The sequence below is a fragment of the Pseudoxanthomonas suwonensis J47 genome (assembly GCF_000513955.1).
GTDB lineage: Bacteria > Pseudomonadota > Gammaproteobacteria > Xanthomonadales > Xanthomonadaceae > Pseudoxanthomonas > Pseudoxanthomonas suwonensis_C.
This window is the reverse complement of sequence record NZ_KI911328.1, coordinates 168552-283894: the sequence shown is the minus strand read 5'-3', so window position 1 is coordinate 283894 and position 115343 is coordinate 168552. Positions and strand designations below refer to the sequence as shown.

General features: G+C 70.5%; 96 protein-coding genes and 2 tRNA genes (1 of these 98 only partly in view). 59 read left to right on the top strand and 39 right to left on the bottom strand.

Translation table 11 applies throughout. The annotated features are described in order from the left end of the window. Window positions 1–164 carry the final stretch of a PhnD/SsuA/transferrin family substrate-binding protein gene (locus M503_RS0112635; RefSeq protein WP_024869157.1) on the top strand. 763 nt of this gene lie to the left of the window's left edge, so only the last 164 of its 927 coding nucleotides appear in the window; the start codon falls outside the window, past its left edge; the stop codon is at window positions 162–164. Then, complete coding sequence (locus M503_RS0112630; RefSeq protein ID WP_028918646.1) at window positions 161–2290, top strand: putative bifunctional diguanylate cyclase/phosphodiesterase; 2130 nt, start codon at window positions 161–163, stop codon at window positions 2288–2290. The genes M503_RS0112635 and M503_RS0112630 overlap by 4 nt, the downstream gene beginning before the upstream one ends. A 22-nt stretch (window positions 2291–2312) precedes the next feature. On the opposite strand, the gene M503_RS0112625 is transcribed toward M503_RS0112630, so the two are convergent. Both M503_RS0112625 and M503_RS0112620 read right to left on the bottom strand, forming a co-directional pair. Next, window positions 2313–2957 carry an exopolysaccharide biosynthesis protein gene (locus tag M503_RS0112625; protein WP_028918647.1) on the bottom strand — a complete coding sequence of 215 codons (645 nt, stop codon included), beginning with the start codon at window positions 2955–2957 and terminating at the stop codon, window positions 2313–2315. Then, window positions 2941–4257, bottom strand: coding sequence for a hemolysin family protein (locus M503_RS0112620; RefSeq protein WP_028918648.1), 1317 nt, complete (start codon window positions 4255–4257; stop codon window positions 2941–2943). The genes M503_RS0112625 and M503_RS0112620 overlap by 17 nt, the downstream gene beginning before the upstream one ends. Window positions 4258–4508: 251 nt before the next feature. Here M503_RS0112620 and M503_RS0112615 point away from each other — a divergent pair, with 251 nt between their 5' ends. After that, entirely contained in the window at window positions 4509–5135 is a 627-nt protein-coding gene (locus tag M503_RS0112615; RefSeq protein ID WP_028916055.1) for a DUF47 domain-containing protein, read from the top strand. Between the two features lie 61 nt (window positions 5136–5196). Further along, window positions 5197–6318: an inorganic phosphate transporter gene (locus M503_RS0112610; RefSeq protein WP_028918649.1), complete on the top strand. Its 1122-nt coding sequence runs from the start codon at window positions 5197–5199 to the stop codon at window positions 6316–6318. A 159-nt stretch (window positions 6319–6477) separates the two neighbouring features. Here M503_RS0112610 and M503_RS0112605 read toward each other — a convergent pair whose 3' ends face one another. After that, window positions 6478–6888 carry a hypothetical protein gene (locus tag M503_RS0112605; RefSeq protein ID WP_024869151.1) on the bottom strand — a complete coding sequence of 137 codons (411 nt, stop codon included), beginning with the start codon at window positions 6886–6888 and terminating at the stop codon, window positions 6478–6480. A 39-nt stretch (window positions 6889–6927) separates the two neighbouring features. Here M503_RS0112605 and M503_RS0112600 point away from each other — a divergent pair, with 39 nt between their 5' ends. Both M503_RS0112600 and M503_RS0112595 read left to right on the top strand, forming a co-directional pair. Then, the gene (locus tag M503_RS0112600) at window positions 6928–7305 is read left to right on the top strand and encodes an MGMT family protein (protein WP_051414587.1); all 378 of its coding nucleotides are present in this window, start codon (window positions 6928–6930) and stop codon (window positions 7303–7305) included. A 128-nt stretch (window positions 7306–7433) separates the two neighbouring features. After that, entirely contained in the window at window positions 7434–8102 is a 669-nt protein-coding gene (locus M503_RS0112595; protein ID WP_024869149.1) for a rhomboid family intramembrane serine protease, read from the top strand. A 63-nt stretch (window positions 8103–8165) separates the two neighbouring features. Here the strand turns inward: M503_RS0112595 and M503_RS0112590 are convergent, their stop codons facing one another. Further along, a complete protein-coding gene (locus M503_RS0112590) occupies window positions 8166–10166 on the bottom strand; it encodes a M13-type metalloendopeptidase (protein WP_028918651.1) in 2001 nt (666 codons plus the stop codon). A 139-nt stretch (window positions 10167–10305) separates the two neighbouring features. Continuing rightward, the gene (locus M503_RS0112585) at window positions 10306–12372 is read right to left on the bottom strand and encodes a M13 family metallopeptidase (RefSeq protein ID WP_028918652.1); all 2067 of its coding nucleotides are present in this window, start codon (window positions 12370–12372) and stop codon (window positions 10306–10308) included. 229 nt (window positions 12373–12601) lie between these two features. Between M503_RS0112585 and M503_RS16470 the strand changes: the two genes are divergently transcribed. Beyond that, entirely contained in the window at window positions 12602–13975 is a 1374-nt protein-coding gene (locus tag M503_RS16470; RefSeq protein WP_037061363.1) for an MBL fold metallo-hydrolase RNA specificity domain-containing protein, read from the top strand. 4 nt (window positions 13976–13979) lie between these two features. Here M503_RS16470 and M503_RS0112575 read toward each other — a convergent pair whose 3' ends face one another. Next, window positions 13980–15374 carry a CHASE2 domain-containing protein gene (locus M503_RS0112575; protein WP_197017228.1) on the bottom strand — a complete coding sequence of 465 codons (1395 nt, stop codon included), beginning with the start codon at window positions 15372–15374 and terminating at the stop codon, window positions 13980–13982. Between the two features lie 209 nt (window positions 15375–15583). On the opposite strand from M503_RS0112575, the gene M503_RS0112570 reads away from it, so the two are divergent. Further along, window positions 15584–17185: a phytoene desaturase family protein gene (locus tag M503_RS0112570; protein WP_028928285.1), complete on the top strand. Its 1602-nt coding sequence runs from the start codon at window positions 15584–15586 to the stop codon at window positions 17183–17185. Between the two features lie 86 nt (window positions 17186–17271). Here M503_RS0112570 and M503_RS0112565 read toward each other — a convergent pair whose 3' ends face one another. From M503_RS0112565 to M503_RS0112540, 6 genes are all read right to left on the bottom strand, one after another. Next, entirely contained in the window at window positions 17272–20880 is a 3609-nt protein-coding gene (locus M503_RS0112565; protein ID WP_028928284.1) for an ABC transporter permease/M1 family aminopeptidase, read from the bottom strand. Between the two features lie 3 nt (window positions 20881–20883). Continuing rightward, a complete protein-coding gene (locus tag M503_RS0112560) occupies window positions 20884–21780 on the bottom strand; it encodes an ABC transporter ATP-binding protein (protein ID WP_028928283.1) in 897 nt (298 codons plus the stop codon). Window positions 21781–21886: 106 nt separating this feature from the next. Beyond that, window positions 21887–22918, bottom strand: a complete 1032-nt coding sequence (locus M503_RS0112555; RefSeq protein WP_081721041.1) for a serine hydrolase domain-containing protein — start codon at window positions 22916–22918, stop codon at window positions 21887–21889. Window positions 22919–22998: 80 nt separating this feature from the next. Next, window positions 22999–24837: a DUF885 domain-containing protein gene (locus tag M503_RS0112550; protein ID WP_028928281.1), complete on the bottom strand. Its 1839-nt coding sequence runs from the start codon at window positions 24835–24837 to the stop codon at window positions 22999–23001. Between the two features lie 81 nt (window positions 24838–24918). Next, on the bottom strand, window positions 24919–25698 hold the full coding sequence (locus tag M503_RS0112545; protein WP_028918660.1) for a queuosine precursor transporter: 780 nt from the start codon (window positions 25696–25698) through the stop codon (window positions 24919–24921). Then, window positions 25695–26372 carry a DUF502 domain-containing protein gene (locus M503_RS0112540; protein ID WP_028918661.1) on the bottom strand — a complete coding sequence of 226 codons (678 nt, stop codon included), beginning with the start codon at window positions 26370–26372 and terminating at the stop codon, window positions 25695–25697. Before M503_RS0112540 ends, M503_RS0112545 begins: the two co-directional genes overlap by 4 nt. Before the next feature lie 66 nt (window positions 26373–26438). Here M503_RS0112540 and M503_RS0112535 point away from each other — a divergent pair, with 66 nt between their 5' ends. After that, window positions 26439–27809 (top strand): hypothetical protein, encoded by a 1371-nt coding sequence (locus M503_RS0112535; protein WP_028918662.1) that lies wholly within the window; start codon window positions 26439–26441, stop codon window positions 27807–27809. On the opposite strand, the gene M503_RS0112530 is transcribed toward M503_RS0112535, so the two are convergent. Further along, complete coding sequence (locus M503_RS0112530) at window positions 27785–28264, bottom strand: DUF4442 domain-containing protein (protein ID WP_028918663.1); 480 nt, start codon at window positions 28262–28264, stop codon at window positions 27785–27787. The genes M503_RS0112535 and M503_RS0112530 overlap by 25 nt on opposite strands. Window positions 28265–28415: 151 nt before the next feature. Between M503_RS0112530 and accD the strand changes: the two genes are divergently transcribed. The 28 genes from accD (at window position 28416) to pnp (ending at window position 58106) form a co-directional block, all read left to right on the top strand. Next, window positions 28416–29309: an acetyl-CoA carboxylase, carboxyltransferase subunit beta gene (gene accD / locus M503_RS0112525; protein WP_028918664.1), complete on the top strand. Its 894-nt coding sequence runs from the start codon at window positions 28416–28418 to the stop codon at window positions 29307–29309. Beyond that, complete coding sequence (glmM, locus tag M503_RS0112520) at window positions 29306–30661, top strand: phosphoglucosamine mutase (protein WP_028928280.1); 1356 nt, start codon at window positions 29306–29308, stop codon at window positions 30659–30661. Before accD ends, glmM begins: the two co-directional genes overlap by 4 nt. 86 nt (window positions 30662–30747) lie before the next feature. Continuing rightward, window positions 30748–31686, top strand: a complete 939-nt coding sequence (locus tag M503_RS0112515) for an isopenicillin N synthase family dioxygenase (protein WP_028918666.1) — start codon at window positions 30748–30750, stop codon at window positions 31684–31686. A gap of 114 nt (window positions 31687–31800) precedes the next feature. Further along, window positions 31801–32565, top strand: a complete 765-nt coding sequence (gene tpiA, locus M503_RS0112510) for a triose-phosphate isomerase (RefSeq protein ID WP_024869132.1) — start codon at window positions 31801–31803, stop codon at window positions 32563–32565. 21 nt (window positions 32566–32586) lie between these two features. Next, a complete protein-coding gene (gene secG / locus M503_RS0112505) occupies window positions 32587–33024 on the top strand; it encodes a preprotein translocase subunit SecG (protein WP_028928279.1) in 438 nt (145 codons plus the stop codon). 43 nt (window positions 33025–33067) lie between these two features. Then, window positions 33068–33152 (top strand) — tRNA-Leu (locus tag M503_RS0112500). 323 nt (window positions 33153–33475) lie between these two features. Further along, window positions 33476–33832: an NADH-quinone oxidoreductase subunit A gene (locus M503_RS0112495; protein WP_028918668.1), complete on the top strand. Its 357-nt coding sequence runs from the start codon at window positions 33476–33478 to the stop codon at window positions 33830–33832. Continuing rightward, window positions 33823–34395: a NuoB/complex I 20 kDa subunit family protein gene (locus M503_RS0112490; RefSeq protein WP_028918669.1), complete on the top strand. Its 573-nt coding sequence runs from the start codon at window positions 33823–33825 to the stop codon at window positions 34393–34395. The genes M503_RS0112495 and M503_RS0112490 overlap by 10 nt, the downstream gene beginning before the upstream one ends. Window positions 34396–34426: 31 nt before the next feature. Then, a complete protein-coding gene (locus tag M503_RS0112485; RefSeq protein WP_028916031.1) occupies window positions 34427–35179 on the top strand; it encodes an NADH-quinone oxidoreductase subunit C in 753 nt (250 codons plus the stop codon). Window positions 35180–35187: 8 nt separating this feature from the next. After that, the gene (locus M503_RS0112480) at window positions 35188–36492 is read left to right on the top strand and encodes an NADH-quinone oxidoreductase subunit D (RefSeq protein ID WP_024869127.1); all 1305 of its coding nucleotides are present in this window, start codon (window positions 35188–35190) and stop codon (window positions 36490–36492) included. Beyond that, window positions 36489–37016, top strand: coding sequence for an NADH-quinone oxidoreductase subunit NuoE (gene nuoE, locus M503_RS0112475; protein WP_028918672.1), 528 nt, complete (start codon window positions 36489–36491; stop codon window positions 37014–37016). Before M503_RS0112480 ends, nuoE begins: the two co-directional genes overlap by 4 nt. A gap of 11 nt (window positions 37017–37027) precedes the next feature. Continuing rightward, window positions 37028–38398, top strand: coding sequence for an NADH-quinone oxidoreductase subunit NuoF (nuoF, locus tag M503_RS0112470; RefSeq protein WP_028928278.1), 1371 nt, complete (start codon window positions 37028–37030; stop codon window positions 38396–38398). Beyond that, on the top strand, window positions 38395–40638 hold the full coding sequence (gene nuoG, locus M503_RS0112465; protein ID WP_028928277.1) for an NADH-quinone oxidoreductase subunit NuoG: 2244 nt from the start codon (window positions 38395–38397) through the stop codon (window positions 40636–40638). The genes nuoF and nuoG overlap by 4 nt, the downstream gene beginning before the upstream one ends. Next, window positions 40635–41726 carry an NADH-quinone oxidoreductase subunit NuoH gene (nuoH, locus tag M503_RS0112460; protein ID WP_024869123.1) on the top strand — a complete coding sequence of 364 codons (1092 nt, stop codon included), beginning with the start codon at window positions 40635–40637 and terminating at the stop codon, window positions 41724–41726. The genes nuoG and nuoH overlap by 4 nt, the downstream gene beginning before the upstream one ends. 4 nt (window positions 41727–41730) lie before the next feature. Further along, a complete protein-coding gene (gene nuoI / locus M503_RS0112455; RefSeq protein ID WP_024869122.1) occupies window positions 41731–42219 on the top strand; it encodes an NADH-quinone oxidoreductase subunit NuoI in 489 nt (162 codons plus the stop codon). 7 nt (window positions 42220–42226) lie between these two features. Beyond that, entirely contained in the window at window positions 42227–42868 is a 642-nt protein-coding gene (locus M503_RS0112450) for an NADH-quinone oxidoreductase subunit J (protein ID WP_024869121.1), read from the top strand. Beyond that, window positions 42865–43170: an NADH-quinone oxidoreductase subunit NuoK gene (gene nuoK, locus M503_RS0112445; protein WP_024869120.1), complete on the top strand. Its 306-nt coding sequence runs from the start codon at window positions 42865–42867 to the stop codon at window positions 43168–43170. Before M503_RS0112450 ends, nuoK begins: the two co-directional genes overlap by 4 nt. Window positions 43171–43402: 232 nt before the next feature. Continuing rightward, the gene (gene nuoL, locus M503_RS0112440; protein WP_028918677.1) at window positions 43403–45505 is read left to right on the top strand and encodes an NADH-quinone oxidoreductase subunit L; all 2103 of its coding nucleotides are present in this window, start codon (window positions 43403–43405) and stop codon (window positions 45503–45505) included. A 19-nt stretch (window positions 45506–45524) separates the two neighbouring features. Further along, complete coding sequence (locus tag M503_RS0112435) at window positions 45525–47036, top strand: NADH-quinone oxidoreductase subunit M (RefSeq protein WP_028918678.1); 1512 nt, start codon at window positions 45525–45527, stop codon at window positions 47034–47036. A 13-nt stretch (window positions 47037–47049) separates the two neighbouring features. Next, the gene (nuoN, locus tag M503_RS0112430; RefSeq protein WP_028928276.1) at window positions 47050–48498 is read left to right on the top strand and encodes an NADH-quinone oxidoreductase subunit NuoN; all 1449 of its coding nucleotides are present in this window, start codon (window positions 47050–47052) and stop codon (window positions 48496–48498) included. A 234-nt stretch (window positions 48499–48732) separates the two neighbouring features. Beyond that, window positions 48733–48809, top strand: a tRNA-Met gene (locus M503_RS0112425). A 220-nt stretch (window positions 48810–49029) separates the two neighbouring features. Further along, a complete protein-coding gene (rimP, locus tag M503_RS0112420; protein WP_028918680.1) occupies window positions 49030–49629 on the top strand; it encodes a ribosome maturation factor RimP in 600 nt (199 codons plus the stop codon). Window positions 49630–49636: 7 nt separating this feature from the next. Next, window positions 49637–51148 carry a transcription termination factor NusA gene (nusA, locus tag M503_RS0112415; protein WP_028928275.1) on the top strand — a complete coding sequence of 504 codons (1512 nt, stop codon included), beginning with the start codon at window positions 49637–49639 and terminating at the stop codon, window positions 51146–51148. A 95-nt stretch (window positions 51149–51243) separates the two neighbouring features. Then, complete coding sequence (gene infB / locus M503_RS0112410; protein WP_028918682.1) at window positions 51244–53871, top strand: translation initiation factor IF-2; 2628 nt, start codon at window positions 51244–51246, stop codon at window positions 53869–53871. Between the two features lie 155 nt (window positions 53872–54026). Further along, window positions 54027–54398: a 30S ribosome-binding factor RbfA gene (rbfA, locus tag M503_RS0112405; RefSeq protein ID WP_028918683.1), complete on the top strand. Its 372-nt coding sequence runs from the start codon at window positions 54027–54029 to the stop codon at window positions 54396–54398. 37 nt (window positions 54399–54435) lie between these two features. After that, on the top strand, window positions 54436–55356 hold the full coding sequence (truB, locus tag M503_RS0112400) for a tRNA pseudouridine(55) synthase TruB (RefSeq protein WP_028928274.1): 921 nt from the start codon (window positions 54436–54438) through the stop codon (window positions 55354–55356). A 201-nt stretch (window positions 55357–55557) separates the two neighbouring features. Further along, complete coding sequence (rpsO, locus tag M503_RS0112395) at window positions 55558–55818, top strand: 30S ribosomal protein S15 (protein ID WP_024869111.1); 261 nt, start codon at window positions 55558–55560, stop codon at window positions 55816–55818. A gap of 182 nt (window positions 55819–56000) precedes the next feature. Continuing rightward, window positions 56001–58106 (top strand): polyribonucleotide nucleotidyltransferase, encoded by a 2106-nt coding sequence (gene pnp / locus M503_RS0112390; protein WP_028928273.1) that lies wholly within the window; start codon window positions 56001–56003, stop codon window positions 58104–58106. Between the two features lie 1099 nt (window positions 58107–59205). On the opposite strand, the gene M503_RS0112385 is transcribed toward pnp, so the two are convergent. Then, on the bottom strand, window positions 59206–59949 hold the full coding sequence (locus M503_RS0112385) for a Crp/Fnr family transcriptional regulator (RefSeq protein ID WP_024869109.1): 744 nt from the start codon (window positions 59947–59949) through the stop codon (window positions 59206–59208). Window positions 59950–60056: 107 nt separating this feature from the next. Between M503_RS0112385 and hisS the strand changes: the two genes are divergently transcribed. Together hisS and M503_RS0112375 are read left to right on the top strand one after the other, a co-directional pair. Then, a complete protein-coding gene (gene hisS / locus M503_RS0112380; protein WP_028918936.1) occupies window positions 60057–61469 on the top strand; it encodes a histidine--tRNA ligase in 1413 nt (470 codons plus the stop codon). Window positions 61470–61500: 31 nt separating this feature from the next. Then, a complete protein-coding gene (locus tag M503_RS0112375; protein ID WP_028928272.1) occupies window positions 61501–63393 on the top strand; it encodes an HAL/PAL/TAL family ammonia-lyase in 1893 nt (630 codons plus the stop codon). On the opposite strand, the gene M503_RS0112370 is transcribed toward M503_RS0112375, so the two are convergent. Further along, complete coding sequence (locus M503_RS0112370) at window positions 63390–65216, bottom strand: sensor domain-containing diguanylate cyclase (RefSeq protein WP_028918934.1); 1827 nt, start codon at window positions 65214–65216, stop codon at window positions 63390–63392. The two genes, M503_RS0112375 and M503_RS0112370, sit on opposite strands and share 4 nt — an antisense overlap. Window positions 65217–65826: 610 nt before the next feature. Between M503_RS0112370 and M503_RS0112365 the strand changes: the two genes are divergently transcribed. From M503_RS0112365 to M503_RS0112320, 10 genes are all read left to right on the top strand, one after another. Continuing rightward, the gene (locus M503_RS0112365) at window positions 65827–66156 is read left to right on the top strand and encodes a YerC/YecD family TrpR-related protein (RefSeq protein ID WP_028918933.1); all 330 of its coding nucleotides are present in this window, start codon (window positions 65827–65829) and stop codon (window positions 66154–66156) included. Continuing rightward, entirely contained in the window at window positions 66153–67064 is a 912-nt protein-coding gene (hisG, locus tag M503_RS0112360; RefSeq protein WP_028918932.1) for an ATP phosphoribosyltransferase, read from the top strand. Before M503_RS0112365 ends, hisG begins: the two co-directional genes overlap by 4 nt. Further along, the gene (gene hisD, locus M503_RS0112355) at window positions 67061–68395 is read left to right on the top strand and encodes a histidinol dehydrogenase (protein WP_037061360.1); all 1335 of its coding nucleotides are present in this window, start codon (window positions 67061–67063) and stop codon (window positions 68393–68395) included. The genes hisG and hisD overlap by 4 nt, the downstream gene beginning before the upstream one ends. After that, window positions 68392–69498 carry a histidinol-phosphate transaminase gene (gene hisC / locus M503_RS0112350; RefSeq protein WP_028918930.1) on the top strand — a complete coding sequence of 369 codons (1107 nt, stop codon included), beginning with the start codon at window positions 68392–68394 and terminating at the stop codon, window positions 69496–69498. Before hisD ends, hisC begins: the two co-directional genes overlap by 4 nt. Continuing rightward, entirely contained in the window at window positions 69495–70568 is a 1074-nt protein-coding gene (hisB, locus tag M503_RS0112345) for a bifunctional histidinol-phosphatase/imidazoleglycerol-phosphate dehydratase HisB (RefSeq protein ID WP_028918929.1), read from the top strand. Before hisC ends, hisB begins: the two co-directional genes overlap by 4 nt. Continuing rightward, window positions 70565–71164 (top strand): imidazole glycerol phosphate synthase subunit HisH, encoded by a 600-nt coding sequence (gene hisH, locus M503_RS0112340; protein ID WP_028918928.1) that lies wholly within the window; start codon window positions 70565–70567, stop codon window positions 71162–71164. Before hisB ends, hisH begins: the two co-directional genes overlap by 4 nt. After that, on the top strand, window positions 71164–71913 hold the full coding sequence (hisA, locus tag M503_RS0112335) for a 1-(5-phosphoribosyl)-5-[(5-phosphoribosylamino)methylideneamino]imidazole-4-carboxamide isomerase (RefSeq protein WP_028918927.1): 750 nt from the start codon (window positions 71164–71166) through the stop codon (window positions 71911–71913). The genes hisH and hisA overlap by 1 nt, the downstream gene beginning before the upstream one ends. Further along, entirely contained in the window at window positions 71907–72680 is a 774-nt protein-coding gene (gene hisF, locus M503_RS0112330) for an imidazole glycerol phosphate synthase subunit HisF (protein WP_028918926.1), read from the top strand. Before hisA ends, hisF begins: the two co-directional genes overlap by 7 nt. Then, window positions 72673–73344 (top strand): bifunctional phosphoribosyl-AMP cyclohydrolase/phosphoribosyl-ATP diphosphatase HisIE, encoded by a 672-nt coding sequence (hisIE, locus tag M503_RS0112325; RefSeq protein WP_051414586.1) that lies wholly within the window; start codon window positions 72673–72675, stop codon window positions 73342–73344. Before hisF ends, hisIE begins: the two co-directional genes overlap by 8 nt. Before the next feature lie 64 nt (window positions 73345–73408). After that, window positions 73409–74980, top strand: coding sequence for a calcineurin-like phosphoesterase C-terminal domain-containing protein (locus M503_RS0112320; protein ID WP_028918924.1), 1572 nt, complete (start codon window positions 73409–73411; stop codon window positions 74978–74980). 167 nt (window positions 74981–75147) lie between these two features. Here the strand turns inward: M503_RS0112320 and mtnC are convergent, their stop codons facing one another. The 5 genes from mtnC to M503_RS0112295 form a co-directional block, all read right to left on the bottom strand. Further along, window positions 75148–75846 carry an acireductone synthase gene (gene mtnC, locus M503_RS0112315; RefSeq protein WP_028918923.1) on the bottom strand — a complete coding sequence of 233 codons (699 nt, stop codon included), beginning with the start codon at window positions 75844–75846 and terminating at the stop codon, window positions 75148–75150. Window positions 75847–75907: 61 nt separating this feature from the next. Continuing rightward, window positions 75908–76462, bottom strand: coding sequence for a 1,2-dihydroxy-3-keto-5-methylthiopentene dioxygenase (locus M503_RS0112310; protein WP_028918922.1), 555 nt, complete (start codon window positions 76460–76462; stop codon window positions 75908–75910). Between the two features lie 117 nt (window positions 76463–76579). Continuing rightward, window positions 76580–77224, bottom strand: coding sequence for a methylthioribulose 1-phosphate dehydratase (locus M503_RS0112305; protein ID WP_028918921.1), 645 nt, complete (start codon window positions 77222–77224; stop codon window positions 76580–76582). A 10-nt stretch (window positions 77225–77234) separates the two neighbouring features. After that, entirely contained in the window at window positions 77235–78545 is a 1311-nt protein-coding gene (locus tag M503_RS16465; protein ID WP_051414585.1) for an amino acid permease, read from the bottom strand. Window positions 78546–78611: 66 nt separating this feature from the next. Next, window positions 78612–80102 (bottom strand): amino acid permease, encoded by a 1491-nt coding sequence (locus tag M503_RS0112295; protein ID WP_037061353.1) that lies wholly within the window; start codon window positions 80100–80102, stop codon window positions 78612–78614. Between the two features lie 185 nt (window positions 80103–80287). Between M503_RS0112295 and M503_RS0112290 the strand changes: the two genes are divergently transcribed. Then, a complete protein-coding gene (locus M503_RS0112290) occupies window positions 80288–80842 on the top strand; it encodes an NUDIX hydrolase (RefSeq protein ID WP_028918919.1) in 555 nt (184 codons plus the stop codon). Between the two features lie 7 nt (window positions 80843–80849). Here the strand turns inward: M503_RS0112290 and serA are convergent, their stop codons facing one another. Next, window positions 80850–82091, bottom strand: a complete 1242-nt coding sequence (gene serA / locus M503_RS0112285) for a phosphoglycerate dehydrogenase (protein WP_028918918.1) — start codon at window positions 82089–82091, stop codon at window positions 80850–80852. 258 nt (window positions 82092–82349) lie between these two features. On the opposite strand from serA, the gene M503_RS0112280 reads away from it, so the two are divergent. The 3 genes from M503_RS0112280 (at window position 82350) to M503_RS16460 (ending at window position 85955) form a co-directional block, all read left to right on the top strand. Continuing rightward, the gene (locus tag M503_RS0112280; RefSeq protein WP_028918917.1) at window positions 82350–83735 is read left to right on the top strand and encodes an FAD-binding oxidoreductase; all 1386 of its coding nucleotides are present in this window, start codon (window positions 82350–82352) and stop codon (window positions 83733–83735) included. 76 nt (window positions 83736–83811) lie between these two features. Next, window positions 83812–84123: a DUF2388 domain-containing protein gene (locus M503_RS0112275; RefSeq protein ID WP_028918916.1), complete on the top strand. Its 312-nt coding sequence runs from the start codon at window positions 83812–83814 to the stop codon at window positions 84121–84123. A gap of 11 nt (window positions 84124–84134) precedes the next feature. Next, window positions 84135–85955, top strand: a complete 1821-nt coding sequence (locus tag M503_RS16460; RefSeq protein WP_037061350.1) for a DUF4105 domain-containing protein — start codon at window positions 84135–84137, stop codon at window positions 85953–85955. Between the two features lie 183 nt (window positions 85956–86138). Here M503_RS16460 and yeiP read toward each other — a convergent pair whose 3' ends face one another. From yeiP to M503_RS0112240, 6 genes are all read right to left on the bottom strand, one after another. After that, window positions 86139–86705 carry an elongation factor P-like protein YeiP gene (gene yeiP, locus M503_RS0112265; RefSeq protein ID WP_028918915.1) on the bottom strand — a complete coding sequence of 189 codons (567 nt, stop codon included), beginning with the start codon at window positions 86703–86705 and terminating at the stop codon, window positions 86139–86141. Window positions 86706–86842: 137 nt separating this feature from the next. Next, a complete protein-coding gene (locus tag M503_RS0112260; protein ID WP_028918914.1) occupies window positions 86843–87613 on the bottom strand; it encodes an SDR family NAD(P)-dependent oxidoreductase in 771 nt (256 codons plus the stop codon). A gap of 183 nt (window positions 87614–87796) precedes the next feature. Then, window positions 87797–88696: an NAD-dependent epimerase/dehydratase family protein gene (locus M503_RS16455; protein WP_037061348.1), complete on the bottom strand. Its 900-nt coding sequence runs from the start codon at window positions 88694–88696 to the stop codon at window positions 87797–87799. 54 nt (window positions 88697–88750) lie between these two features. Further along, complete coding sequence (metH, locus tag M503_RS0112250; RefSeq protein WP_028918913.1) at window positions 88751–91435, bottom strand: methionine synthase; 2685 nt, start codon at window positions 91433–91435, stop codon at window positions 88751–88753. Continuing rightward, the gene (locus M503_RS0112245) at window positions 91432–92529 is read right to left on the bottom strand and encodes a homocysteine S-methyltransferase family protein (protein ID WP_028918912.1); all 1098 of its coding nucleotides are present in this window, start codon (window positions 92527–92529) and stop codon (window positions 91432–91434) included. The genes metH and M503_RS0112245 overlap by 4 nt, the downstream gene beginning before the upstream one ends. A gap of 9 nt (window positions 92530–92538) precedes the next feature. Continuing rightward, window positions 92539–93468: an ArsR/SmtB family transcription factor gene (locus M503_RS0112240; RefSeq protein ID WP_028918911.1), complete on the bottom strand. Its 930-nt coding sequence runs from the start codon at window positions 93466–93468 to the stop codon at window positions 92539–92541. A 76-nt stretch (window positions 93469–93544) separates the two neighbouring features. On the opposite strand from M503_RS0112240, the gene M503_RS0112235 reads away from it, so the two are divergent. The 3 genes from M503_RS0112235 (at window position 93545) to M503_RS0112225 (ending at window position 98438) form a co-directional block, all read left to right on the top strand. Then, window positions 93545–94747 carry an acyl-CoA dehydrogenase family protein gene (locus M503_RS0112235; RefSeq protein ID WP_428992208.1) on the top strand — a complete coding sequence of 401 codons (1203 nt, stop codon included), beginning with the start codon at window positions 93545–93547 and terminating at the stop codon, window positions 94745–94747. Window positions 94748–94907: 160 nt separating this feature from the next. Continuing rightward, a complete protein-coding gene (pbpC, locus tag M503_RS0112230; RefSeq protein WP_028918909.1) occupies window positions 94908–97343 on the top strand; it encodes a penicillin-binding protein 1C in 2436 nt (811 codons plus the stop codon). A gap of 66 nt (window positions 97344–97409) precedes the next feature. After that, window positions 97410–98438 (top strand): cysteine synthase A, encoded by a 1029-nt coding sequence (locus M503_RS0112225; RefSeq protein ID WP_028918908.1) that lies wholly within the window; start codon window positions 97410–97412, stop codon window positions 98436–98438. 6 nt (window positions 98439–98444) lie between these two features. Here the strand turns inward: M503_RS0112225 and M503_RS0112220 are convergent, their stop codons facing one another. Continuing rightward, window positions 98445–98924 (bottom strand): peroxiredoxin, encoded by a 480-nt coding sequence (locus tag M503_RS0112220; protein ID WP_028918907.1) that lies wholly within the window; start codon window positions 98922–98924, stop codon window positions 98445–98447. Window positions 98925–99098: 174 nt separating this feature from the next. Here M503_RS0112220 and M503_RS0112215 point away from each other — a divergent pair, with 174 nt between their 5' ends. Then, a complete protein-coding gene (locus M503_RS0112215; RefSeq protein WP_024869075.1) occupies window positions 99099–99539 on the top strand; it encodes an Hsp20/alpha crystallin family protein in 441 nt (146 codons plus the stop codon). A 166-nt stretch (window positions 99540–99705) separates the two neighbouring features. Then, entirely contained in the window at window positions 99706–100566 is an 861-nt protein-coding gene (locus tag M503_RS0112210) for a DnaJ C-terminal domain-containing protein (protein ID WP_028918906.1), read from the top strand. Window positions 100567–100573: 7 nt separating this feature from the next. On the opposite strand, the gene pilH is transcribed toward M503_RS0112210, so the two are convergent. Next, window positions 100574–100969: a twitching motility response regulator PilH gene (gene pilH / locus M503_RS0112205; RefSeq protein WP_024869073.1), complete on the bottom strand. Its 396-nt coding sequence runs from the start codon at window positions 100967–100969 to the stop codon at window positions 100574–100576. Between the two features lie 219 nt (window positions 100970–101188). Beyond that, entirely contained in the window at window positions 101189–102187 is a 999-nt protein-coding gene (locus M503_RS0112200; protein WP_028918905.1) for a YhdH/YhfP family quinone oxidoreductase, read from the bottom strand. A gap of 108 nt (window positions 102188–102295) precedes the next feature. Here M503_RS0112200 and M503_RS16450 point away from each other — a divergent pair, with 108 nt between their 5' ends. After that, a complete protein-coding gene (locus tag M503_RS16450) occupies window positions 102296–103702 on the top strand; it encodes a GGDEF domain-containing protein (protein WP_037061345.1) in 1407 nt (468 codons plus the stop codon). 196 nt (window positions 103703–103898) lie between these two features. Here the strand turns inward: M503_RS16450 and M503_RS0112190 are convergent, their stop codons facing one another. The 9 genes from M503_RS0112190 to purB all read right to left on the bottom strand — a co-directional run bounded on the left by M503_RS0112190 (window position 103899) and on the right by purB (window position 114778). After that, on the bottom strand, window positions 103899–104492 hold the full coding sequence (locus M503_RS0112190; RefSeq protein ID WP_028918904.1) for a TIGR00730 family Rossman fold protein: 594 nt from the start codon (window positions 104490–104492) through the stop codon (window positions 103899–103901). 45 nt (window positions 104493–104537) lie between these two features. Further along, a complete protein-coding gene (locus M503_RS0112185) occupies window positions 104538–104711 on the bottom strand; it encodes a hypothetical protein (protein WP_028918903.1) in 174 nt (57 codons plus the stop codon). 69 nt (window positions 104712–104780) lie between these two features. After that, window positions 104781–106217 carry a dihydrolipoyl dehydrogenase gene (lpdA, locus tag M503_RS0112180; RefSeq protein WP_028918902.1) on the bottom strand — a complete coding sequence of 479 codons (1437 nt, stop codon included), beginning with the start codon at window positions 106215–106217 and terminating at the stop codon, window positions 104781–104783. Window positions 106218–106351: 134 nt separating this feature from the next. After that, a complete protein-coding gene (gene sucB / locus M503_RS0112175) occupies window positions 106352–107515 on the bottom strand; it encodes a dihydrolipoyllysine-residue succinyltransferase (RefSeq protein ID WP_028918901.1) in 1164 nt (387 codons plus the stop codon). Between the two features lie 48 nt (window positions 107516–107563). After that, window positions 107564–110395, bottom strand: a complete 2832-nt coding sequence (locus tag M503_RS0112170) for a 2-oxoglutarate dehydrogenase E1 component (RefSeq protein WP_028918900.1) — start codon at window positions 110393–110395, stop codon at window positions 107564–107566. 218 nt (window positions 110396–110613) lie between these two features. Next, entirely contained in the window at window positions 110614–111516 is a 903-nt protein-coding gene (locus tag M503_RS0112165; protein WP_028918899.1) for a GNAT family N-acetyltransferase, read from the bottom strand. Then, complete coding sequence (locus tag M503_RS0112160) at window positions 111513–112799, bottom strand: cupin domain-containing protein (RefSeq protein ID WP_081721038.1); 1287 nt, start codon at window positions 112797–112799, stop codon at window positions 111513–111515. Before M503_RS0112160 ends, M503_RS0112165 begins: the two co-directional genes overlap by 4 nt. Further along, window positions 112796–113194, bottom strand: coding sequence for a VOC family protein (locus M503_RS0112155; RefSeq protein WP_028918897.1), 399 nt, complete (start codon window positions 113192–113194; stop codon window positions 112796–112798). The genes M503_RS0112160 and M503_RS0112155 overlap by 4 nt, the downstream gene beginning before the upstream one ends. A gap of 216 nt (window positions 113195–113410) precedes the next feature. Continuing rightward, window positions 113411–114778: an adenylosuccinate lyase gene (gene purB, locus M503_RS0112145; protein ID WP_028918896.1), complete on the bottom strand. Its 1368-nt coding sequence runs from the start codon at window positions 114776–114778 to the stop codon at window positions 113411–113413. Window positions 114779–115343 lie beyond the last annotated feature (565 nt).

Genomic DNA, 115343 nt, shown 5'->3' with positions numbered 1-115343 from the left:
GGCTGCGCGAGGTCCTGCTGCAGGCCGCCGACGACCCGGAGGCGCGCCAGGCGATGCGCCTGTTCTTCAATACCTCGCGCTTCCTGCCGCTGGACCCGGCATCCGAGCGCACGCTGGACGTGCTGCGCGCCGGCGTGCAGCGCGTCCGCTCGGAGGTCGAATGAGACTGCGTTTCGGGCTCCAGGCCCGCTCGCTGGCGGCGATGGCGATGATGCTCGGCGTCGTGCTGCTGGTGCTGGTGGTGCTGATGGGGCGCCAGCAGCAGATGCGCGACGAGACCGAGACGATCGGCCGCGAGGGCGTCCGCAGCCTGATCGACACCTACCTGCGCGACCACGCCCGTTCGCTGGTCGTGCAGCTGGCCGAGAACCTGGCCAACCCGATGTACTACCGCGACCTGGACGCGATCGGCACGGTGCTGCGCGACAACTCGCGCGACGACCTGGTCAAGTGGATCCGCGTCTACGACCTGGAGGGGCGGCTGGTCCACGACGGTTCGGTGGAAATCGCCGGCTTCGGCCAGCCGATGACCGATCCGCTGGCGGCCGAGGCGGTCGCCAGCCAGGGCGTGAGCGTGCAGACCGCGCCGGGGCTGCTGACCGGCACGGCGCCGGTCATGGTCGGCAGCGAGCGGGTAGGCGGGGTGCGCGTGGCCCTGGACCTGGATTTCGCCGACAGCTACGCGCAGCGCAACTTCGCCGAACTGCGCGAGCGGATGGACGCGTTGAGTGGCCGCCACCTGCGCTGGCTGGCGCTGCCGATGGCGCTGCTGGGCCTGGTGTGCTTCCTTGTCGCCTGGTACGTGCAGCGCACGCTGGTGAAACCGATCCGCAGCCTCGCCGAGGCGGCGCGGCGGATCGAAGCCGGCGACTACAGCGTCGAGCGCGTGGACAGCAAGCGCACCGACGAGGTCGGCGACCTGATCCGCGCCTTCGGCCGGATGAGCGAGAGCGTGGCCCGCCACGACCGCGAGGTGCGGCGCATGGCCTACACCGACGCGCTCACCGGCCTGACCAACCGCCTGGCGTTCCGCGAGAGCCTGGACCACCGGCTGATGCTGCTGCGCGGTTCCGGCCGCCAGCTGGCCCTGCTGTTCGCCGACATCGACGACTTCAAGCGGGTCAACGACACCCTCGGCCACGAGGCCGGCGACGAGGCGCTGCTGCAGTTCGCCAACCGCATCCGCGAGGCGGTGGACAGGTACGGCGGCGACGACGCGCTGCTGGCCCGCTTCGGCGGCGACGAGTTCGTGATCCTGATCCAGGAAGGCGACGTGCGCGCCGCCGCCACGCGCCTGGCCGAGGTGCTGGTGGCCGAGCTGCGCCGGCCGCTGGACATCCAGGACCGCCAGGTGTTCCTGGGTACCTCGATCGGCATCACCCTGTTCCCCGAGGACGCCTCCAGCGCCAGCGCGCTGATGAAGAACGGCGACATCGCCATGTACCAGGCCAAGGTCGCGGGCAAGAACGGCTTCCGCTTCTACAGCCGGGCGATGGACCACGCGGTCGAGCGCCGCGTGCACATGGAGCAGGAGCTGCGCGGCGCATGGGAGCGCGGCGAGCTGAGCGTGGTCTACCAGCCGGTGTGCCGGACCAGCGACGGCCGCGTGGTCGGCGCCGAGGCGCTGCTGCGCTGGCAGCACCCGATGCTGGGCATGATCGCGCCGTCGGTGTTCATCGACGTGGCCGAGCAGAGCGGCCTGATCGAGGGCATCGGCCCGCGCGTGCTGCGCGCGGCCTGCACCGAGGCGATGCGCTGGACCCACATGGGCGAGGGCAACGAGCGCCTGTTCGTGTCGGTGAACGTGTCGCCACGCCAGCTGCGCAAGGGCGACCTGCCGGACATCGTCGCCGAGTGCCTGCGCGAGACCGGCCTGCCGGCCTCGTGCCTGCACCTGGAGCTGACCGAGACGGCGGTGATCAGCGACGAGCTGCAGGCCGCGGCGATGCTGGCGCGCCTGCACAGCACCGGGGTGAAGGTATGGCTGGACGATTTCGGCACCGGCTTCTCCGGCCTCAGCCACCTGCGCCGCGTGCCGGTGGACGGGGTCAAGATCGACCGCAGCTTCGTCGCCGACCTGCAGCGCGATCCGGACGACCTGGCCCTCACCACCGCGATCATCGCCATGGCCCATTCGCTCGGCATCACCGTCGTGGCCGAGGGCGTGGAGAAGGAAGCGCAGTACAACCTCCTCGCCGAGCGCGGCTGCGACCTGGTCCAGGGCTACTGGCTCAGCCACCCGGTCAGCGCCACCGAGTTCGCCCACCTGCTGGCGCGGCGCGGCCGCTGAGCGCGGTCCGCCGCGGCGCGGCTCAGTCCCGCGTCAGCCAGCCATGGACGAGGGTGGCCAGTTCCTCCGAAAGCAGGCCGGTCGCCACCAGGCCGGCGCCGGCTACCAGCCACAGCGCCAGCAGCAGGGCGCCATCGCGCTCCAGCAGCGCCAGCGCGAACAGCAGCAGGGTGCCGGCGAAGACGTAGTTGGTCATCGGCAGCGGCAGCGCCAGCAGCACGCCCAGCCCGATCAGCAGCAGGCCGGTGAACGCATTGGCCAGGCGGCTCCCGGCCAGCACCTGCAGGCGCGGCCGCACCAGGTGTTCGAGCCGCGCCATCCATGGCGAGATCCGGTTGCAGAAGCGGACCATGGTGCTGCGTTTCGGTCCACGCCGGCCGATGAAACCCGGCAGCCACGGTTCGCGCAGCCCGACCAGCAGCTGCAGGCCGATCAGCACCACCAGCGGGCCGCTGATCACGCCGGCGAAGCCCGGGATGGGGATGAAGCCGGGCAGGATCGAGACGAACAGGAACATGCCGAAGGCCGAACGGCCCAGGCCCTGCAGCAGGCCGTGCAGGTCCAGCACCTGGTCGGGGTCGCCCCCGGAAAAGGACTGCAGCAGGCGGGCGATGCCGCTGCCGGCCGCCGCTTCGGGATCGTCGCGCCGGTCAGTCGGCCGGCGCATCGTCACCGTCCTGCGGCAGGCGGCGCAGCAGCAGCTTGTCGACGCGCGCGCCGTCCAGGTCGACCACCTCGATTCGCCAGCCGGCCCAGTCGAAATGCTCGCCGACGTTCGGGATCCGGCCGAAGTGCGCGATGCACATGCCGGCCAGGGTGTGGTAGTCGCCTTCGTCGGCGTCGGGCAGGGCCGCGCCGTCCATGAGCTCGCGCAGGTCCTCGGTCGGCAGGGTGCCGTCGACCAGCAGGGAACCGTCCTCGCGATGGACCACCAGCGCGTCCTCGTCGTTGTTCTCCACCGACTGCAGGCGGCCGACGATGGCGCCCATCAGGTCGGAGACGGTGACCAGGCCCTGGATCTCGCCGTACTCGTCCACCACCAGCGCCATCGACTGCTGTTCCTCGCGGAAGATCTCCAGCAGCTTCATCGCGTGGGTGGACTCGGACACGAACAACGCCGGGCGCAGGTCGTGGTACAGGCGTTCGGCCAGGTCGCCGCCGATGGTGTGGATCAGCGACTTGACCTCGAGGATGCCGGCCACGTCCTGGTCGCTGCCGCGGTAGACCGGGTAGCGGGAGAACTGCTGCTCGCGCATCACCTCCAGGCTCTCCTCGACCGGGGCGCTGGCGTCGAGCCAGGCGATGCGGTTGCGCGGGGTCATCAGGCTGTCGGCAGTGCGGTCGCCGAGGCGGATCACCCGGTTGACCATGTCGCGCTCGTGGACGTCGATCACGCCCTGCTCGTGGCTCTCGGCCACCAGCATGCGGATCTCCTCCTCGCTGATCGCGCTGGCCTGGTCCTTGCCCAGGCCGAGCATGCGCAGGACCAGGCGGGTGCTCTGCGACAGCAGCCAGACGAAGGGGAAGGCGATGGTGGCCAGCCAGCCCATCGGCACGGCGACGATGCCGGCGATCTTCTCCGGCGCGGTGATCGCCAGGCGCTTGGGGACCAGTTCGCCGAAGATCAGCGTCAGGTAGGTGATCAGGCCCACCGCCAGGAACTTGCCGAGCGTCCCGGCGGCGTCTCCCAGCGAGGGGAACACGCGGGACAGCCAGCCGCCGATGGCCAGGCCGATGGCCTCGCCGCCGAACAGGCCGGTGAGGATGCCGATCAGGGTGATCCCGATCTGCACGGTGGACAGGAAGTTCTCCGGCCGCTCGGCCAGCGCCAGGGCCCGGGCGGCGCGCCTGCTCGCCTGGGCCAGCTGCTTGAGCCGGCTCTTGCGCGAGGTCATCACCGACATCTCCGACATCGCGAAGAAGCCGTTGAGCAGGATCAGGGCAAGGACGATCAGCAGCTCAGCCATGGGGCGCGGCCCCGCAGGCTGGCGACAGGATCAGGAGGCCGGGGCGGCGCTGGGCGCGGGCGCGGCAGGGCGGGGAATGTGGGTCTTCGTCCATAGGTCGTGCCGGCGGCACGGGCGCATCTTAGCAAAGCCGCCCCGTGCAGGCCGCGTCACGGGCGGTCCGGCGGCGGGGCAGGGTTACGGGGCCATGTGCGGCCTGTCATAATTCCGCCCGCATTTGCCGCCCCTCCCGAGGCGGCGGAACCCCGCCCATGTTTTCCCTGCAGACCATTTTCGGCTCCGGCAAGCAGTTCTTCGTCCTGCTCGACGAGGCCGCCGAGGCCGCGCACGACAGCGCCAAGGCCCTCTACCAGATGATGAAGGCCTCCGACCGCCAGCCGGCGCTGGACGCCTTCAAGCTGGCCCGCCAGCGCGAGCGCACCGCCTCGGAGAAGATCAGCAAGGAACTGGTCGAGAGCTTCATGACCCCGCTGGAGCGCGAGGACATCGAGGCCCTGGGCTCGGCCCTGTACAAGATCCCCAAGCAGATCGAGAAGTTCGCCGACCGCTACTCGCTGGCGACCCAGCACCTGGCCCACATCGACTTCGCGCCGCGCGCGGCGATGCTGGAGCAGGCCGCCGGCGTGGTGGTGGAGATGGTGCGCGAGCTGCGCAGCATGAACCTGGACCGGATGACCGCGCTCAACGAGAAGCTGCGCGCGATCGAGAACGAGGCCGACCGGCTGATGCTGGAGCTGTACCGCGACATCTACTCCGGCCGCCTCGACCACCTGCAGATGTTCCTGCTCAAGGAGTTCTTCGAGATCCTGGAGAAGGCCATCGACCGCTGCCGCGAGGCTGGCGTGGTCGCCTACCAGATCGTGCTGAAGAACTCGTGATGTCCGCTGCGCATCTGTGCGCCGGCCCGCTGCGGCCGGCCGGCCCGAAGGGAGGGGCACCATGCTGACCCTGGTGCTGGTGGTGATCCTCGCCGCCCTGGTCTTCGAGTTCATCAACGGTTTCCATGACACCGCCAACTCGATCGCCACCGTGGTGGCGACCAAGGTGCTCGCGCCGGGCCAGGCCGTAGCCCTCGCGGCGATCATGAACCTGATCGGCGCCCTGACCGGTACCGCGGTGGCGGCGACCATCGCCACGGGCATCGTCAACACCGAGGTGGTCGAGGCGTCCTCGCAGGTGATCCTGTGCGCGCTGCTGGGCGGCATCGGCTGGAACCTGATCACCTGGTGGTTCGGCCTGCCGTCCTCGTCCTCGCATGCGCTGATCGGCGGCCTGTGCGGCGCGGCGCTGGCCGCCTCGCACAACAACTGGGACGCGCTGGTCTGGTCCGAGAGCGTCGGCAACTGGGCCAAGAACAAGGGCCTGCTGTGGAAGGTGTTCCTGCCCATGGTGACATCGCCCCTGGCCGGTTTCCTGCTGGGCGTGCTGGTGATGGTGGGCCTGTGGGGGCTCATCGCCGCCATGGCCCGGGCTGGCGGCATCCTGCGCCGGCTGGCGCGGCCGCGCTGGGTCAACGCCTTCTTCGGCAAGGCGCAGATCCTGTCGGCGGCGTACATGGGCTACGCCCACGGCCACAACGACGCGCAGAAGACCATGGGCATCATCGCCCTGACCCTGTTCGGCGCCGAGGCCGCCGGCACCCTGGACGAGCTGCCGGGCTGGCTGGCCTTCCTGCACCCGGGCGAGGGCGACGGCACCCAGATCGCGATGTGGATCGTGCTGACCTGCGCCATCGTGATGGCGCTGGGCACCGCCTCCGGAGGCTGGCGCATCATCAAGACCCTCGGCCACAAGATGGTCAAGCTGCACCCGATCCACGGCTTCGCCGCCGAGACCAGCTCGGCCACGGTGCTGACCCTGGCCGCGCACTTCGGCATGCCGGTGTCGACCACCCACAGCATCTCCACCGCGATCATGGGCGTGGGCTTCGCCAAGAACCCGCGCGCGCTGAAGCTCGGTGTGATCGAGCGCATCGTCTGGGCGTGGATCCTGACCATCCCGGCCGCGGCCGGCGTGGCCTGGCTGATCTTCAAGGGCCTGGCCTCGCTGGGCTGGGCCTGATCCGCGGCCGCTCCTGGTCCCCGACGGTCCCGTAGAGCGGGGCTTGCCCCGCTGCTTTGGCGCGATGGTCGCGTTGTCAGGGGGTGGAGCGGGGGAACCCGCTCTACGGGGCGGGACGACCGACGTCGGCAGCGGATCGGGCGCAGCGGCGGGAACGCTTCAGAGCAGGTCGCCCTCGGCCGAGAGGGCGCGCTCCATGCTGTCGCCCAGGCCGCCGATTTCCAGCACCAGGCGTTCGACCTCGGCGGGAGTGAGGCCGTCGTAGGGACGGTTCTCGCACAGCTGCAGGTAGGGCACGCCGTCCAGCTCGCCGATCGCCAGGTAGCCGACGCTGCTCTGCCAGTTGAACACCAGCGCGCGGCGCGCATCGATCCCGGTGGTGGGGGCGATCACCGTGCTGACCCGCAGCAGCGGGCGGCCGTCGTCGCCGTCCAGTTCGGAGAGGAAGATCGACTGGTGGCGGCTGCCGCCTTCCAGCGACAGTTCGACGCAGGCCACGTAGGGTTCCTGCATGGTCAGGCGGAAACCGGCGCTGAGCAGGTGGCTGCGGATCTGTTCGAAATTGCGCATGGCACTCCCTCGCGATCCCCCGGGGTATGCTAGCCGCTGATGGCCGCCGCGTCTCGCAACCCGAAGGACGATCCCGCCGCGCGCATCCTCGCCGCGGTGCGCGCGATCCCGCCGGGGCAGGTGGCCGGCTACGGCGAAGTGGCCCGCCGCGCGGGCCTGCCCGGGCGCGCGCGCCTGGCCGCACGCGTGCTGTCCGGCAATACCGATCCGCAGCTTCCCTGGCACCGCGTGCTGCGCGCGGATGGACGCATCGCCTTTCCCGAGGGATCGAGCGGCTGGCGCGAGCAGTGCCAGCGCCTGCGCGCCGAAGGCGTGCGCGTGGAGGGCGGCCGGGTCAGGCGCACCGGCGAAGCCGCGGACATCGACGCGGCGCTGTGGGCGCCGCCGCCTTCGCCGCGTCGCACGCGCAGCCGCTGAAGGGCGCGTGCGCCAGGGCGGCCAGCGCAAGCTGCCGACAGGCATCCGCCAGCCGGCGGGCGCGAATGCAGGCGGCTACGGCGCGGGCCGTTATCATGCCCGCCTGTCCCGATCCGGAACCGCGACGCATGTTCTCGCGCCTGCCCCCCGTTACCCAGGCCCTGCTCATCGCCAACTGCGCGGTGTTCCTGCTGCAGTGGCTGCTCGGCACCGGCACCTTCGAAGCCTTCATGCTCTGGCCGCCGGCCGGGTTCGACCCGTTCTCGCCCGGCCAGAACTTCCAGCCCTGGCAGCTGCTGACCTACGGTTTCCTGCATGGGAACCTGAGCCACCTGCTGTTCAACATGCTCGCGGTGTTCATGTTCGGCGCGCCGCTGGAACTGACCTGGGGCCCGCGCCGGTTCCTGGCCTACTTCCTGATCTGCGTCGCCGGCGCCGGCCTGTGCCAGCTGGCGGTGGGCTGGTGGTCGGTGAGCAGCGGCGGCCCGGCCTATCCCACGGTCGGCGCTTCCGGTGGGGTGTTCGGCCTGCTGCTGGCCTACGGCATGCTGTTCCCGAACCAGCGGCTGATGCTGCTGTTCCCGCCGATCCCGATGCGCGCGCGCACTTTCGTGATCCTCTACGGCGTGGCCGAGCTGGTGCTGGGCTTCACCGGCTGGCAGCCGGGCGTGGCCCACTTCGCGCACCTGGGCGGCATGCTGTTCGGCTGGCTGGTGATCCGCTACTGGCGCGGGCAGCCGCCGTTCGGCGGCCGGCGCCCGCCGCGCGGGCCTTCGCACCTGCGCCGGGTGAAATAGCACAGGCAAGGAAAAAGGCGCGGGAATCCGCGCCTTTTTAGTGGTGTTCCGGAACGCGCAGGATCAGCGCCAGATCCGCACCTGTTCCGCGTCGGCGCGCTGCATCGGCTGGCCGGCCTTGCAGCCGAAGGCCGCGCCGAACGCCGCCAGGTTGGACAGCGGCACATCGCTGCGCAGCGGGCCCGGCGCGTGGATGTCGCTGGCCATGCGCTCGGTGGCGACGTTCTCCGCGACCTGCTGTGCCCACAGCCCCGACCAGGCGCCGAAGAAGGCCTGGCGGTCGGCTTCGCTGGCCGCCGGCTGGGCCTTGGCGTAGGCCTCCCAGGCCAGTTCGATGCCGGCCTGGTCGGCCAGCGCCACGTCGCGCACCAGCGCTCCGTTGACCCGGCCGTTCTTCACGCCCGGATAGGCCTGCGCCGCGTACTGCGCGGCGACGCGGTCGCCCAGCGCGGTCCAGGCGTTGGTGTCGGCCGGGGTCCACCAGTTGCCCAGTTCGCCCGCAGCGTTGACCTGCGCCCCCCTGGCGTCGATCGCGCGGTTGACCTGGGTGCCGACCAGGGCGCCGTAGGCACCGTAGGTGGCGGCCGGGCGGTCGACGTCGAACACCGGCGGCTGCAGCACCGCGGCGGTGACGATCAGGCGGTTCTGGGCGATGTCGTAGGCCAGTGCCGGCTGCTGCGGCAGCACGTCCCAGCGGCGGTCGGCATTGCCCTTGCCGATCCGCTTCATTTCCTCGCGGTGGCGCCAGGTCGAGGCGATCAGCATGTTGCCGCCGAAGCTGCCGCGGCCCATCGGCTGCACCGTGTAGTCGAGGTTTCGGCGCGGGGTGCCGACCTCGATGTTGATCGCCTTGAGCTTCTTCGCCGCCTCGGCCTTGGCCGCGTCGCTGAGCCAGCTGTTGCGCTCGACCGCGACCAGCAGGGCATCGCGGACCTCGTCGGCGATAACGCCGGCGCGGCGGCGCTCCTCGGAGGTGAGGTAGCGGTTGGCGTACTCGTGGCCAAGCATCGGGCCGGCGGCGGTATTGATCGCGTCCAGCACCTGGCGCCAGCGCGGCGCCTGCGCCGCCTGGCCGGACAGCACCTGGCCGCGGAAGGCGAAGCTGGCGTCGCGGAAGCTGCGCGACAGGTACGGCGCCATCGCGTCGCCCACGCGCCAGCGCAGGTAGGCGCGCCACTGCTCGGGCTTGATCCGGTTGACCATCGCATCGAGTTCGGCGAACAGGGCCGGGTCGGACAGCGAGACCAGGTCGTCCTTCACGCCCTGCGCCTCGAGGAACTTGCCCAGCTGCAGGTTCGGATAACGCTTGTTCACGTCCGCCACCGCCACGGGGGCGTAGTTGCGGAACGGGTTGTTGAGGTCGACCAGCGACTGCGCCTTGCGCGCGATCGCCGTCTCCACCGCGATCACCGCGTCGGCCTCGGCGTCGAGGCGCTCCTTCGGGGTGCCGGTGAGCGAAAGGATCTGGCGGACGTAGTCGCGATAGCGCTGCATCACCGCCTGGGTGTCGGCGTCGGTGCGGGTGTAGAAGGCCGGGTCGGGCAGGCCCATGCCGCCCTGCATGAAGTAGCCGATGTGGCGGTCCAGCGCCTTCAGGTCCACGTCCGGGGCGAAGTTGAACGCCACCGGGATGCCGACCTGGTGCAGCGCCGCGAACGCCGCCGGCACGTCCTTGGCCTTTTTTATCGCGTTGATGCGGGTCAGCAGCGGCGCGATCGGCTTAGAGCCGTCGGCCTCGACCGCGGCCTCGTCCAGGCCGCTGGCCCAGAAGTCGCCGAGGCGGGACTGGACTTCGTTCTGCGGCGAGCGCATCGCCGCGTCGAGCAGCTCGCGCTGCTGCTGCAGCGCCAGCTCGGACAGCTGGGCGAGGGCGCTGGTCGCGCCGGCGTCGCCCGGCAGCGGGTTGGCGGCCAGCCAGGCGGCATTGGCCTGCGGGTAGAACGCGGTGCACTGCGCGCTCACGGCCGGGGCCTTGGTCTTCTTGCGCTGGGCATCGGCGTCGGCGGCGGCCAGGGTGAGCAGGCCGAGGCCAAGGGCGAGGGCGAGCGGACGGGGGAAATGCATCATCGGGGCTGCAGCCTCGGGGTCCAGGGTGGCGGCAGTGTAGCAAGGCAAAACGCGCTGTCCGCGTAACCGATACCCCTGAAAAACAGGAGGCCCGGACGAACCGGGCCTCCTGCGTACTGCGCCTCGCTGGACCTGCTTACCAGATCACAACCTGGTCGTCGCCCTGGCGGACCATGGGCTTGCCCGGCTCGCACTTGAACGCGGCGGCGAAGGCCGGCAGGTTCGACGGCGCACCGATGGCGCGGAACTGCGCCAGCGCGTGCTCGTCGGTGGCGATGCGCTTCTTCTGCTCCTCGGGGGTGAAGTTGCGGCGCCACACGGTGGCCCAGTTGAGGAAGAAGCGCTGGTCGCGGGTCAGGCCGTCGGTCATCGGGTCCGGGGTGTCGCCGACGGCGGCCTTCATCGCGTCATAGGCCGTGGCCAGGCCGCCCAGGTCGGCGATGTTCTCGCCGAGGGTGTGGCGGCCGTTGAGCTTCTGGCCGTCGGCGGTGGTGTAGCCGTCGAACTGCGCGACCAGCTTGCCGGTGCGCGCGGAGAAGCCTTCGGCGTCGGCCGGGGTCCACCAGTTCTCGAACTTGCCGGTGGCGCCGAAGCGGCTGCCCTGGTCGTCGTAGCCGTGGGTCATCTCGTGGCCGATCACCGCGCCGATGCCGCCGTAGTTGACCTCGTCGGGGGCGGCCGGGTCGAAGAACGGCGGCTGCAGGATGGCGGCCGGGAACACGATCTCGTTCTGCAGCGGGTTGTAGTAGGCGTTGACCGTCTGCGGGCTCATGCCCCACTCGGTCTTGTCCACCGGCTTGCCGATCTTGGACAGGTTCCAGCGGTAGTTGAATTCCTGCGCGGCCAGCACGTTGCCGATGTAGCTGTCGCGGCTGGTCTGCAGGCCGTCCCACTCGCGCCACTTGTCCGGGTAGCCGATCTTGGTGGTGAACGCGGCCTGCTTGACCAGGGCCTTGGCCTTGGTCTCCTCGCTCATCCACTCCAGGTTCTCGATGCGGGCCTTCAGCGCGGTGCCGAGGTTGGCGACCAGCGCCTCCATCTTGGCCTTGGATTCGGCCGGGAAGGCGACCTGCACGTACATCTGGCCCAGCGCCTCGCCGGCCTGGCTGTTGACCGTGGCCAGCACGCGCTTCCAGCGCGGCTTCATTTCCTTCTGGCCGCTGAGGGTCTTGTTGTAGAAGTTGAAGCTCTCCTGGGCGAAGTCGTCGCTCAGGTACGGCGCGGCGCCGTCGACGGTGTGGAAGCGCAGGTACGACTTCCAGGTCGCCACGTCGGTGTCGCCCAGGGCCTTGCTCACTTCCTGGTGGAACGCCGGGATCGCCAGCGAGAACATCTCCGGCGCGGCCACGCCCTGCGACTCGAAGAACTTCGACCACGGGAAGTTCGGGGTCAGCTTGTCGGCGTCGGCCAGCGACAGCGGGTTGTAGTACAGCGACACGTCGCGCGACAGGTCCTCGCGGGACTTGGAGGCCTTGGCCAGGCGGGTCTCGAAGGCCATCACGTCGGCGGCCTGCTTCTTCGCCTCGTCGGCGGCGATGCCCGACAGCTCCAGCACCCTGGCGATGTGGGCGACATAGGCCTCGCGGATGCCGGCCTTGTCGGCGTCGGTGTAGTACTTGCTGTCCGGCAGGCCCAGGCCGCCCTGCATCGCGTAGGCGATGTTCATGTCCGGGTTCTGGAAGTCGGCTTCGGCGCCGAAGTCGAACACGAAGCCCTGGCCCTTGGCGGCGCTGGTGCGCAGGTATTCGGCCACGGCGGCGCCGTCGGCCAGCGCGTCGATCGCGGCCAGGTGGCCGGCCAGCGGCTCGATGCCCTGGGCGTTGATCTTCGCCTCGTCCATGCCGGTGGCCCACAGGTCGCCGACGATCTTCTTCACGCCGGTGGCGTTGGCATCGGCGCCGGCCTGCTCGGCCAGCTGGCGCTGCACGGCGTTGGAACGCTCGTCGAGCATCTCGAACGCGCCCCAGCTGGTGCGGTCGCCCGGGACCGGGTTGGCGGCCAGCCAGGTGCCGTTGGCGTAGGCGGCAAAGTCGGTGCAGGCGTCCTTGGTGGAGTCCAGGTCGGCCACGCTGAAGCGGTTCACGCCGGGCAGGCTGGCTTCGTCCAGGGTGTATTCCGGCGCGGCGGCGGTCTCGGCGGTGGCGGCCTCTTCCTTCTTCGAGCAGGCGGCCAGGGCCACGGCGATGGCCAGCGGCAGCAGCAGGGTCTGGGACTTGCGGATGTTCACGTTGCGGTTTCTCCGGCCCGGCGCGCGGGCATGGTGGGATAACCCCGGAGGGACGGGGCAGTGGGCCCGACTTTACGCCCGGGGACCTGAGCGGAGGACTGCCGGAGGTCATGCCGGGCCGCCATACGGCGCAAGGCCCGGAAGTCCGGTTGCAGGCGCTGGGGCGCGGTTGGCGCTAGGCTTGCCGCAAAGGCGGGAGGGCCGGATGCAGGTCGAATTCCACGGCGCGGCGGGCGAAGTCACCGGTTCCATGCACCTGGTCGAGGCGGCCGGGCGGCGGATCCTGCTGGACTGCGGGATGCTGCAGGGCCGGCGCGAGCTGGAGGCGCGGAACTTCGATCCGTTCCCGTTCGATCCGGCCGGGCTGGACGCGCTGGTCCTCAGCCACGCCCACATCGACCATATCGGCCGGGTGCCGGTGCTGGTGGCACGCGGTTTCCGCGGCCCCATCTACATGCAGCGCGCCGGAGCCGACCTGCTGCCGGTGATGCTGGCCGACGCCGCCTCGCTGGCCGAGTCCGACGCCGAACGCGCCAACCGCCACCGCGACCCGGAAGAACCGCCGCAGCCGCCGCTGTTCACCCGCGAGGACGTGGCCGATGTGCTGCCGCTGCTGCGGCCGCTGGACTACGGCGTGCGCACCACGGTGGCGCCGGGCGTCGAGATCTGCCTGCGCGACGCCGGCCACATCCTCGGCTCGAGCATCGTCGAGCTGTGGGGCGACGGCCGCAAGCTGGTGTTCTCCGGCGACCTCGGCCCGCGCGGCACGCCGATCCTGCGCGATCCCGAAGCGGTGGCCGAGGCCGATCTGGTGCTGATGGAATCGACCTACGGCGACCGCAACCACCGCGACCGCCAGGCCACCGTCGCCGAGCTGGGCGAGGTGTTCGAGCACGCCTGGCGCGAGCGCGGCAACGTGCTGATCCCGGCCTTCGCCGTCGGTCGCAGCCAGGAGCTGCTGTACTGGTTCGCGCGCCATTGGAAGGAGTGGGGCCTGGAGCGCTGGCGGATCTTCCTCGACAGCCCGATGGCCGGGAAGGTGGTGGCGATCTACGACCGCCACCACGAGCTGTTCGACGAACAGGCGCGGGAAGTGTGGGCGCGCAAGCCTTCGCCGTTCCGCCTGCCCAACCTGCACTTCACCGCCAGCACCCAGGAGTCGATGGCGATCAACCAGGTCGGCAACGGCGCGATAGTGATTGCCGGTTCGGGCATGGCCAACGGCGGCCGCATCCTGCACCACCTGCGCCACCGCCTGGGCCGGCGCGAGACCCACGTGGTCTTCGTCGGTTTCCAGGCCGAAGGCACGCTGGGCCGGCGCCTGGTCGAGCGCGCGCCGTGGGTGCGCATCCACGGCCAGGACTACCGCGTGCAGGCGCAGATCCACACCGTCGGCGGCCTGTCCGCGCACACCGACCAGCGCGGCCTGATCGAGTGGTACGGCCACTTCAACGGCCGTCCGCGGCTGGCGCTGGTCCACGGCGAGGACCGCGCCCGCGAGGCGCTGGCCGGGGAGCTCAGCGAACGCGGGGCCGAGCACGTGATCCTGGCGCGGCCGGGGATGCGCGTGACGGTGTGACCGGCTAGTGCGCCGGCTGCACCGGCTGCGCGCGCAGCGCCAGCCGCCACAGGCAGTCGCAGGCGCCGCTGCCGCAGGCGTGGACGCTGCCCAGCAGCGGTAGCGCCTGCGCGTCGGCTTCGTCGCGGAGGGTGTCGAGGATGCGTTCGGCCGCCGCCGCCGAGGTGCCCGGCAGCAGCAGCGCGAAGCGGCCGTCGCCCAGGTAGGCGGCGACGTCGCCGGGGCGCCGCGCGCGGGCGCGCAGCAGGCCGGCCAGCCGGGTCGCCAGCGCCTCGCCGTCGCCGCCGGCAGGCACCCGGGCTTCGACCAGCAGCAGGGCATGCGGCTCGCCGCCGGTCCGGCTCGCCTGCAGCGCGGCATGCAGCGACCGCCGGGTGGCCAGTCCGGGCATGCGCCGGCGGGTGATCCACTGCCGCCGCGCCTGGGCCACGGCCCAGGCCAGCAGGGCCAGGCCCAGCACGACCAGGGTGGCGCCCGGCGCGAACCAGTACTGGCGTTCGAACAGCCAGCCGCAGGCGGCCAGGCTTACCGCCATGCCCACCAGCGCCGCGGCCGGCAGGCGCCAGCCGGGTTCGCGCTTGCCGAGGCCGATGAACACCGCGCCGGCGGCCACCAGCATCGCCAGCAGCGCCTGCACCAGGGCCGGTACCTCGCGTGGCGCGGTGCCATGCAGCAGCATCGCCACCGTCCGCGCCTGGTGTTCGACCGGATACAGCGCCCCGCTTCCGTGCGGTCCCGGCACGCGCGCCTGCCTGGCCGGATCGGTCAGGCCGAGCAGGACCCACTTGCCGCGCAGGCGGTCGGCGCCGATGCGTTCCTGCAGCACGTCGACCGCGCGCCAGGTCGGCGGACCCGGGCGGGGATACGGGACCCGCCAGCGTTCGCCGGTTTCCCAGCTGCCGGCGTCGGTGCTGCTACCGGGCTGGACCAGGGCCAGCGGCAGCGAGGGCCAGCGGATGCCGTCCATGGTCAGCATGTGCGGCAGGTGCCGGCGGATGCGGCCGTCGCGGTCGCGTTGCAGTTCGAGGTGGCCCAGGCGCGTGCCGTCGGCGAACTCGACCGGAGGCAGCAGCGCCTCCGGCGGGGCCTCGCCGCGCGCGCGCAACGGCACGCCCACCACTACCCGGCTGTCGAGCAGGGCGCGGGCCAGTTGCGCATCGCCGGCGGCGTCGCCGTCGGCACCGGCCGCCAGCGGCAGGTCCACCGCGATGCCGCGGACGCCGGCCAGGCGCAGCCGTTCGATGAGGGCGGCGAGGCGGGCGTTCGACCAGGACGCCGAATCGTCGATACCCAGCACGACCACGGCAGGCGGGCGCGTCGACGGCGGGCGCAATGCCCGGTGGACGAGGTCGTCCAGCGGCGACGCCAGGCCGAGCCAGCCGAGCAGGGCGGCAGCCATGCCGGCGACCAGCGCAGGGAGGACCCGACGGACGAGGGGACCGGTGGCGGGCGGCTTCATGGCCGCCCGCCGCGCATGCAGCCGGCGGGGACGGCTGGCTGCCGGTCCCGCATGTGGGTGGAGCGGATGCACTGCGTCGCGGCCATGCGTATTCCCCGTCGCTGGCCCCCCTGCGCGGGCAGTATAGGCGCAGTGGTATACCTGTACAGATGACGAAGTCACACAAGCAGACGGACGTACTGCTGGTCGGTGGAGGCCATAACGGCCTGGTCTGCGCGGCCTACCTGGCCCGGGCCGGCCTGTCGGTGACCGTGCTCGAGCGGCGCGGCGTGGTGGGAGGAGCGGCGGTCACCGAGGAGTTCCATCCGGGTTTCCGCAATTCGGTGGCGTCCTACACGGTCTCGCTGCTGCAGCCGAAGGTGATCGAGGACCTCGACCTGCATGGCCACGGCCTGCGCGTGGTGCTGCGCAGGCACAACAACTTCCTGCCGCTGCCGGACGGCGGCTACCTGCTGACCGGCGCCGGCCGCACCGCGGAGGAGGTGGCGAAGTTCTCGCGACGCGACGCGGAGAGACTCCCGGCCTACGAGGCGCGCCTGGACGCCATCGCCGACGTGCTGCGCGCGCTGGCCCTGCAGCCGCCGCCGAACGTCACCAGTGGCGGCTGGTGGCAGGCGCTGCCGGAACTGCTGCGCACCGCGAAGCTGGGCCGCCAGCTGCATGCGCTGGACGAGACCCTGCGCCAGGAGCTGCTGGACCTGTTCTCGATCTCCGCGGCCGAGTACCTGGACCGCTGGTTCGAAAGCGGGCCGATCAAGGCGCTGTTCGGCTTCGACGGCATCGTCGGCAACTTCGCCAGCCCGTATGCACCGGGCACGGCCTACGTGCTGCTGCACCACGTGTTCGGCCAGGCCAACGGGGTGAAGGGCGCCTGGGGTCATGCGATCGGCGGCATGGGCGCGATCACCCAGGCGATGGCCAGCGCGGCCAGCGCGGCCGGGGTGGAGATCCGTACCGGCGCCGGCGTGGAGCGCATCCTGGTGGAGGGCGGGCGCGCCACCGGCGTGGTCACCACCGATGGCGAAACGCTGCACGCCCCGGCGGTGGTCGCCAACGTCAATCCGAAGCTGCTGTACCAGCGGCTGCTGCCGGCCGACGCCGTGCCGCCGGCGACCGCCGAGCGCATGCGCAACTGGCGTTGCGGCTCGGGCACCTTCCGCATGAACGTGGCGCTGTCGAAGCTGCCGGACTTCAGTGCGATGCCGGGGCCGGGCGACCACCTCACCGCCGGCATCATCCTGGCGCCGTCGCTGGACTACATGGACCGCGCCTGGCGCGATGCGCGCGAGCACGGCTGGTCGCGCGAACCGATCGTGGAGATGCTGGTGCCGTCGACGCTCGACGATTCGCTGGCGCCGCCGGGCATGCACGTGGCCAGCCTGTTCTGCCAGCACGTGGCGCCGGAACTGCCGGGCGGGCGCAGCTGGGACGACCACCGCGAGGAGGTGGCGGACCTGATGGTCGCCACGGTCGACCGCTTCGCGCCGGGCTTCGCCGCGTCGGTGCTCGGCCGGCAGGTGCTGTCGCCGCTGGATCTCGAGCGCGAGTTCGGCCTGGTCGGCGGCGACATCTTCCACGGCGCGCTGAGCCTCAACCAGCTGTTCTCGGCGCGACCGATGCTGGGCCAGGCCGGCTACCGCGGCGCGATCCCGGGGCTGTACCTGTGCGGCTCGGGCACGCACCCGGGCGGCGGCGTCACCGGCGCGCCGGGACACAACGCCGCGCAGGTGGTGATCGGCGACCTGCGCTGAGGCGGTGGTGGTGATCGCCCCTTTCTGATCACCGAAGCCCGGGCGTGGTCCCCGCGGCCCTGCCGGAGCAGGGCCGCGGACCGGCGTCACTGCAGCACCGTGACCTTCTTGCGGTTGTCCTCGGAGTCGCGGTCGATGAGCTTGTTGTACGGGTCGATGCCGGCCTCGTAGGGCAGTTCGTCGACCACCAGCTCCAGGGTGGTTTCGGCCTGGGTGATGCGGTGCTTGGCCAGGTACAGCACCTTCTCGTCCGCTTCCTTGCCGCCGGGCGGCCGCGCGAACACGCCGATGTCGACCAGCACGTCGACCGGTTCCGCGGTCTCCTTGCCCTTGCCGTCGGTGGAGACCTTCTCGGCGTGGACCTTGAGGGCCACCGCGTACTTGCCGTCGTCGCGCCTGCGCACCTCGGCCGCGGTGACGCGGTGGTTCCAGAACACGATCCGCTCGAACAGGTCGCGGATGAACGGATGGTGTCCGGCGTCGGTGCGCGCGTACAGCAGGTCGAGGAAGTCGCGGCTAGTGGGGTAGGGCGGGCCCTTGAATGCCCACTGCTGGAGGAACTCCGCCAGCACCGCGTTGAGCTTCTCCTCGCCGATGGCGTCGCGCAGGGCGTAGAACACCACCGAGCCCTTGCGGTAGTGGATGTACTGCTGGTTCTCGTTGAGCGCCAGCGGCTGCTCCTCGACCCGTTCGGTGGCGCGTGAGCCCAGGTAGTTGTCGAGCTCGTACTTGAGGAAGCGGCGCATCTGCCGCGGCCCGTACTCCTGCTCCATCACCATCAGCGCCGAGTACTGGGCCAGCGACTCGGACAGCACGGTCGCGCCCTGTACGTTGGCGCCGATCACCTGGTGCGCCCACCACTGGTGCGCGGCCTCGTGTGCGGTCACGTAGAACACGTAGTCGATGTCCTCGCGGTCGCGCAGGTCGGCGACGAAGCCGATCGCCTCCGAGTACGGGATGGTCCCGGCGAAGGCCTGGGCGAAGCTCTGGTAGCCCGGGAACTCCAGGATCCGGAACTGGCGGAACTGGTACGGCGAGAAGTTGCGGGTGTAGTAGTCCAGCGACTTCTTCGTCGAGTCGATCATCCGCGGCACGTTCCAGGCGTGCGCCGGGTGGTGGTAGACCTCGATCGCCACGTCGTTCCAGCGGTCGCGGACCACCTTCCAGTCGGCCGACAGCCAGGAGAAGAACGGCAGCACCTGCGCTTCCGATTTGTAGTGGTAGTAGCGGCGGCCGTCCTGCTCCCACTCGCGCTGCAGGTAGCCCGGCGCCAGCGCGACCTGCCCGGCGCTGGTGGAGACGGTGGTCTCGAACTCGACCCAGTCGCCGTTGGTGGTCAGGTAGTTGGAGCCCCGCGCGGCGACATCGTCGATCGGGTTCATCCGCGGCAGCTGCGGCAGCCCCTGCTTGCGCCGGTCGTTGCGGTCCTGCAGCTGGCGGCGTTCGTTGTAGCCGAACTGCGGCAGCACGGCGTAGTTGTTGAAGAACGTGCCGTTGTAGACCACCGCGGTGCTGCCGCCGCCGACCGGGAAGCCGGTCGGACGGATCGACAGCTCGTACTCGAAGTCCAGCTCCGCGCCCGGCGCAAGCGGGGTGGCCAGGCGGTAGATCGTGTAGCCGTGGACCTCGTCGGCCTTGGCCACGGTGTGCGGGCCGAACTCCAGCCGGCGCACCTCGAATTCCGGGTCCAGGCTCACGTGCAGGTCCTGGATCGGCACGCCGCTGCGGTTCTCCAGGCGGTAGCGGCCGCGGATGTCCAGGCGCCGCTCCTCCGGGAAGATGTCCACGTCCGCCCGGATCGAGGCGATGCGCGGTTGCGGCAGGTCCTTGTACTGGCGGTAGGTCTTCTCGTAGTCCGCGGCGCGTTCCTTGGCCAGGTCGCCGGGGACGTACTCGTTGAGCACGTTGGTGTTGTAGAAGATCCAGCCGCCCAGCCCGGCGAACACCAGCAGCGAGCCCACCAGCGTGGCCAGGGCCGGCCCGCGCAGCCGCGCGCGGGCCAGGCGCAGGCGGTCGCGCAGGGCCAGCGAGGTGCCGCGCGGCCAGGCCAGCAGCGCCACCACCAGCAGCGCCAGCGCGAACGCGGCCCAGTAGGCGCGCAGCAGCAGGTGCGGGCCGACGAAGTGGCCGTAGTGGTTCATGTCCGAATACGGGATCGGCGTGGCCGAGCCGTAGCGGTACAGCAGGTGGTCCAGGTCGAGCATGCCCATGGCCGCGCGCGCGACCAGGTACACGATCATCAGCAGGTAGCCGATGAACTTGTTGCCGCTGACTGCCTGCAGGAACACCGCCAGCGCCGCCATCAGCACGAACGGCACCACCACCAGGGCGATGCCCTTGAGGTAGAGCAGCGGTTCCAGCTGGGTATAGCCATGCGCCAGCTGCCAGCCGATGGTGAACACCGCGCCGGCCAGCATCATCGTCGCGACCAGTCCGGCCAGGGCGGTCATGCGCGCCGCCAGGGTGACCCAGTCCGGCAGCGGCAAGGCGTCGGTGGTCTCGGCGATGCGCTGGCTGCGTTCGCGCCAGACCAGTTCGCCGGCGTAGAAGGTGATCACGATGACCAGGAACAGGCCCATGCCGCCCTCGATCGCCCCGAGCATGCGCCGGGTCACCGGGTACAGCTCGGTGCCGTACATCGAGGCGCCGAACTTCAGGCCGGTGAAGATCATCAGCAGGCCCAGCAGCAGCATCACCAGGTAGGGTGCGCCGGCGACGGTCACGCGCAGGTCGAACGCCGCCATCTTCAAGTACTGCACCCAGCGCGCCGCGCGGTCCTGGCGCAGGGTGACGGCCGGCAGGGCGAGGCGGCCGCCGGCCAGTGCCTGGGCCGGCAGCGCGGAGGCCGGGGACGCGGCCGCGTCATCCAGCTTCTTCTTCCGGCGCAGGACGATGCCCTCGCGGTCGGCGCGGAACAGGCGGAACGCCGCCAGCAGCAGGACCACGGCCAGGCCCAGCCAGAGCGCGCGGTTGGCCAGCAGCATGCCGCTCAGCGCCGGCAGGCGGGTGTTGTACTGCTCGCTGGACCAGTAGCGGATGTGCTCGCCCACCGCGGTGGTGCCGGAGGGATCGAGCAGGGCGCCGATCCAGCGCGTGTCCAGGTCGCGGGTCAGGTAGCCGGCCACCGTCGACAGCACGAAGAAGGCGATTACGCCGATGTAGGTGTAGAGCATCGAGCGCGTCGCCGTCGCCAGCAGGAACAGCATCGCCGACAGGAACAGCAGGTTCGGGATCACCAGCACCGCGAAGGACCAGGCATAGGCCGACCAGGGCGTCGGCCCCAGCCGCGCCTGGTCCAGCCACGGCATCAGGCTGCCCAGCCACAGGCCCAGTGCCGTGGCCACCAGGATCGCCAGGCTGGCGAGGAAGCCGCCGCCGAAGCGCCCGAGCAGGTAGTCGCGCTTGCGCATCGGCGTGGCGAAGAACAGCTCGGCCGTCCGCTGCTCGAAATCGCGCAGGGCGATTCCGGCGACGAAGATCGTGGTCAGCAGCACCGCCAGGTAGCTGAAGCTGCCGAGCAGGCTGATCACCACCGCCGGGGCGTTGCGCTTGATGTTGCCGACCCCGCCGCCGAAGCTGACGTTGTCCGAGACCATGCTGCCGAAGGCCAGCAGGCCGAACACCAGCATGACGATCCAGAACACGCCGTTGCGCAGCAGCAGCCGGCGCTCGAAGGACAGGATGTGGGCCAGCATGGGTCAGGCCGCCTGCGCCGGGGCGGAAGCCAGCGCGACCTTGCGCAGCTCCCCGAAGTAGACGTCCTCCAGGTTCGCCGGCACGGCGGCGAAACCCTCGCCCGGGTCGGTTTCGGCCAGCACGTGCACCACCGGCTGCCCGGCGACCAGGCGCGCCGACAGCACCGCGTGCTGGCGGATCACCTCCTCCAGTTCGGCCTTGTCCACGCGCTTGCGCCAGATCCGCCCTTCGAGCGCGCGGATCGCCTCGCGTGGCTCGCCGGCCAGGCGCACCTGCCCGGCGGCGATGATGGCCATGCGCGGGCACAGGTCGGTGACGTCCTCGACGATGTGGGTGGACAGGATCACCACCGTGTTCTCGCCGATCTCGGCCAGCAGGTTGAGGAAGCGGTTGCGCTCCTCCGGGTCCAGGCCGGCGGTGGGTTCGTCGACGATGATCAGCGAGGGCTGGCCGATCAGCGCCTGGGCGATGCCGAAGCGCTGGCGCATGCCGCCGGAGAAGGTGCCGAGCTTGCGCTTGCGCACGTTCCACAGGTTGACCTGCTGCAGCAGCGCCTGCACCAGCTCCTTGCGCTCGCTGCGCGCGGTCACGCCCTTGAGCACCGCGAAGTGGTCGAGCATGGCCTCGGCCGAGACCTTCGGGTACACGCCGAATACCTGCGGCAGGTAGCCCAGCCGGCGCCGCGCCCCGGTCTTGTCCTTGAGCACGTCCAGCCCGTCGAGGGTGATGCTGCCGCTGTCGGCGTCCTGCAGGGTGGCGATGGTGCGCATCAGCGTCGACTTGCCGGCGCCGTTGGGGCCGAGCAGGCCGAACATGCCGCGCGGGATGTCGAGGGTGACGTCCTTCAGCGCCTGCACGCCATTGGCGTAGGTCTTGGACAGCGAGCGGATCTCGAGCATTCGGCACATCCTCCATTGACGTCGCCGGCCGATGCTGGGGCCTGGAGCGCCGTCCCGCCATCGGCCGGAGGGCGGGAACGATGTAGGAATATTCCCCGGACGCCGCTCAGGGCGTCGCGGCCGGAGCGTATATCCGGGCGATTTCCAGGGCCAGCGGATAGGGTTCCGGGCCGTTGCGGTTGCTCAGCACGACCACGGTCAGCCGCTGCCGCGGCCAGCGCACGATCACGTTGCGGAAGCCGATGCTCTCGCCGCTGTGCCAGACGCGTTCGCCCTGCAGGCGCCAGCCCAGGCCGTAATGGGCCACGTCGTCCTCGCCGGTGGGCGTGGTGGTGGCGGGCGTGAACATCAGGCGCAGCGATTCCGGGCGCAGCAGGCGGTCGTCGTAGAGGGCCGCGTCCCAGCGCGCCAGGTCGTCGATCGAGGAGTAGATGCCACCGTCGCCGAGCACGGCGCTGGTCGGGCTCTGGTCGGTGCGGACCCAGCGGCCGTCGACCAGGCTGTAGCCGTAGGCGCGGTCCGCCACCGTGTCCACGCCGTCCTGGTGGGCGACCGTGTTGACCATGCCCAGCGGCGCGAAGATGCGCTGGCGCAGGAAGCTGGCGAAGTCGCTGCCGGAGGCTTCGCCCACCACCAGCGCCAGCAGCGCGTAGCCGCTGTTGCTGTAGCGGTAGGCGCTGCCCGGCGGGAAATACGTGCGGTCCTGGCCTTCGAGGATGCGCAGCACGTCGATGTCGTGGACCTGGCCCTGCAGGCCTTCCGGCAGGTGGTCCTCGTAGTCGACCAGGCCGGAGGTGTGGCTTAGCAGGTGGCGCAGGGTCACCGCGTCCGCGGCCGGCGGCAGCGACGGCAGCCAGCGTCTGACCGGGTCGTCGAGCGTCAGCCTGCCGTCCTCGGCCAGCAGCAGGATCGAGGCGGCGGTGAACTGCTTGGTGACCGAGGCCAGGCGGAAGTTCGTCCGCGCGTCGACGGGCATGCCTTCCTCGAGGTGGGCCAGGCCGTAGCCGCGGCGCAGCACCGGCTCGCCATCGCGCAGCACCAGCACGGCGGCGCCGGGCACGTCGCCGGCGTAGTCGCGCATGAGCGCGTCGACCGCGCCCGGATCGACGGGCGTCGGCTGGACCGATGCGGCGGACATCGCCGCCAGGGCGAGCAGTGGCAACAGGCCGGTCACGCGGTTCCCCTTCGCCGGACTCCCTCCGGCGTCGCCGCCCGAGGTTAACCCGTCGGCGCCCGGCGTGTCGCGATCCAGGCGTCGATCCGCGCTTCCAGCACGTCCAGCGGCACCGAACCGTCGCGCAGCACCTCGGCGTGGAATTCGCGTACGTCGAAGCGCGGGCCGATCGCGGCTTCTGCACGGCGGCGCAGCTCCAGGATCTTCAGTTCGCCGGTCTTGGGCGCCAGGGCCTGGCCGGGCATGGCGATCACGCGGTCGGTCTCCGCCTCGGCCTCGGCGCGGCTGGCGCCGAGGTTCTCGACCAGGTAGGCGATCGCCTGCTCGCGGCTCCAGCCCCTGGCGTGGATGCCGGTATCCACCACCAGGCGCGCGGCACGCCACAGCCCGCCCTGCAGGTAGCCGAAGCGCGACCACGGATCCTGGTACAGGCCCAGGTCGCGGCCGAGCGATTCGGCGTACAGCGCCCAGCCTTCGGTGAACGCGGCCTCGCCGCCGGCGCTGCGGAAGGCCGGCAGCCCTTCGAGTTCCTGCTGCAGGGCCAGCTGGAAGTGATGGCCCGGGACGGCCTCGTGCAGGAACAGCGCTTCGGCGTTCCAGCTGCGGCGCGAAGGCAGGTCGGAAGTGTTGACGTAGAACACGCCGGGCGCGCCGGCCGCGGCGGGCCGCAGGTAGGAACCGGCGGCGGCCGAACGCGCGCGATAGGCCTCGACCGGGCGGATCTCCAGCGCGGCCTTCGGCAGCAGCGAAAACTGCTGCTGCACCTTCGCCATGACCTTCGCCTCGAGGCCGCGGTGGAAGCCAAGCAGCGCTTCCTCGTCGGCGAACTCGAAGCGGCGGTCCGTCTGCGCGTAGCGGAGGAACTTCTGCAGGTTGCCGCGGAACTTCGCCTCCTTCATCAGCTGGGGGATTTCCGCCTGCAGCCGCGCCACCTCGTCCAGCCCGGCCTGGTGCAGCTGCTCCGGCGGCAGCGTGGTGGTGGTGCTCTGCCGCGCGTTCCACGCATACCAGGCCGCACCATCGGGCAGGGCGCCGAGGCCGGCGGTGTCACGCGTGGCCGGCAGGTAGCGGGTGGCGACGAAGCCGCGCAGCATGCGGTAGGAGGGCAGCAGCTGCTGTTCGATGGTGCGCCGGTAGGCTTCGGTCAGGCGCGCGCGATCGGCCTCGCTGAAGTCGTCGGGCATGTTGCGCACCGGATTCCAGAAGATGCTTTCCTCGGCGCTGGGCCGGATCACCGCGTCCAGCTGCGGCAGCACCTTCTCCATCAGCGGCCGCGGCTGCACCACGCCGGCGGCCATGCCCTGTTCCATGTTGGCGATGGCCTGGCGGAACAGCGCGGGTACCTGGCCGGCGCGCGCGAGCCAGTTGTCGTAGTCCTGCACGGTGCGGAACGGCTGCGCGCTGGCGCCGGAGCCGAGCATCGCCACCAGCGTCGCCGGGTTGTTGAACGGGTTCAGCGGCAGCATCCAGCCGGGAAAACGCTCGCCTTCCAGCGCGTCGCGCGCGTTGCGCACGAAGATGCGGTAGCTGAGCAGGTCCTGGCCCTGCAGGCCGTCCTCGCCGACCGCTTCCACCTTCGCCAGCCAGGATTCGGTGAATTCGCGGCTGCGCTGGCGGAATTCCGGCGACAGGTAGTTGGGCAGCTGGTGGTTGCCGCGCGGATCGCCCTGGAAGGTCGCCTGCAGCGGGTTGAGCTTGAGCGATTCCTCCCAGTAGCCCTGGTACAGGCGCTGCAGCTTCGTCGCCTTGTCCTCGGCCTTCGCCGGCGCGGCCTGGGTGGCAGCCGGGCGCGACGCCTTCTTCTTCGCCGCATCGGCCTGCGCCGGGGCCAGCAGGGCCACGGCGACGGGCAGGGCGAGGCAGAAGGCGCGGGGGCGGATCATGCAGGGCTTCCGTTGGAACGCGAAGCCCGGGAGAGTGCCGCATCGCGCCGGCGCAGGCCAGCGCGCCCGCTCACCTGCGGCTCAGCTTGCGGCCTGGTGGCGCAGCTCGCGGGCCCGTCCGGCGCCCAGGTAGAGGGTGATGAGGTGGCGCATGAGGTACAGCAGCGGGATCAGCGCGATCGCCGCGAGCATCTTCCATGCGTAGTTGAGCGTGCTCACCGCCAGGAACAGCGAGGTCGGCCACTTCTGCGGGCCGAGCACGAAGGCGATCCAGATCACCACGAAACTGTCGACCAGCTGCGAGACCGCGGTCGAACCGGTCGCGCGCAGCCACACCCAGCGCTCGCCGGTGGCGCGGCGGATACGATGGAACACCGCCACGTCGATCAGTTGCCCGACCAGGAAGGCCACCATCGAGCCGGCGATCGTCCACAGGCCCTGGCCGAACACCACCGCGTAGGCGGCCTGGTAGTCCGGCACGCCCTGCGCCACCGCGGCGCCGCGCCACCAGCCGGCCGGGGCCAGCTCGATCGCAGCGAAGGCGAACAGGAAGCCGTACACGATCAGCCCCACCGCCAGCCAGGAGATGAACTTCACCCCGCGGCGGCCGAAGAACTCGTTGATGGTGTCGGTCATGATGAACACCACTGGCCACAGCAGGGTGCCGGCGGTGAAGTTCAGCGAGCCGGTCTGGCCGAACAGGTTCCATTCCAGCGGCGCGATGCCGAGGCTGTCCTCCAGCGCGAAGATCTTGACCCCGATGAACTCGGCCAGCACCGCGTTGACGCAGAAGAACGCGCCCAGCGCGATGTAGAGCCTCACCGCGCGGTCGTCGAGCAGGCGCGCGGCAGGCGTGCTCACTGGCGGTCGCCCGCGCGGGTGAAGGGCATGCTCTCCGGGGCGACGGCGCCGCCGGAAATGATGAAGCCCATGGCCTGGTCGACGGTCCAGTCGGTCGGGGTCAGCAGCTCCACGGGCACCACCTCGAGGTAGCCGGAGGTGGGGTTGGGCGTGGTCGGCACGTACACCGCCGCCAGCTCGCGACCGCTGCCTTCCTCCTTCAGCACCCGGGTGACCAGGCCGATGGACTTCATTTCCCGGTGCGGGAAGTCGATCAGGACCACGCGCTGGGTGCTGCCCGGCTTGGTCTGCAGGATGTCCAGCAGCTTGCGCGCGCTGGTGTAGATGGTATTGGCCAGCGGCACGCGGGCGATCAGGGCCTCGAACCAGCGCAGCAGGTGCTGGCCGATCACGCGCCGCGCCAGCATGCCCACGCCGAGGATGACCAGCACCGTGGCCAGCATGGCGATGGTGTTCTGCACCCACAGCGCCTTGCCCCAGTGGGCATAGGCGGGGAACGAGTCGGCGATGCGTTCGGACAGCGGCACCACCCATGGCGCGCTGATGCTCGACAGCAGCACGAACACGAACTTGATCACCACCCAGGTCAGCCAGATCGGCAACAGGGTCAACAGGCCGGTGAGGAACAGGCGTTGCAGCGAGGCGCGCTGCGGCGCGGAGGGGTCGGGGGACATGCGGCGGATTGTAGCGCCGGCGGCTGCTATCCTGCCGCGCGGCAAGGGGTGCCGATTGGGGGATGCATGGTCCGTTTCCTGAAGTGGCTGCTGGCCGCAGCCCTGGTGCTGGTGTTGTGCGTGGCCGGGGCGTACGTGCTGTCGCGGGCCCTGGGCGCGTCGGGGGCGGAGCGCGAGGCGCTGGCCCTGCTGGACCAACCGCCGGCGCCGCCGGCGCGGGACGGTTTCGCGGCGCTGTACACCGCGTCCCACGACATCCCCGAGGGCGAGCAGGTCAGCCTGGTGGCCGAGGAAGTGCGTCGCTTCAAGGCAACCCCGCTGCGCCGGGATGGCAGCAGCGACTGGAGCAGCCTCCTGCAGGAGCGGCCGTCGCTGGCGGTGACTCGCGACGGCGATCCGGCCTGGTGCAACCTGCGCGGCGCCGACTGCCTCGGGCAGGGGCAGGTGCGTGGCGCCCGCGACGCCTACGCCGGCCTGCTGGAGCGCAACGCCCGGGCGCTGGACCGTGCCGAGGCCCTGCACGGGTACGACGGATTCCCCAATCCCTTCCCGCCGCGGCTGGACATGCCGCTGCCGGGCTTCCAGGTCCTGACCCGGCTGACGACGCGCACCGCCTGGCGTTTCGCCGAAGGCCAGGCCGACCTGGCGCTGGCCGATGCCTGCCGCGACGTGGCCACGGGCCGCCAGCTCATCGAAAGCGGCGACTCGCTGGTCGGCAGCATGATCGGCGCGGCCATGGTCCAGGGCAACGCGCAGCTGCTGGCGCAGATGCTGGCCGAACTGCCGCGCGAACATCCGCTGCCGGAGCAGTGCCGGCAGGCCTTCGAACGGCCGGTCGCGCTGGAGCAGGGCGTGTGCCGGACCATGCTCAGCGAGGGCCGCTTCATGGCCGGCGGCCTCCGCACCCAGGTCAATGCCGAGGTCGCCGCCAGCGCGGTGGAGCACGAGGTCCCCGCCTGGGCGCTGGGGCTGCTGTTCGATCCCGAACGCACCGCCGCCCGCGCGGCGCCGACCTTCGCCTGGTACTGCGGCGGGGAAGCCCGCCGGCAGCTGGCCCAGGACCAGCCGCTGCGCGATCCGACGCCGCCGCGTTCGCGGCGCTCGCTGGCGTGCGTGTCCAACGCGATCGGCTGCATCCTCGCCGACATCGCATCCCCGGCCTACGCCGAGTACGGCATGCGCCTGCAGGACGCCGACGCCCGCCTGCGCACCGTAGCCGCGCTGCTGTGGCTGCGCGACCAGGACGGGCCGATCGACGCGGCGGCGCTGGAGCGGGTGCCGGCGGCGCTTCGCAGCCCGGCGCGGCCGTTCCAGCAGGACCTGGAAGCCGGAACGCTGGGTACGCCGGTGTTCTGGGCGAAGGGGGCGGACGCCGACGGCAGCTGGTCGGTGCCGTTGCCGGCCAGCCGGCTTCAGCCGGCCGCGCCTTCGCCCTGAGCGGGGCGGCGGTCCGGCTTGCGCCGCACGTAGACCTGCTTGCGCACCCGCGCGACCACGTCGCCGGCGGCGTCGAAGATCTCGTTCTCGAACCAGTGCAGGTACTTGGCGCCGCCGGCGGTGGCGGCGCGGACCTCGGCCAAGGTCTCCGGGCCGACGTCGAAACGGGTCCAGACCGTGCCGCGGCCTGGCTTGATGAAGTCGATCGAGCCGCTCTGGTCCCAGACGTAGTAGTCGCGGCCCAGCTGCTGCATCAGCAGCAGCATCCAGAACGGGTCGCTCATCGAGAACAGGCTGCCGCCGAAGTGGGTGCCGACGTAGTTGCGGTTCCACGGACGCATGCGCAGCTCGACCCGGGCGTGGCTCCAGTCCGGGGCGATGTCCGCCACATGAATGCCGGAAAACAGGAACGGCGGCCACAGGTTCATGCCGTGGCGCAGGACGGAAGGCTTCATCTGCTTGGACAGGCAGGGTTGAATCGGGGCAGGCCAGCCTACCATACGTGTTCGTACGGAGAAGTGGGCGCGGCGCGGGCGGGCGGGGCGCTGAGCTAGACTGTCGACCTTTTCCGGCCGCCTGGCCCCTGAACGGAACCGACATTCCCGAATGAGCTGGCTCAGCAAACTGATGCCCTCCGGCATCCGCACCGACAACGCCGCCAACCGCAAGCGCAGCGTCCCCGAGGGCCTGTGGGAGAAGTGCGACCGCTGCGGCGCGGTCCTGTACCGCCCGGAGCTCGAGGAGAACCTGGAGGTCTGCCCGAAGTGCGACTTCCACATGGCGATCCGCGCCCGCGCCCGCCTGGCCTCGCTGTTCGACCCGGGCAGCACCACCGAGCTCGCCGCCACCCTGGCGCCGACCGACGTGCTGCGCTTCAAGGATTCCAAGCGCTACTCCGACCGGATCAAGGCCACCCAGAAGGCCACCGGCGAGTACGACGCGCTGGTGGCGATGGAAGGCCGGCTGAAGGGCCGCCCGCTGGTCGCCAGCTCCTTCGACTTCGCCTACATGGGCGGCTCGATGGGCTCGGTGGTGGGCGAGAAGTTCACCCTGGCCGCCGAGCGCGCGCTGGAGATCGGCTGCCCGTTCGTGAACTTCTCCGCCAGCGGCGGCGCGCGCATGCAGGAGAGCCTGTTCTCGCTGATGCAGATGGCCAAGACCTCGGCGGCGCTGGGCCGGCTGCGCGCGGCCGGGCTGCCGTACATCTCGGTGCTGACCCATCCGACCACCGGCGGCGTCTCGGCCTCCTTCGCGATGCTGGGCGACCTCAACATCGCCGAGCCGGAGGCGCTGATCGGCTTCGCCGGCCCGCGCGTGATCGAGCAGACCGTGCGCGAGAAGCTGCCGGAAGGCTTCCAGCGCTCGGAGTTCCTGCTCGAGCACGGCGCCATCGACCAGATCTGCGACCGCCGCCAGCTGCGCGACCGCCTGGCCGACCTGCTGGCGATGATGATGCGCCAGCCGCCGGCGAAGGACGGCGACGCGGTGGAGGCGGCATGACCGTAGCCCGGCGCTGGTTCGGCACCGACGGCATCCGCGGCCGGGTCGGGCAGGGCCCGATCTCGGCCGACTTCGTGCTGCGGCTGGGCAATGCCCTGGGCCGGGTCCTGGCCGCACAGAAGCCGGGCCGGCGCTCGGTGGTGATCGGCAAGGACACCCGCATCTCCGGCTACATGTTCGAGGCCGCGCTGGAAGCGGGCCTGGTCGCCGCCGGCACCGACGTGCAGCTGCTGGGGCCGATGCCGACCCCGGCGGTGGCGTTCCTGACCCGCACCCTGGGCGCGGACGCCGGCATCGTGATCAGCGCCTCGCACAACCCGCACTACGACAACGGCATCAAGTTCTTCTCCGCCGAAGGCGAGAAGCTCGACGACGCCACCGAGCTGGCGATCGAAGAAGCGCTGGAGGGCGAGTTCGCCACGGTCGAGTCCGGCCAGCTGGGCAAGGCCGTGCGCGCCCGCGACGCGGTCGGCCGCTACATCGAATTCTGCAAGTACACCGTGCCACGCGGCTTCGACCTGCGCGGCATGAAGCTGGTCCTGGACTGCGCGCACGGCGCCAACTACCACATCGCCCCGCTGCTGTTCCGCGAGCTGGGCGCCGAGGTGGTCGCCATCGGCGCCGCGCCGGACGGGCTCAACATCAACGCCGGCGTCGGCTCGATGCACATCGACAACCTCGCCGCCAAGGTCCGCGAGGTCGGCGCCGACCTGGGCATCGCTTTCGACGGCGACGGCGACCGCGTGCTGATGGTCGACGCGCAGGGTACGCCGGTCGACGGCGACGGCCTGCTCTACGTGCTGGCCCGCGACTGGCAGGCCAGCGGCCGCCTGCGCGGGCCGGTGGTCGGCACGCTGATGACCAACTACGGCCTGGAGAAGGCGCTGGCCGAGGCCGGCATCCCGTTCCAGCGCGCCAGGGTCGGCGACCGCTACGTGCACCAGGCCCTGGTCGAGGGCGGTGGCGTGCTCGGCGGCGAGGCCTCCGGCCACCTGCTGTGCCTGGACCGCGCCACCACCGGCGACGCCATCGTCAGCGCGCTGCAGGTGCTGGACGCACTGCGCCGTTCCGGCCAGGGCCTGCGCGAGGCCGTGCAGGGCCTGGCGATGCTGCCGCAGAAGACCATCAACGTGCGCCTCGACGGTGCCTCGGCCAAGGCCGTGGTCGATGCCGAAAGCGTGCGCACCGCGCTGCAGGGCGCGCAGGCGGCGGTGCAGGGCCGGGGGCGCGCGTTCCTGCGCCCGTCCGGCACCGAGCCGGTGGTGCGGGTCACGGTCGAGGCCGACGACGCCGCGCTCATGAACGACACACTCGAGCGCCTCGCCGGCGCGGTGCGCCAGGCCGCCGCCTGAGCCGATCCGAAGAAGAACACCGGCGCACGGCGTGGCGGGAACCACGCCGCCCGCCACGCAAGCCGAAATACCCGGAGCAGAACCACATGGCAGCACGCATTCCCACCCTCGACATCACCCGCTTCGAGACCGACCGCGAAGGTTTCGTCGCCGACCTCGGCGCGGCCTACCGCGAATGGGGTTTCGCGGGCATCCGCAACCACGGCATCCCGCAGGACTACATCGACAAGGCCTACGACGCGTTCAAGCGCTTCTTCGCCCTGCCGGAGGAAACGAAGAAGAAATACCACGTGCCCGGCGGCGGCGGCGCGCGCGGCTACACCCCGTTCGGCGTGGAAACCGCCAAGGATTCGAAGCACTTCGACCTGAAGGAGTTCTGGCACATCGGCCGCGAGATCCCGGAGGACTCGAAGTACCGCGACGTGATGCCGCCGAACCTGTGGCCGGAGGAAGTGCCGGAGTTCCGCGAGTACGGTTACGGCCTGTACCAGAAGCTCGACGCGCTCGGTTCGCGCGTGCTGGCGGCGCTGGCCCTGCACATCGGCCTGCCGGAGAACTACTTCGCCGACAAGACCAACTTCGGCAACTCGATCCTGCGCCCGATCCACTACCCGCCGATCACCGCCGACGACATCCCCAACGTTCGCGCCGGCGCGCACGGCGACATCAACCTGATCACCCTGCTGGTCGGCGCCAGCGCCGCCGGTCTGGAAGTGCGGTCGCACGAAGGCGAGTGGGTGCCGTTCACCGCCGACGAGGACACCATCGTGGTTAACATCGGCGACATGCTGCAGCGCCTGACCAACCACGTGTACCCGTCGACCATCCACCGCGTGGTCAATCCCCCGGGCGAGCTGGCGCGCCAGCCGCGCTACTCGGTGCCGTTCTTCCTGCACCCGAACCCGGACTTCCTGATCGACGTGCTGCCGTCGTGCATCACCCCGGACAACCCGAGCCGCTATCCGGAGCCGATCACCGCCCAGGGCTACCTCGAGGAACGCCTGCGCGAGATCAAGCTGAAGTAAGCGAGGGCAGGGGAGCGCGATGCCTGCTCCCCTTCCTGCTTGTGGGGCAGCGGAAAGCCAGGGCGACGCGGTATCCTGTAGCGCTATACCAGTTATGCAGGGGAGAGATCGGCAATGCGTCGTAGGATCGTGGCGGGCAACTGGAAGCTCCATGGCACCCGTGATTTCGCCACCTCGCTGGTGGCCGGGATCGCCGACCACGTCCCGGTGCCGGGCGTGGAGGTCGTGGTGCTGCCGCCGCTGCCCTACCTGGGCGACCTGATCGAGGACTTCGAGGGCCGCGACCTGGCCTTCGGCGCCCAGGACGTCAGCCACAACGAGAAGGGCGCCTACACCGGCGAGGTCTCGGCGGCGATGCTGGTCGACGTCGGCGCGCGCTACGGCCTGTGCGGCCACTCCGAGCGCCGCCAGTACCACCACGAGGACAGTGCGCTGGTTGCTCGCAAGGTCCTGGCCGCCCTCAACGCGGGGCTGCAGCCGATCCTGTGCGTGGGCGAGAGCCTGGAGGAGCGCGACGCCGGCCGGGCCGAGGACGTGATCGCCTCGCAGCTGGATCCGGTCCTGGAACTGGTGGGCGTGGCCGGGTTCGAGAAGGCCGTCGTGGCCTACGAGCCGGTCTGGGCGATCGGCACCGGCCGTACCGCCACCCCGGAGCAGGCCCAGGCGGTCCATGCCTTCATCCGTCGCCATATCGGCCGCCACGATGCTAGAATCGCCGATTCCCTGCCCATCCTTTACGGCGGCAGCGTGAAGCCCGACAACGCCGGCGCCCTGTTCGCGCAGCCGGACGTGGATGGCGGGCTGATCGGTGGCGCCTCGCTGGTGGCCGCGGACTTCCTGGCCATCGCCCGGGCGGCCTCGCCGGCTTCCGGGGCGTAATCGCAAGTCGAGAAGACACAGATGCTGATGCTGATCCTCAACGTGGTGTACGTGCTGGTGGCGATCGCGATGATCGCGCTGATCCTGCTGCAGCGCGGCGCCGGCGCGGCCGCGGGCTCCGGTTTCGGTGCCGGCGCCTCGGGCACGGTGTTCGGCGCGCGCGGCGCGTCCAACTTCCTGTCCAAGAGCACCAAGTGGCTCGCCGTGGTGTTCTTCGGCATCAGCCTGTTCATGGCCTGGTACGCCACCCACAGCGCCCGCCCGGTCGCCGAGCAGAGCCTGGGCGTGATGGGCGAGGTCGCCGCCCCGGCGCCCGCGCCGGCCGCCGCCCCGGGCGAACTGCCGGCCCTGCCGCCGGCCCCGTCGGCCGAGGTGCCCGCCGTGGCGCCGGCCGCCGACGCCCCGGTGCCGGCTCCGGCGCAGGAATCTGCGGAAGAGGCTGCTCCGCCGGCGCAGTAAGCAGTACAATGCGCGCCGCCGCACCGCGGCGCACGAGTTTCAAGCCCAGGTGGCGGAATTGGTAGACGCACTACCTTGAGGTGGTAGCGACGAGAGTCGTAGGGGTTCGAGTCCCCTCTTGGGCACCATACAGCCGGCGGACCGGGAAACCGGGGCGCCAGGCGGGCCGGGCCGGCACGGCCGGGCCGCCAGGACGAAAGCCCGCGTGAAGCGGGCTTTTTTCTTGGAAATGCGGCGTTGCGGCAAGCGTGCAAGCGTTTACTCCCGAACCGCGCAACCGCTACAATTCCGCTGCTGTGCACAATCGCAGCGGACACCGGCACTGGCGCCACGTCCGCGGCATCGCCGGTCGCCCGGGGCGGCTTGGCGGCGAGGACGCTACAGGCGCTCCGCGACCAACGCGGAAACCGACCCAGGCCCGGTCACGGGCAGAGGCAAGAGAGAACCACGAGTGCTGGCCCAATACCTGCCGACCCTGTTGTTCCTGATCGTGGCCACCGGCATCGGCGTCGCGCTGATCGTCATCGGCAACCTGCTGGGGCCACGTCGCCCCGACCTGCGTAAGCTGTCGCCCTACGAGTGCGGCTTCGAGGCGTTCGAGGACGCGCGCATGAAGTTCGACGTGCGCTACTACCTCATCGCCATCCAGTTCATCGTCTTCGACCTGGAAATCATCTTCATCGTGCCGTGGACCCTGGTGTTCCAGGACCTGGGCGCCCGCGCACTGGTCACCATGGGCCTGTTCGTCGGGATGCTGTTCCTCGGTTTCGTCTACGTCTGGAAGAAGGGAGCGCTCGAATGGGAGTGATCCAAACCATCGATCGCCTGATGACCAACCCGATCCCGGAAGGGCGGGTGGACGACATCCTTCGTCCCGAAGGCGAGAACCCGCTGCTGGAGAAGGGCTACGTCACCACCAGCGTCGACGCCCTGGTCAACTGGGCCCGCACCGGCTCGATGTGGCCGATGACCTTCGGCCTGGCCTGCTGCGCGGTCGAGATGATGCACGCCGGCGCCGCGCGCCTGGACCTGGACCGCTACGGCGTGGTGTTCCGCCCGTCGCCGCGCCAGTCCGACGTGATGATCGTGGCCGGCACCCTGGTCAACAAGATGGCCCCGGCGCTGCGCAAGGTCTACGACCAGATGCCCGACCCGAAGTGGGTCATCTCCATGGGCAGCTGCGCCAACGGCGGCGGCTACTACCACTACTCGTACTCGGTGGTGCGCGGCTGCGACCGCATCGTCCCGGTCGACGTCTACGTGCCGGGCTGCCCGCCGACGGCCGAGGCCCTGGTCTACGGCATCCTGCAGCTGCAGAAGAAGATCTGGCGCACGCAGACCGTGGCCAGGACCAACAAGATCGACCGCTGAACCCCCTCTTTCCGGAACCACGCCAAGCCCCATGGCCGAGCCAGCTGCTTCCTTCGCCCAACGACTGCGCGACCGTTTCCCGGCCGCGACGGTGACCGTGGTCGAGCCCCGTGGCGAGACCACCCTCGAGGTCGCCGCCTCCGACCTGCTGGCGACCTGCCAGGCGCTGCGCGACGAGCTCGGCTTCGAGCAGCTCACCGCGGTGAGCGGCATCGACTACCTCGGCTACGGCAGCGACGAGTGGGACACCGAGGACGTGTCCTCCAGCGGCTTCAGCCGCGGCGTCGAAGGCAAGGGCACCGGCCGCTTCGGCTGGGGCGAGAAGCCCAGCCAGCAGGGCCGCGACCGCATCGAGCCGATCGTCGCGCCGGAGCGCCGCTTCGCCGCCGTGCTGCACCTGCTGTCGTACTCGGGCAACCGCCGCCTGCGCGTGCGCTGCTTCGCCCCCGACGACGTGCTGCCGGTGGTGCCGTCGGTGACCGGCATCTGGGCGGGCGCCAACTGGTTCGAGCGCGAGGCGTTCGACCTGTACGGCATCGTCTTCGAAGGCCATCCGGACCTGCGCCGGATCCTGACCGACTACGGTTTCGTCGGCCACCCGTTCCGCAAGGACTTCCCGCTGATCGGCAACGTCGAGGTGCGTTACGACGAGGAGCGCAAGCGCGTCGTGTACGAGCCGGTGACCTCGGTCGAGCCGCGCGTCAACGTGCCGCGCGTGATCCGCCACGACGCCCGCTACGAGACCGCCGCCGGCGAGGCCGCGCAGCGGGAGGCCGCCAAGTGAGCGCACAGATGTCCGATAGCAGCATCCAGGCCGGCCAGGGCGCCGGCGCTCCGGCCAGCCGGCAGGAGATCCGCAACTACACCATGAACTTCGGCCCGCAGCACCCGGCCGCGCATGGCGTGCTGCGCCTGATCCTGGAAATGGACGGCGAGACCATCGTCCGCGCCGACCCGCACGTGGGCCTGCTCCACCGCGGTACCGAGAAGCTGGCCGAGTCCAAGCCGTTCAACCAGTCGATCGGCTACATGGACCGCCTCGACTACGTGTCGATGATGTGCAACGAGCACGCCTACGTGCGCGCGATCGAGACCCTGCTGGGGATCGAGGCGCCGGAGCGCGCGCAGTACATCCGCACGATGTTCGACGAGATCACCCGCATCCTGAACCACCTGATGTGGGTCGGTTCCAACGCGCTGGACCTCGGCGCGATGGCGGTGTTCCTGTACGCGTTCCGCGAGCGCGAGGAGCTGATGGACGTCTACGAGGCGGTCAGCGGCGCGCGCATGCACGCGGCGTACTACCGCCCGGGCGGCGTCTACCGCGACCTGCCGGACCACATGCCGAAGTACAAGGAGTCGCCCTGGCACAAGGGCGCCAAGCTCAAGCGCTTCAACGAGGCGCGCGAGGGCTCGCTCCTGGACTACATCGAGCACTTCACCCGCGAGTTCCCCAAGCGCGTCGACGAGTACGAGACGCTGCTGACCGACAACCGCATCTGGAAGCAGCGCACCGTCGGCATCGGCGTGGTCACCCCGGAGCAGGCGATGGCCTGGGGCATGACCGGCCCGATGGTCCGCGGCTCGGGCCTCGCCTGGGACCTGCGCAAGAAGCAGCCGTACGCCAAGTACGCCGAAGTCGACTTCGACATCCCGGTGGGCGTCAACGGCGACTGCTACGACCGCTACCTGGTGCGCGTCGCCGAGATGCGCCAGTCCAACCGCATCATCGAGCAGTGCGTGAAGTGGCTGAAGGCCAACCCGGGCCCGGTGATGGTCAGGAACTTCAAGGTCGCCCCTCCCAGGCGCGAGGAGATGAAGGACGACATGGAAGCCCTGATCCACCACTTCAAGCTGTTCTCCGAAGGCTACTGCGTGCCGGCCGGCGAGACCTACGCCGCGGTCGAGGCGCCCAAGGGCGAGTTCGGCTGCTACCTGGTCTCCGACGGCGCCAACAAGCCGTTCCGCGTGCACCTGCGCGCCCCCGGCTTCGCGCACCTGTCCTCGATGGACGAGATCGTGCGCGGCCACATGCTGGCCGACGTCGTGGCCATGATCGGTACCTATGATCTTGTGTTTGGTGAGGTGGATCGATGAAGGCCACCGGTAATTTCGAGAACGCGCGCAACGTCGACCCGATGGTCGTGCTGAGCGACGCGACCCGCGCGCACATCGACCACTGGCTGACCAAGTTCCCGCCGGACCGCAAGCGTTCGGCGGTGCTGCAGGGCCTGCACGCGGCCCAGGAACAGAACGGTGGCTGGCTCAGCGACGAGCTGATCGCCGCGGTGGCCAAATACCTGGACATCCCGCCGGTGTGGGCCTACGAGGTCGCCACCTTCTACTCGATGTTCGAGACCCAGCCGGTGGGCCGCAACAACGTTGCGTTCTGCACCAACATCAGCTGCTGGCTCAACGGCGCGCAGGACCTGGTCGAGCACGCCGAGAAGAAGCTGGGCTGCAAGCTGGGCGAATCGACCGCCGACGGCCGCGTCTACCTCAAGCGCGAGGAAGAATGCGTGGCCGCGTGCTGCGGCGCCCCGGTGGTCGTGATCAACGGCCATTACCACGAGAAGCTCACCCCCGAGAAGGTGGACGAGCTGCTCGACGGATTGAAGTGAGGGCGGCGCAGATGGCACACCACCCGAAGGTTTCCGAAGGCTACGGTCCGGTCGGCCCGGCTCCGAAGGAGCACCAGGCCGTCTACACGACCCTGCACTTCGACAAGCCCTGGTCGTACGAGAACTACCTCAAGACCGGCGGCTACCAGGCGCTGCGCAGGATCCTCACCGAGAAGATCCCGCCGGCCGACATCATCGAGATGGTCAAGCAGTCCGGCCTGCGTGGCCGCGGCGGCGCGGGCTTCCCGACCGGGCTGAAGTGGAGCTTCATGCCCAAGGGCGACATGCAGAAGTACATCCTCTGCAACTCGGACGAATCCGAACCGGGCACCGCCAAGGACCGCGACATCCTGCGCTACAACCCGCATGCGGTGATCGAGGGCATGGCCATCGCCTGCTACGCCACCGGTTCGACCGTGGGCTACAACTACCTGCGCGGCGAGTTCCACCACGAGCCCTTCGAGCACCTCGAGGAAGCCCTGGCCGAGGCCTACGCGCACGGCTGGCTGGGCAAGGACATCCTCGGCTCGGGCGTGGACATCGACATCTACAACGCCCTCGGCGCCGGCGCCTACATCTGCGGCGAGGAAACCGCGCTGATGGAGTCGCTGGAAGGCAAGAAGGGCCAGCCGCGCTTCAAGCCGCCGTTCCCGGCCAATTTCGGCCTGTACGGCAAGCCGACCACGATCAACAACACCGAGACCTACGCCTCGGTGCCGGCGATCGTGCGCAACGGCCCCGAGTGGTTCATGAACCTGGGCAAGCCGAACAACGGCGGCTGCAAGATCTTCTCGGTCTCCGGCCACGTCGCGCGCCCGGGCAACTACGAGATCCGCCTGGGCACCCCGTTCGCCGAGCTGCTGGAAATGGCCGGCGGCATCCGCAACGGCAACCGCATCAAGGCGGTGATCCCGGGCGGCTCCTCGATGCCGGTGCTGCCGGGCGAGGTGATGATGGGCCTGACCATGGACTACGACGCGATCCAGAAGGCCGGTTCCGGCCTGGGTTCGGGCGCGGTCGTGGTGATGGACCACACCACCTGCATGGTCCGCGCCTGCCAGCGCATCGCCCGCTTCTACTTCAAGGAAAGCTGCGGCCAGTGCACGCCGTGCCGCGAGGGCACCGGCTGGATGTACCGCATGCTGACCCGCGTGGCCGAGCACAAGGCCACGATGGAAGACCTGCATACCCTGAAGGCCGCCGCCGGCCAGATCGAAGGCCACACCATCTGCGCCTTCGGCGAAGCCGCCGCGTGGCCGGTGCAGGGTTTCCTGCGCCACTTCTGGCATGAATTCGAATACGCGATCGTGAACAAGCGCTTCCTCGTCGACGACGAGCGCGACGGCACGGTGGTGCGCTCCAACCTGGAGGTGGCCGCGTGAGTGCGCAGCCCGTCAACCCGAACCTGCCGCCGGACCACGTCACCATCTTCATCGACGGGGTCGAGCTGGCCGCGCCCAAGGGCTCGATGATCATCCAGGCCGCCGACAAGGCCGGCATCCCGATCCCGCGCTTCTGCTACCACGACAAGCTGGCCGTGGCGGCGAACTGCCGCATGTGCCTGGTCGACACCGAAGTGGGCGGCCGCTCGGCGCCGAAGCCGTCGCCGGCCTGCGCCACCCCGGTGATGGATGGCCTGAAGGTCTTCACCCGCAACGAGAAGGCCCTGAAGGCGCAGCGGAACGTCATGGAGTTCCTGCTGATCAACCATCCGCTCGACTGCCCGGTCTGCGACCAGGGCGGCGAGTGCGAGCTGCAGGACCTGTCGCTGGGCTACGGCCGCTCGGTCAGCCGCTACCAGGAACGCAAGCGCGTGGTGCCGGACGAGGACATCGGTCCGCTGGTCGCCACCGAGATGACCCGCTGCATCCAGTGCACCCGCTGCATCCGCTTCACCGGCGAGATCGCGGGCACCTACGAGCTGGGCGGCATGTACCGCGGCGAGAACCTGCAGATCGGCACCTACGACGGCAAGCCGCTGACCACCGAGCTGTCCGGCAACGTCATCGACGTGTGCCCGGTGGGCGCGCTGACCAACAAGGTCTTCCAGTTCCGCGCCCGCCCGTGGGAGCTGATGGCCAGGGAGTCGCTGGGCTACCACGACGCCATGGGCTCGAACCTGTTCCTGCACGTGCGCCGCGGCGAAGTGCTGCGCACCGTGCCGCGCGACAACGAGGCGGTGAACGAGTGCTGGCTGTCGGACCGCGACCGCTACTCGCACCAGGGCCTCTACGCCGCCGACCGCGCCACCGTGCCGCTGCGCAAGGTGGACGGGCAGTGGAAGGAAGTGAGCTGGGCCGAGGGCCTGGCCGCTGCCGCCGGGATCCTGGGCGCGAACCGGGGCGATGCGCTGGGCGTGCTCGCGCACCCGGCCACCTCGAACGAGGAGGGCGGCCTGCTGGCCACCCTGGCCGCCGAGCTGGGCACCGGCAACATCGACCACCGCATCAACAGCCGCGACTTCTCCGACGCGGCCGTGGCCGAGCCGTTCGCCATGCCGCTGGCCGAGGTCGGCCAGGCCGACGTGGTCGTGCTGGTCGGCACCAACCTGCGCCACGAGCTGCCGCTGCTGCACGCGCGCCTGCGCCAGGCGCAGGTCAAGCGCAACGCCCGCATCCACGTGGTCAACCCGGTCGACTTCGACTTCACCTTCGCCGTGGCCGGCAAGCAGATCGTGCCGCCGTCGCGCTTCGCCGAGGCGCTGGGCGACGCCGCCCTGCGCGAGGCTGTGAAGGGCGCGACCCGCGCTGCGGTGGTCGTCGGCGCGATCGCCGAGAACCATCCGCAGGCCGCCGCGATCCGCGCCGCCGCGCGCGATTTCGCCGCCGCCACCGGCGCCGCGCTGTGCCGCATCCCGCAGGGTGCGAACGCGGTCGGCCTGGCCCGCGCCGGCGTGCTGCCGTCCGCGCGCGACGTGGCCGGCATGTTCGCCGAGCCGCGCAGCGCCTACGTGCTGTACGGCATCGAGCCGGGCCTGGATTTCGCCGACACTGCCGCCGCGCTCAAGGCGCTCAACGCCGCCCAGGTCGTGGCGTTCAGCCACTTCGCCTGCGAGTCGACCCGCGCGGTCGCCGACGTGATCCTGCCGATCGGCGCGCTGCCGGAAATCGACGCGACGCTGACCAATCTGGACGGTATCGAGCAGCGGGCGCACGCCGGCGGCAAGCTGCCGGGCCAGGCCCGCGAGGGCTGGCGCGTGCTGCGTGCGCTGGGCGGCGAACTGGGCCTGCCGGGCTTCGAGTTCACCGACCTGGCCGGCGCGCGCGCGCAGCTGGAAGGCGGCCGCAAGGTCGAGCTTAAGGCCGGCAAGGCCGGCGAACCGGGCCAGGGCGGCCTGGAGCTGGCGCTGGTGCCGGCGATCTACCGCACCGACGCGGTGGTCCGCCGCGCCGCCGCGCTGCAGGCGCACCCGCTGAACGTCGAGGCGCGGATCGTGCTGAACCCGGCCGACGCCGCGGCGCTGGGCGAGGGTGGGGTGGCCAAGGTCAAGGGTGCCGCCGGCACCGCGACCCTGCCGCTGGTGGCTGACGCGCGCGTGGCCGCGGGCGTCGCATGGATCGAGGGGGGCCACGGCGCCACCGCGCCGCTGGGCGCGGGCCGGGTCGAGGTGGTGGCTGCATGAACGAACTGCTGATTCAAGCAATTGGCCCGCTGCGCGAATGGTTCTACGGGCTGGGCGAACTGGGCCCGGCGCTGTGGATCGTGCTCAAGATCCTGCTGATCGCCGTGCCGGTGATCGTCTCGGTCGCCTTCTACGTGGTCTGGGAGCGCAAGCTCATCGGCTGGATGCACGTGCGCCACGGGCCGATGTACGTGGGCATGGGCATCTTCCAGGCGTTCGCGGACGTCTTCAAGCTGCTGTTCAAGGAAGTCATCCGCCCGGCCAACGCGCACAAGGTGATGTACATCCTGGCGCCGCTGATCGTGCTGGCGCCGGCCTTCGCCGCCTGGGCGGTGGTGCCGTTCGACTACCAGCTGGTGCTGTCCAACGCCAACGCCGGCCTGCTGTACCTGCTGGCGATGACCTCGCTGGGCGTGTACGGCATCATCATCGCCGGCTGGGCGTCGAACTCGAAGTACGCGTTCCTGGGCGCGATGCGGTCGGCCGCGCAGGTGGTCAGCTACGAGATCGCGATGGGCTTCGCCCTGGTCGGCGTGCTGATCGCCGCCGGCAGCCTGAACCTGACCGACATCGTCATGGCGCAGGCGGGCAACGCCGGCTTCTTCGAGTGGTTCTGGCTGCCGCTGCTGCCGCTGTTCGTCGTGTACTGGGTGTCCGGCGTGGCCGAGACCAACCGCGCGCCGTTCGACGTGGTGGAAGGCGAATCGGAGATCGTGGCCGGCCACATGGTCGAGTACTCCGGCTCGGCGTTCGCGCTGTTCTTCCTGGCCGAGTACGCCAACATGATCCTGGTCAGCTTCCTGATCTCGATCTTCTTCCTCGGCGGCTGGCTGAGCCCGATCCAGGGCTGGGTCACGGCGGACGTCTCGCCGTGGGTCGACTGGATCTGGAAGGGCGGCTGGCCGTGGCTGCTCGCGAAGGTGTTCTTCTTCGCCAGCGCGTATATCTGGTTCCGCGCCAGCTTCCCGCGCTACCGCTACGACCAGATCATGCGCCTGGGCTGGAAGGTCTTCATCCCGCTCACGATCTTCTGGATCGCGGTGACGGCGCTGCTGGTGTTCTTTGGCGTGTTCGAGAAGGGCGCCTGATCCGATGAACAAAGTCGTCCACTACTTCAAGAGCCTGATGCTGCTGGAGCTGGCCCAGGGCCTGGGGCTGACCCTGCGGTACCTGTTCCGTCCGAAGTACACGCTGATGTACCCGATGGAGAAGTTCCCGCAGTCGCCGCGCTTCCGCGGCCTGCACGCGCTGCGCCGCTACCCGAACGGCGAGGAGCGCTGCATCGCCTGCAAGCTGTGCGAGGCCGTGTGCCCGGCGCTGGCTATCACCATCGACTCGACGCGTCGCGAGGACGGCACCCGCCGCACCACGCGCTACGACATCGACCTGTTCAAGTGCATCTACTGCGGCTTCTGCGAGGAAAGCTGCCCGGTGGATTCGATCGTGGAGACGCACGTGCTGGAGTACCACTTCGAGAAGCGCGGCGAGAACATCGTCACCAAGCCGCAACTGCTGGCCATCGGCGACCGCCTCGAGGCGGAGATCGCCGAGCGCCGCGCCGCCGACGCCGCCTACCGCTGAGGCCGAGATGGACTGGATCAAGATCGCCTTCTATGCCTTCGCCGCCGTGGCCGTCGCCTCGGCCGGCGCAGTGATCAGCGTGCGCAACCCGGTCAACGCCGTGCTGTGCCTGATCCTGACCTTCTTCTCCGTGGCCTGCACCTGGCTGCTGGTCGGCGCCGAGTTCCTCGGCGTGGCCCTGGTCCTGGTGTACGTGGGCGCGGTGATGGTGCTGTTCCTGTTCGTGGTGATGATGCTGGACATCGACGTCGCCGCGCTGCGCGAGGGCTGGGTGAAGTTCCTGCCCGTCGGCGTGGTGGTCGCGGTGGCGATGCTGGTGCAGATCCTGGTGCTGATCGGGGTCAAGGGCCGCACCGCCGCCCCGTTCCCGGACAACGCCGCCGCCGCCGCGGCCGACGTGTCGAACACGAAGTGGCTGGCCGAGCACCTGTTCACCGGCTTCATCCTGCCGTTCGAGTTCGCCGCGGTGATCCTGACCGTGGCGGTGATCGCGGCGGTGATGCTGACCCTGCGCAAGCGCACCGGCATCAAGACCCAGAACGCCGCCGAGCAGTCGCGGGTCAAGGCCGCCGACCGCCTGCGGATGGTGAGCATGCCGGCGGAGAAGCCGGCGCCCGCTGCCCAGGCCGAAGGGGAGGGCCAGGCATGATTACCCTCGGTCACCTGCTCGCGCTCGGCGCGGTGCTGTTCTGCATCAGCATGGCCGGCATCTTCCTCAACCGGAAGAACGTCATCGTCCTGCTGATGTCGATCGAACTGATGCTGCTGTCGGTCAACATCAACTTCATCGCGTTCTCGCGCGAGCTGGGCGATGCGGCCGGCCAGATCTTCGTGTTCTTCATCCTGACGGTGGCGGCCGCGGAGGCTGCCATCGGCCTGGCGATCCTGGTCGCGCTGTTCCGCAGCCGCGGCACGATCAACGTCGGCGAGGTGGATTCGCTCAAGGGCTGATGCCCGCGGGCGCGCCCCGCCAACCCGACGCCGGTCTCCAGGGCCGGCACGGGGGGCAGGGCGGCGAAGAGAGGCGCCGGCGACGGCGCCGCGACAATCGATCGGCACCGCCACCGGCCCGGCCGCGGCGATGCCAACCCGGCCCGGCCGGGAGCAACTTGGAAGTGGCGGCATGCGCGGCCGGCGGGGGAACCGCCGGCTCCACGGCACGAACTGGAACTAGACGGCAACCATGATCATCTCCAAAACCCACCTGCTGCTGATCGTCCTGGCACCCCTGCTGGGCAGCATCATCGCGGGTCTGTTCGGGCGCCAGGTCGGCCGCAAGGGCGCGCAGTACGCCACCATCCTCGGCGTGGCGGTCAGCTGCGCGCTGTCGATCAACGTGCTGTACCAGCTGGTTGCCGGCGGCGCCTCGCCGTTCAACCAGAACGTCTACACCTTCTTCGAGGTGGGCAACTACGCGGCGCATGTCGGCTTCATGGTCGACCGCCTGACCGCGATGATGATGGTGGTCGTCACCTTCGTCTCGCTGCTGGTGCACGTCTACACCATCGGCTACATGGCCGAGGACCCGGGCTACCAGCGCTTCTTCAGCTACATCTCGCTGTTCACCTTCTCGATGCTCATGCTGGTCATGAGCAACAACTTCCTGCAGCTGTTCTTCGGCTGGGAAGCGGTGGGCCTGGTCTCGTACCTGCTGATCGGCTTCTGGTTCAAGCGGCCGAGCGCGGTGTTCGCCAACATGAAGGCGTTCCTGGTCAACCGCGTGGGCGACTTCGGTTTCCTGCTGGGCATCGCCGGCGTGCTGCTGTGGTTCGGCACCCTCGACTACGCCACCGTGTTCGCCAACGCCCCGCTGCTGCAGGGCCAGGAAGTGCAGATCTTCGCCGGCCATTCCTGGCAGATCGCCACCATCATCTGCATCTGCCTGTTCATCGGCGCGATGGGCAAGTCGGCGCAGGTGCCGCTGCACGTGTGGCTGCCGGACTCGATGGAAGGCCCGACCCCGATCTCGGCGCTGATCCACGCCGCGACGATGGTGACCGCCGGCATCTTCATGGTCGCGCGCATGTCGCCGCTGTTCGAGCTGTCGGAGACCGCGCTGAACTTCGTGCTGTTCATCGGCGCCACCACCGCGTTCTTCATGGGCCTGATCGGCATCGTCCAGAACGACATCAAGCGCGTGGTCGCGTACTCGACCCTGTCGCAGCTGGGCTACATGACCGTGGCGCTGGGCGTGTCGGCCTACTCCGGCGCGGTCTACCACCTGATGACCCACGCCTTCTTCAAGGCGCTGCTGTTCCTGGCCGCCGGCTCGGTCATCATCGGCATGCACCACGAGCAGGACATGCGCAAGATGGGCGGCCTGCGCAAGTACATGCCGGTCACCTACTGGACCAGCGTGATCGGCACCCTGGCCCTGGTCGGCACCCCGTTCTTCTCGGGTTTCTACTCGAAGGACACCATCATCGAGGCGGCCGCGCACAACGCCCACCACAGCCACCACTGGATCGCGACCTACGCGTACTGGGCGGTGCTCGGCGGCGTGATCGTGACCAGCTTCTACAGCTTCCGCCTGCTGTTCATGACCTTCCACGGCAAGGAGCGCTTCCGCGACGCCCATGCCGGCCACGGCCATGGCCACGACGCGCACGACGACTACGCGCACGGCGACGACCATGGCCACCATGGCGCCCACGAGCCGCACGAGTCGCCGTGGGTGGTGACCGTGCCGCTGGTCCTGCTGGCGATCCCGTCGGTGCTGATCGGCTTCTTCACCGCCGGCCCGATGCTGTTCGGCACCGACTGGAAGGGCCACCACCTGGAGGCCTACGTCCCGGGCCAACTGGTCACCTTCTTCACCGGCGCGATCGACTTCGCCGATCCGGCGCGCGACACCATCGCCCAGGTCGGCGCCGAGTTCTGGCGCGGCCCGGTCAAGTACGCGCTGCACGGCATGACCATGCCGGCGTTCATCCTGACCGTGGCGGGCTTCCTGCTGGCGGCCGCCCTCTACCTGTGGAAGCCCGCGCTGGCCGCCTCTGCCCGCCGCACCTTCCGTCCGGTGGTGCGCGTGCTGGAGGAGAAGTTCGGCTTCGACCACCTGTGGATCAAGGGCTTCGCCGGCGGTGGCGTGATCCTCGGCCGCATCTCGCGCTGGATCGACACCAACCTGATCGACGGCGTGGTCGTCAACGGCAGCGCCCGCCTGGTCGACCTGGGCGCGGCCCTGCTGCGGCGCACGCAATCCGGTTACATCTACCACTACGCCTTCGCGATGATCATCGGCCTGATTGCACTTCTGGCCGTCCTCATCCGGTTCTGGCGCTGACCGTACGGAAGAACGAGACGTGGCAAACACGCACCTGCTGAGTGTCCTGATCTGGCTGCCGGTAATCGGCGGCGCGCTGATCCTCGCCCTGGGCAGCGCCCGGGCAGCGGCGGCGCGCTGGCTTTCGATGGCGGTGGCCGTGGCCACCTTCCTGTGGAGCCTGCGCCTGCTGACCGGGTTCGACTACTCCAACCCCGGCATGCAGTTCGTCGAGCAGCACGCCTGGATCCCGGCCTGGGGCATCCACTACAACCTGGGCGTGGACGGCATCGCCATCGCGCTGATCCTGCTGACCACCCTGGTCGGCGTGCTGGCCCTGGCCGGCGCCTGGGGCGTGGTCAACAAGCGCGTGCACCAGTACGTGGCCTCGTTCCTGATCCTGCAGGGCGTGACGGTCGGCATCTTCGCCGCCACCGACGCGATCCTGTTCTACGTGTTCTTCGAGGCCATGCTGATCCCGATGTTCCTGATCATCGGCGTCTGGGGCGGCCCGCGGCGCATCTATGCCGCGATGAAGTTCTTCCTGTACACCTTCCTCGGCTCGGTGCTGATGCTGGTGGCGCTGGTCTACCTGTACCTGAAGGGCGGCAGCTTCCAGCTGGCCGACCTGTACGCGCTGCCGCTGACCGCGAAGGAACAGACCTGGATCTTCTTCGCCTTCCTGGTGGCCTTCGCGGTCAAGGTTCCGATGTTCCCGGTGCACACCTGGCTGCCGGACGCGCACGTCGAGGCGCCGACCGCCGGTTCGGTGATCCTGGCGGCGATCGCGCTGAAGATCGGCGGCTACGGCTTCCTGCGCTTCAACCTGCCGATCACCCCGGACGCCGGCCAGGAGTGGGCGTGGCTGGTGATCGTGCTGTCGCTGATCGCGGTGATCTACGTCGGCCTGGTCGCCCTGGTCCAGGACGACATGAAGAAGCTGGTCGCGTACTCCTCGGTCGCGCACATGGGCTTCGTCACCCTCGGCACGTTCATCGTGTTCACCCTGGTCCGCGACTTCGGCTCGATCGACGCCGCGCGCCTGGGCCTGCAGGGCGCCATGGTGCAGATGGTCTCGCACGGTTTCGTCTCCGGCGCGATGTTCTCCTGCATCGGCGTGCTGTACGACCGCATGCACACCCGCCGCATCTCCGACTACGGCGGCGTGGCCAACGTGATGCCGTGGTTCGCCGCGTTCGCGATGCTGTTCTTCATGGCCAACTCGGGCCTGCCGGGTACCAGCGGCTTCGTCGGCGAGTTCATGGTCATCCTGGCCAGCTTCCAGAAGCACCCGGTGATCGCGGCGCTGGCGGCGACCACCCTGGTGATCACCGCGGCCTACACGCTGTGGCTCTACAAGCGCATCTTCTTCGGCGAGGTCGGCAACGCCCACGTCGCCGAGATGAAGGACATCAACGGGCGCGAAGCGCTGGTGCTGGGCGTGTTCGCCGCCGGCGTCCTGCTGCTCGGCGTCTGGCCCAAGCCGCTGACCGACCTGATGGAACCGTCGATCGCGCAACTGGCGACCCAGATCGCCACCAGCAAGCTGTAAGGATCTACCGAAGATGACCACGTCCCTCGCGATGCCGTCCGCCGCCGAACTGCTGCCGCTGCTGCCGGAGCTGGTGCTGATCGGTGGCGCCTTCGCCCTGCTGATCGTCGATCTCTTCATCTCCGCCCGGCACAAGGTATTCACCCACTTCCTGTCGGTGCTGCTGCTGGCGGTGGTGCTGGCGATGCTGGCCACCGGCACGGGCGGGCAGGGCACGGTGATGAACGGCATGTTCGTCCGCGACGCCGCCGCCGACGTCATGAAGATGGCGATCGTGCTGATGAGCGGCCTGACCCTGGTCTACGGCTGGAGCTACCTGCGCGAGCGCAACCTGTTCCAGGGCGAGGTGCCGGTGCTGGTGCTGTTCGCCACCTCCGGCATGATGATGCTGGTCTCGGCCGGCAGCCTGGTCATGGTCTACCTGGGCCTGGAACTGCTGGCGCTGAGCTCGTACGCGCTGGTCGCGCTGGACCGCGACAACGGCCGCGCCACCGAGGCGGCGATCAAGTACATCGTGCTCGGCTCGCTGGCCTCGGGCCTGCTGCTGTACGGCATGTCGCTGGTCTACGGCGCCACCGGCACCCTGCAGCTGGACGGCATCAACGCCGCCATCGCCACCACGAACGAGCGCACCCTGCTGCTGACCGGCACGGTGTTCATGATCGCCGGCGTGGCCTTCAAGCTTGGCGCCGCGCCGTTCCACATGTGGCTGCCGGACGTGTACCAGGGCGCCACCGCGCCGATCGCGCTGTTCGTCAGCTCCGCGCCCAAGCTGGCCGCGTTCGGCATGGCCTGGCGCCTGCTGGAAGTGGGCGTGGGCCCGCTGGCCGAGGAGTGGAAGTGGCTGCTGGCCGGCCTGGCCGCGGTGTCGCTGGTGATCGGCAACCTGATGGCGATTGCCCAGGCCAACATCAAGCGCATGCTGGCGTACTCGACCGTCTCGCACATCGGCTTCCTGCTGATGGGCCTGGCCGGCGGCGACGAGCGCGGCTACGCGGCGGCGCTGTTCTACGCCATCGCCTACTCGCTGATGTCGACCGCGGCCTTCGGCGCGATCATCGCGCTGTCGCGCCAGGGCTTCGAGGCGGAGAACATCGACGACTTCAAGGGCCTGAACGCGCGCAATCCGTGGATGGCCGGCCTGGTGCTGTGCATCATGGCCTCGCTGGCCGGCGTGCCGCCGTTCCTGGGCTTCTGGACCAAGCTGGCGGTGCTGGCCGCCGCGGTGCAGGGCGGGATGCTGTGGCTGGCCCTGCTGGGCGTGGTCTGCGCGGTGATCGGCGCGTTCTACTACCTGCGCGTGATCAAGGTCATGTACTTCGACGAGCCGGTCGGCGGCCCGCTACCGGCCCACAACGACCGCGTGCTGGGCATCGTGCTGGGCGTCAACTCGCTGGCCCTGCTGGTCCTGCCGCTGGGCCTGAACCGCCTGCTCGAGTGGTGCCAGCAGGCCTTCATGTAAGGCCGCGCCGGTCGCCAGTCGCGAGGAAGCCCCCGCAAGCCGGGGGCTTCTTTTTTTCCGGGCGTGGTCGGTCCGGGCAGGGTCGCGGCACCGGGCAACGGCCCGGGGCAGCGCACCCGTCGTATCACGGCTCCGTGCTTTCCCGCCGCAGCGGTATACGCTGCGTATCGTTCAGCGGGATTTGCATCGAGGGCTTGCAAAGATCCGCGCCGATCGCCATAATTCCGCCTCTGCTGCGGGGTGGAGCAGTCTGGCAGCTCGTCGGGCTCATAACCCGAAGGTCGCAGGTTCAAATCCTGCCCCCGCTACCACGTTTCGTGGTTCGGATGTCCCGGTTCCGCCGGGGTATCCGCAACCGCAAAGCCTGGGCCAGCAACGGCGCATGTTCCCGCCGTTGCGCCGATTCCAGCATCATTGGACGGGAAGCCCGGGAGGGCGACCCGTCGGACACGGGGCCCGAACGGGCCCTTTGTCGTTTCCGGGGTCCGGAATTCCCGTCTTCCCGTTTCCTGCTTTCGAGTACCCGCCGCAATGAGCGAGAAGCACAGCGAAATCGCCGAGCTGCTGGGCCCGACCGTCGAGTCGCTGGGCCTGGAACTGCTCGGCATCGAATACCTGCCCGCGCCGGGCGGTGCCACGCTGCGCCTGTACATCGACGTCCCGGCCGGCGAGGAATCGCGCATCGTGACCATCGAGGACTGCGAGGCGGTCAGCCGCGAGGTTTCCGCGCAGCTGGACGTGGCCGACCCGATTCCGGGCAACTACACCCTCGAGGTGTCGTCGCCGGGCCTGGACCGGCCGCTGTTCAGTGCCGCGCAGTTCGCCCGCTTCGCCGGCGAACAGGCCAAGGTGGCGCTGAAGCTGCCGCAGGAAGGCCGTCGCCGCCTGCAGGGCCGGATCCTGCGCGTCGAGGCCGGCACCGTGGTGTTCGAGCTCGACGGCGCCGAGTTCCCGGTCGCCGCGGACAACATCGACAGGGCGCGCCTGGTCCCGGACTGGGCCGCGCTGGGCCTGGCCCCGAACAAGTACGCGCCCGCCAACAAGGGCAAGCCCGCGCCGAAGCCCGGCAACGGCACGACTCCCAAGCACCCCTCCAACAAGCCGGCGGCCGGCAAGCCGCACGCGGAGTAACGAAGAGATGAGCAAGGAACTTCTTCTGGTAGTGGACGCGGTCGCCAACGAGAAGGGCGTGCCGCGTGACGTGATCTTCGAGGCGCTCGAAGCCGCGCTGGCTTCGGCCGCCAAGAAGCGTTACGTCGACCAGGACGTCGTCACCCGCGTCGCGATCGACCGCAAGGACGGCAGCTACGAGACCTTCCGCCGCTGGGAAGTGGTCGCCGACGACGTGGTCATGGAATCGCCCGACCGCCAGATCCGCCTGATGGACGCCATCGAGGAAGCGGACGGCGTCGAGGTCGGCGACTGGATCGAAGAGCAGATCGAGAACCCGGAATTCGGCCGCATCGCCGCCCAGGCCGCCAAGCAGGTCATCGTCCAGCGCGTGCGCGAGGCCGAGCGCCAGCAGGTCGTGGACGCGTGGAAGGACCGCGTGGGCGAGCTGGTCACCGGCGTGGTCAAGCGCGCCGAGCGCGGCAACATCTACGTGGACCTGGGCGGCAATGCCGAGGCCTTCATCCCGAAGGACAAGGGCATCCCGCGCGACGTCCTGCGTACCGGCGACCGCGTGCGCGGCTACCTGTACGAGGTCCGCAGCGAGCCCCGCGGCCCGCAGCTGTTCATGAGCCGCGCCGCCCCCGAATTCATGATCGAGCTGTTCAAGCTCGAGGTGCCGGAAGTCGGCCAGGGCCTGGTCGAGATCAAGGCCTGCGCCCGCGACCCGGGCGACCGCGCCAAGATCGCGGTCGTGGCCCACGACAACCGAACCGACCCGATCGGCGCCTGCATCGGCATGCGCGGTTCGCGCGTGCAGGCGGTGTCCAACGAGCTCAACGGCGAGCGCGTCGACATCGTGCTGTGGAACGAGAACCCGGCCAATTTCGTCATCAACGCGATGGCGCCGGCCGAGGTGCAGTCGATCATCGTCGACGAAGAGAAGCACTCGATGGACCTGGCCGTGGCCGAGGACCGCCTGGCCCAGGCGATCGGCAAGGGCGGCCAGAACGTGCGCCTGGCCAGCCGCCTGACCGGCTGGCAGCTCAACGTCATGACCCAGGACCAGGTCGCGGCCAAGTCCGAGGCCGAGCAGGCCGTGGCCCGCCAGCTGTTCATGGACAAGCTGGAAGTGGACGAGGAAATCGCCAGCATCCTGGTGGCCGAGGGCTTCAGCACGGTCGAGGAAATCGCCTACGTCCCGGTGGGCGAGCTGCTGGCGGTGGAGGGCTTCGACGAGGACATCGTCGAGGAACTGCGCTCCCGCGCCCGCGACGCCCTGCTCAATGAGGCCCTGGCGGTCGAGGAGCAGCTGGGCGACGAAGGCCCGGCCGAGGACCTGCTGGCGCTGGAAGGCATGGACGAGGACACTGCCTTCGCCCTGGCCGGCCACGGCGTCCGCACCGCCGAGGACCTGTCGGACCTGGCCGCCGACGAAGTGGCCGAATTCGGCATCGAGGGCCTGGACGAGACCCGCGCCGCCGCCCTGATCCTGGCCGCCCGTGCCGAGGAGATCGCCCGCCTGGAGCGCGGCGAATGAGCCGGCGATGAACACCGCCCTGCATCGTCCAGGGCTTAGAATCCGCGTTTCCCTTGCTCTCGGCGAGGGGGCGCCAACAAGAGCATAGGATCCGAATGTCGCAGCAAACCACCATCCGCAAGCTCGCCGACCTAGTCAACACGCCGGTCGAGAAGTTGCTGGAGCAGCTGGCCGAGGCCGGCATGCACTTCAGCGACCCCGACCAGGTCGTGACCAGCGCCGAAAAGCTCAAGCTGCTCGGCTTCCTCAAGCGCGCCCACGGCAAGTCCGAGGCCCAGGCCGAGGACGTCGCCGCGCCGAAGAAGATCACCCTGGCCCGTCGCAAGGTGCAGGAACTGACCGTCGGCGGCGGCCGCAGCAAGACCACCGTCGCGGTCGAGGTCCGGCAGAAGCGCACCTACGTCAAGGCCACCGAGGCGCAGGCCCCGGCGGCACCGCAGGGCCCGGTCGACGACGAGCGCGCCGAGGTCCTGCGCAAGCTCGAGGAATCGCGCCAGCGCAACCTCGCCGAGCAGCAGCGCCTGGCCGAGATCGACCGCCAGCGCGCCGAGGAAGCCGAGCGCAAGCGCCAGGAAGAGGAAGCGCAGCGCCGCGCCGAGGAAGAGGCGCGCAAGGCCGAGGAAGAGCGGCAGAAGGCCGCTGCCGCCCCGGCGCGCAGCGAGGATGCGTCCGCCGCGGCGCGCCCGGCGCGCGCGCCGGTCCCGCCGCACCGCCCGGCCCCCGAGCGCGCCGCCGACGACGGCCGCGGGCACAAGCACAAGAGCCGCGGCTCGCACGTCATGGTCGCCGGCATCGAGGACGACGACGCGGCCAGCCGCTTCGCCGGCCAGCTGCACCTGTCGGCCGCCGAGCGCGCCCGCCGATCCAACGCCCGTCCGGGCGGCCGGCCGAAGCCGCGTCGCCAGGAAGTCCGTGGCGGTGGTTCCGGCGGCGCCGGCGGCTTCGAGCGCCCGACCGCCCCGGTCGTGCGCGAAGTGGCGATCGGCGACTCGATCACCGTGGCCGACCTGGCGCAGAAGCTCGCGCTCAAGGGCGGCGACGTGGTCAAGGCGCTGTTCAAGATGGGCGTGATGGCCACCATCACCCAGACCATCGACCACGACACCGCCGCGCTGGTCACCGAGGAACTGGGCCACAAGCCGGTCCGCGCCGACTCCGGCGACGCCGAGAGCGAGCTGCTGGCGCATGTGGAGCAGGCCAAGGGCGAGGCGCAGCCGCGTCCGCCGGTGGTCACCATCATGGGCCACGTCGACCACGGCAAGACCTCGCTGCTGGACTACATCCGCCGCACCAAGGTCGCCACCGGCGAGGCCGGCGGCATCACCCAGCACATCGGCGCCTACCACGTCGAGACGCCGAAGGGCGTCATCAGCTTCCTGGACACCCCGGGCCACGCCGCGTTCACCTCGATGCGCGCCCGCGGCGCCAAGCTGACCGACATCGTGGTGCTGGTCGTGGCCGCCGACGACGGCGTCATGCCGCAGACGAAGGAAGCCATCCAGCACGCGAAGGCGGCCGGGGTGCCGATCATCGTGGCGATCAACAAGATCGACAAATCCGACGCCGACCCGCTGCGCGTGAAGAACGAGCTGCTGGCCGAGGAGGTCGTGGCCGAGGACTTCGGCGGCGACACCCAGATGGTCGAGCTGTCGGCCAAGACCGGCCAGGGCGTTGACGACCTGCTGGACGCGATCTCGATCCAGGCCGAAGTGCTGGAGCTGAAGGCGGTGGCCGAAGGCAACGCCAGCGGCGTGGTCATCGAGTCGGCGCTGGACAAGGGCCGCGGTCCGGTCGCCACCGTGCTGGTCCAGCAGGGCCAGTTGAAGAAGGGCGACTACCTGGTCTGCGGCGTGCAGTACGGCCGCGTCCGCGCGCTGTTCGACGAGACCGGCGGCCAGCCGGCCTCGGCCGGCCCGTCGATCCCGGTGCAGGTCCTGGGCCTGTCCGGCGTGCCGGATGCCGGCGACGACTTCGTCGTGGTCAAGGACGAGCGCCTGGCCAAGGACGTGGCGCAGCAGCGCGACGCCAAGCGCCGCGAGTCGCGCCTGGTCCAGGCTGCGGGCAACCGCATGGAAGACATCATGGCCCAGATGGGCAAGGGCGAGGGCCAGCAGGTGCTCAACCTGGTGGTCAAGGCCGACGTCCAGGGCTCGGTGGAGGCGCTCAAGCAGTCGCTCACCGCGCTGTCCAACGACCAGATCCGGATCAACGTGATCAGCTCCGGCGTGGGCGGCATCACCGAGTCCGACGCCAACATCGCGGCCACCACCAAGGCCACCGTGATCGGCTTCAACGTCCGTGCCGACGCCTCGGCGCGCAAGATCATCGAGTCCAACGGCGTCGACCTGCGCTACTTCTCGATCATCTACGACGTGATCGACCAGGTGAAGCAGGTGGCTTCCGGCCTGCTGGGCGTGGAGATCCGCGAGGAGATCATCGGCATCGCCGAGGTGCGCGACGTGTTCCGCAGCTCCAAGTTCGGCGCGGTCGCCGGCTGCATGGTCGTCGAGGGCGTGGTCAAGCGGAACAAGCCGATCCGCGTGCTGCGCGACAACACGGTCATCTTCGAGGGCGAGCTGGAATCGCTGCGCCGCTTCAAGGAGAACGTGGACGAGGTGCGCAACGGCACCGAGTGCGGCATCGGCGTCAAGGAGTACAACGACGTCAAGCCGGGCGACCAGATCGAGTGCTTCGAGCGCATCGAGGTCCAGCGCACGCTGTAAGCGCATGGCGCCGGTCCGGTCCCCGGGCGGCGCCGGCGCGATGACGGGACGGCCCTCGCGGCCGTCCCGCCGTTTCCGGGGTAGGCCCCGCGCCGGCAGGCGCCCGGGTCCGACCCGTTCCATCGGGCCGCCACCGGCCCGGCAAGGAGTTGCACATGCCGACCAAATCCTTCCATCGCACCGACCGTGTCTCGGCGCAGCTGCGCCGCGAGCTGGGCACGCTGGTCCACGAGGCCGTGCGCGAGCACGGGCTGCCGTCGGTGAGCGTGTCCGACGTCGAGGTCACCCGCGACCTGGCCCACGCCAAGGTCTTCGTCACCGCGCTGCTGCCGGACCGTTCGGCCGAGGCGGTGAAGGCGCTGAAGGAGCTGGCCCGCGAGATCCGCATGGAGCTGGCCCGGCGGGTGAAGCTGCGCCACGTGCCGGAGCTGCACTTCCACTACGACGATTCGGTCGACCGCGGCGAGCGCATCGATACGCTGCTGCGCGAGAACCCGGTCGGCCCGGCCGAGCCGGACGAGGCCTGAGGCTTCCCGGCCGCACGCGCGGCCCGTCCACCGACCGATGAACCCGCGACCGAAGATCCGCTTCCGCCCGCTCGACGGCATCCTCCTGCTCGACAAGCCGGGCGGGATGAGTTCCAACGCCGCCCTGCAGGCGGCGCGCCGCCTGTTCCGGGCGGAGAAGGGGGGCCATACCGGCAGCCTCGACCCGCTGGCCACCGGCCTGCTGCCGCTGTGCTTCGGCGAGGCGACCAAGCTGGCCGGCCTGCTGCTGGGCTCGGACAAGGCCTACGAGGCCGGCATCGTCCTGGGCGCCACCACCGACACCGACGACGCCGACGGCCAGGTCCTGGTGCAGTGGCCGGTCCCCGCGATCGACCGCGCCACCCTGGAGGCGGCGCTGGCCGCGCTCACCGGCGTGCTGCAACAGCGGGCGCCGGTCTATTCGGCGCTCAAGCAGGGCGGCGAGCCGCTCTACGCCCGCGCCCGCCGCGGCGAGGCCATCGAGGCGCCGGTACGCGAGGTGGTGGTGCACGCCATCGACCTGCTCGAGCACGAAGGCGACCGCCTGCGCCTGCGGGTTACCTGCGGCAGCGGTACCTACATCCGCAGTCTCGCCCGCGACCTGGGCGAGGCGCTGGGCTGCGGCGCCCACATCGCCAGCCTGCGCCGGCTGTGGGTGGCCCCGTTCCGCGAGCCGGTGATGCACACGCTCGACCAGCTGGAGGCCCTGGCCGCCGACGAGGCGGCGCTGGACGCCTGCCTGCTGCCGCTGGCCGCCGGCCTGGCCGGCTTCCCGCGCGTCGACCTGGACGCCACCCTGGCCCCGCGCTTCGCCCAGGGCCAGCGCCTGCGCGGCGACTGGAACCCGGCCGACCCGGTGGCCGTGTTCGGCCCCGACGGCGCCCCGCTGGGCCTGGGCCGGGTCGGGGAGGGCGGGCGCCTGTCGCCGCAGCGCCTGTTCGTGGCCGCCCGGGCCTGAACCGGGTCCGGGCCGGGCGACGACCGCCGGTCCGGAACCTTGTCCCGGCTCTCCCCCGGGGGGTACAATTCGCGCGCCTTTTTTCGGCCAAACCCTTTCCGTCCTTCACTCCGCGAACGCGGGGCGGGGCGGCCTTCCGCAAGCGGCGGGTCAGGCGGTGCGCAAACGCGTTCCTGCAGGCCTCGCATCCAGAGAAAACACATGTCCATCGATACCCAGAAAGTCATCTCCGAGCACGCCCGTGGCGCCAACGACACCGGCTCCCCGGAAGTCCAGGTCGCCCTGCTGACCGCGCGCATCGAGCAGCTGACCGAGCACTTCAAGACCCACAAGAAGGACCACCACAGCCGCCGCGGCCTGCTCCAGCTGGTCAACCGCCGCCGCAGCCTGCTGGACTACCTGAAGCGCAAGGACAACGAGCGCTACAAGGGCCTGATCGAGAAGCTCGGCCTGCGTCGCTGAAGCAAGCCCCCGCCGCGGCGCAGAAATGCGCCGCGGTTTGCATTTCGGAACACGAATTCGCTGCACGTCGCCGGCCCCCGCCGGCACCGCAACACCCGCGGCCGGGCTCTCCGGCCACCCGCCGACGGCAAGGGTCGCCGGTGGTCAATCGCAAGCAGAAACAGCATCCCCAAGGAACCGACGTGGCAAAAATCACCAAAACCTTCCAGTACGGCAAGCACACCGTGACCCTGGAGACGGGCGAGATCGCCCGCCAGGCCAGCGGTGCCGTCATCGTGAAGATGGACGACACCGTACTGCTGGTCAGCGCCGTCGCCGCCAAGAGCGCGCGCGAGGGCCAGGACTTCTTCCCGCTCACCGTGGACTACCAGGAGAAGTTCTACGCCGGCGGCCGCATCCCCGGCGGCTTCTTCAAGCGCGAAGGCCGTCCGACCGAGAAGGAAACGCTGATCTCGCGCCTGATCGACCGTCCGATCCGTCCCCTGTTCCCGGAGGACTACAAGAACGAGGTCCAGATCATCGCGACCGTCATGTCGCTGAACCCGGAAATCGACGGTGACATCCCGGCCATGATCGGTGCCTCGGCGGCGCTGGCCCTGGCCGGCACCCCGTTCAAGGGCCCGATCGGCGCGGCCAAGGTCGGTTACAAGGATGGCCAGTACATCCTCAACCCGACCGCCAGCGAGCTGAAGGAATCGAAGCTGGAGCTGGTCGTCGCCGGCACCTCCAACGCCGTGCTGATGGTCGAGTCCGAGGCCGCCCTGCTGTCCGAGGAAGTGATGCTGGGCGCGGTCACCTTCGGCCACCGCGAGCTGCAGAAGGTCATCAACGCGATCAACGAGCTGACCGTCGAAGCCGGCACGAAGCCGAGCGACTGGGTCGCCCCGCCGAAGAACGAGGCGCTGATCGCCGCGCTGAAGGAAGCCGTGGGCAACCGCCTGGCCGAAGCCTTCCAGATCCGCGACAAGCTGCAGCGCCGCGACGCCATCGCCGCGATCAAGAAGGACGTGACCGAGCAGCTGGCCGGCCGCGTCGCCGAGGAAGGCTGGAACCCGGCCGAGCTGTCGAAGGAATTCGGCGAGCTGGAATACCGCACCATGCGCGACTCGGTCCTGGAGACCAAGGTCCGCATCGACGGCCGCGCCCTGGACACCGTGCGCCCGATCACCGTGAAGACCGGCGTGCTGCCGCGTACCCACGGCTCGGCGCTGTTCACCCGCGGCGAGACCCAAGCCATCGTGGTCACCACCCTGGGCACCGCCCGCGACGGCCAGATCATCGATGCCGTCTCCGGCGAGTACAAGGAAAACTTCCTGTTCCACTACAACTTCCCGCCGTACTCGGTGGGCGAGTGCGGCCGCTTCGGCGCGCCGAAGCGTCGCGAGATCGGCCACGGCCGCCTCGCCAAGCGCGGCGTGCTGGCGGTGATGCCGAGCCTGGAAGAGTTCCCCTACACCATCCGCGTGGTCTCGGAGATCACCGAGTCCAACGGTTCCTCGTCCATGGCTTCGGTCTGCGGCAGCTCGCTGGCGCTGATGGATGCCGGCGTGCCGGTGAAGGCCCCGGTGGCGGGCATCGCCATGGGCCTGGTGAAGGAAGGCGACCGCTTCGTGGTCCTGTCCGACATCCTGGGTGATGAAGACCACCTGGGCGACATGGACTTCAAGGTCGCCGGTACCTCCGAAGGCGTGTCCGCGCTGCAGATGGACATCAAGATCGAGGGCATCACCGAGGAGATCATGAAGCAGGCGCTGGAGCAGGCGAAGGCCGGCCGTCTGCACATCCTCGGCGAGATGGCCAAGGCCATCACCCAGCCGCGCGCCGAGCTGTCCGAGTTCGCGCCGCGCCTGCTGACGATCAAGATCCACCCGGACAAGATCCGCGAGGTGATCGGCAAGGGTGGCGCCACCATCCAGGGCATCACCAAGGAAACCGGCACCCAGATCGACATCCAGGACGACGGCACCATCGTCATCGCTTCGGTCAACGCCGCCGCTGCCCAGGCCGCCAAGGCCCGCATCGAGCAGATCACCTCGGACGTCGAGCCGGGCCGGATCTACGAGGGCAAGGTCGCCAAGATCATGGACTTCGGCGCGTTCGTGACCATCCTGCCGGGCAAGGACGGCCTGGTGCACGTCTCGCAGATCTCCAGCGAGCGCGTGGAGAAGGTCTCCGACAAGCTGAAGGAAGGCGACCTGGTCAAGGTCAAGGTCCTGGAAGTCGACAAGCAGGGCCGCATCCGCCTGTCGATCAAGGCCGTCGAGGAAGGCGAGGGCGTCACCGGCTGATCGCCGCGACGTTCCAGCAGACCCAGGGAAAAGCGGGCTTCGGCCCGCTTTTCTTTTGCGCGCCCGCCGGCATCCGGGAATCCGGGGCGGAGCACACTCGACAGCAACGGCAACGGCAACGGCAACGGCAACGGCAACGGCAACGGCAACCGCAACCGCAAACTGCAACCGCAACCGCAACCGCAAACTGCAACCGCAACTGCAACTGCAACCGCAACCGCAACCGCAAACTGCAACCGCAACTGCAACCGCAACCGCAACCGCAACTGCAACCGCGACGGCGTTGGGTGCGCGGGCTCCGGACGGGGCCGCCGCCCCAAGGGGGTATGGCGCATCGCGCGGTTCCGCCATCCCTGGCTCCAACGCGCGACCGCGGCACATCCATGTGCCGCTTGCGCCATACCCCCTTGGGACGACGTCCTCGGGCACGTTGAGGCCAGGGCTTCTATTGGCGGCGCGATACCAAAGCCCTCCGCCCGGGAGAGGGGGGAAATCGGTCGTAGCCCGGATAAGGCCGCAGGCCGCATCCGGCGGTGATGCGCTCGCCACGCCTTGGGGAGGCGGGGTCGGATGCCCGCCCCGGATGCATTCGCTTATCCGGGCTACGACGAGAAAGGCGAGGGGCGCGACATGAAGCCCCTCTCCCACCGGGAGAGGGTTTGGGGAGAGGACAGGTGTGCCAGCCTCGCAGGGATCCCGGCCCTCACCCCTGGCCCCTCTCCCGGGGGGAAGGGAGAAGAGCGAAGCCACAACTTCAACACTTCCGAAGACGCGGTAGCGCGGGGGTATAGCGCAAGCAGCACATGGACGTGCTGCGCTCGCGTGCGCAGTGCAGCGGTGAGGCAGCTGGCGCGTGGCGACGCGCCAGCCGTCGCGAGCGTCCCTGTTCATTCCCGGCGCGGACGCGGAACCGCGCGATGCGGCATACCCCCGTGCTGCCGCGGCTCCGTCCGGAGCGGGCTCCCCCGATGCCTTTGCTTCTACTGTTCCCACCGGCCGGGTAGCCATCGCATCGATGCTCGACGGTCAGACAGGAGGGATCCGCCCGGGAATGGGCAGTGACGGAGGAGAGCGGTGGTGGCGACGCCCTTGGTGCGGCTCAGGCCGCCTCGAGCGCCTTCAGGCCGGCCATGTCGAGGATCTCGACGCGGTAGGTGCCGGGCAGGGCGATCAGGCCGCGGGTGCGCAGGGTGGTCAGGCAGCGGCTGACGGTTTCCACGGTCAGGCCGAGGTGGTCGGCGATGTCCGCGCGCGGCATCGGCAGGAAGATCGACGGGCCGGGGTTGCCGGCGCGGGCCTGCTGCGCAGCCAGCTTGAGCAGGAAGTCGGCCATGCGCTCGGTCGGGTTCATGCGCGCCAGCGCCATCATCCGGTCGCGCGCCGAGTCCAGCTCCACGCAGGCGCGCTCCAGCAGCTTGGCCTGCAGGTGCGGGTAGCGCGCGCCCAGGCGCTGCATCGCGTCCAGCGAGAACCGGCACATCTCGGTTTCGGCCAGCGCCTCGATGTCGTGCTGGTAGGTGCTGGCGCCGCTGAGGCCGACGAAGTCGCCCGGCATGGCGAAGCCGGCGACCTGGCGGCGGCCGTCGGCGGACAGGCGCACCAGGCGCAGCGCGCCGCGGGTGACCGTGTAGACGTGCTTGCGCGGCTCGCCCTGGCGGGCCAGTACCGCGCCGGATTCCAGCACCTGCACGCTGGCCGCGGCTTCCAGGGCCTGCATCTCCTCGCGCGAGAGCACCGAGCAGACCGCCAGGTGGCGGACCTGGCAGTGCAGGCAGGATCCGATCGGGCCGGCGTCTTCCGGTGGGGGCGTGAGGCAGGGACTGTCGAACGGAGGCCAGGACATGCGGATTGCCACTGAATCGGTGTGCATATGATACCGGGGCCGGGGCCGGTACCGGGGCGGCCAAGGTAGAATTGCAGGCTGAAGTGTTCCCCCCAGGAGTCACCCGCTTGATCAGGCCCCGCACCCCCGCCGGCGTCATGGAGCTGCTGCCCCGCGAGCAGATCGCCTTCCAGCGCATGCTCGACGTCATTCGCCGGAACTACGAGCGTTTCGGCTTCCTGCCGGTGGAGACCCCGGTCTTCGAGCTGTCCGACGTGCTGCTGACCAAGTCCGGCGGCGAGACCGAGCGCCAGGTGTACTTCGTGCAGTCCACCGGCGCCCTGGCCAACGCCGCCGCCGAGGGCGGCGCGGCCGGCCTGCCGGAAATGGCCCTGCGCTTCGACCTGACCGTGCCGCTGGCCCGCTACGTGGCCGAGCACGAGCACGAGCTGAGCTTCCCGTTCCGCCGCTACCAGATGCAGCGGGTGTACCGCGGCGAGCGCGCCCAGCGCGGCCGCTTCCGCGAGTTCTACCAGTGCGACATCGACGTGATCGGCAAGGACACCCTGTCGATCCGCTACGACGCCGAGGTGCTGGCGGTGATCCACGCGGTGTTCTCCGAGCTGGGGATCGGCGCGTTCCGCATCCAGCTCAACAACCGCAAGCTGATGCGCGGCTTCTTCGAGGCCCAGGGCGTCACCGATCCGCAGCAGCAGGCGCTGGTCCTGCGCGAGGTCGACAAGCTCGACAAGCGCGGCGCCGACTACGTGCGCGAGACGCTCACCGGCCCGGACTTCGGCCTGCCCGCCGCGGCCGTGGACCGCATCCTCGCCTTCGTCGAGGTGCGTTCGGCCTCGCACGACGACGCGCTGGCCCGCATCGACGCGGTGCTGGCCGAAGCCGGCGAGGGCGCCAGCGACGTGCTGCGCGCCGGCGCCGCCGAGCTGCGCGAGGTCCTGGGCCTGGTCAAGGCGATGGGCGTGCCGGAATCGGCGTACTGCCTGAACTTCTCCATCGCCCGCGGCCTGGACTACTACACCGGCACCGTCTACGAGACCCAGCTGGTCGAGCACCCGGGCATCGGTTCGATCTGCTCCGGCGGCCGCTACGAGGACCTGGCCAGCCACTACACCAAGTCGAAGCTGCCGGGCGTGGGCATCTCCATCGGCCTGACCCGCCTGTTCTGGCAGCTGCGCGAGGCCGGCCTGGTCGAGGGCATCGCCGAGAGCAGCGTGCAGGCCATGGTTGCGCTGATGGACGAGTCGCAGCTGCCGCAGGCGCTGGACATCGCCCGCCACCTGCGCGCCGGCGGCATCAACACCGAAGTGCAGATGGAAGCGCGCAAGGTCGGCAAGCAGTTCCAGTACGCCTCGCGGGCCGGCATCCGCTTCGTCGTCCTGGCCGGCGAGGACGAGCTCGCCCGCGGCGTGGTCGCGGTCAAGGACCTGGCCCGCGAACAGCAGTTCGAAGTGCCGCGCGAGGAACTGGCCGGCACCCTGCGCGTCGAGCTCGAACAGGCCCGAGCCCTGGCCGGCCGCTGAGCCTGCCGCACCCGCACCACGGAACCACTGCATGCAGAGCATCCGTCTCGACGGTCAAAGCCTGACCCGCGACCGCCTGGTCGCGGTCGCCCGCGGCGCGAAGGTCGAGCTCGACCCGCGCGCCCTCGAAGCGGTGCGCCGCGCCGCCGACTTCCTCGCCGAACAGGTCCGCCGCGAAGAGCCGATCTACGGCGTCTCCACCGGCTTCGGTTCCAACGCCGACAAGCTGCTGGGCGCGCATCCGCTGCGCGACGAGCTGCCCGGCGCGAAGCCTTCGGGCCGCTCGCTGCACGAGGAACTGCAGCACAACCTGATCGTCACCCACGCCGTGTGCGTGGGCGAGCCGATGGCTGCCGACGTGGTCCGGGCGATGCTGTGCATCCGCATCAACACCCTGCTCAAGGGCCACTCCGGCATCCGCGTGCAGACCCTCGAGGCGATGGCGGCGATGCTCAACGCCGGGATCGTGCCGGTGGTGCCGCAGCTGGGCTCGGTCGGCGCCTCCGGCGACCTGGCGCCGCTGTCGCACCTGGCCATCGTCCTGCTCGGCGGCGGCGAGGCCTTCTTCGAAGGCGAGCGCCTGCCCGGCGCCGAGGCGCTGCGCCGCGCCGGCCTGCAGCCGGTGTCGCTGTCGTACAAGGAAGGCCTGGCGCTGAACAACGGCACCGCGCAGATGCTGGCGATGGGCGTGCTGGCGCTGCACCGCCTGGAGCTGATGCTCGACACCGCCGACCTGGCCGCGGCGATGACCATCGACGCCTTCGCCGGCCGCCTCGGCGCCTTCGCCGAAGAAGTGCACGCGCTGCGCCCGCATCCGGGCCAGGTGCAGGTGGCGGCCAACCTGCGCCGCCTGCTGTCCGGTTCGACCCTGGCCGACATCCCGTACCACCTGGTGCCGAAGTTCCGGCCGTGGCTGCCGTCGAGCTGGGACACTGACGAATCGCGCGAGCTGCACTTCGACATCGGCTGGGACTGGGTCCCGGCCGACCAGCGCCATGGCCGCGAGAAGTTCTACCAGCGCTTCCTGCCGTTCCGCGGCGGCAAGAAGCACCAGCCGCAGGACAGCTATTCGCTGCGCTGCATCCCGCAGGTGCACGGCGCGGTGCGCGACGCCGCCGCGCAGGCCGCGCGCGTGCTCGAGATCGAGCTCAACGCGGTCACCGACAACCCGCTGGTGTTCCCCGACAAGACCGACGCGGCCTACGTCGAGGAGCAGGTGATCTCCGCCGGCCACTTCCACGGCATGCCGCTGGCGCTGGCGCTGAGCTACCTCAAGGCGGCGATCCCGACCCTGGCCTCGATCTCCGAGCGCCGGCTCAACAAGCTGGTCGACCCGGCCACCAACGACGGCCTGCCGGCGTTCCTGATCGGCAACGAGGACGGCACCGAGTCGGGCCACATGATCGTGCAGTACACCGCCGCGGCCATCGTCAACGACCTGGCCAGCCGCGCGCATCCGGCCTCGGTGTTCTCGGTGCCGACCAGCGCCAACGCCGAGGACCACGTGTCGATGGGCGCGAACGAGGCACGCCACGTGCTGGCCATGGTCGAGGACCTGGGCAAGGTGCTGGCGCTGGAGCTGTACACCGCCGCCCAGGCGCTGGACCTGCGCCGCGACATGATCAATGCCGCGCGTGCCCTGGCCCGTCGCGCCGATGCCGGTGCGCTGGCGGACAAGGTCCAGGGCGGTCCATCCGCCGATGCGCCTTCGCGTGGCCGATTCCTGCAGGAGGTCGAGGCCCTGCGCGAGCAGCTGGCCCAGGCCGATGCCTTCCACCCGGGTGTGGCGGTGGCCGCCGCGCATGCGCGCATCCGCCAGGAAGTGGCCTTCCTCGAGCGCGACCGCGCGCTCGACGGCGAGGTCGCGGCGATGGTCCGGCTGGTCGCGTCCGGCGCCCTGCTGGAAGCGCTGCCGCGGACCTAGCCGCCGGCGACGTGGACCTGGTCGCGGCCGCCTGACTTGGCCGCGTACAGCGCCGTGTCTACCACCTGCAGGGCCAGGTCGCTGGCGATGCCGGGACTGGGGTCGGCGGTGTCGACCACGTGCACGCCGATGCTGGCGGTAACCGACACTTCCGGCCCGCGCGTGCGGATCGGACCGGCGCGCAGGCGCTTGCAGATTTCCTCGGCCAGCTCGCGGGCGCGGTGCACGTCCATGCCGGGCAGGGCGGCGATGAACTCCTCGCCGCCGTAGCGCGCCACCAGCGCGTGGTGCGGTCGCAGCACCGCCTCGACGATCCGCGCGCAGCGGCGCAGGCAGTCGTCGCCGACCAGGTGGCCATGGCGGTCGTTGATCGCCTTGAAGTGGTCCAGGTCGACCATCAGCAGCGACAGCGGCTGCTCCTGCAGGCGCGCCGCCTCCAGCAGCGATTCGAAGCGTTCGCGGAACCAGCCGCGGTTGTACAGGCCGGTGAGCGGATCGTGGCGGCTGGCCTCGCGCAGGCGCGCGTGCGCGGTCTCCAGCTGCACCAAGGCGTTGCGCAGCTCGCCGGTGCGTTCCAGTACCTGCGATTCCAGCTGGAGTTTCGCGCGGCGCACGATGCGCTCGTTCTCGTTGCGCAGCGAGGCGTAGCGGTAGCTCAGCGCCACCGACAGCAGCAGCATTTCCAGCGCCGAGCCGATCTGCACGCCGTACCCGCTGAGGAACGATTTCGGGAGCAGGCCGAAGGCCAGCAGGGTGAACATCGCCGTGCCCAGCAGGAAGGTGGCCCAGGCCAGCAGGAACAGCCGCGCCGAGCGGTCGCCGCGGCGCATCGCCACCAGGGTGACGGTGAGGATCCAGCCGATGCTCAGGAACACCGACGCCGACGCCAGCGGCGTGGCGATCCGGTAGGGCAGCCAGACCGAGGCCACGCCCAGGGCCATGAAGTAGGCGATGCACGCGAGGGTGACGCGGTCGCCGACCGGCCAGGCGGTGCGCAGGCGCAGGAACACCCGCGCGAACTGCTGCATGCCCACCTGCGCCAGGCAGATCGACAGCGGCACCGCCAGGTCGGCCAGCCACGGCGAGCCCGGCCACAGGTATTCGAAGCCCAGGCCATTGAGGGTCAGCAGCACCAGGCCGAAGGCGCCGATGTGGAACAGGTACCAGAAGTAGCTGGCGTCGCGCAGCGCCAGCCACAGCACCAGGTTGTAGAAGAACAGCGCTACCAGGATGCCGTAGTAGATGCCGATGGCGAACTGCGCGTCGCGCGACAGCTCGATGAACGCCGCCGGCGTGTACAGGGTCAGCGGCACTTGCATCGAGCTCTGGCTCTGCACCCGCAGCAGCAAGTCGGCGCGCTCGCCCGGCGGCAGCTCGAGCATGAAGTTCGGGTAGCGGTAGCGCACGGCGCGCGCGTCGAACGGCAGGTGGTCGCCGCCGGCATCGTGTTCGATGCGGCCGTCGGCGTGGCGCACCCACAGGTCGAGGCGGTCGCTGAGCGGGTATTCCTGCACCAGCAGCCACTGCCGCTGGCGCGTGTCCTGGTTGCCCAGGGGGATGTGGAACCAGAACGCGCCGTGCTGGAAGCCGAACGCCGCGCCGGTGGCGGGCAGGGCCTCGAAGTGGCCCTGGTCCACCTCGCGCCAGGCATCGGCGACGTCCATCGTGCCGGTGTCGTCGTGCAGGTAACGGGTGTGCGGGGCCAGCGCGAGCTGGCCCTGGTTGCGGTCGAGCAGCGCCTGCGCCAGCGCCGGCGCGGCCAGGACAAGTCCCAGCAGCGCGCCCAGCCAGCACCAGAGCCTGCCGTGTTTCCGTTGCGCCATCCGCCCCCCGGAACCCGTCCCCCCTTCCGGCAGTGTAGGCGTCCGCGGGCAACCCTGCACCGCATCGGCCTGGCCGCCAACTTGGTGAGTCCGCCCGTGAAGAGCCAGTGAAACACCCTTGGAACCCCTCTCCCCCCGGGAGAGGGGCCAGGGGAGAGGGCCGGTTTCCTCTGCGGCCTCCATGAGCCCGCACCCTGGTCCTGTTCCCAGTGCGCCGGCAACGGGCGTCCCTGTCAGCACCACAACCGGGGTGCGGTTGCCGACAGGCCGCCGACGCAGTGCCCGCCGACCACCACTAGGTGCCGTCAGGGCAACCGCCGGCCGGCCTCGGGGCATCGACGGTCAGGTTGATGTGATACGACTGGGGCATGTTGTCGAAGCCGGCCAACCGCTGCTTCGTGCCCAGAGCCGGAGGGAGCCTGCGTATGCGATGGAATGGTGTCGGCGGGCGAAGGGTCTGGGGCATGGCCTGGCCGCTGGCGGCCGGGTGGGCGGGCAGGGCCTAGTGGCGTGTCTCGAGGCTGAACGCTCCGGTCCCGCCCGGCCATCCGTGATTGACCGATGCTGCATTGCGGCGTAATGTATTAGCACGCTAATACGTTGATACGTCATGAAGCCCCGTCCCACCCCCGCTTCCGCCCGCCCCTCCGACCAGTCGCTGCAGGTGCTGGCCGATGCCATCGCCTCGCTGCAGACCGGCGAGGAGGTCGCGGCTTTCCTGCGCGACCTGTGCACGCCGGCCGAGCTGGAGGCGATGGTCGACCGCTGGGGGGTGGTGCCGCTGCTGCTCAAGGGCGTGCCGTATCGCGAGATCTACGAGCTGACCGGGGTCAGCGTCACCACCATCGGCCGGGTCGCGCGCACGCTGGAGCGCGGTGCCGGCGGCTATGCACTGGCCCTGGGCCGGAGCGCCACCTCCAGCGCGGAAACCACACGATGACTCCCCCCCTTGGATCGGCCACCCGCGACCGCCTGCGGATCGCCATCCAGAAGAGCGGCCGCCTGGCCGAGCCGGCCCGAGCCCTGCTGGCTTCCTGCGGCCTGAGCTGGCGCGAGAGCCGCGACAGGCTGTTCTGCTACGGCGAATCGCTGCCGGTGGACCTGCTGCTGGTCCGCGACGACGACATCCCCGGGCTGATCGCCGACGGCGTCTGCGACCTGGGCATCGTCGGCCGCAACGAACTGGACGAACAGGCCGGCGCCCGCGCGCGCATCGGCCTGGCCCCGGCCTACCGCGCGCTGCGCGGCCTCGGCTTCGGCCAGTGCCGGCTGATGCTGGCGGTGCCGGACGAGTGGGAATGGACCGGTGCCGGGCAGCTGCAGGGCACCCGCATCGCCACCAGCTACCCGGCGATCCTGGCGCAGTGGCTGGAGGAGCGCGGCATCGACGCGCAGGTGGTGGAGCTGTCCGGCTCGGTGGAGATCGCCCCGCGCCTGGGCACCGCCGACCTGATCTGCGACCTGGTCTCCAGCGGCGCCACCCTCAAGGCCAACCAGCTCAAGCCGGTCGAGACCCTGCTCGAGAGCGAGGCGGTGCTGGCCGGTCCGGCTGGCAGCTTCGACGACGCCCGCGCCGACCTGGCGCAGATGCTGCTGCGACGCATGGACGGCGTGCTTCAGGTGCGCGAGCGCAAACTGCTGATGTTCAACGCCGACCGCGAGGCGCTGCCGGCACTGGAGCGCCTGCTGGCCGACGCCGGCCCGCTGGTCCAGCTGCCCTCGTCGAACGGCGGGCTGGCCCTGCAGGCCATGTGCGAGGGCGCGGTGAGCTGGCAGCGGCTGGAAGAGCTGGAGCGCGCCGGTGCGCGCCAGCTGATGGTCCTGGGCGTGGAGAGGTCACTGGCATGAGCGCCGTGCAGAGCAATGCAGTGCAGCCGGCCTGGAACCGCCTGCAATGGGCTGCGCTGGATGCGGACGCGCGCCGCCGCGCGCTGACCCGACCGGTGCAGGTCGTGGCCGACGCCACCCGCCAGGCCGTGGTCGCCGTGCTCGACGCCGTGCGCACGCGCGGCGACGAGGCGCTGCGCGAACTGACCGCGCGCTTCGACAAGGTCGACCTCGAACGCTTCGAGGTCAGCGCCGGGGAATTCGCCGCCGCCGAAGCCGCGGTGGCGCCGGAGTTGCGCCAGGCCATGGCCGAGGCCGCTTCGCGCATCGAGGCCTTCCATCGCGCCGGCATGGGCAAGGCTTACAGCGTCGAGACCGCGCCGGGCGTGCTCTGCGAGCGCATCATCCGTCCGGTGCCGCGCGTGGGCCTGTACGTGCCGGCCGGCAGCGCGCCGCTGCCGTCGACCGCGCTGATGCTGTGCGTGCCGGCCGCGCTGGCCGGCTGCCGCCAGGTGGTGCTGTGCACGCCGCCGCGCGCCGATGGCAGCGCGGATCCGGCCGTGCTGGTGGCCGCGCGCCTGGCCGGCGTCGGCCGCGTGTTCAAGCTCGGTGGCGCCCAGGCGATCGCCGCGCTGGCCTTTGGCACCGCCAGCGTGCCCAAGGTCGACAAGATCTTCGGACCGGGCAACAGCTACGTCGACGAGGCCAAGCGCCAGGTCGCGCAGTCCGGCGCCGCGGCCATCGACATGCCGGCCGGTCCCTCCGAGGTGCTGGTGATCGCCGACGACGGCGCCGATCCGGCCTTCGTCGCCGCCGACCTGCTGTCGCAGGCCGAGCACGGCCCCGATTCGCAGGTGCTGCTGCTGTCCGACAGCGCCGGCCTGATCGACCGCGTCGAGGCCGAGCTCGCGGTGCAGCTGGCCGCACTGCCGCGCGCTTCCATCGCCAGTCGCGCGCTGGCGTCCTCGCGCCTCATCCAGACGGGCTCGATCGAGGAAGCCTTCGCGATCAGCAACGAATACGCGCCCGAGCACCTGATCCTGGCGCTGCGCGAGCCGCGCCAGTGGCTGGACCGGGTCGAGGCCGCCGGCTCGGTGTTCCTCGGCGACTGGACCCCGGAGGCGCTGGGCGACTACTGCAGCGGGACCAACCACGTCCTGCCCACCAACGGCGCCGCGCGCGCCTGGAGCGGGGTGAGCGTGGCCAGCTTCCAGAACTTCGTCAGCGTGCAGGCGGCCAGCCGCGAGGGCATCCTCGCCATCGGCGATTGCGCGGTGACCATGGCCCGCGCCGAACAGCTCGATGCGCATGCCAACGCAGTCGCACTGCGACTGGAGGCGGCCGGCGCATGAGCGGTCCGGCCACGAACAAAGACGACGCGCTGCTGCGCCTGGTCCGCGAGGACCTGCGCGGTTTCGGCGGCTACAGCTCCGCGCGCAGCCACCCGCTCAGCGGCGAGATCTGGCTCAACGCCAACGAGAGTCCGTGGGCGAACCCGGCCGACGCCGACAGCCGCTGCCGCCGCTATCCGGAGCCGCAGCCGCCGGCGCTGCGCGAGGCGCTGGCGCGCCTGTACGGGGTCCGCGAGGAGCAGCTGCTGGTCGGCCGTGGCAGCGACGAGGCCATCGACCTGCTGGTGCGCGCGCTGTGCGTGCCGAAGCGCGACGCGATCGTGACCACGCCGCCGGTGTTCGGCATGTACGCGGTCAGCGCACGGCTGCAGGATGCGCCGCTGCGCGAGGTGCCGCTGGTCGATGGTCCGGCCGGTTTCGGCGTGGACCTCGAAGCGGTGACGCTGGCGGCGGAGCAGGGCAATGCCAGACTGGTGTTCCTGTGCAGCCCGTCCAATCCCACCGGCACCGACGTGCCGCTGGCCGGCATCGCCGCGCTGGCGCAGCGCCTGGCCGGCCGCGCGCTGGTCGTGGTCGACGAGGCCTATGGCGAGTTCTCGGACCAGCCATCGGCGACCAGCCTGATGGGCGAACACCGCAACATCGCCGTGCTGCGGACGCTGTCCAAGGCGCACGCCCTGGCCGCGGCGCGGATCGGCACGCTCATCGCCGATCCAGCCCTGATCCGCGTGCTGCGCGCCTGCCAGGCGCCGTATCCGGTGCCGACGCCGTGCGCCGACCTGGCCATCGCCGGCCTGTCCGACGAAGCCCTGGCGCGCACCGCCGAGCGCGTGGCGACGGTGCGCAGCGAGCGAGCACGGCTGGCCACGGCGCTGGCCGACATGCCTGGCGTGCGCCGGGTCTACCCGTCCTCCGGCAACTACCTGCTGGTGCGCTTCGACGACGCCCAGGCCGCGTTCGACGGCCTGCTCGCCGCCGGCGTGGTCGTGCGCGACCAGCGCGCCGCGCCGCAGCTGGGCGACGCCCTGCGCATCACCATCGGCAGTCCCGAACAGAACGACCGCGTGCTGGCAACGCTGGCGGTCCAGGAAGCAGCAGCATGACCCCGATCCTCTTCATCGACCGCGACGGCACCCTGATCGAGGAGCCCGAGGACTTCCAGATCGACGCCTACGGGAAGCTGCGCTTCGTCAAGGGCGTGATCCCGGCGCTGCTGAAGCTGCGCGACGCCGGCTACCAGTTCGTGATGGTCTCCAACCAGGACGGCCTGGGCACCGAGAAGTACCCGCAGGAAAGCTTCCAGGGTCCGCACGACCTGATGATGCAGGTGTTCGAAAGCCAGGGCATCCGCTTCCGCGACGTGCTGATCGACACCAGCTGGCCGCACGAGAACAAGCCCACGCGCAAGCCGGGGATCGGGCTCGTGCTGCCCTATATCCAGGACCGCTCGATCGACTGGAAGCGCTCGGCCATGGTCGGCGACCGCCCGACCGACAACGAGTTCGCCGCCAACCTGGGCATCCGCGCGTTCCAGCTGAAGACCCCGCAGTTCGGCGGCGAGTGGGACTGGGCGGGGATCGCCCACGAGCTGGCCGACGCGCCGCGCAAGGCGGTGGTCCAGCGCAATACGAAGGAGACGAAGATCCGCGTCGCCGTCGACCTGGACCGTGCCGCCGAGCCGAAGATCCACACCGGCCTGCCGTTCTACGACCACATGCTCGAGCAGATCGGCAAGCACGGCGGCTTCGCCCTGGAGATCGAGGCCGAGGGCGACCTGCACATCGACGAGCACCACACCATCGAGGACACCGCCCTGGCCCTGGGCCAGGCCCTGCGCGAGGCGCTGGGCGACAAGCGCGGCATCGGCCGCTACGGCTTCACCCTGCCGATGGACGAGACCCAGGCCAGCGCGGCCCTGGACTTCAGCGGCCGCCCGTACCTGGTCTACCAGGGCAGCTTCGCCCGCGAGCGCGTCGGCGACATGCCGACCGAACTGGTGCCGCATTTCTTCCGCTCGCTGTGCGATGCCGCGGGCCTGAACCTGCACATCAGCGTCACCGGCGACAACGACCACCACAAGATCGAAGCCAGCTTCAAGGCGCTGGCGCGCGCGCTGCGCCAGGCCATCCGCCGCGAGGGCGACGCGCTGCCGTCGACCAAGGGGGTGCTGTGAGCGACGTCGCCATCATCGATGCCGGCGGCGCCAACCTCGGCTCGGTCTGCTATGCGCTGGAACGCCTCGGCGTCGCCCCGCGGGTAGTGCGCGACGCGGCCGGGCTGGAAGGCGCCGACCGCGTGATCCTGCCCGGCGTCGGCGCGGCCCCGGAAGCGATGCGCCGCCTGCACGCGCAGGACCTGGTGGAGCCGCTGCGCCGGTTGCAGGCGCCGCTGCTGGGCATCTGCCTGGGCATGCAGCTGCTGTACGAAGGCTCGGAAGAGGGCGACGTCGAATGCCTGGGCCTGCTGCCCGGCGTGGTCCGGCACATGCGCCCGGGGCAGTGCATCCGCATCCCGCACATGGGCTGGAACGGGCTGCGCATCATGCGGCCGTCGGCGCTGATGGACGGCGTGCCCGAGGGCGCCAGCGCGTACTTCGTGCACAGCTATGCGGCGCCGCTCACGGCGGACACGGTCGCCGCCAGCGACCATGGCAGCCTGTTCACCGCGGTGGTCCAGCGCGGCCGCCATTGCGGCGCACAGTTCCATCCGGAACGCTCGGCCGCCACCGGCGCGCGGATCCTGCGCAACTTCCTGGAGATGGATTTCTGATGGGCTTCACCGTTTACCCGGCGCTGGACATCCGTGGCGGCAAGGTCGTGCGCCTGGCCCAGGGCGATTACGCGCGCGAGACGCAGTACGGCGACGATCCGCTGCCGCGCGCCGCCGCATTCGCGGCCGCCGGCGCGCGCTGGATGCACCTGGTCGACCTGGACGCGGCCCGTGCCGGCGGCTACACCCTGGCGCCGCTGCTGGCGGCGATCAGCCGCGAGACCGGCCTGCAGGTGCAGACCGGTGGCGGCGTGCGCTCGCGCGACGACGTGGCGCGGATCCTCGATGCCGGTGCCGCGCGCGTGGTGGTCGGATCGCTGTCCGTGCGCGAGCCGGAGGCCGTGCTGGCCTGGCTGGACGAATTCGGCGGCGAGCGCATCACCGTGGCCCTGGATACGCGCCAGGACGAGGCCGCTACCTGGCAGCTGCCTGTGCATGGCTGGACCGAGGATGCCGGGGTCACCCTGGACGCGCTGCTGCCGCGCTACGTCGAGGCCGGCCTGCGCCACCTGCTGTGCACCGACATCGCCCGCGACGGCATGCTGTCCGGGCCGAACCTGGACCTGTACGCGCACCTGCATGCGCTGGCGCCGGAGGTGGCCGTGCAGGCCTCCGGCGGCGTGCGCGACGCCGGCGACGTGGCGGCCGCGCGCACGGCCGGCTGTGCCGGCGCGGTGCTCGGCCGCGCCCTGCTGGAAGGGCGCCTGGCCCTGGCCGACGCACTGGTGCTGGAGAAGCCCGCATGCTGAGCCGCCGCATCATTCCCTGCCTGGACGTGCGCGACGGCCGCGTGGTCAAGGGCGTGCGCTTCCGCGACCACGTCGACATGGGCGACATCGCCGAGCTGGCGATGCGCTACCGCGACGAAGGCGCCGACGAGCTGGTGTTCTACGACATCAGCGCCAGCCCGCAGGGGCGTTCGGTCGACCACGCCTGGGTCGAGCGGGTGGCACGGCTGATCGACATCCCGTTCTGCGTCGCCGGCGGCATCCGCGACGTGGAGACCGCGCGCCGCGTGCTGCATGCCGGCGCCGACAAGATCTCGATCAACTCGCCGGCGCTGGAGCGTCCCGCGCTGGTCTCCGAACTGGCCGACGCCTTCGGCGTGCAGTGCGTGGTGGTCGGCATCGACTCGATCCGCGAGGCCGACGGCCAGTGGCGGGTGCGGACCAACACCGGCGATCCATCGCGGACCCGCGAGCCGGGCGTGCGCACCCTCGACTGGATCGTCGAGGCGCAGCGCCTGGGCGCCGGCGAGATCGTGCTCAACTGCATGGACAGCGACGGCGTGCGCCGCGGCTACGACATCGTCCAGCTGCGCGAGGCGCGTGCGGCCTGCCACGTGCCGCTGGTCGCCTCGGGCGGCGCCGGCGAGATGCTGCACTTCGCCGAAGCCTTCGAACAGGCCGACGTGGACGGCGCGCTGGCCGCCAGCGTGTTCCACGGTGGCACCATTGCCATTCCGGAACTCAAGCGTTTCCTGCGCCAGCGGGACATCGAGGTGAGAGATGTCTGAATCCGTTTCCGTGGCGACCCGCGTGCGCGGCCCGACCCTGCTGTGCGAGTCGCTGGACTGGGACAAGGGCGAGGGCCTGCTGCCGGCGATCGTGCAGGACGCCGACACCCTGCGCGTGCTGATGCTCGGCTACATGAACCGCGACGCCTTCCGCGCCACCCTGGATACGCGCCTGGTCACCTTCTACAGCCGCAGCAAGCAGCGCCTGTGGACCAAGGGCGAGACCTCCGGCCACGTGCTGGAGCTGGTCGGGATCGACACCGACTGCGATTCGGACGCGCTGCTGGTGCTGGCGCGCCCGCGCGGCCCGACCTGCCACCTGCAGCGCGCCAGCTGTTTCGCCCACGCGCCGGCGCAGGTGGAGGCGCCGCCGCAGGGCGACGTCTCCTTCCTCGGCGAACTCGACGCGCTGGTCGCGCGGCGCGCCCGCGAGCGGCCCGAGGGCAGCTACACCACGAGCCTGTTCGAGTCCGGGGTGCGCCGGATCGCGCAGAAGGTGGGCGAGGAGGGGGTGGAGACCGCGCTGGCCGGCGTGGCCCAGAACGACGAGCAGCTGCTCGGCGAGGCCGCCGACCTGGTCTACCACCTGACCGTGCTGCTGCACTCGCGCGGGCTGTCGCTGGCGCACGCGGTCGAAGTGCTGGAGCAGCGCCACCGCGGCTGAGGGGCGGGGCCGCCGGTGGCGGGGACGACTACAATCGCGGTTCCTTCCTGCCAATGGTGACGCGATGTTCCTGCGCGCCTCCGCCGCCCTGGTCCTTGCGGCGTCCATCCTGCCGGTCGCGGCGTACGCGGCCACCACCGTCGCGGTAGGCGGCCAGGTCTACCTGGAACAGGATGGCCGGCCGGGGCGTACCGCCGGCGACGTCGCGCTGGCCGACGTGGCCGTCTCCGACGGCGAGCGCATCGTGCGCACCGATGCGCAGGGGCGCTACCGCATCGATGCACGCCCGGGCGCGCACGTCTTCGTGGTCAAGCCGGCCACCCTGCGCTTTGCGCCGGCGGCCGACGGCCTGCCGGCGTTCTGGCGCGCGGTGCCGGCGAAGGGCCGCGTGCAGGCCGACTTCGCGCTGCTGCCCGGGACCGCGTCCGCGGAGGCTGCGACCGAAGTGCTGGTGTTCACCGACAGCCAGGTGAAGAGCCGGGACGACATCGACTACTACCGCCGCGACATCGTCGAGCCGATCATTGGCCGCCATCCGGCCGCGCTGGGCGTGACCCTCGGCGACCTGGTCGACGACGAAATGCAGCTCTACGCCGAGCTCAACGCCGTCACCACCCGGCTGCAGGTGCCCTGGTTCCACGTGCCGGGCAACCACGACGTCGAGCCGGGCGCCAAGGACGACGCGGCTTCGCTGACGAGCTGGCACGCGGTCTACGGCCCGGACACCTACGCGGTGGAGGAGGGCGGTGCCGCGTTCGTGTTCCTCGACGACGTGGTCGTGCAGCCGGGGCAGGGCCCGGGCTACATCGGCGGCCTGCGCGAGGACCAGTTCCGCTTCCTCGAAGCCTACCTGGACCAGCTGGTCCCCGAGCGCCTGGTGGTGTTGGGCATGCACATCCCGGTGTTCGATACCGGCGGCCGCCAGACCTTCCGAGCCGCCGACCGCGCGCGCCTGTTCGCGCTGCTGCGCGAGCGCCCGCGCGTGCTCCTGCTCAGCGGCCACAGCCACGTGCAGCAGCACTACTGGCATGGGGAAAAGGAGGGCTGGCAGGGTGCGGCGCCGCTGCACGAGTACAACGTCGGCGCGGCCTGCGGCGCGTTCTGGTCGGGCGTGGCCGATGCGCAGGGCATTCCCGACGCGACCATGGCCGACGGCACGCCCAACGGCTACGCCACGCTGTCGATCGATGCCTCGGGCGGTTACGCGCTGGCCTACCATCCGGCCCGCATAGGGACCGACGATCCGGCCTTCACCCGGGCCATGGCCCTGCACGCGCCGAGGGTGCTGCGCAAGGGCGCGTACCCGGCCTGGGGCGTGTTCGCCAACGTGTTCATGGGCGATGCCTCCACCCGCGTCGAATACCGCATCGACGGAGGCGCCTGGAAGCCGATGAAGCGCGTCGAGCGCGCGGACCCGCGCCTGCTGGTGGAGAACGTGGCCGACGACCTGGCGCCGGCGCTGCGCGGCTTCGACCGCTCGCCCGAGGCGGTGGATTCCACCCACCTGTGGCGTGGCGCACTGGATACGGGACTGGCGCCGGGCGTGCACCGGGTCGAGGTACGCGCCTTCGAGCGCTGGCAGGGCGAGGTGCTGGCTTCGACCGAATACCGGCTGCAGGAAGCCGCGGGGGAATAGGCGCCGGTACGAAGTTCCGCGGCTGGCTGGCGAAGGCTGGCTGGCGGCGGACGCGTGACTGGCGCGCAGAGCGGCTGGTTGCGTGGCGCGCAGTCTAGCCAGCCGGCGCGGCGCGCGTTCAAACGCGAACCATTCCCGCTTCGGCGCCAGGGCGGCGCCGGCATGGCTCAGAGCGGCAGCTCGACCTCGAGGAAGCTGGACACGCGGGTGTGGCCGTGCGCGGCATCGCCGGCGCGCGGCTCGGCGTAGTCCGCCGGCCGGTCGACCAGCACGGTGTGCAGGCCGGCGGCACGCGCTGCGTCGAGCTCCTCGACCACGTCGGACAGGAACAGGATGTCGTGCGGCGCCAGGCCGATCTCCGTGGCGATGCGGGTGTAGCTGGCCGCCTCGCGCTTGCCGCCGACCTCGGTGTCGAACCAGCCGGAGAACAGCCCGGTCAGGTCGCCGGCGTCGCTGTGGCCGAAGAACAGCTTCTGCGCCGGCACCGAGCCGGAGGAGTAGACGTACAGCGGCAGCCCCAGCGAATGCCAGCGCTGCAGCGTCTGCGCCGCGTCCGGGTAGACCGGGGCGGTGAAGTCGGCGTTGCGGTAGCCGGCTTCCCAGACCATGCCCTGCAGCGCCTTGAGCGCGGTGTGCTTGCGGTCCTGGTCGATCCAGCCCTGCAGTGTCTCCACGATCATCGCGTCCTGGCACAGGCCGCCGGCCTCGACCGCGACCGCGTCCAGCCAGCGCCGCACCTCCGGCTCGTGCCCGTGCGCCTCGACGAAGCCGGGCAGGGCGCGCCGCGCGTAGGGGAACAGCACGTCGCGCACGAACGAGATGCTGCTGGTGGTGCCTTCGATGTCGGTGAGGATCGCGCGGGTCATGTCGTGGGCTGCAGAAAAAGCGCCCCTCCAGTGAGGGGCGCGGGATGAGGGGGGCGGCGGATCAGGCGGCTTCGGGCTCGTAGCGCGGGAAGCGGCCGGCGATGTCGGTGCCGGTGAAATGGCCCACCCAGCCATCCGGCTCGGTGAAGAAGCGGATCGCCACGAAGTTCGGCGACTCGCCCATGTCGAACCAGTGCTTCGTGCCGTCCGGCACCGCGATCAGGTCGTCCTTCACGCACTCGACCTCGTAGACCTTGCCTTCCACGTGCAGGGTGAACAGGCCGGAGCCGGCGACGAAGAAGCGGACCTCGTCTTCCTTGTGGAAGTGCTCGTCGAGGAACTTCCTGCGCATTTCCTCCCGGTTCGGGTTGTCCGGGGCGATGCTGACCACGTCCACGGTGCGGAAGCCGCGCTCGGCCACCAGCCGGTCGATATCGGCGCGGTAGGCCTCCATCACCGCTTCCGGGGAAGCGCCGGGCTCGATCGGCTTGCTGGCGCGCCAGCGCTCGAAGGTCACGCCGATCTTTCCCAGTTCGGCGGCAATGGCGTCCCCGTCGCGGCTGGCGAACAGGGGCTGGCCGGGATCGTTCTCGTCGAAGATGCGCAGTCGGCTCATGGGGGCGTTCTCGCGGCGTGGCGCACGGGGCGCGGGGACCGTCTAGGGTACCAGCTGCGCCGCCGCCCGCCGGCAACGCCAGCGCAACGGCGGCATGCGGCGCTGCAACGCCGCGGCTCAGCGGGCGCCGAGCTTGCGCAGCTCCAGCTCGCAGCCGAGCAGGAACTCGAACGCCTCCAGGTGGCGGCGCGCCTCGGCCATGTCGCGGCCCCAGGCGTACAGGCCGTGGCCGTCGATCAGGTAGCCCCACATGGCCTGGCGGTCGAGCAGGGCGTCCACCTGCGCCGACAGCACGGTCATGTCCTGGGTGTTGGCGAATACCGGCACGTCCACCGCGGTCTCGTGGGTGCTGTTGCCGTGGAAGGCCTTGAGCAGCTCGTAGCCTTCCAGGCGCACGTGGCCCTGGGGCGCGTAGAGGCGCGAGGCCACGGTCTGCACCGGCGAATGCGTGTGCAGCACGCAGCCGACCGCGGGGAAGCGCTGGTACAGGCGCGTGTGCAGCAGGGTCTCGGCGGACGGCCGCAGCGGGCGGCCGACGGCCTGGCCTTCGAAGTCGACGACCATGATGTCGCCCTCGACCAGCCGGCCCTTGTCGCGGCCGGACACGGTGATCGCCGCGTGGCGGTCGTCCAGGCGGTGCGAGAAGTTGCTGGAGGTGGCCGGCGTCCAGCCCAGCTGCGCAAGCTCGCGGATGTTGTCGATCAGCAGCCGGGCCAGCTCGCCGAGGCGGGCCTGGTCGTAGGGAACCTGGGGGGTGTTCATGGCGCGCAGTTTAACGCGCCACGGCTTCCTTCCGGCTGAAACCGCGGAAGGCCGCCCACGCCAGCAGGGCGATCACCAGCCCGCCGACCAGGGTCTTCCCCGGCGTCGAATAGACCAGCAGCCCGCAGGCCACCAGCGCGCCCATGCCCAGCACCTTCTCGCGGTGGGTGGACGGCCGTTCGCGCGTACCGAGCAGCAGGGCCAGGCCGGCGGCGACATAGGCCATCACCACCAGCACCACGACCATCTCGATCAGCACCTCGAACTGGCCCGAAACGGTCGGCGCCAGGGTGAGGAAGGCCAGCGCGGTCATCGACAGCGAGATGATGAACAGGCCGGTGGCGGCCGAACCGTTCGGGCGCAGGTGGCCGAACACCGCCGGCAGGAAGCCGCGCTGCGCCGCGCGCGCGCCGGACTCGCCGGTGACCAGCATCCAGCCGCCGAGCGTGCCGGTGGCCTTGATCGCGGCGGCGGCGGCGATGATCGGCATGGCCCAGGGCCCGAACATGTTCCCGGCGACCAGGGCGAACGGCGCGCCGGACTGGGCGAGCTCGGCGGCGGGCACGATGCCCATCATCAGCACGGAGGACACCAGGTACACCGCGCCGGCGATGGCGATGCCGCCGAGGGTGGCGCGCGGCACGTTGCGGTCCGGATCGTCGACCACGCCGGCGACCATCGCGCCGGTCTCCAGGCCGACGAAGGCCCAGAAGATCGGCGCCAGCGACTGCATCACCACGGTCACGTCGGACTGGCCGGACACGTTCCAGGAGTCGCGGTACACCGACGGATCGAAATAGGCCCAGCCGGCGGTGAGGATCAGCGCCACCGGCAGCAGGCCCAGCACCACGCACAGCGACTGGAAGCGCGCGATCGGCCGCGGGCCCATCAGGTTCAGCGCGAACATCAGCCAGATCAGCGCCACCTGGCCGCCCAGGCGCACGCCCGGTCCGTCGCCGACCGGCAGCCAGGTCTGCAGCACCACCAGCAGGTAGCCGAACGCGGCCACCGCGATGGCATTGTTGCCGATCCACGAGGACACCCAGTACATGGTCGTGGCCAGAAAGCTGACGTCGCGGCCCAGCGAGGGGCGCACGTAGTCGTCGGGCGACTCCAGGCCCGGGTGGTGCCGCGCCAGGCGCGCGAAGGCGCCGCCCAGCATCATCGCCAGCGCCGTGCACACCAGCCAGGCCAGCGCGGTGACGCCGCCGGACTTGGCCAGCATGGCCGGCAGAAGGAAGAACCCCGAACCGATCATGTTGTTGGCGACCACGAAGGTCGCCAGCACCGGACCGATCTTGCGTGCGGACGTTGCGCCCATCTTGCGCGTTTCCCCTGGGTGGAACGAAGCGGCCGGCGCAGGGCGCCGGCCGCGTGCGGATCGTGGTCAGCCGGCCCTGCGCAGCTTGCTGTGGCGGTAACCGTAGGCGAAGTAGATGACCTGGCCGAGCACGGTCCAGCCCACGAAGATCTTCCAGTGCTCCATGAACGACTGCAGGAACAGGAACAGGCAGGCGAGCAGGCCCAGCGGGCAGATCAGCCAGAACATCGGCACGCGGAACGGACGCGCCAGGTCCGGGCGGGAGAAGCGCAGCACGAACACGCCCACGCACACCGTGGCGAAGGCCAGCAGGGTGCCCATCGACACCAGCTCGCCGAGCACGCTCAGCGGCATGAAGCCGGCCAGCATGCAGGCCAGCACGCCGACGATGATCGTGCCCACGTACGGGGTCTGGAACTTCGGGTGGACCTTGCCGAACAGCTTCGGCAGCAGGCCGTCGCGCGACATCGAGTAGAAAATGCGCGGCTGCGCCATCAGCATGACCAGGATCACCGAGGACAGGCCGGCGATCGCGCCGATCTCCACCGCGGTCTTCAGCCAGCCCACGCTGGCGCCCGGGTCGGCCTTGAGCACTTCCTCCAGCGCGGTGGCCACCGGCTTGGCGGTGCCCAGCAGCGAGTAGTGGGTCATGCCGGTCAGCACCGCGCACACGGCGATGTAGATGATGGTGCATACCGCCAGCGAACCGAGGATGCCGATCGGCATGTCGCGCTGTGGGTTCTTGGCCTCGCCGGCGGCGGTGGAGACCGCGTCGAAGCCGATGTAGGCGAAGAACACGATGGTCGCCGCGCGGTACACGCCCTCGAGTCCGAACTGGCCCGGACCGGTGTTCTCCGGGATGAACGGGGTCCAGTTGGCCGGATCGACGTACTGGATGCCGAAGCCGAGGAAGGCGGCGATGACCACCACCTTGATGCTGACGATGATCGCGTTGACGAAGGCCGACTGGGTGATGCCGACGTAGCACAGGCCGCTGACCGCGGCGACGATCAGCACCGCCGGGAGGTTGATGATGCCGTCGGTGGCGATGAAGCGGCCTTCGCTCCAGGTGAGCGGCGCGGAGGCCAGTTCGGCGGGGAAGGGCAGTCCCAGCGTCGAAGTCAGGAAGCTGACCAGATACCCCGACCAGCCCACCGCGACCGTGGAGGACGCGAACAGGTACTCGAGCACCAGGCACCAGCCGATGAACCAGGCCACCGCCTCGCCGAGGGTGGCGTACGAATACGAATAGGCGCTGCCGGAGACCGGCATCATCGAGGCGAACTCGGCGTAGCACAGGCCCGCCATCGCGCAGGCAAAGCCGGCGAGGACGAAGCTGAGCATGATCGCCGGGCCGGCGTGGTTGGCCGCGGCCTGGCCGGTGAGCACGAAGATGCCGGCGCCGATCACCGCGCCGATGCCCAGCAGTACGAGGTGGCGGGCGGTCAGCGTGCGCCTGAGTTCCGATTCCCCCTGCAGGCTGCCCTCGAACGGTTCGCCCGCATCGACATGGCCGGCCGGTTCGACCGGTTTGACGATGAAAAGTCCCTTGGACATTGAGTGGTGTTCCCCTGTTGCCGCCGTCCGGATGGCTGTGGTCTGGTTGCCGCATGCGCCACCGGCGCGCAGCCCAAGCGCCGTACCTTGCCAAAGGGGCGTGAGGACCACAAGCTGTGCCGCGGCATTGCCGCAACGGCGCCCGCCCCGGCCGTGGCGGGCGCGCCCATTCATGGAAGGACGCGATGCGTTTCACCGATTTCCGCCGGCAGCTGCTCGACTATCGCCAGCGCCATCCCGAGGAAGCCGCCACCGTCGACGCCTTCGCCGCCCTGCTGGACGACCCGCAGGACCCGTTCGTGCGCGCGCGCCTGGAAGGACACTTCACCGGTTCGGCCTGGGTGGTCAGCGCCGACGGCGAGCGCGCCCTGCTGACCCACCACCGCAAGCTGGACCGCTGGCTGCAGCCGGGCGGGCACGCCGACGGCGACATCGACCTGGCGCAGGTGGCGCTGCGCGAGGCGCAGGAGGAAACCGGCGTGCCCGGCCTGCATCTGGAGGACGGCGGGCTGTTCGACCTGGACCGGCACTGGATCCCGGAACGCCGCGATGTGCCGGGCCACTGGCATTACGACGCGCGCTACGTCGTCCGCGCCGGCGCGGACGAACGTTACGTGGTCAGCGGGGAATCGTACGACCTGGCCTGGCGCGAGATCGTGGCGATCCACGCCAATGCGGACGACGATTCGATGCGGCGGCTGGCCGCCAAGTGGCTGGCGCGGCGGTCCGCCGCGCCCTGAGCCGGCGTCAGTACAGGACGCGGGTGCGCAGCGTGCCCGGGATCGCCGCCAGCTCCTCGCGCAGCAGCGCGCCCTGGGCCTCGTTGGCGGCCACGTCGATCACCACGTAGCCGACCTTCGGGTCGGTGCGCAGGAACTGGCCGTCGATGTTGAGCGCGTGGCGGCTGAAGATCTCGTTGATCTTCGACAGCACGCCCGGCACGTTGCGGTGGATGTGCAGCAGGCGCAGGCTGTCCTCGTGCTCCGGCAGGGTGACTTCGGGGAAGTTCACCGCCGACAGGGTGCTGCCGTTGTCGCTGTAACGGACCAGCTTGGCCGCCACTTCGACGCCGATGTTCTCCTGCGCCTCCAGCGTGCTGCCGCCGATGTGCGGGGTCAGGATCACGTTGTCGAAGCGGGTCAGCGGCGAGACGAACGGATCGTTGTTGCCCTTGGGCTCGACCGGGAACACGTCCACCGCCGCGCCGCCGACGTGGCCCGATTCCAGCGCGGTGGCCAACGCGTCGATGTCGACCACGGTGCCGCGCGAGGCGTTGATCAGGTGCGCGCCGCGCTTCATCGCCGCGATCTGCGTGGCGCCGAACATGTTCTTCGTCGCCGGGGTCTCCGGCACGTGCAGGGTGACGATGTCGGAACGCTCGAGCAGGTCCTCCAGGCTCTGCGCCGGACGCGCGTTGCCCAGCGAGAGCTTGGTCTCGATGTCGTGGAAGATCACGTTCATGCCCAGCGCCTCGGCGAGCACGCCGACCTGGGTGCCGATGTGGCCGTAGCCGATGATGCCCAGGGTCTTGCCGCGCGCCTCGTGGCTGCCGGCGGCCGACTTGGACCAGCCGCCGCGGTGGCATTCGGCGTTCTTCTGCGGGATGCCGCGCATCAGCATCACCGCCTGCGCGACCACCAGCTCGGCGACCGAGCGGGTGTTGGAGTAGGGCGCGTTGAACACCGGGATGCCGGCCAGCTCGGCGGTCTCCAGGTCGACCTGGTTGGTGCCGATGCAGAAGCAGCCGATCGCGATCAGGCGCTTGGCCTCGGCGAGCACGTCGGTGGTGAGCTGGGTGCGCGAGCGGATGCCGACGATGTGCGCCTCGGCGATACGCTTCTTCAGCTCGTCCTCGGGCAGCGACTTCTCGTGGAACTCGATCTGGCTGTAGCCCGCCGCCCGGAAGGTCTCCACCGCGGTCTGGCTGACGCCCTCCAGCAGCAGCACGCGGATATCCGATTTCGGGAAGGAGGTCTTCTTGGGCGACATGCGCGCTGCTTCCGGGAAAGTGGGGTCGGGAGCCCACAACTATGCCAGAAGCCCACCTCTTTTGCCGCAGTGCGTCATGCTGTTTCGCGCAACAGCGGCGGACGCCTGCGCGACGACTTGCGCGGGCAAAAGTTGCCGCTGAAACAGGCGCCTGGGGAGGGCGGCAGAGCGTGCCTCTGTGGCGCCCCCCATGCTGGACGCGACCGGCCCCGTACTGGCACGCTTGCAGGCTCCCGCACGTCCTGCCACACCGCCCCCATGACCGATCCCCGCCTCGCCGACCTGCTGCAGTCGGCGCCCGACCTGCGCCTGAAGACCGATCCGGCCGACCTCGAGCACTATGGCCGCGACTGGACCCGGCGCTGGACCCCGGCGCCGCTGGCGATCGCCCTGCCGGGCTCGCTAGAGGAAGTGCAGGTTGTGGTCCGCTGGGCCAACCGCCACAAGGTCGCGATCGTCCCCTCCGGCGGCCGCACCGGCCTGTCCGGCGGTGCGGTGGCCGCCAATGGCGAACTGGTGCTGAGCCTGGAGCGGATGAACAAGGTGCTGGAGTTCGATCCGGTCGACCGCATCCTCACCGTGCAGGCGGGCATGCCGCTGGAAGCCGTGCACAACGCCGCGGCCGAGCATGGCCTGGTCTATCCGGTCGACTTCGCCGCGCGCGGCTCGTGCTCGATCGGCGGCAACATCGCCACCAATGCCGGCGGCATCCGCGTGATCCGCTACGGCAATACCCGCGAATGGATCGCCGGCCTGACCGTGGTCACCGGCGCCGGCGAGGTGCTGCGGCTCAACCGCGCCCTGGTCAAGAATTCCAGCGGCTACGACTTCCGGCAGCTGATGATCGGCTCGGAAGGCACCCTCGGCATCATCGTCGAGGCGACCTTGCGCCTGACCGACCCGCCGCCGCCGACCAACGTCATGCTGCTGGCGCTGCCCTCGTTCGAGGTGCTGATGCAGGTGTTCGCCGAGTTCCGTGGCCGCTTGCAGCTGGAGGCCTTCGAGTTCTTCACCGACCGCGCGCTGCGCCACGTGCTGGCCCACGGCGCGCAGAAGCCGCTGGAGGACGAGTATCCGTTCTACGTGGTCACCGAGTTCGCCAGCAACGACGAGGCCACCGAGGCGGCCGCGATGGCCGCGTTCGAGCACTGCATGGAGCAGGGCTGGGTGGCCGACGGCGTGATCAGCCAGTCCGAGGCCCAGGCGCAGCAGATCTGGCGCCTGCGCGAGGGCATCACCGAGGCGGTGGCCAGGTACAAGCCCTACAAGAACGACGTGTCGGTGCGGATCTCGGCGATGCCGGCGTTCCTGGCCGAGACCCAGGCGCTGCTGGGCGAGGCCTATCCGCACTTCGACGTGGTCTGGTTCGGCCACATCGGCGACGGCAACCTGCACATCAACGTGCTCAAGCCCGACGACGCCACCGACGCGGATTTCGTCGCCCAGTGCGAGCACGTGACCAGGCTGCTGGCGCAGGCGCTGCAGAAGCATGGCGGCAGCATCTCCGCCGAACACGGTATCGGCCTGGTCAAGAAGCCCTACCTGGGCAGCACCCGCAGCGAGGCGGAGATCGCCCTGATGCGCGGGGTCAGGCAGGTGTTCGATCCCAACGGGATCCTGAATCCGGGCAAGCTTTTCGACTGAGCGCGCGGAAACGCGCGGGCGGCTGCGGTTAGTCTTGGGGCTCCGCCGCGCCGCGGCCCCAACAGCCTGCAGAACGATGAAGCACTACCTGCTCACCGCCACCCTGGTCCTGCTCGGCATCGCCGCTTCCCACGCGCTGGCCGCGAGTTTCGCCGGCACCTCGGCGGGCGCGTCCTCGGCCGGCTCCTCGGCGTCCTCCGGCAGCACCTCCGGCGACGACAAGCTGGTGCGCGAGGCGCGCGAGGACGCCGCCGGTTTCGTCGCCAGCGACGGCCGCCTGCGCAGCGCACGCCTCGAGGCGGCGCTGCGGGTGATGCGCGAGCGCGATCCTTCGGCCGTCCGGGCCAGCGACCTGGCGCTGGCCCGCCGCGTCCTCGCGCAGGACTGAGCGCGCGATCCATGCGTCCGTGGCGGTGCCTGGCCGCCGTGCTGTTCTCCGCCGGGACCCTGCTCCCGGTGGCACGGGCCGCGCCTGTGTTCCGCCTGGACGAGGGCATGCCGCCGCCGGAAGCCGCGGCCACGCGGCAGTTGCTCGATGAGGCCACCTCGCGGCTGCCCACCGCCTGGGCACAGGCGCTGGACCATCCGATCGACTTCGCCTGGCGCGATGACCTGCCCGAGGGCGTGCATGGCCGCGCGCATGCATGGCGCATCGGCCTGCGGCGCGAGCTGCTGCAGGCATGGATGGCGCGGCCCGCTCCGGCCGACGCCGACGACACGGCCACCCGCGCCGCCCTGGCCGCGATGCTCCACGAACTGGCCCATCTGTACGACCGCAGCCGCTCCGGCCGGCTGTCGCGCGATCCGCGCCTGCTCGACCTGGCCGGCTGGCAGGAAGCTGCATGGCGTCCCGGTCGCCGTGGGCGCAACGACTTCCGCGACCGCAGCCCGGATCCCTACGAACTCCGGTCGCCGCGCGAATACGTGGCGGTGAACCTCGAGCACTACCTGCTCGATCCGCAGTATCCCTGCCGACGCCCGGCGCTGGCCGCGTACTTCGACGCGAACTTCGGTACCACCATGCCGCGCGCGGATTGCGCACCGGGCCTGCCGTTCGTACGCGACGCGGTACGTGGTGGTGCCGGGCCGGAGCTGGTGGACCCGGCGCGCATCCACGCCGTCGACTACCTGCTGGCCGAAGGCAATGAGCGGCCGATGAGCCGCTGGGGCCACAGCATGCTGCGGCTGGTGGTGTGCGCGCCGGGACGGCCGCGCGGGCCGGATTGCCGGCTGGACCTGCAGCACCACCTGGTGCTGTCGTTCCGCGCTTTCGTCGACGACGTGCAGATCTCCAGCTGGCGCGGGCTGACCGGGTCGTATCCGTCGCGGCTGTTCGCCCTGCCGCTGGGGCAGGTGGTCGACGAGTACACGAAGGTCGAACTGCGCGGGCTGCGCTCGGTGCCGCTGGACCTGGAACGCGACGAGATCGAGGCACTGGCCGCGCGCGCGGCGCAGCTGCACTGGAACTACGACGGGCGCTACTTCTTCGTCGGCAACAACTGCGCGGTGGAAACCTGGAGGCTGCTGCACGACGCAGTGCCGCGGCTGGCCGCGATGGACCTGCAAAGCATCACCCCGAAAGGGCTGTTGGCGCGGCTGCGCCGGTCCGGCGCGACGGACGAGGCGGCTATCCCCGCCGCCCCGGAAGACCGGGTGCGCCTGGGCTATTACTTCGCCCCGGCCAATGCGACGTACGACGGGATGTACGCCGTGGTGCGCGAGGAACTTGCCACGCCGCAGGCCGACGCAGCGGCCTGGCTGGAACTGGATCCGGAAGCCCGTCGCGTGGTGCTGCCGCGTGCCGGCCTGCGGGCCGCCGCGGCCCTGCTGGTGCTGGAATCGGCGGCGGTACGCCGCGAGGAAGCGCTGGCGCGCGACGAGCTCAAGCGGCGCTGGCTGGACGAGCCCAAGGCGCTTGCTGGCGCAGGCGATGTGGCGGAGGCGCTGCGCGAATTCCTGCGCCTGGGTGGAGCCTTCAGTCGCCCGGCCTCCTGGCTGGACGGCGTGCCCGGTTACGGCCTGCCGCAGGCCGAGGAACGCGAGGTGCTGGAACGGCGCGCGGTTGCCGATGCAGCGGCGCGCGAGCGGCAGGCGCAGGCGCTGGAAACAGGCGTGCGCGGGCTGCTGTCGCCGCGGCGGCGGGCGGCGCTGGAAGGGGCCGAGCGGAACCTGGAGCTGCTGGGGGAACGGCTGCGCGAGCTGGCAGGGGAGCCGTCGTAGCAGGCGCACACGTGTCGTATCCGGGTCCGATCCCGGGTGCGCTTCGCTTACCCGGGCTACGAGCTTAGCGAACTGGCGGGCGGACCGTCGCGGGAGCGTGCCCGCCGTTGCGGCGGGCACGGAGGCGCATCGCGCGCTGGCGCCCGGGTGCGCTGCGCTTGCCCGGGCTATGGCGCGGTAACGTCAGTCAGCGCGGCCGCCGAACTCGCCGGTGGTCGTGTTGACCAGGATCTTCTCGCCGGTGGTGATGTACTCCGGGACCATGATCTCGATGCCGGTGCTGAGCTTGGCCGGCTTCGGGCGCTTGGTCGCGGTGCCGCCCTTCAGTTCCGGCGGGGTGTCGATCACTTCCAGGGTGACGTGCTGCGGCAGCTGCAGCGCCACCGGCTGTTCGTCGATCACCTGCACGTAGCAGCCGGCCAGGCCGTCGGTGATGTAGCCGGCGGCGTCGCCGATCGCGTCCGGATCGAGGGTGTAGGGGGTGTAGTCCTCGTCGTCGAGGAACACGAAGGCGTCGCCGTCCTTGTACGAGAAGGTGGCCTGGCGGCGCAGCAGCTCGACCTCGACCAGGTTGTCGTCGGCGTCGAAGCTGGCGTCCAGCTTGGTGCCACCGGGCACGGAGTACATGATGAAACGGTAGCGGACGTTGCCGCCGCGGCCCTGCGGCGAGCTGCGCTCGATGTCGCGGATCTGGTAGACGCCGTTGTTGTACTCGACGACGTTGCCCTTCTTGATTTCACTGGCTTTCATGGATGAAGTCCGGGATTGGAGATTCGGGATACGGGATTCGTTGTGCGGGCTGGGTTCTTCGTGATTCGACGATCGCGCCGGAGTGGTTCTGCTCTTGCTCCTCCCAATCCCCAATCCCGAATGCCCAATCCCCGCTCTTATTTCGGCGCCAGCCGCGTCGCGCCGTCGAGGCGGATGGTCTCGCCGTTGAGGTAGCGGGTCCGCAGGATGAAGGCGACGGTGTCGGCGAATTCGTCCGGCTGGCCGAGGCGGGCCGGGAACGGGATCGTCGCCGCCAGCGACTGCTGCACGCTCTCGGGCATGCCGTCGACCATCGGCGTCCAGAACACGCCCGGGGCCACGGTCATCACGCGGATGCCGAAGCGCGCCAGCTCGCGCGCCATGGGCAGGGTCATGCCGACCACGCCGCCCTTGGAGGCCGAGTACGCGGCCTGGCCGATCTGGCCTTCGTAGGCGGCGACCGAGGCGGTGTTGACGATCACGCCGCGCTCGCCGTCCCCGCCCGGCTCGTTGTACTGCATCAGCGCCGCGGCGGCCTTGGCCACGTTGAAGCTGCCGACCAGGTTGACCATCACCGTGCGGGCGAAGCCGTCCAGCGGCATCGGGCCTTCCTTGCCGAGCACGCGGCCGGCGCCGAGGATGCCGGCGCAGTTCACCGCGACGTTGAGCCCGCCGAGGAATCCGCGCGCGGCTTCGAGGTTGGCGGCGACGCCGGCCTCGTCGGTGACGTCGGTGCGGATGTAGCGGGCATTGGTCTCGCCGAGCAGGGCGACGGCCTCGGCGCCCTTGGCGTCGTTGACGTCGAGCAGGGCGACCTTGCCGCCATCGGCGACGATCCTGCGGGCCACGGCCAGGCCCAGGCCGGAAACGCCACCGGTGACGACGGCGCGGGCGGTATCAGGCTGCATCGAAAGGTTTCCGGTGAAAGAAGTCGCCCATTGTAGGCGGAGGCCCGGGGATGGCGGCAGGGGCCGCCCGGGGAGGAAGGTCCGATCGTGGCCCGGTGGCGGCCTTCGCGGTGTCGGAGTGGGCGGCCCGGCACGCGGCGCAGGGCGCCGCGGACCGCTCGCGCCACACCCGGGCCCGCCGGATCAGTCGCGCGGAACCGGCGGCGCCTCACGCCAGAGCAGGACTTCGGGGACGCCGGCGTCGTACTGGGCGAGGACCTCCTCGAAACCGAAGCGCGGGCGCCAGCCCAGGGTGCGGATCGCCAGGCCGGGATCGTAGACCCGGTCGATCGAGGAGGGCGGCAGCCAGCCGCGCAGGGCCAGCGCCGATAGGAGCGCCGGCGCACGCCGGGCCAGTACCGCCGGCGCATCCGCCAGCAACCCGGCGGCGTCCTCGCGTTCGAACGGGGTCGCACCGGAGACCACGAAACGGGCCACGGCCGGGCCTTCGTGGGTGAGCGCGGCCAGGTGCGCGGCGGCGACGTCGCGCACGTCGATGCCGCGGTGCAGGCGGAACGCGGCCATGACCTGTACCGGCTCCGGGAAACAGCGCGACATGCGCATGATGCGCAGCGACGGCCCGCCCTGCGCCGCGGCGCCGGCCAGCAGTGCCTCGGCTTCCAGCTTGGTGTGGTGGTAGACCGTCTGCGGCTGTGGCTCCAGCGCCTCGTCGACCCAGCCGGCGCGCCCGGGCGGCGTGGCCGCGGCCCCGTACAGCGCGGTGGTGCTGGTGAACACGATGCGCCGCACGCCGGCGCGGGTGGCGGCATCGAGCAGGCGCCGCGTGCCGTCGACGTTATTCCGGCGGAACGTCGCCTCGGGAAAGTACGGCACGTGCGGTGCGTGCAGCGCGGCGGTATGGACGACCGCCTCGACGCCAGCCATCGCGCGGCCGAGCAGCTGCGGATCGGTGAAGTCGCCAACGTGCTCGCTGGTCGAGCAGGGCGTGGTGTCGATGCCGGTCACCTCGTGCCCGGCGCGGGCCAGCGCGACATGGATCGCGCGGCCGACGCGGCCGGCACTGCCGGTGACCAGCACCCTCACCGCACGGCCTCCGCGGGGCCCGCGGCGGAGCCGGTCGACAGCAGGCGCTGGCCGTTACTCGGGGTCATAGTCCAGGTTCGACGCCAGCCAGCGCTCGACCTGCGCCAGCGGCACGCCCTTGCGCCTGGCGTAATCGGCGGCCTGGTCCTTGCCGACCCGACCGACCACGAAGTACTGGCTGCCCGGGTGGCTGAAGTAGTAGCCCGATACCGCCGCGGTCGGCAGCATGGCGAAGCTCTCGGTCAGCGACATGCCGGCGTTGGCCTGGGCGTCGAGCAGGCGGAACAGGGTGGCCTTCTCGCTGTGGTCGGGGCAGGCCGGGTAGCCGGGCGCGGGGCGGATGCCGCGGTAGCGCTCGGCGATCAGCGCCTCGTTGTCCAGCGCCTCGTCCGGCGCATAGCCCCAGAATCCGGTGCGCACGCGCTGGTGCAGTCGTTCGGCCAGCGCTTCGGCCAGGCGGTCGGCCAGCGACTTGAGCAGGATCGCGTTGTAGTCGTCGTGGTCCGCCTCGAAGCGGGCCACGTGCGCGTCGATGCCGATGCCGGCGGTGACCGCGAACGCGCCGATCCAGTCCTGCACGCCGCTGGCTTCCGGGGCGATGAAGTCGGCCAGGCAGAAGTCCGGGCGCTCCACCGGCTTGTCGACCTGCTGGCGCAGGAAGTGCAGGGTGGCCGGGCCGTCGCCGTGCTGCAGGACCACGTCGTCGCCGCGGCTGTTCGCCGGCCACAGGCCGTAGACGGCCCGCGCGGCCAGCCAGCGTTCGTCGATGATCCGCCGCAGCATCGCCTGCGCATCGCGGTACAGCTCGCTGGCCTGGGCACCGACCACCGGATCCTCGAGGATCGCCGGGAAGCGCCCGGACAGTTCCCAGGCCTGGAAGAACGGGGTCCAGTCGACCACCGGCAGCAGGTCTTCCAGCGGCCAGTCGAAGGCGTGCACGCCGGGCTGCCTTGGCACCGGCGGGGTATAGCCGTTCCAGCCGCCGTCGAAGCGCTGCCCGCGCGCCTTCTCCAGCGACACCAGCCGCCTGGCGTCGCCACGGTTGGCGTGGCGGGTGCGGATCTCGGCGTAGTCGGCGTCGTTGGCGGCGACGAAGCGGTCGCGCAGTTCGGGGCTGATCAGCGACTGGGCCACGCCTACCGCGCGCGAGGCGTCCTTCACCCAGACCGTGGGCGCCTTGTAGTGCGGGTCGATCTTCAACGCCGTATGCGCGCGCGAGGTGGTGGCGCCGCCGATCATCAGCGGCGTGCGGAAGCCCTGGCGCTGCAGCTCGCGCGCCACGTGGCTCATTTCCTCCAGCGACGGGGTGATCAGGCCGGAGAGGCCGATCAGGTCGGCATTTACCTCGCGCGCGGTGTCGAGGATCTTCTGCGCCGGCACCATCACGCCCAGGTCGACGACCTCGAAGTTGTTGCAGGCCAGGACCACGCCGACGATGTTCTTGCCGATGTCGTGCACGTCGCCCTTGACCGTGGCCATGACGATGCGGCCGTTGGACTTGCCAGTGTCGCCGGTGCGGGCCTTTTCCGCCTCGATGAAGGGCAGCAGGTAGGCCACCGCCTTCTTCATCACCCGCGCCGACTTGACCACCTGCGGCAGGAACATCTTGCCGGCGCCGAACAGGTCGCCCACCACGTTCATGCCGTCCATCAGCGGGCCTTCGATCACGTCGAGCGGGCGCGCAGCCTGCTGGCGGGCCTCCTCGGTGTCCTCTTCGACGAAGGCGTCGATGCCATGGACCAGGGCGTGGGCCAGGCGCTCGCGCACGGGCTTCTGCCGCCAGGCCAGGTCCTCGGTCTTCTTCCCGCCCTTCTTCCCCTTGTAACGCTCGGCGATCTCCAGCAGGCGCTCGGTGGCGTCGCGGCGGCGGTTGAGGACCACGTCCTCCACGCGTTCGCGCAGCTCCGGATCCAGGTCGTCGTACACCGGCAGCGCGCCGGCGTTGACGATGCCCATGTCCATGCCGGCGCGGATGGCGTGGTACAGGAATACCGAATGGATCGCGCCGCGCACGGTCTCGTTGCCGCGGAAGGAGAACGACACGTTCGACACGCCGCCGGACACGTGGCAGTGCGGCAGGGTCTGGCGGATGATCCGGGCGGCCTCGATGAAGTCCACCGCGTAGTTGTCGTGCTCCTCGATGCCGGTGGCGATCGCGAAGATGTTCGGGTCGAAGATGATGTCTTCCGGCGGGAACCCGACCTCGTCGACCAGGATGCGGTAGGCGCGGGTGCAGATCTCGACCTTGCGCGCGCAGGTGTCGGCCTGGCCCTGCTCGTCGAAGGCCATCACCACTGCGGCCGCGCCGTAGCGCAGGACCTTGCGCGCGTGCTCGACGAACACGTCCCTGCCTTCCTTGAGCGAGATCGAGTTGACCACGCCCTTGCCCTGCAGGCACTTCAGGCCGGCCTCGATCACCTCCCACTTCGAGGAGTCGACCATCACCGGGATCCGGGCGATGTCCGGCTCGGCGGCGATCAGGTTGAGGAACCTGACCATGGCCTTCTCCGAGTCGATCAGGCCCTCGTCCATGTTCACGTCGAGGATCTGCGCGCCGTTGTCGACCTGCTGGCGCGCCACCTCCACCGCCTCGGCGTAGCGTTCCTCCTTGATCAGCTTGCGGAACTGGGCGCTGCCGGTGACGTTGGTGCGTTCGCCGATGTTGACGAACAGCAGCTCCGGGGTGATGACCAGCGGCTCCAGGCCGGACAGCCGGGTGTAGCGGGGCGCGTCGTTCATGCGGCCTGCTCCAGTGCGCCTGCCGGGATCCGCGGCGGCAGCCCGCGCACGGCCTCGGCGATGGCGCGGATGTGGTCGGGGGTGGTGCCGCAGCAGCCGCCGACCATGTTGAGCAGGCCGGCCTCGGCGAACTCGCGCAGGGTGGCGGCCATCTCCCCGGGCGTCTCGTCGTAGCCGCCGAAGGCGTTGGGCAGGCCGGCGTTGGGATGGGCGCTGACGTAGAACGGCGAGACCTGGGCGAGCGCCTCCACGTGCGGGCGCAGCTCGCGCGCGCCGAGCGCGCAGTTCAGGCCGATCGACAGCGGCCGCGCGTGGGCCAGCGAGGTGTGGAAAGCCTCGGCGGTCTGCCCGGACAGGGTGCGGCCGGAGGCGTCGGTGATCGTGCCGGAGATCATCACCGGCAGGCGCGCCCCGCGGGCGTCGAACACTTCCTCGATGGCGAACAGCGCGGCCTTGGCGTTGAGCGTGTCGAAGATGGTCTCGACCATGATCGTGTCGGCGCCGCCGTCGACGAGGCCTTCCACCGCCTCGCGGTAGGTCGCGCGCAGTTCGTCGAAGCTGGTGTTGCGGAAGCCGGGATCGTTGACGTCCGGGCTGATCGAGGCGGTGCGGCTGGTCGGGCCGAGCACGCCGATCACGAAGCGCGGCTGGTCCGGCGTGCGCGCCTCGGCCGCGTCGCAGGCCTCGCGGGCGACGCGCGCGCCGGCGCGGTTGAGCTCGTAGACCAGGTGCTCGAGGTGGTAATCGGCCTGGCTGACCGAGGTCGCGTTGAAGGTGTTGGTCTCGACGAAGTCCGCGCCGGCTTCGAGGTAGGCGGCATGGATCCCGGCGATCACCTCGGGCCGGGTGAGCAGCAGCAGGTCGTTGTTGCCTTTGAGGTCATGGCCGCACTGCGGGCCGTGGTCTTCGTGGGCCGGGTGGTGGCGGGCGTCGTAGCCTTCGGCGAAGCGCTCGCCGCGGTAGTCGGCCTCGGCCAGGCCCTGGCGCTGGATCATGGTGCCCATCGCCCCGTCGATGACCAGGATGCGTTCGCGCAGGCCGCGCTCGAGCAGGGCGACGCGTTCGGGATGCAGCCAGGGGAGGGCACGGGTCATGGTCGTTACTCAGGGCTTCTGCGCGATCAGCGAGATCACTTCGAAATGCGGTGGCCGGCGTTCGCGGGTCACGGTCTCCAGGCTGGTCACCGCCAGCCCGGCCTTCTCCGCGAACCGGCGCAGTTCCTTGGCGGCGAAGCCCAGGTTCACGTGGCCGTAGGTCTCCACCACCGCCTTGTGTTCGTGCCGGGCCAGGCTGCTCAGCAGCAGGCGGCCGCCCTTGCGCAGCACGCGCGCCGCCTCGGACACGGCCTGTGCCGGTCTGGTCGAATAGGTCAGCGCGTGCATCAGCACGACCAGGTCGAAGCTGCCGTCGCGGAAGGGCAGGGCGTGCATGTCGCCCTCGCGGACCTCGACGTTCTCCAGCCGGCGCAGGCGCTCGCTGGCGGCGGCGACCACGCGCGCGCTGGTGTCGATGCAGACGTAGCGGTGCGAATGCGGGGCCAGCAGCTCGGCCAGCACGCCGTCGCCGGAGGCGATGTCGAGCACGTCGCCGGTGTGCAGCAGCGGCAGCGCGCTGCGTGCCAGCGCTTCCCAGGTGCGACCGGGGGAATAGTGGCGTTCCATGTCGCCGGCGACGCTGTCGGCCCAGTTCTGGTCGGCGGCGCGGGCGGCCAGCACGGCGGGCAGGCGCTCGGCGTCCTGGCGCAGCAGCGGATCGTCGCTGCCGGTGCTCAGCGCCTGCCACAGGGCGCGCTGGGCCGGGTCCAGCGCCGCCTCGTCGAAGCGGTAGTAGGCGGAGACGCCGGCGCGGCGGTCGCGTACCAGCCCGGCTTCCTTGAGCTTGGCCAGGTGGGTGGACACGCGCGGTTGCGCCAGGCGGGTGATCGAGGACAACTCGGCCACGGTCAGCTCCTCCAGCTCCAGTAGCGCCAGCAGGCGCACCCGGGTGGCATCGGCAAAGACCTTCAGCCGGACCGACCAGTCCTCCAGATCCATAAATATCTTCCCATCGCGATATAGCGATAATTGTTGCCCCGGGCCCTGTCGGCGGTCAAGCGGCATACGCCGCCGAATGGCGAGGTGGTTACAATGGGAAGCATCGCCCAGACCGGAGAGGGGTCGCCCCGTGGATTTCAGCTTTACCGAAGAACAACTGATGCTGCAGGACGCGGCGCGCCGCATCGCCCAGGACGTGATCGCGCCGAGCGCCGAGCACCATGACCAGACCGGCGAGTTCCCGCTGGCCAACATCCAGCTGCTGGGCGAGAACGGCCTGATGGGCATCGAGGTGCCGACCGAGTACGGCGGCGCCGGCATGGATCCGGTCAGCTACGTGCTGGCGATGATCGAGATCGCCGCGGGCGACGCCGCGCACTCGACCATCATGTCGGTCAACAACTCGCTGTTCTGCAACGGCATCCTCAAGTTCGGCACCGAGGAGCAGAAGCAGAAGTACGTGCGCGCGATCGCCGAGGGCCGCGAGATCGGCGCCTTCGCCCTGACCGAGCCGCAGTCCGGTTCCGACGCCACCGCCATGCGTTGCCGCGCGGTCAAGCAGGCCGACGGCAGCTTCGTGATCAACGGCAAGAAGAGCTGGATCACCAGCGGCCCGGTGGCCAGGTACATCGTCCTGTTCGCGATGAGCGAGCCGGAGAAGGGTTCGCGCGGCATCACCGCCTTCATGATCGACACCGCCAAGCCGGGCTTCCATCGCGGCAAGACCGAGCCGAAGCTGGGCATCCGCGCCTCGGCCACCTGCGAGATCGAGTTCGCCGACTACGTGGTCGGCCCGGAAGACGTGCTGGGCGAGGAAGGCCAGGGCTTCAAGATCGCCATGGGCGTGCTGGACGCCGGCCGCATCGGCATCGCCTCGCAGGCCATCGGCATCGCCCGCGCGGCCTACGAGAAGACCCTGGAATACGTGCGCGAGCGCAAGGCCTTCGGCGCGCCGATCGGCACCTTCCAGATGACCCAGGCCAAGATCGCCGACATGAAGTGCAAGCTCGACGCGTCGCTGCTGCTGACCCTGCGCGCGGCCTGGCTGAAGGGCCAGGGCAAGCCGTTCTCGGCCGAGGCCGCGATCGCCAAGCTGACCGCCTCCGAGGCGGCGATGTGGATCACCCACCAGGCGGTGCAGATCCACGGCGGCATGGGCTACTCGAAGGAAATGCCGCTGGAGCGCTACTTCCGCGACGCCAAGATCACCGAGATCTACGAGGGCACCTCGGAGATCCAGCGCATGGTGATCGCCCGCGCCGAGACCGGCCTGCGCTGAGCAGCGGTCCTTTGCAGGGGATGGAGACGGGGCCGCGAGGCCCCGTTTCCTTTTGTGGCGGCGGCGCGGAAAGTGCGGCGGAAGCCGGCAGGCTGCGCCCCCGGCTTCCACGCCTGCGGCGGATCGCTTCAAATGGCCGCATGGATCCGGAGGGGCGGCGATGAATCGGGGCGGCAAGGGCGACGGTGGACGGCGCGGACGCCTGCGCCGCGCGCTGCCGTGGCTGCGCTGGGGCACGGTGGCCGTGCTGCTGGCGGCGCTGGTGCTCGACCTGGCCTTCCCGCCGCCGCTGCCGCGCGCTTCCGGCAGCGCCACCGTGGTCACCGCCGCCGACGGCACGCCACTGCGCGCCTTCGCCGATGCCGAAGGCGTGTGGCGCTACCCGGCCACGCCGGAATCGGTATCGCCGCTGTACCTGCAGGCCCTGCTGGGCTACGAGGACCGCTGGTTCCGCCACCACCCGGGCGTGAACCCGGCGGCGCTGGCGCGCGCGGCCTGGCAGTGGCTGCGCAGCGGCGGCATCGTCTCCGGCGGTTCGACCCTGACCATGCAGGTGGCGCGCATCCTCGACGGAGGCGACACCCGCAGCGCCGGCGGCAAGCTGCGGCAGATGGCGCGCGCGCTGCAGCTGGAGGCGCGGCTGTCCAAGGAGCAGATCCTGCAGCTGTACCTGGAACGCGCGCCGTTCGGCGGCACCATCGAAGGCGTGGAGGCGGCCAGCTGGGCCTACCTGGGCAAGCCGGCCTCGCGGCTGTCGCATGCGGAAGCCGCGCTGCTGGCGGTGCTGCCGCAGGCCCCGAGCCGGCTGCGTCCCGACCGCCACCCTGGAGCCGCACGTGCCGCGCGCGACAAGGTGCTGGAGCGGATGCGCATGCTGGGCACGTGGGGCGCGCAGGAGGTGGAGGACGCGCGGATCGAGCCGGTGGTCGCCCGTTCCCTGCGCGTGCCGGTGCATGCGGCGCTGCTGGCGCAGCGCCTGCGCCAGGAGCAACCGGGCGCGCGCCATATCGCCACCACCATCGACGCCGACCTGCAGCGGGCGCTGGAGGAGCGCGTGGCCGGCTACTTCGCCGCGCTGCCGCCGCGTACCTCGGCGGCGCTGCTGGTGGTCGACAACCGCGACATGCAGGCGCGCGCCTATGTCGGCTCGGTAGAGTTCGGTGACCGCGAACGGCAGGGCCACGTCGACATGGTCCGCGCCTGGCGCTCGCCCGGCTCGACGCTCAAGCCGTTCCTCTACGGCATGGCCCTGGACGATGGCCTGATCCATTCTGAAAGCCTGCTGGTCGACGCGCCGCAGGATTTCGACGGCTACCGCCCGGGAAACTTCGGCGAGGCCTTCAACGGCCCGGTCGGCGCCGCCACCGCGCTGCGCCTGTCGCTCAACGTGCCGGCGGTGGACCTGCTGGACCGGATCGGGCCGGCGCGGTTCACCGCGCGGCTGGACCATGCCGGGTTGGCGCTGCGTTTTCCGCGCGGCGCCAGGCCGAACCTGGCGCTGATCCTGGGCGGCACCGGCGTGCGCCTGGAGGACCTGGTCGGCGCCTTCGCCGCGTTCCAGCGCGGCGGCCTGGCCGCGCAGGTGCGCTACACGCCCCGGCAGCCGCTGGTCGAACGGCGGCTGCTGTCGCCGGGCGCGGCGTGGATCGTCCACGAGATCCTGCAGTCCAGCCCGCGCCCGGGGCTGCCGCAGCTGGCCTTCGACACCGCCACGCGGCCACGGGTGGCGTGGAAGACCGGCACCAGTTACGGCTTCCGCGATGCCTGGGCGGTGGGTGGCACGCGCCGCTACACCGTCGGTGTCTGGGTCGGGCGTCCCGACGGCACGCCGCTGCCGGGCCAGTACGGCGCGATCACCGCGCTGCCGCTGCTGCTGGAAACCATCGACAGCCTGCCGCGCGAACGTGGCGACACCGACCCGCTGCCGCGGCCGGCGACGGTCGATGCGGTGGACGCGTGCTGGCCGCTGGGCCTGGCCGCCGCGGACACGCCGCCGGGGCTGTGCGCACGACGCCTGCGCGCCTGGCGCCTCGACGGGTCGATGCCGCCGACCCTGGCCGAACGCGGCGCGCGGTTGTGGAGCGCGGGAATCGAGCGCTTCGTGGTCGACGCGGACACCGGCCAGCGGTTGTCGGCCGAATGCGCGCGTCCGCACGCGTCGCGGCCGGCCGTGATCGCGCGCTGGCCGGCGCTGCTGTCGCCGTGGCTGTCGGCGGCCGAACGCCGCGCCTCACGGCTGCCGCCGCTGGCGCCGGACTGCGCGCCGGACGGGCGCGATGCGCTGGCCGCGCTGCGCATCGAGGGCATCGCCGACGGCGCGACCCTGCTGCCGCCACCGGGAAGCGGGCGCGGCCTGCGCGTGCGGGTGCGCGCGCTGGGCGCCAACGGCCCGGTGCAGTGGCTGCTGGACGGCCGCCCGCTGGCGCATGGCGACGGCGTGGCCGGTTTCGAGCACGACTACGCCGGTGCCGGCCGCGGCGAGCACGTGCTCACCGCGCTGGCTGGCAGCGGCGCCTGGGCGCAGGTGCGCTTCCGCGTCGCCGGCGTGGATGACGGCGGCAGCGGGGTGCTCGAACGCGCGGGTGCCGGCCGCTGAGGGCTCTGCGCGCGCCGGGGTGCGGCGCCGCTATCCTGTAGCCCCTTTCATTTGCCGGTGACCGCGATGACTGCCTATCCCGTGATCGCCACCGACCTGGCCGCCGCGATCGGCCACACCCCGCTGCTGCGCCTGCGCCAGGCCTCGGAGCAGACCGGCTGCGAAATCCTCGCCAAGCTGGAATCGGCCAATCCCGGCGGCTCGATCAAGGACCGCACCGCGCTGGGCCTGCTGCTGGACGCCGAACGGCGCGGCGCGCTGCGCCCGGGCGGCACGATCGTCGAGGGCACCGCCGGCAACACCGGCATCGGCCTGGCGCTGATCGGCGCCAGCCGCGGCTACCGCACCATCATCACCATGCCGCAGACGCAGAGCCGCGAGAAGATCGACGCGCTGCGCGTCACCGGCGCCGAGGTGCGGCTGGTGCCGGCCGTGCCGTACGCCAATCCCGACCACTACGCGCACCAGGCGCGGCGCCTGGCCGAGGCGATGAACGCCGCCGACCCGGGCAGCGCGTGGTTCGCCGACCAGTTCGACAACACCGCCAACCGCGATTTCCACGAGGCCACCACCGGCGTCGAAATCTGGGAGCAGACCGGTGGCCGCGTCGACGGTTTCGTCTGTGCGACCGGGACCGGCGGCACGCTGGCCGGCGTCGGACGCGCGCTGAAGCTGCTCAAGCCCATGGTGACCATCGCCCTGGCCGATCCGGCCGGCTCGGCGCTGGCCAGCTACATCAACACCGGCGAGCTGAAGGCCGAGGGCGGCTCGATCAGCGAGGGCATCGGTTCCAGCCGGGTGACCGCGAATTTCGCGGGCGCGCCCGTCGACCTGGCCTGGTCGATCCCCGACACCGAATCGGTGCCGTGGGTGCACGCGCTGATGCACGACGAGGGCATCAACGCCGGCGGTTCCAGCGGGGTGAACGTGGCCGGCGCGGTGCGCCTGGCCCGCGCGCTGGGGCCGGGCCACACCATCGTCACCGTGATCGCCGACGCCGGCACGCGCTACCAGGCCAAGCTGTTCAATCCCGGATTCCTGCGCGACAAGGGCCTGCCGGTACCGGAATGGCTGGAGCGCGCGTTTCCCGGCTGAGCCAGCTCAGCCCAGGTGCTCGAGCACGTAGTCGGCCGAGGACACCTTGAACTCGCCCGGCGCCTCGACGAACAGCTGCCGGACCACGCCGTCCTCGGCGTACAGGGCGAAGCGGCGCGCGCGGATGCCCATGCCGTAGCCGCTGGCATCCATCTCCAGGCCCAGGGCGCGGGTCAGGTCGGCATTGCCGTCGGAGACCAGCTGCAGGCCTTCCGGCGCCTGCAGGGTGCGGCCCCAGGCCTGCATCACGAACGGGTCGTTGACCGCCATGCACACCACGTCGATGCCGCGGCTGCGGAAATCCTCGAAGCGGTTGATGAAGCCGGGCAGGTGCTTCTCCGAGCAGGTCGGGGTGAACGCGCCGGGCACGGCGAACAGCAGCACCTTGCGGCCCTGGAAGAGGGTCGGGGTGTCGACGCTTTCCACGCCGTCGCGGATGCGCTTGAGCACGACTTCGGGGATGGGGTCGCCGATCTGGATGGTCATGTTGCGGACTCCGGGGAAGGGGCGCGGCGGGACGCCGAGGCTGAACGGAGTCTAGCCGCAGCCGCGTGTCCGCGGGGTGTGCGGCGCTTGAATCGTGGGCGACGGCACCCATTTTCCTGGCATCGCCGCGGAACACCGCCGCGGCCAGAACGACTGGAAACAAAGGAGGATTGCATGGCTATCGTCCGTTACAACAGCTTCCCCGGCCGCAGCCTGCAGGAAGAGTTCCGGCAGGTGTTCGAGCGCCTCATCGGCGACGCCGGTACCGATCCGTCCGACGTGGTGACCAGCCAGTGGGCGCCGCGCGTGGACATCCGCGAGGAGGCCGAACGCTTCGTCATCTTCGCCGACATCCCGGGCGTGGACCCGAAGGACATCGAGGTGCAGATGGACCAGGGGATCCTCAGCATCAAGGGCGAGCGCGCCGCCGAGAGCACCAGCGAAGGCGAGGGCTGGTCGCGCCGCGAGCGTTCCTGGGGCGCGTTCCACCGCCGCTTCGCGCTGCCGGAAAGCGCCGATCCGGACGGCATCACCGCCACCGGCCGCAACGGCGTGCTGCGCATCGACATCCCCAAACGCCCGCAGGCGACGCCGCGCCGCATCCAGGTGCAGTAACGCCGCGCCGCACACCGTCCGGGGGACGCCGATCGCCCGCCAGGCAGGCGATCGGCGGGACGCTCACCCCGGCAGGCATAGAATGGGCCCGTGGCGTCCGCGTCACGGGCCTTTCGTGTTTCCAGGCCCGCGCAGCCTCGGCGTGCGCGGCATCGCAGGGTGAATGATGGAATTCAAGGATTACTACGCGATCCTCGGCGTCGAGCCGAGTGCCGGCGAGGCCGAGATCAAGTCGGCCTACCGCCGGCTGGCCCGCAAGTACCACCCCGACGTGAGCAAGGAGCCGGACGCCGAGGAGCGCTTCAAGGCGGTCGGCGAGGCCTACGAGGCGCTGCGCGACCCGCAGAAGCGCGCCGCCTACGACCAGCTGCGCGCGCGCGGCTACCGGCCCGGGCAGGAGTTCCACCCGCCGCCGGGCGGCTTCGACGGCGGCGGCTTCGACTTCGACGAGATCTTCGGCGACATGGGCGGCCGCGGCGCTGGCGGCGGCTTCAGCGACTTCTTCGAGAGCCTGTTCGCGCGCCAGCGCGGCGCCGGCCCGCAGCCGCGCGGCGACAGCCGCGCGCGCCTGTCGGTGCCGCTGGAGGCGGTCTACCGCGGCGACAGCGTGCGTATCACCCTCGACGGGCGCCAGCTGGACGTGAAGGTACCCAGGGGCATCCGCGCCGGCCAGGCGATCCGGCTGGCCGGGCAGGGCGCCGGCGGCGGCAACCTGCTGCTGGAGATCGAGTACAAGGCCCACCCGCAGTTCGAGGTGGACGGGCGCAACATCCTCTACACCCTGCCGCTGCCGGCCTGGCAGGCGGCGCTGGGGACCACGGTCAGCGTGCCGACCCTCGGCGGGCCGGTGGAGCTGAAGATCCCGGCCGGTTCGGACGCCGGGCGCAAGCTGCGCCTGCGCGGCCGCGGCCTGCCCGGCGATCCCCCGGGCGACCAGATCGTGGAACTGGAAGTGCAGGCGCCGGCGCCGGCCAGCGAGGCGCAGCACCAGGCCTATCGCGACCTGGCGCGCGCGTTCGGCGATTGAGGACGGCTCAGGCCTCGGAAGCGGCCGGGGCCTCGCCACCACCGCCGAGCAGGCGGTCGATGACGTCGAGCAGGTCGGCCTCGGCGAACGGCTTGGTCAGGTAGGCGCGCGCGCCCTGGCGCATGCCCCACATCCGGTCGGTGTCCTGGTCCTTGGTGGTCACCAGGACCACCGGGATGTCGCGCGTGCTGGCCTCGCGGCTGAGCTGGCGGGTGGCCTGGAACCCGTTGAGGTTCGGCATCACCACGTCCATCAGGATCAGGTCGGGCAACTCGGCCTTGGCCAGTTCCACGCCGGCGGCGCCGTCCTCGGCGGTCAGGGTCTCATGACCCAGCTTCTCCACGATGCGCTGGATCCCCATCAGCTGGGAGGGCGAATCGTCCACGATCAGGATACGTGCCATGTGCGTCCCCGGTGTTTTTTCCCCGCGCCGGAGTGTAGACGCTGGATGCGGCCGCAGGAAGCCTCCCCTCGGACGGGGGGCGGTCCGGGCGGAACTGCGGGCGATGGCGGGGGCTGAGCGGCACGCCGGCGGCCGGGCCTGGCCAAGTTCGCCCGCGGCAGCGCAGCACGCGCGGGATGGCTGTGGGACGGCCGCCCGCGTTGGGGCAGCCGCGTCGGGTCAGGGCAGGCGGACCACGGTGCGGCCCAGCGAGCCGCCGGCGAGCATGGTGTCGAACACGCCCGGCAGCTCCTCCAGCGTGGCTTCGCGGGTGCAGATCGCGTCCAGCATCGCCGGCTTCCATTCGTTCGCCAGCAGCGCCCAGATGTCGTCGCGGATGTCGCGGGCGGTGCCGGCCGAGCCGATGCCCAGCAGCGACACGCCGCGCAGGATGAAGGGCATCACCGTCAGCGCGTCCAGCCCCGGGGTCGCGGCGAGGCCGGCCGAGGCGACGTTGCCGTAGGGCGCGGTCTGCGCCAGCAGGCTGACCAGCATCGGTCCGCCGACGTTGTCCAAGCCGCCGCCGAAGCGCACCGATTCCAGCGGCCGGTTCGCGGCCAGCGCATCGCGGCCGAGCACTTCCTTCGCGCCGAGCGACTCGAGGTATCCGGCCTGGTCGGCCTTGCCGCTGATCGCGTGCACTTCGTAGCCGGCCTTGCTGAAGATGGCCACGGCCATCGAGCCGACGCCGCCGGTCGCACCGGTCACCGCCAGCGGGCCGAATTCGGGACGCTGGCGGTTCTCGCGCATGCGGTACAGGGCCAGCGCGGCGGTGAAGCCGGCGGTGCCCAGCACCATCGATTCGCGCAGCGACAGGCCGCGGGGCAGGGCGATCACCCACTCGGCGGGCAGGCGCGCATAGGCGGCGTAGCCGCCGTCGCGGGTCTCGCTGAGGCCGCAACCGGTGACCAGCACCGGGTCGCCTTCGCGGAACCCGGGAGCGGTGGACGCGACCACGTGGCCGGCCACGTCGATGCCGCCGACCAGCGGGAAGCGGCGCAGGATCCTGCCCTTGCCGGTGCCGGCCAGCGCGTCCTTGTAGTTCACCGAGGACCACTCGGCCTTGACCACGACTTCGCCGGGAGACAGCTGGTCCAGCGACAGCGTCTCGATGCCGGAACGGTAGCCGGCGTCGTCGTTGTGGATGCGGAAGGCGGGGAAGCTGTCGATGGTGGCCATGGTCGTGCGGTGCGACTGCGGATGCTTCGACTTTATCCGCCGCCTGCGCACGACGCCAGCGCGTGCGCAAGTCTCCTCGCCGCACGGGGCTGCGAATAGAATCACGCCATGGAAATGCAAGTGCGCTCCGGCGGAGCAAAGGCCAACGCGGGATACGCGGCCACGGCCGGGGAATGGAAAGGTTTCATCGACGGGGTCGACCCGAAGGTCCGCCAGGCGGCGGCACGCATGGTCGAGGAAGCGGCGACGCATTGCGTGGAAGTGTTCTACGCCGCGCTGCTGGCGCATCCGGATTCCAGGGGACTGATCTCCAACGAGATGGTCGACAGCCGGCTGCGGCATTCGCTGCGCGGCTGGTTGCTGGACCTGTTCGCGGCCGAAGGGCCGGACATGGAGCAGCTGGTCGCCAACCAGATCCGCGTCGGCCGGGTGCATGCGCGGATCCGGGTGCCGGTGCACGCGGTACTGCACGGGGCGCGCCTGCTCAAGCGCGAACTGGCGCTCCGCGCCGACGGCGACGGGGACGTGCATGGCGCGCCGGCGGGGGCGATCCGGCAGTACTGCTATGTCATGATCGACCTGGCGGTGGAGGTGCTGAGCCACTCCTTCGGCGACGACATGCAGGAGGCGGCCGAGAACGACGGCATCTACCAGGCCATGACCATTTCCCAGGACATGGCGCTGGAGCGCGAGACGCAGCGGGCGGCGCTGCTGGAGTGGGGCCAGCGCCTGCTGTTCGACATCTGCCGCGGGCTGCAGCCGTCCTGCGGGCGGCTGGCCGATTCGACCTTCGGGCTGTGGCTGCGCCACAAGGGCAGCCTGCTGTTCGGCGGGCTCGGCGAGATGGGCAAGGTCAACGCGCTGATCGACCGCGTCGACGGCGTCCTGCTCCCTTCGCTGCAACCCGGCGGGGCGGCGGCCGGCAACGTGCTGCACGAGCTCAACAGCGCGCTGGGCGACATCGGTTACCTGGTCGACGGGATGTTCGGGATCCTGGAGAGCATGGAGGGCGGGCGCGATCCGCTGACGCGCACGCTCAACCGCCGCTTCCTGTCGACGATCGTCGGCCGCGAGATCGGCGCGGCGGCGCGCACGGGCGCGCCGTTCAGCGTGCTCATGGTCGACGTGGACCATTTCAAGTCGGTCAACGACAACGGCGGGCATGCGGCCGGCGACGCGGTCCTGCGCCACGTGGCGGATGTGCTGCTGCAGTGCACGCGCAGCAGCGATTTCGTGTTCCGCTACGGCGGCGAGGAGTTCGCGGTGGCGCTGGTGGAGACGCCGCTGGCCAAGGCGATGGAAGTGGCCGAGCGGATCCGGTTGCGGATCGCGGAGACGCCGTTCGCGCTGGGGCGCGGCATCGGCGACCTGCGGCTCACGGTGTCGATCGGCGTGGCCCAGTTCGAGGGGCATCCGGACTACGCGGTGCTGCTGGAAGCGGCCGACCAGGCGCTGTACCGGGCCAAGCGCAACGGCCGCAACCGCTGCGAGGTGGCGACGCCGCACGGGCGGTGATCGCGGGGGGGCGCCGGGAAGGAACGAGGGCGCTGGCGACGTGTGGCGCGTCGCCACGCGCCAGCGTCCTTGCCGCCATGCGCCGTTACTTCATGACGCTTCGGCGCTTCTCGTCGATCCGCGCCGGGAAAGCGCCAGGGCGCTGGCGACGTCTGGCGCGTCGCCACGCGCCAGCGTCCTAGCCGCCATGCGGCGTTCATTTCATGACGCTGCGGCGCTTCTCGTCGATCCACTTGCTCGCCTGCGCCGGCTGATACTCCCGCATCCACGCCAGCATCTCGTCGATGTCGCTGCCGTACCAGAGGTCGGCGCGCTGGTCGGGGTGCAGGAAGCGTTCCTCGACCATGCGGTCGATCATGCCGATCAGCGGGGCGTAGAAGCCTTCGATGTCGAAGAAGGCGCAGGGCTTGTTGCCGATGCCCAGCTGGCGCCAGGTCAGCATCTCGAAGATCTCTTCCATGGTGCCGAAGCCGCCGGGCAGCGCGACGAAGGCATCGGAGAGCTCGAACATGCGCATCTTGCGCTCGTGCATCGAGCCGACGATCTGCAGCTCGGTCAGGCCCTGGTGCGCCACTTCCCAGTCGGCCAGCTGCTTGGGAATGACGCCGGTGACCTCGCCGCCAGCGGCCAGCACCGCGTTGGCGACCGTGCCCATCAGGCCGACGTTGCCGCCGCCATAGACCAGGCGCAGGCCGTCCCTGGCGAGCCGGTCGCCCAGGGCGATGGCGCGTTCGGCATAGGCCGGCTTGCTGCCGGCGTTGGAACCGCAATAGACGCAGACGGATTTCATGGAGGGGAACCTTGCAACAGGGGACGGGAAACGGAGGGCGGCGGGTCAGTCCTGGCGATGTCGGCGGCGCATCCATACCAGCGCCGCCAGCACGAGGAAAGCCACGCCCACGCCGCTGAAGGCCGGCCTGCCGCCGCTGAGCGCGCCGGCGATGAACAGCACGCCCGCGGCCGCATACAGCACGGCGGTGGCGGCGGGTGGCAGGCCTTTGGACGACATGCTTGGCTCCGGTTCTTGAAACGACGAAGGCTCCGCCGGGGCGGAGCCTTCGTGCGGGGCCGACCGGGATCAGTTGGCCTTGTGGATCGCTCGCTTGTCCACGGCCATGGCCGCGTCGTGCACGGCCTCGGACAGGGACGGGTGGGCGTGGCAGATCCGCGCCAGGTCCTCGGCCGAGCCGCTGAACTCCATGGTCAGCACGCCCTCGTGGACCAGCTCGGACACGTTCGGGCCGATCAGGTGCATGCCCAGCACGCGGTCGGTCTCGGCGTGGGCGATGACCTTCACGAAGCCCACGGCCTCGGCCATCGCAACGGCGCGGCCGACGGCGGCGAACGGGAAGGTGCCAGCCTTGTACGGGACGCCCTCGGTCTTGAGCTGCTGCTCGGTCTTGCCGACCCAGGCGATCTCCGGACCGGTGTAGATCACGTAGGGGATGGTGTCGAAGTTGACGTGGCCCGGCAGGCCGGCGATCAGCTCGGCCACGGCGATGCCTTCCTCGAAGCCCTTGTGCGCCAGCATCGGGCCGCGCACGCAGTCGCCGATCGCCCAGACACCGTCGACGCTGGTGTGGCAGTGCTCGTCGACCACGATCTGGCCGCGCTCGTTGACCTGCACGCCGGTGCCTTCGGCCAGCAGGCCCTTCGTCGCGGCGCGGCGGCCCACGGCCACCAGCAGCCTGTCGACGACCAAGGTCTGCTCGCCCTTGTCGTCGGCAAAGGTGATGGTGACTTCCTTCTTCTTGCCCTTGCCGCCGACCTCGGCCTTGGAGACCTTGGCGCCCAGCTTGATGTCCAGGCCCTGCTTCTTGAACTCGCGCGCGGCCAGCTTGGAAACCTCGGCATCGGCGGCCGGCAGGAACTCCGGCATCGCCTCGAGGATGGTCACCTCGGCGCCGAGGCGGCGCCACACGCTGCCCAGCTCCAGGCCGATCACGCCGGCGCCGATCACGGCCAGGCGCTTCGGAACCTCGGTGAAGTCCAGCGCGCCGACGTTGTCGACGATGTACTCGCCGTCGAACTTCGCGAACGGCAGTTCGATCGAGTCCGAACCGGCGGCGATGATGACGTTGGTGCCCTTGAGCTCGACCTCGGAACCGTCGTGCTGCCTGACCTTGACCACGTTGCCCGGCTGCAGCTCGCCGAAGCCGTAGTACGCGGCGACCTTGTTGGCCTTGAACAGCATGGCGATGCCGCCGGTGAACTGCTTGACGATGCCGTCCTTGCGCTCGATCATCTTCGGCACGTCGATCGCAGCATCCTTGAAGCTGATGCCGTGCTGGTCGAACTTGTGCAGCATGTTCTCGTACTGGTGCGTCGAGTCCAGCAGCGCCTTGGACGGGATGCAGCCCACGCGCAGGCAGGTGCCGCCCAGGGCCGGCTTGCCGTCCTTGCCCAGCGCGGCGTCGATGCAGGCGGTCTTCAGGCCCAGCTGCGCGGCGCGGATCGCGGCGTGGTAGCCGGCCGGGCCGGCACCGATGACGACGACGTCGAATTGTTCAGCCATTTCAGTTCCTTTGCCTTTCCCTTCCCCGGCTCGGGGAAGGTGCCTTGGGGCGGATGAGGTAGGGCACCGGATCCGGCGCGGGGCGCCGACCCTCTCCCCAACCCCTCTCCCGGTGGGAGAGGGGCTCGAAGTGCTTACAGATCGAACAGGATGCGGTTCGGGTTCTCGAGCTGGTTCTTGATGTCGACCAGGAACAGCACCGCGTCCTTGCCGTCGATGATGCGGTGGTCGTAGGACAGCGCGATGTACATCATCGGCGCGACCACGACCTGGCCGTTCTCGGCGACCGGGCGCTCCTTGATGGCGTGCATGCCCAGGATGGCGCTCTGCGGCGGGTTGACGATCGGGGTCGACATCAGCGAACCGAAGGTGCCGCCGTTGGTGATGGTGAAGGTGCCGCCCTGCAGGTCGTCCAGGCCCAGCTTGCCGTCGCGCGCCTTCTTGGCGTACTCGGCGATGCCCTTCTCGATGTCGGCGAAGCCCATCCGCTCGACGTTGCGCAGGACCGGGGTCACCAGGCCCTTGTCGGTGGACACGGCGATCGAGATGTCCGCGTAGCCGTGGTAGATGATGTCGTCGCCGTCGACCGAGGCGTTGATGATCGGATGGCGCTGCAGGGCGTTGGCCGCGGCCTTCACGAAGAAGCTCATGAAGCCCAGCTTGATGCCGTGGGTCTTCTGGAAGTCTTCCTGCAGTTCCTTGCGCGCCGCACTCACCTTGGCCAGGTTGACCTCGTTGAACGAGGTCAGCATGGCGATGGAGTCCTTCGACTGCATCAGGCGCTCGGCGATGCGCTTGCGGATGCGGGTCATCGGCACGCGCTCTTCCGGACGCGCGCCGCCGGCCTTGCCGGCGCCGCCGCTGCGGGCGTAGTTGACGATGTCTTCCTTGGTCACCGCGCCGCGGCGGCCGCTGCCCTCGACCTGCGACGGGTCGACGCCCTCGCGGCTCGCGGTGGCGCGGGCGCCCGGGGGCAGGTCGGTGCCGGCGGCCGGGGCCGGGGCGGCCTTGGCCGGAGCCGGGGCGGCGGCGGCAGCCGGGGCCGGGGCGGCGGCGACCGCGCCTTCCTCGATGATCGCCAGGACCTGCTGGCTGGTCACGGTGTCGCCTTCGGCGAACTTGATCTCCTTCAGCACGCCGTCGACCGGCGACGGGACCTCGAGGACGACCTTGTCGGTCTCCAGGTCCACCAGGTTCTCGTCGCGCTTGACCGCGTCACCGGCCTTCTTGTGCCAGCTGGCGATGGTCGCGTCGGAGACGGATTCGGGAAGGACCGGAACTTTGACTTCGGTGGCCATGGGGCGTCCTTGTTTCTTGAATTCTTGGGGCGAAGAGGGTGGTGGCGTTTATTCGCCGATCTGGTTGCCGGGCGGGTTCACCAGCGCGTCGGCGACCAGCTGCTGCTGTTCCTTGACGTGGTCGGCGAAGTGGCCGGTCGCCGGCGACGGCGAGCGGCTGCGGCCGGCGTAGCTCAGGGCCTGGCCCTTTGCCAGGCAGGCCTGCAGGTGGTGCTTGATCTGGTACCAGGCACCCTGGTTCTGCGGCTCTTCCTGGCACCACACGACCTCGGCGGCCTTGCCGTACTTCTTCAACTCGGCGGCCAGCAGCTCGCGCGGGAACGGATACAGCTGCTCGATGCGGATGATGGCCACGTCGTCCTGGCCGCGCTTCTGCTGGTCCTCGAGCAGGTCGTAGTAGACCTTGCCCGAGCACAGCACCACGCGCTTGACCTTCTTCGCGTCGGCCGAGGCGTCCGGGATCAGGTGCTGGAACTCGCCGTTGGCCAGCTCGTCCAGGGTGGACACGGCCAGCTTGTGGCGCAGCAGCGACTTGGGCGACATGACGATGAGCGGCTTGCGCGTGCTCATCTTCATCTGCCGGCGCAGCATGTGGAAGCACTGGGCCGGGGTGGTCGGCACGCAGACCAGCATGTTCTCCAGCGCGCACAGCTGCAGGAAGCGCTCCAGGCGGGCGGAGCTGTGCTCCGGGCCCTGGCCTTCGTAGCCGTGCGGCAGCAGCAGGGTCAGGCCGGAGATGCGGCCCCACTTGGCCTCGCCGGCGGCGATGAACTGGTCGATCACGACCTGCGCGCCGTTGGCGAAGTCGCCGAACTGGGCTTCCCAGATGTCCAGGGTGTTCGGGTCGGTGGTGGAGAAGCCGTACTCGAACGCCATCACCGCCTCCTCGCTCAGCAGCGAGTCGATGATGGTGGCCTGTTCCGGGGTCTCGACCAGCTGGCGCAGCGGCAGGTAGTAGCTGTCGGTCTTCTGGTCGTGCAGCACCGCGTGGCGGTGGAAGAACGTGCCGCGGCCGGAGTCCTGGCCGACCAGGCGCAGGCCATGGCCCTCGGACAGCAGGGTGGCATAGGCCAGGTTCTCGGCGAAGCCCCAGTCGCCCGGGATCTCGCCGGCGGTCATCTTCATCCGGTCCTCGTAGATCTTGGCCACGCGCGGATGCAGCGTGACGCCCTGCGGGATGGTGTTGATGATCTTCGCCAGCTGGGTCAGCGTGGCCTTCTTGACGCGGGTATCGACCGCATCGGAGAGCTTGCCCGACAGGTACTTCGACCAGTCGATGGTCAGCTCGTAGTCCTCCGGCTTGGAGGGCGCCAGCTCGGTGGTGACCTCGCCGGCGTCGAGCTTGTTGCGGTACTCGTCGACCAGCGCCTTGCCGGCATCGGCGGGCACCACGCCGGCCTTCTCCAGCTGCGAGGCGTACAGCTCGCGGGTGGTCGGGTGCTTGCGGATGGTCTGGTACATCACCGGCTGGGTCGCCGCCGGCTCGTCGGCCTCGTTGTGGCCGTGGCGGCGGTAGCAGACCAGGTCGATGACCACGTCCTTCTTGAAGGTCTGGCGGAACTCGTAGGCCAGCTTGGCCACGAACACCACCGCTTCCGGGTCGTCGCCGTTCACGTGGAACACCGGGGCGCCGACCATCTTGGCCACGTCGGTGCAGTACAGCGTGGAGCGGGCGTCTTCCTTGTTGCTGGTGGTGAAGCCGACCTGGTTGTTGATCACCACGTGCACGGTACCGCCGACGGCGAAGCCGCGCGCCTGCGACATCTGGAACAGCTCCATCACCACGCCCTGGCCGGCGAACGCGGCGTCGCCGTGGATCAGCACCGGCAGGACCTGCTTGCGCTCGTTGTCGCCGCGGCGTTCCTGGCGCGAACGCGCCGAGCCGGCGACCACCGGGTCGACGATCTCCAGGTGCGAGGGGTTGAAGGCCAGGGCCAGGTGCACCGGGGCGCCGGGGGTGGCGATGTCGGCGGAGAAGCCCATGTGGTACTTCACGTCGCCGGCGTGGGCCAGGGCGTCGTGCTCGAACTTGCCCTCGAACTCGTCGAACAGCTTGCGCGGGTTCTTGCCGAGGGTGTTGACCAGGACGTTGAGGCGGCCGCGGTGGGCCATGCCGATGACGATGTCCTTGACCTTGTCGACGCCGGACTGCCGGATCACGGTATCCAGCAGCGGGATCAGCGACTCGCCGCCTTCCAGCGAGAAGCGCTTCTGGCCGACGTACTTGGTGTGCAGGTAGCGCTCGAGGCCTTCGGCGGCGGTGAGCCGCTCGAGGATGCGCTTGCGGGTCTCGGTGCTGAGGTTGTAGTCGCCGCCGGCCAGCTCGAGGCGCTGGTACAGCCACTGGCGCTGCTCGACCTCGGGGATGTGCATGAACTCGGCGCCGATGGAGCCGGTATAGGTCGCCTTGAGGCGCGCGTACAGGTCGCGCAGCTTCATCCGCGGCTGGCCGGCCAGGCCGCCGGTGCTGAACTCGCTGTCCAGGTCGCGCTCGGACAGGCTGTGGAACTCCAGGCCCAGGTCCGGCGGGTTCATCGGCGGGGTCAGGCCCAGCGGATCGAGCCTGGCACCGAGGTGGCCGCGCGAACGGTAGGCGGTGATCAGGCGGCCGACGTTGCGCTCGCGCTCGTCGCCGGCGCCCGTCGCGGCGCTGGCGTAGCCGTTGTTGGCGGCGTGGCGCGCGGCCTCGGCGACGTGGGCGATGACCGCCGAATGCGGGACGTCCCCCGCTTCACGGCCCTTGAAGCCGTCGAAGTAGGTCTTCCATTTCGGATCGACACTGTCGGGAGAGACGAGGTACTGCTCGTAGAGGTCCTCGATATAGGCGGCATTGCTGCCGAGCTGCGAAGACTGCGCAAACTGCTTGAGTAGGTTGTCCACGATGGTGTCGCGTCTGGAGGGGGGATGGGCCCAGGGCCCGGGCCCGTCGAGCGGGCGGAAAGCCGCAAAAGTATAACCCCCATTCACGCTCGCAGGACCTAGCCGAAGGGCGAAGCCCGGCCTTGCCGGGCCCCGTGTTTGGGGTCGGGTCACACTCTGCCGGGACGCACTGTCGCCTGCCTGTCATCGCGGTGGTGCCGCGAAGGAACCGCCCCGGCTCAGGTCAGGGCGCGGTACTCCACGCAGGGCCGCGAGCGCTCCCACACCGCGGCGAATTCCAGGCGCAGGCGACGCGCGGTGGCCGCGTCCTCGACGCCGCCTTCACCTTCGAAGCGGTGCCCCAGCGGGCGGAACAGCGCCGCGCCGGTGTCGTTGAACGCATACGCCGACGGATAGCTGGTGTCGACCGGGTCGCGCGGCTGGCGGAAGGCGAACACGCTGGGCAGGCGCTGGGCCAGGCCCAGCAGCGGCGCGCTGTTGCGCTGCGGGGTGCCCGGATCCTGCAGCAGGACCTGCACCTGGCACGGACCGGGGCGTACCGCGAACGCGCGCAGGGCGGCCACCACGTCCGCCCGGTCGAGCAGGCCCGGGTCCAGGGCGCGGCTGTAGATCCCGACCAGGCGCCGGGCCGAATGGGCCACGCCGAGCAGGACCGCGGCGGCGCTTTCGACGTCGTCCATCGCGCCGGCCCCGGGCAGGCGCCGGACCATGTGGCGGTGGAGGATGCCGGCCTCGGTGAAGACCGGGCCGGACGGGACGAACCCGCCGCGGGCGTAGAACGCCAGGGCGTGGACCTGAGCGTGCAGGCTGACCTCCGGCCACTGCCGGCGCCGCGCCTCCTCGACCAGCGCGGCCAGCAGGGCCTCGCCGATGCCCCGGCCGCGGGCCTCCTCCAGCACCGCCATGCGCCCGATTCGCCGCTCCGGGGTCAGCCGCCCGGTGCCCAGCAGGCGCCCGGAGGCGTCGCTGGCCACCACGTGGAAGCTGAGCGGATCCAGTGCATCGCGCTCCAGCTCCGCCGGCACGCCCTGGCCGCGCACGAAGACCTCCTCGCGCAGCGCATGCAGGCGCGCGTGGTCGTGCGCGTAGTCGGCGGCAGCGATCGTCCAGGTGCGGCTCACGCGTCCTCGTCGCATTCGTCCGGATCCTCGCCCAGCAGCGCGTAGAAGCCGGCCTGGTGCAGCTCGAACACCGCGTCGCGGCCGGCGGCCGAGAGCGAGTCCCAGGCGGCGCCGTCGAGCACCGGCGAATCGGCCAGCAGGCGCGCGTCGGCGACCGGCAGGTGCAGGGTGCGGCCGCTGCAGAACAGGCTGGCGTGGCGCGAACCATGGTTGCGGCGCCAGGCCATGCGCGCCCACGGGTGGCGTTCCAGCGCGCCGCCGTGGGCCAGGTCCCATTCCAGCTCGATGCGCGGGCGCTCGTCGCCGCGCGGGACCACGTCGCCGGCGGCGCGGTAGGTGGTGATGAAGCGGCCGAACCAGTCGCCGAGGCGGTCCGGGTCGTTCATGCGGATCGCGTTGAGCGCGTCGACCACGCGGTTCATCGCCGCCACGTCGATCTCGTTCGGATCTGCCGGCACGGCCAGGTCCTCGTCGTGGTAGCGGATCGCCTCGTCGGCGTCCTGCAGCACCTCGTCCAGCCAGTCGCCCATCAGCTCGGCCGACGACGGCGCGCGCATGCCCACCGAGAAGGTCAGGCACGGATCCTCGGCCACGCCGTGGTGCGGCACCAGCGGCGGCAGGTAGAGCATGTCGCCCGGGCCAAGCACCCAGTCATGGGTCGGGTCGAAGTGCTTCAGCAGCTTGATCGCCACGTCCTCCTGGAAGGCCAGGTCGGGGGCGGGGCGGCCCATCGCCACGCTGGCGTCGATCATCCAGCGGCGGTGGCCATGGGCCTGCAGCAGGAACACGTCGTAGTGGTCCACGTGCGCGCCGACCGAGCCGCCGGTGGCGGCGAAGCTGACCATGATGTCGTCGATGCGCCAGCGCGGCAGGAAGCGGAACTGCTCCAGCAGCGCGGCCACGTCCGGGTCCCAGCGGTCCACGTCCTGGACCAGCAGGGTCCAGTCGTGGTCGGGCATGCCCGGGAAGTCCTCTTCCTGGAACGGGCCGTGGCGCACGTCCCAGCGGCCGCTGGCGCGGTCCAGGCTGATCAGGCGGGCCAGCGCGCCTTCCTCGCACGCCAGGCCGGCCAGGTCCTCGGGCATCAGCGGGGCCTGGAAGCCGGGGAAGGCGTTGCGCACCAGCAGCGGGCGCTTGTGCCAGTAGTCGCGCAGGAACTGCGCCGGGTCCATGCCCAGCGGGCCGCGTCCGGCGGCATCGATCTCGAACGGCAGGGCGGTCGGGGCGCGCTTAGCGGCGGCCTTGCCGGCGGTTTTCTTCGGGGTGGGGCGCTTGGGAGTCATGCGGTGATCTCGTCGTAGCCGCGGCCGAGGAACTGGAGCAGGCACCAGCCATGCCCGAACGGGTCGGCCAGCTGCACGATGCGGCCCCAGGCGGCCTCGCGCACGTCGCCTTCGGCGCGGGCGCCGGCAGCGAGGGCACGGGCCAGGGCCGCGTCCAGGTCATCGACCACGACGTCCAGGTGGAGCGGGGTCCAGTGGCGGTGGTAGTCGCGCCGCGCTTCGCCGGCGCCGGTCGGGCCGGCGGGTTTGCGCAGCAGGTAGATCGGGGCCTGCGCGCCGAGCATCTCCACCGCGCCGTCGCCGAAGCGGCGCGCGGCGGACAGGCCGAAGGCGTCGCGGTAGAAGGCTGCGGCGCGGGGCAGGTCGTCGACGTCGATGTTGATCAGCAGGTGCATGTCGCGTCGACTTCCGGTGCGCTCAGCGGGCGGCGCCCGCGTGCGTCGGGACCGGCGCCTGGCCGGCATGGACGGGGCGGGAGGCCTGGCCGGCGGTCGCGGCCGGCCGGCCGCCGCGGCCCGCGGCGAGCGGACGTTGCGGCGCGGGCAGGATATCGCGGGGCACGGGGATCGCCTTGCGCAAGGTCAAGCCGGGGCCATTCCCGCCGCCTGGCCTCAGATCGCCCGGGCCAGGCGCTCGGCCAGGCCGGTGTAGCCGGCCGGGGTCAGCGCGGCGAGGCGGGCGCGGGCGTCTTCCGGCAGGTCCAGCGAGGCGATGAAGGCGCGCATCGACTCGGCGGTGATGCCCTGGCCGCGGGTCAGGGCCTTGAGCTGCTCGTACGGGTTCGGCAGGCCGTGGCGGCGCATCACCGTCTGCACGGCCTCGGCCAGTACTTCCCAGGCCGCGTCGAGGTCGGCGTCCAGGCGCTCCGGGTTCACCATCAGCTTGCCCAGGCCCTTGGCCAGCGAATCCAGGCCGACCTGGGTGTGGCCGAAGGCGGTGCCCAGGGCGCGCAGCACGGTGGAGTCGGTGAGGTCGCGCTGCCAGCGGCTGATCGGCAGCTTGGCCGAGAAGTGCTCGAACAGGGCGTTGGCGATGCCGAAGTTGCCTTCGGCGTTCTCGAAGTCGATCGGGTTGACCTTGTGCGGCATGGTCGAGGAGCCGATCTCGCCTTCCTTGAGCCTCTGCCTGAAGTAGCCCAGCGAGATGTAGCCCCAGATGTCGCGGGCCAGGTCGACCAGCACGGTGTTGGCGCGGCGCACCGCGTCGCCCAGCTCGGCGACGTTGTCGTGCGGCTCGATCTGGGTGGTGTAGGGGTTGAACGGCAGGCCCAGCGATTCGACGAAACGCTGCGCGAACGCCGGCCAGTCCACGTCGGGGTAGCTGATCGTGTGCGCGTTGTAATTGCCGACCGCGCCGTTGATCTTGCCGGTCAGCTCGACCGCGGCGATCTGCCGGCGCTGGCGCTCCAGGCGGGCGACGACGTTGGCGATCTCCTTGCCCAGGGTGGTGGGCGAGGCGGTCTGGCCGTGGGTGCGCGACAGCATCGGCTGGGCGGCCTGCTCGTGGGCGAGGTTGCGCAGGGTGGCGGTCACGCCGTCCAGCGCCGGCAACAGCACCTCGTCGCGGGCCTGGCGCAGCATCAGCGCGTAGGACAGGTTGTTGATGTCCTCGCTGGTGCAGGCGAAGTGCACGAACTCCAGCGCCGGGCCGAGCTCGGCGTCGTCGCGCAGCTGTTCCTTGATGAAGTACTCGACCGCCTTGACGTCGTGGTTGGTGGTGCGCTCGATCTCCTTGACCCGGGCGGCGTTGGCCACGGAGAAGCCGTCGGCCAGGGCGCGCAGGCGGGCCTGGGCAGCGGCGGAGAAGGGCGCCAGTTCGGCGATGCCCGGTTCGGCGGCCAGCGCCAGCAGCCACTCCACCTCGACCTTCACGCGGGCGCGGATCAGGCCGTATTCGGAAAAGATCGGGCGCAGCGCGTCGACCTTGGAGGCGTAACGGCCGTCGAGCGGGGACAGGGCAAGCAGGGCGGAGTCCGACATGGGCAGGCTGGCGGGGGAACGGAGCCGCATAGTTTAAGCCGTGGGGGCGTGGCGTGCCGGGGAGGGGCGACGCCGCGCCTCCAGCCCGGATCTGCTGCGTTCTGGCGGAAGCCTGGCACAGTCGGTGGACGTCCCCCGGCCATCGGTGCGCGATCTCCACCTTTATCGTGCACCTGGGGGACTTGTTGTCGCATCCATGGCTCGTCGGGCTTCCCGTGGCAGTGGCGCGGGCTTCGGACGGGGCCGCCGCCCCAAGGGGGTATGGCGCATCGCGCGGTTCCGCCATCCATGGCTCCAACGCGCGGGCGCAGGCCATCCAGGGCCTGCTTGCGCCGCGCCGGGAATGAAACGAGGGCGCCGGACGTCGCCAGCGCCCCTGTTCATTCCCGGCGCCCCCCGTGCTGCCGCGGCTCCGTCCGAAGCCGGCCACGTCAATGCTTTCAACAGCAGGCACTGGCAATGCGGTCAGTCAGCTGGCGCGTGGCGACGCGCCAGACGTCGCCAGCGCCCTTGTTCATTCCCGGCGCCCCCCGCGCTGCCGCGTTTCCGTCCGAAGCCGGCACGC

Bases quoted from the DNA above. Each gene is read 5' to 3' on its own strand.
- M503_RS0112630 (WP_028918646.1), top strand. From the start codon at position 161: ATGAGACTGCGTTTCGGGCTCCAGGCCCGCTCGCTGGCGGCGATGGCG.
- M503_RS0112625 (WP_028918647.1), bottom strand. From the start codon at position 2,957: ATGCGCCGGCCGACTGACCGGCGCGACGATCCCGAAGCGGCGGCCGGC.
- M503_RS0112620 (WP_028918648.1), bottom strand. From the start codon at position 4,257: ATGGCTGAGCTGCTGATCGTCCTTGCCCTGATCCTGCTCAACGGCTTC.
- M503_RS0112615 (WP_028916055.1), top strand. From the start codon at position 4,509: ATGTTTTCCCTGCAGACCATTTTCGGCTCCGGCAAGCAGTTCTTCGTC.
- M503_RS0112610 (WP_028918649.1), top strand. From the start codon at position 5,197: ATGCTGACCCTGGTGCTGGTGGTGATCCTCGCCGCCCTGGTCTTCGAG.
- M503_RS0112605 (WP_024869151.1), bottom strand. From the start codon at position 6,888: ATGCGCAATTTCGAACAGATCCGCAGCCACCTGCTCAGCGCCGGTTTC.
- M503_RS0112600 (WP_051414587.1), top strand. From the start codon at position 6,928: ATGGCCGCCGCGTCTCGCAACCCGAAGGACGATCCCGCCGCGCGCATC.
- M503_RS0112595 (WP_024869149.1), top strand. From the start codon at position 7,434: ATGTTCTCGCGCCTGCCCCCCGTTACCCAGGCCCTGCTCATCGCCAAC.
- M503_RS0112590 (WP_028918651.1), bottom strand. From the start codon at position 10,166: ATGCATTTCCCCCGTCCGCTCGCCCTCGCCCTTGGCCTCGGCCTGCTC.
- M503_RS16470 (WP_037061363.1), top strand. From the start codon at position 12,602: ATGCAGGTCGAATTCCACGGCGCGGCGGGCGAAGTCACCGGTTCCATG.
- M503_RS0112575 (WP_197017228.1), bottom strand. From the start codon at position 15,374: ATGGCTGCCGCCCTGCTCGGCTGGCTCGGCCTGGCGTCGCCGCTGGAC.
- M503_RS0112570 (WP_028928285.1), top strand. From the start codon at position 15,584: ATGACGAAGTCACACAAGCAGACGGACGTACTGCTGGTCGGTGGAGGC.
- M503_RS0112565 (WP_028928284.1), bottom strand. From the start codon at position 20,880: ATGCTGGCCCACATCCTGTCCTTCGAGCGCCGGCTGCTGCTGCGCAAC.
- M503_RS0112560 (WP_028928283.1), bottom strand. From the start codon at position 21,780: ATGCTCGAGATCCGCTCGCTGTCCAAGACCTACGCCAATGGCGTGCAG.
- M503_RS0112555 (WP_081721041.1), bottom strand. From the start codon at position 22,918: ATGTCCGCCGCATCGGTCCAGCCGACGCCCGTCGATCCGGGCGCGGTC.
- M503_RS0112550 (WP_028928281.1), bottom strand. From the start codon at position 24,837: ATGATCCGCCCCCGCGCCTTCTGCCTCGCCCTGCCCGTCGCCGTGGCC.
- M503_RS0112540 (WP_028918661.1), bottom strand. From the start codon at position 26,372: ATGTCCCCCGACCCCTCCGCGCCGCAGCGCGCCTCGCTGCAACGCCTG.
- M503_RS0112535 (WP_028918662.1), top strand. From the start codon at position 26,439: ATGGTCCGTTTCCTGAAGTGGCTGCTGGCCGCAGCCCTGGTGCTGGTG.
- M503_RS0112530 (WP_028918663.1), bottom strand. From the start codon at position 28,264: ATGAAGCCTTCCGTCCTGCGCCACGGCATGAACCTGTGGCCGCCGTTC.
- accD (WP_028918664.1), top strand. From the start codon at position 28,416: ATGAGCTGGCTCAGCAAACTGATGCCCTCCGGCATCCGCACCGACAAC.
- glmM (WP_028928280.1), top strand. From the start codon at position 29,306: ATGACCGTAGCCCGGCGCTGGTTCGGCACCGACGGCATCCGCGGCCGG.
- M503_RS0112515 (WP_028918666.1), top strand. From the start codon at position 30,748: ATGGCAGCACGCATTCCCACCCTCGACATCACCCGCTTCGAGACCGAC.
- tpiA (WP_024869132.1), top strand. From the start codon at position 31,801: ATGCGTCGTAGGATCGTGGCGGGCAACTGGAAGCTCCATGGCACCCGT.
- secG (WP_028928279.1), top strand. From the start codon at position 32,587: ATGCTGATGCTGATCCTCAACGTGGTGTACGTGCTGGTGGCGATCGCG.
- M503_RS0112490 (WP_028918669.1), top strand. From the start codon at position 33,823: ATGGGAGTGATCCAAACCATCGATCGCCTGATGACCAACCCGATCCCG.
- M503_RS0112485 (WP_028916031.1), top strand. From the start codon at position 34,427: ATGGCCGAGCCAGCTGCTTCCTTCGCCCAACGACTGCGCGACCGTTTC.
- M503_RS0112480 (WP_024869127.1), top strand. From the start codon at position 35,188: ATGTCCGATAGCAGCATCCAGGCCGGCCAGGGCGCCGGCGCTCCGGCC.
- nuoE (WP_028918672.1), top strand. From the start codon at position 36,489: ATGAAGGCCACCGGTAATTTCGAGAACGCGCGCAACGTCGACCCGATG.
- nuoF (WP_028928278.1), top strand. From the start codon at position 37,028: ATGGCACACCACCCGAAGGTTTCCGAAGGCTACGGTCCGGTCGGCCCG.
- nuoH (WP_024869123.1), top strand. From the start codon at position 40,635: ATGAACGAACTGCTGATTCAAGCAATTGGCCCGCTGCGCGAATGGTTC.
- nuoI (WP_024869122.1), top strand. From the start codon at position 41,731: ATGAACAAAGTCGTCCACTACTTCAAGAGCCTGATGCTGCTGGAGCTG.
- M503_RS0112450 (WP_024869121.1), top strand. From the start codon at position 42,227: ATGGACTGGATCAAGATCGCCTTCTATGCCTTCGCCGCCGTGGCCGTC.
- nuoK (WP_024869120.1), top strand. From the start codon at position 42,865: ATGATTACCCTCGGTCACCTGCTCGCGCTCGGCGCGGTGCTGTTCTGC.
- nuoL (WP_028918677.1), top strand. From the start codon at position 43,403: ATGATCATCTCCAAAACCCACCTGCTGCTGATCGTCCTGGCACCCCTG.
- nuoN (WP_028928276.1), top strand. From the start codon at position 47,050: ATGACCACGTCCCTCGCGATGCCGTCCGCCGCCGAACTGCTGCCGCTG.
- rimP (WP_028918680.1), top strand. From the start codon at position 49,030: ATGAGCGAGAAGCACAGCGAAATCGCCGAGCTGCTGGGCCCGACCGTC.
- nusA (WP_028928275.1), top strand. From the start codon at position 49,637: ATGAGCAAGGAACTTCTTCTGGTAGTGGACGCGGTCGCCAACGAGAAG.
- infB (WP_028918682.1), top strand. From the start codon at position 51,244: ATGTCGCAGCAAACCACCATCCGCAAGCTCGCCGACCTAGTCAACACG.
- rbfA (WP_028918683.1), top strand. From the start codon at position 54,027: ATGCCGACCAAATCCTTCCATCGCACCGACCGTGTCTCGGCGCAGCTG.
- truB (WP_028928274.1), top strand. From the start codon at position 54,436: ATGAACCCGCGACCGAAGATCCGCTTCCGCCCGCTCGACGGCATCCTC.
- rpsO (WP_024869111.1), top strand. From the start codon at position 55,558: ATGTCCATCGATACCCAGAAAGTCATCTCCGAGCACGCCCGTGGCGCC.
- M503_RS0112385 (WP_024869109.1), bottom strand. From the start codon at position 59,949: ATGTCCTGGCCTCCGTTCGACAGTCCCTGCCTCACGCCCCCACCGGAA.
- M503_RS0112375 (WP_028928272.1), top strand. From the start codon at position 61,501: ATGCAGAGCATCCGTCTCGACGGTCAAAGCCTGACCCGCGACCGCCTG.
- M503_RS0112370 (WP_028918934.1), bottom strand. From the start codon at position 65,216: ATGGCGCAACGGAAACACGGCAGGCTCTGGTGCTGGCTGGGCGCGCTG.
- M503_RS0112365 (WP_028918933.1), top strand. From the start codon at position 65,827: ATGAAGCCCCGTCCCACCCCCGCTTCCGCCCGCCCCTCCGACCAGTCG.
- hisG (WP_028918932.1), top strand. From the start codon at position 66,153: ATGACTCCCCCCCTTGGATCGGCCACCCGCGACCGCCTGCGGATCGCC.
- hisD (WP_037061360.1), top strand. From the start codon at position 67,061: ATGAGCGCCGTGCAGAGCAATGCAGTGCAGCCGGCCTGGAACCGCCTG.
- hisC (WP_028918930.1), top strand. From the start codon at position 68,392: ATGAGCGGTCCGGCCACGAACAAAGACGACGCGCTGCTGCGCCTGGTC.
- hisB (WP_028918929.1), top strand. From the start codon at position 69,495: ATGACCCCGATCCTCTTCATCGACCGCGACGGCACCCTGATCGAGGAG.
- hisA (WP_028918927.1), top strand. From the start codon at position 71,164: ATGGGCTTCACCGTTTACCCGGCGCTGGACATCCGTGGCGGCAAGGTC.
- hisF (WP_028918926.1), top strand. From the start codon at position 71,907: ATGCTGAGCCGCCGCATCATTCCCTGCCTGGACGTGCGCGACGGCCGC.
- hisIE (WP_051414586.1), top strand. From the start codon at position 72,673: ATGTCTGAATCCGTTTCCGTGGCGACCCGCGTGCGCGGCCCGACCCTG.
- M503_RS0112320 (WP_028918924.1), top strand. From the start codon at position 73,409: ATGTTCCTGCGCGCCTCCGCCGCCCTGGTCCTTGCGGCGTCCATCCTG.
- mtnC (WP_028918923.1), bottom strand. From the start codon at position 75,846: ATGACCCGCGCGATCCTCACCGACATCGAAGGCACCACCAGCAGCATC.
- M503_RS0112310 (WP_028918922.1), bottom strand. From the start codon at position 76,462: ATGAGCCGACTGCGCATCTTCGACGAGAACGATCCCGGCCAGCCCCTG.
- M503_RS0112305 (WP_028918921.1), bottom strand. From the start codon at position 77,224: ATGAACACCCCCCAGGTTCCCTACGACCAGGCCCGCCTCGGCGAGCTG.
- M503_RS16465 (WP_051414585.1), bottom strand. From the start codon at position 78,545: ATGGGCGCAACGTCCGCACGCAAGATCGGTCCGGTGCTGGCGACCTTC.
- M503_RS0112295 (WP_037061353.1), bottom strand. From the start codon at position 80,102: ATGTCCAAGGGACTTTTCATCGTCAAACCGGTCGAACCGGCCGGCCAT.
- M503_RS0112290 (WP_028918919.1), top strand. From the start codon at position 80,288: ATGCGTTTCACCGATTTCCGCCGGCAGCTGCTCGACTATCGCCAGCGC.
- serA (WP_028918918.1), bottom strand. From the start codon at position 82,091: ATGTCGCCCAAGAAGACCTCCTTCCCGAAATCGGATATCCGCGTGCTG.
- M503_RS0112280 (WP_028918917.1), top strand. From the start codon at position 82,350: ATGACCGATCCCCGCCTCGCCGACCTGCTGCAGTCGGCGCCCGACCTG.
- M503_RS0112275 (WP_028918916.1), top strand. From the start codon at position 83,812: ATGAAGCACTACCTGCTCACCGCCACCCTGGTCCTGCTCGGCATCGCC.
- M503_RS16460 (WP_037061350.1), top strand. From the start codon at position 84,135: ATGCGTCCGTGGCGGTGCCTGGCCGCCGTGCTGTTCTCCGCCGGGACC.
- yeiP (WP_028918915.1), bottom strand. From the start codon at position 86,705: ATGAAAGCCAGTGAAATCAAGAAGGGCAACGTCGTCGAGTACAACAAC.
- M503_RS0112260 (WP_028918914.1), bottom strand. From the start codon at position 87,613: ATGCAGCCTGATACCGCCCGCGCCGTCGTCACCGGTGGCGTTTCCGGC.
- metH (WP_028918913.1), bottom strand. From the start codon at position 91,435: ATGAACGACGCGCCCCGCTACACCCGGCTGTCCGGCCTGGAGCCGCTG.
- M503_RS0112245 (WP_028918912.1), bottom strand. From the start codon at position 92,529: ATGACCCGTGCCCTCCCCTGGCTGCATCCCGAACGCGTCGCCCTGCTC.
- M503_RS0112240 (WP_028918911.1), bottom strand. From the start codon at position 93,468: ATGGATCTGGAGGACTGGTCGGTCCGGCTGAAGGTCTTTGCCGATGCC.
- M503_RS0112235 (WP_428992208.1), top strand. From the start codon at position 93,545: ATGGCGAGGTGGTTACAATGGGAAGCATCGCCCAGACCGGAGAGGGGT.
- pbpC (WP_028918909.1), top strand. From the start codon at position 94,908: ATGAATCGGGGCGGCAAGGGCGACGGTGGACGGCGCGGACGCCTGCGC.
- M503_RS0112225 (WP_028918908.1), top strand. From the start codon at position 97,410: ATGACTGCCTATCCCGTGATCGCCACCGACCTGGCCGCCGCGATCGGC.
- M503_RS0112220 (WP_028918907.1), bottom strand. From the start codon at position 98,924: ATGACCATCCAGATCGGCGACCCCATCCCCGAAGTCGTGCTCAAGCGC.
- M503_RS0112215 (WP_024869075.1), top strand. From the start codon at position 99,099: ATGGCTATCGTCCGTTACAACAGCTTCCCCGGCCGCAGCCTGCAGGAA.
- M503_RS0112210 (WP_028918906.1), top strand. From the start codon at position 99,706: ATGGAATTCAAGGATTACTACGCGATCCTCGGCGTCGAGCCGAGTGCC.
- pilH (WP_024869073.1), bottom strand. From the start codon at position 100,969: ATGGCACGTATCCTGATCGTGGACGATTCGCCCTCCCAGCTGATGGGG.
- M503_RS0112200 (WP_028918905.1), bottom strand. From the start codon at position 102,187: ATGGCCACCATCGACAGCTTCCCCGCCTTCCGCATCCACAACGACGAC.
- M503_RS16450 (WP_037061345.1), top strand. From the start codon at position 102,296: ATGGAAATGCAAGTGCGCTCCGGCGGAGCAAAGGCCAACGCGGGATAC.
- M503_RS0112190 (WP_028918904.1), bottom strand. From the start codon at position 104,492: ATGAAATCCGTCTGCGTCTATTGCGGTTCCAACGCCGGCAGCAAGCCG.
- M503_RS0112185 (WP_028918903.1), bottom strand. From the start codon at position 104,711: ATGTCGTCCAAAGGCCTGCCACCCGCCGCCACCGCCGTGCTGTATGCG.
- lpdA (WP_028918902.1), bottom strand. From the start codon at position 106,217: ATGGCTGAACAATTCGACGTCGTCGTCATCGGTGCCGGCCCGGCCGGC.
- sucB (WP_028918901.1), bottom strand. From the start codon at position 107,515: ATGGCCACCGAAGTCAAAGTTCCGGTCCTTCCCGAATCCGTCTCCGAC.
- M503_RS0112160 (WP_081721038.1), bottom strand. From the start codon at position 112,799: ATGACTCCCAAGCGCCCCACCCCGAAGAAAACCGCCGGCAAGGCCGCC.
- M503_RS0112155 (WP_028918897.1), bottom strand. From the start codon at position 113,194: ATGCACCTGCTGATCAACATCGACGTCGACGACCTGCCCCGCGCCGCA.
- purB (WP_028918896.1), bottom strand. From the start codon at position 114,778: ATGTCGGACTCCGCCCTGCTTGCCCTGTCCCCGCTCGACGGCCGTTAC.